Origin of the sequence: Micromonospora sp. HM134 (assembly GCF_007833915.1) — a bacterium.
GTDB lineage: Bacteria > Actinomycetota > Actinomycetes > Mycobacteriales > Micromonosporaceae > Micromonospora > Micromonospora wenchangensis.
In genome coordinates, this window is record NZ_CP041061.1 from 2,342,172 (window position 1) to 2,457,072 (window position 114,901).

A 114,901-nucleotide genomic window follows, 5' to 3' on the forward strand; every position below is an offset into this window, starting at 1 on the left:
TCGCCTCGGCCTGCTGGGCGGCGCTCTCGTCGGAGCTGATCCGGACGGCGCGCAGCTCGGGGCGCTGGCGTTCGTTGAGCGCGGCGATCTGGTCCTGCTGGAGGGCCAGCAGGGGGGAGATCACCACCGTCGGCCCGGGGATCAGGCTCGCCGGGATCTGGTAGATCGCCGACTTGCCGGCTCCGGTGGGGAGCACCACCAGGGCGTCGCGTCGTTTCATCACCGCGCGCATGGCGGCGAGCTGGTTGGGCCGCAGCGCTTTCCAGCCGAACAGGCTGCGCGCCGCGCGGCGCAACGTCGTCGAGTGCATGGACAGCTTCATCGAGGGCCGGAGGTACCCGGGCGGATCGACCCCGAAACCGCCCCCACCGGATCGGGCACACCGCCCATGCCGGCCGGTACGGCGCAGGTCAGGCGCGGTGACCGGGTGCGCACGCCCGGTCGACCACGGGTCACCGACGGCGGTGCGTGTCGGTGACCCGTGGACGGTGGGATTCAGCGCAGGTGGGGGAGCACCTCACGTTGGTAGAGGTCGAACAGGCCCGGCCAGTGCGGGCCGGCGTTGCCCACGTAGACCTCGTCGAAGCCGGCCTTGGCGTACCTGTCGATCATCTCCAGGTGCGCGTCGGCGCTGTTGCCGCAGACGAAGCCCTGCCGCACCTGATCCGGCGTGACCAGTTGGGCCGCCTGCTCGAAGTGCCGGGGGGAGGGCAGCACCTGGGACAACTCGCCCGGCACCCCGGCGTTGGGCCACGTCTCGTACGCGATCCGCGCGCCCTCGTCCTCGGTGTCGGCGTACGCGGCCTTGAAGCCGGCCTGGCACGGCTTGTCGCCGCCGCCGTTGTCCCGGAACCGGCTGACCAGGTCGCCGTCGGGCATCATGCTGACGTAGCCGTCGCCGATCCGGGCGGCCAGGTCGACGGCCTTGGGTCCGAAGCCGGAGACGTACACCGGCGGGGGTGTGTCGGGCAGCGTGTAGACGCGGGCGTGCTCCACCGTGTAGTGCCGGCCGTGGTGGTTGACGAAGTCGCCCCGCCACAGTTCCCGCATTACCTCGACGGCCTCCTCCAGCATCTCCAGCCGGACGTCGGTCTGCGGCCAGGCGTCGCCGAGGATGTGCTCGTTGAGCGCCTCGCCGGTGCCGACGCCGAGGACGAACCGGCCGGAGTGCATGACCGCGCTGGTCGCCGCCGCCTGCGCCAGCACCGCCGGGTGGATGCGGACCGTGGGGCAGGTCACCGCCGTGCTCACCGGCAACGTGGTGACCTGGCTCAGCGCCCCGATGACGGACCAGACGAAGGGGCTCTGCCCCTGGGCGTCCGTCCACGGGTGGTAGTGGTCGGAGATCCACAGTGCCTGGAAGCCGGCCCGCTCGGCGGCCCGGGCCTGCTCCAGCAGTTGCGCCGGGGTGAACTCCTCACTGGACAGGAAGTAGCCGATCCTCATGGTGCCCCCTCGCTGGGCGCGCCGCCGGGTGCGGCGTGACACCCGCTAGCGGTACCCCGGCCGGCGCGGGATCAGTCGGCCGGCGACGGCCGAACTCAGCGGCGGCCGAACATGGCCCGGATGGCGGCCAGCAGCAGCAACCCGCCGACCACCAGGCCGAGCAGGCGTACGCCGGGGATGTCGGCCGGCGAGGTGGCGTCGGCGAGCGGCGGCAGGTCCATCCCCGCACTGTCGCACGTCGCCCCGACCGACGCCAGACAGTAACAGTAAGGTTTATTGACTATTACCTCGCCCGGTGTGACCATGGCAGCACCGCGACGGCATCGGGCCGTCGACACGCGACGGGGGTACCGGGGCCGGATGAACGAGCGCAACCTGGCGGGTCTGGCCGCCACCGTCCTGCAACCCGGCTTCGTCGGCACCACCCCGCCCGACTGGGTCTGCCGGTGGCTGGCCGAGGGGCTCGGCGCGGTGGTGCTGTTCGCCCGCAACGTCGTCGACCCGGAACAGGTGGCCGCGCTCACCGCGACGCTGCGCGCCGAACGCCCCGACGTGCTGGTGGCCATCGACGAGGAGGCCGGCGACGTCACCCGGATCGAGTCCGGCCGGGGCAGCTCCCGCCCCGGCAACCTCGCCCTCGGCGCGGTCGACGACCCGACGCTCACCGAGGACGTGGCCCGCGACCTCGGCGTCGAACTCGCCGACCTCGGCGTCACCCTCAACTACGCCCCGGACGCCGACGTCAACATCAACCCGGCCAACCCGGTGATCGGGGTGCGTTCCTTCGGCGCCGACCCGCACCTGGTGGCCCGGCACACCGCCGCCTGGGTACGCGGCCTCCAGTCCGCCGGCGTCGCCGCCTGCGCCAAGCACTTCCCCGGCCACGGCGACACCCGGGTCGACTCGCACCACGACCTGCCCCGCATCGGGGCCAGCCGGGCCCGCCTGGACGCCGGTGAGCTGGTCCCCTTCCGGGCCGCCGTCGCCGCCGGGGTGCAGGCGGTGATGACCGGGCACCTGCTGGTCCCCGCCCTCGACCCCGACCTGCCGGCCACCCTCAGCCGCCGCATCCTCGGCGACCTGCTCCGCGAGGAACTGGGCTTCTCCGGCGTGGTGGTCACCGACGCGGTGGAGATGCGCGCCGTCGCCGACCGGTACGGCTTCGCCGGCACCGCCGTCCGGGCCCTCGCCGCCGGAGCGGACGCGATCTGCGTCGGCGGTGAACGCGCCGACGAGGCCGCCGCCCGCTACCTGCGCGACGCGATCGTGGCCGCGGTGCTCGCCGGTGAGCTGCCCGAGGAACGCCTCGCCGAGGCCGCCAAGCGGGTCGGTCAGCTCGCCGAGTGGAGCGCCGCCGCCCGCGCCGGCCGGCCCGACCCCGCCCCGCGCCCCGCCGACGGCTCGCCGGTCGGCCTGACCGCCGCCCGGCGCGCGGTACGGGTCAGCGGCGACGCGGTCAGCCGGCTGCCGTTGACCGCCGCCGCGCACGTGGTCGAGTTCGCCGCGCCGCACAACATCGCGATCGGCGCGGAGACCCCGTGGGGGCTCGGGGCCCCCCTGGCCGACCTGCTCCCCGGCACCACCACCGTCCGGCTCGCCGAGGCCGACCTGCCCGCCGACCCGACCGCCGGGGCGGCCGGCCGGCCACTGGTGCTGGTGGTGCGGGACCTGCACCGGCACCCGTGGATGCGGGCCGCGGTCGACCGGGCGCTGGCCACCCGCCCGGACGCCGTGATAGTCGAACTCGGCCTGCCCGAGCTGGTCACCGGCGGGCTGCACCTGGCCACCCACGGCGCGACCCGGGCCGCCGCCCGCGCCGCCGCCGAACTGCTCACCGGAACCCGCTGACCCGCCCGCCCTCAGCGGTTCGCCGGCTCCCCCCGGTCGGCCAGCCGGTCCAGCTCGGCCAGCAGCCGGTCCACCTCGTCGACCGTGTTGTAGTGGTAGACGCTCGCCCGGACGGCGCCGCCGCTGTCGCGCAGCCCGAGCGACTGGAAGTACTCGTAGGCGTAGTAGTCCCCACTGGACAGGCAGAGCCCGGCGGCGCCCAGCGCGGCGGCCAGCCCGGCCGGCGTCCACCCGGCCAGCCGGAACGACACGGTCGGGCAGCGCCGCCCGCCGGCCGGCAGGACGCTGACCGCCGGCCGGGCGGCCAGCCCGGCGGCCAGCCGGGCGAACAGCGTCCCCTCGTACGCCTGCGCGGCGGCCAGCCCGGCGCGGACCCGGGCCCGCCGGTCACCGGTGGCCGTCGGGTCCAGCCCGGCCAGGTGGTCGACGGCGGCGGCCACCCCGGCGAGCAGCGGGAAGCTCGGCGTGCCGGCCTCGAACCGGTCGGGCACCGCGTCGGAGGAGGGGACCAGCTTGGCCGGGCGCAGCCCCGCCCAGCGGGCCGGGTCGGCCACCACCGCCGCCAGGTGCGGGCCGGACCACTTGTAGGCGCTGGTGACGAGGAAGTCGGCACCCGTGGCGGCCAGGTCGGTGGGGCCGTGCGGCACCGAGTGCACGCCGTCCACGCAGACCAGCGCGCCGGCCGCGTGGGCCGTCGCGGCGATCGCCGCCACGTCCGGCACGGTGCCGGTCGCGTTGCTGCCGGCGGTCACCGCCACCAGTCGGGTCCGCCCGCCGACCAGGTCGGCGTACTGGTCGGCGGGCAGGTCGCCGGTGACCGGGTCGAACTCGGCCCAGCGTACGGTCGCCCCCGCCGCCCCGGCCGCCTGCACCCAGGGCCGCACGTTGGCGTCGTGGTCGAGCCGGGAGACCACCACCTCGTCCCCGGGGCCCCAGTCCGCGCCCAGCGTCCGGGCCAGGGTGTACGTCAGCGCGGTCGCGCTCGGCCCGAGCACCACCCCGTCCGGGGCCACGCCCAGCAGGTCGGCCACCGCCGTCCGGGCCCCCGTCACCAGCTCCAGTGACCGGCGGCCGGGCAGGAAGGCGGTGCTGCGGTTGCCCACCGCGATCCGCATCGCGTCGGCCACCGCGTCGATCACCGACCGGGGGGTCTGGGTGCCACCGGCACCGTCGAAGTGGGCGAAACCCTCGGCGAGCGCGGGGTACGCGGCCCGGGTACGGGTGATGTCGAACGGCATGTCCGGACCCTAGCCCGCCCACCCGCCCCGAAGATCCACCCGGGTGCCGGGGTGGGCGGCGTCTCGTACCCTTGGTGGGGTGACGAAGCGAAGCGCCACCACCCCCACCCCCCTCCGGCGGACCGCCGGCCTGCTGGCCGGCCTGGCGCTCGGCGTGGCCGTGCTCGCCGGATGCAGCTCGGACGGTGCCGACACCGACTGCGGCCTGGACGCCTGCACGGTCACCTTCGACCGGGGCGTCGACGCCCGCGCCTCCATCCTCGGCGTCGAGGCGAAGCTGATCGGCGCGCAGGGCGACCAGGTGACCGTCGAGGTCGCCGGCGAGCAGCTCTCGTTGACCATCGGCCAGCAGGCCACCGAGGTGGGCGGTTTCGCGGTCACCCTGGACAGCGTCACCGACCAGCAGGTCCAGATCCGGGTGTCGCGTAACGCCGGCAGCTGACCTGCCCCGGGCCGGCGGCACCACGTTTGGGGATCTTCCCGAACGGAGATTGTGGGCCCATGTCACTCACCCGGAACGCCGAAGCCACCGCTGCCCGCACCGCGGACAGCCGCTGGCTGGAACTCCTCGCCCGGGCCGGTTTCATCGGCTACGGGATCGTGCATCTGCTCTTCGCCTGGGTCATCCTCCAGATCGCCTTCGCCGGCTCCGGCGAGGAGGGCAACCAGAACGGTGCCCTGCGCGCCCTGGGCGCCCAGCCGATGGGCAAGTTCCTGCTGATCGCGATCGCCGTCGGGCTGATCGCGATGGCCATCTGGCAGGCGCTGGAGGCGGCCGTCGGCCACCACGCCAAGCGGGGCAAGGAACGCCTCTTCGAGCGGATCGCCTCGGGCGTCCGTACCGTCGTCTTCCTCTGGCTCGCCTGGACCTCGATCAAGGTGGTCCAGGACGCCAGCTCCAACAGCGCCGACCAGCAGGAGCAGTTCAGCGAGAAGCTGATGGCCTCCAGCGGCGGTCGCTGGCTGGTCGGGCTCGCCGGCCTGGTGCTCGCCGCCGTCGGCATCGGCATGATGATCTACGGCTACAAGAAGAAGTTCGAGCGGAACCTGAAGACCAACGAGATGAACGGCAAGACCCGGCAGTTGACCCGCCGGCTCGGTATGGCCGGCTACATCGCCCGGGGTGCGGTGTTCGCCGTCGCCGGCCTGCTGATCGTGGTCGCGGCGATCAACTACGACCCGGAGAAGGCCCGTGGTTTGGACGCCGCGCTGCGGACCCTGCGGGACCAGGCGTACGGGCCGTTCATCCTGGCGCTGATGGCGCTCGGCATCGCCGCGTTCGGGGTCTACTGCTTCTTCCAGTCCCGGTTCCGCAAGATCTGAGCCTGGTCGATACCGGAAACGCCGGGCACCATTGGGCCTTTGCCCGAATGCGATCAGCCCGGCCGGAAGGAGACAACCACGTGCAGGACTACCTCGAGACGATCGCCGCCGCGGCCACCGCGGCGGCGATCGCTCTGTTGCTCGTCGAGGTGGTACACCGGCTGATCCGCCGGCTCGGCCGGCGGTCCCACCTGATGACGGAGTTGACCGCGCACGTGCACCGGCCGTTGCAGGTCGCCGGCACGGTGGTGGCCGTCCAGTTCGCGGTCCGCTGGACCACCGGCTACGCCGTGGGCACCGGGTGGCGGCAGGCCGTGCTGCACATCCTGGTGCTGGGGGTGGTCGCCGCGGTGGCCTGGCTGGTCGCCTCCCTGCTGGTGGTGGCGGAGGACACCGCGCTGGCCCGGTTCCTGCGGGTCGACGTGCCCGACAACCGGCACGCCCGACGGGTACGCACCCAGGTGGTGCTGCTGCGCCGGCTGACCATCGTGGTGATCGTGGTGCTCGCCGTCGGCGTGATGCTGATGACCTTCCCGGCGGTACGCGGTGTCGGCGCGGGTGTGCTCACCAGCGCCGGTGTGGTCGGTGTGGTAGCCGCGCTGGCCGCGCAGAGCCTGCTCGGCAACGTCATCGCCGGCCTCCAGCTCGCCTTCAGCGACGCCGTCCGCCTCGACGACGTGGTGGTGGTCGAGGGGGAGTGGGGCCGGATCGAGGAGTTGACGCTCAGCTACGTGGTGGTCCAGATCTGGGACGACCGGCGACTGATCCTGCCCACCTCGTACTTCACCAGCACCCCGTTCCAGAACTGGACCCGGACCGAGGCGGCGGTGCTCGGCACGGCCGAGTTCCACCTCGACTGGTCGGTGCCGGTGCAGTCGATGCGGGAGGAGCTGCGCCGGCTGGTCGAGAGCACCGACCTGTGGGACGGCCGGGTCTGCGTGCTCCAGGTCACCGACGCCACCGGCGGCGCGATCAAGGTGCGCGCCCTGGTCAGCGCCGCCGACGCCGGCAGCCTGTGGGACCTGCGGTGCCTGGTGCGCGAGCACCTGGTCGGCTGGGTCCGCGACCACCGGCCGACCGCGCTGCCCCGGACCCGGGCCGAGGTGGGCGACGCCGCCGGCAGCCTGCCCTGGCAGTGGGTGCCGCCGCGCCGCCAGGTCCGTCGCCGCGCCGAGGGCGACGTGCCCGACGACGCCCGGGTCTTCGGCGGCAGCGACGACGGCGACGCCCGCAGCGAGGCGTTCGTCGGCCCGGACCAGGAGGCCCGGGGCGAGGCCGTCACCGTCGGGGCCGACCCGGGGGCCGACGCCCGCCGCTGAGCCACCCGCAGCCCCGTCCAGGCCCCCGCGACCGCCGGTCGCGGGGGCCGTGTCATACCCGCTTCGGCGTTTTGCCGGACGGCCCGGCCCGACCTGCGGTCAGATGTGGTTGGTCACCGTGCGCAGGATTGCAGGATTGACGGACGGCGGCTCCGGGCATACAGCGCGGTGATGACGAAAGGAGGACAGCATGGCTGACGTCGCGAACCACCGCACGTCCCGGACCGGGAGCGAGCCGTCCACCGCCGAACTGGTGCAGCGGGCCACCGAGCAGGTCTCCCGACTGGTCCGGGACGAGCTGGCCCTGGCCCGGGCGGAACTGACCCAGAAGGGCAAGCACGCCGGGATCGGGATCGGCCTCTTCGGCGGCGGCGGAGCACTGGCCCTCTACGGGCTCGGCGCACTGGTCACCGCCGTGATCCTGCTGCTGGCCCTGGTGCTGCCCGCGTGGGCGGCGGCGCTGATCGTGGCGGTGGTGCTCTTCCTCGTCGCCGGGGTGCTCGCGCTGGTGGGGAAGAAGCAGGTCAGCCACGCGGTCCCTCCGATGCCGGAGGCGACGGTCCGCAGCGTCCGCGCGGACGTGGACACGGTCGCCGCCGCGGTGAAGGACAGGGGACGGGCATGACCGGCACGACAGGCAGCAACGGGACCGGCAACGGCACGGGCGACACCGAGGCGCTGCGCGAGGAGATCCGGCGCACCCGGGTGGAGCTGGGCGAGACCATGGAGCTGCTGGCCGCCAAGGCCGACGTCAAGGCCCGGCTGAAGGACTCGGCGGAACAGGCGCGCGAGCGGGTGCGCGAGCAGGCCGCGTCGACCGTGGCCCGGGTGCGGGGGCAGGCGGCCCACGGCGTGGACCGGGCCCGGACCCAGGCGTACGACACGTCGGTGGCGGTGCGGCGCGATCCGGTGCCGTGGGCGACGATAGCGGCCGGCGCGGTGGCCGCCGTGGTGGTGTTGTTGATCGTTCGGGGGAGGCGCAGGTGAGCAAGGGCATCGGCAGGACCGTGTACAAGCCGGTCGGGGTGCTGCTGGGACTGGCGGCCGGCGCGCTGGCCGGGACGATCTTCCGGCAGGTGTGGAAGGCGACCGCCGGGGACGGCGAGGCGCCCAACCCCACCGACGAGGACCGCCGCTGGGGCGAGATCCTCGCGGCGGCGGCGTTGCAGGGGGCGATCTTCTCGGTCGTCCGCGCCGCGGTGGACCGTGGTGGCGCGGTCGGCGTCCGGCGGCTCACCGGGCGCTGGCCCGACTGACCCCGCCCGACTGACCCCGCCCGACTGACCGCTCGGCCGGGCCGCCGCCGGCCCGGTGACCAGCCGCGACGGCTCCCTTCCCGAATGGTGACGACGACCTGTGGCCCCCCGTACGCATCGACGTACGGGGGGCCTTTCGCCTGGGTGCGGACGACCCGGCCAGCGTGCGTCGGGCATCCGTCAGGTCACATGTCGGAGAATTTCGTCGATTAGGCTGTGCAAGGTTTTTGGGTACGTGGTTTGCTGATCCCCGCTGTTGCGAGACGGTGTCGGCACGGAGCGGTCTCCCGCTGTGGGGGCCCGCCTGGGTCGTCGCCGCTCGAAAACGGCCAATCGGCCGCACGGCGTGCTCGGCCGCCAGTTTTAGAAGGAGATACACATGGCGCAGGGAACCGTGAAGTGGTTCAACGCTGACAAGGGCTTCGGCTTCATCACCGTCGACGGCGGGGGTGCTGACGTGTTCGTCCACTTCTCGGCCATCCAGACCAGCGGCTACCGCACGCTGGAGGAGAACCAGCGGGTGGAGTTCGAGATCGCCCAGGGTCAGAAGGGTCCGCAGGCCGAGCAGGTCCGCCCCCTCTGAGCGAAGCCGGTCGGCATTCGCCGGCCCGGGTGGTCCGGCCAGCCGGATCAACGAGAAGCCCCGTGTCCCCTCAGGACGCGGGGCTTTCCGCATCGACGCCCGCGCCCGGCGGGCCGGTCAGGGCAGCCGGCGGGCCCGCAGCCCGCGCCAGAGCAGCACCAGCCCGGCCAGCACCAGCAGCGGCCCGACGACGGCCCACAACCGCTCGTCGCTCATCAGGCTGCCGTCGACGTACCCGAGGCCCTGGATCGTCCAGACGGCGCCGACCACCACGGCCAGCAGGCCCAGGGTGAGCGTGAGCCATCCCCTCACCGGTCCCCCCTCCGTGGGCCGGTCGATCCGGCCCGGTCACCAGGATGCCGGCCGGACCGCGCCGACGCGACGACCGGGCCGGCGTGGCTCACCACCGGTCGTGCACCCGGGGGCGGACCAGCTCGTCGTAGACCGACCGGACGGTGTCCAGCTCGGCCCCGGTGAGCGCGGGGGACCCGGCTGCGGCGGCGTTGCCCCGGGCCTGTTCCGGGTTGCGCGCGCCGGGGATGACCACGGTCACCCCGGGCTGGTCGATGACCCAGCGCAGGGCGAACTGGGCCATCGTGCGCCCGTCGCCGACCAGCGGGGCGAGCCGGCGCACCACGGTCAGGCCGAGGCCGAAGTCGACGCCGGAGAAGGTCTCGCCGACGTCGAAGCTCTCCCCGTGCCGGTTGTAGGTGCGGTGGTCGTCGGCGGCGAAGGTGGTGTGCTCGTCGTACCGGCCGGAGAGCAGGCCGCTGGCCAGCGGCACCCGGGCGATGATCCCGACGCCCGCTGCGGCGGCGGCCGGCAGCACCTCGTCGAGGGGCTTGAGCCGGACCGCGTTCAGGATGATCTGGACGCTGGCCACCCCCGGCCGGGCGATCGCGGTGAGCGCCTGGTCGCAGGTCTCGACGCTGACGCCGTACCCGGCGATCCGCTTCTCGGCGACGAGGGTGTCGAGGCCGTCGAAGACCCGGTCGTCGGCGAAGACCTCGCTGGGCGGGCAGTGCAGCTGAACCAGGTCGAGGGTTTCCACGTCGAGGTTGGCCCGGGACCGGTCGGTCCAGGCCCGGAAGTTGTCCAGGGTGTACGCCTGCGGGGTCTGCGGCACCCGGCGGCCCATCTTGGTGGCGACGGTGAGCCCGTGTCCGGGGTTTTCCCGCAGGAACCGCCCGATCAGCTGCTCGCTGCGGCCGTCGCCGTAGACGTCGGCGGTGTCGAGGAAGGTGACGCCGGACTCCACGGCGGCGGCGAGGACGGCCAGGGCGTCGCCCTCGCTGACCTGTCCCCAGTCCGCGCCGAGCTGCCAGGCCCCGAGGCCGACCACACCCACCTGCCGGCCGAGCCGGTCGAAGCTGCGCTGTTCCATGCGGTCGAGCCTAGTGACCTGCTTGCCGGGGCGCAGCGCCGGCCGTACCGTCGTCACAAGACGTACGTACGGTATGGGAGGTTGGTCATGTGGGACCCGGGCAGCTACCTGCGCTACGGCGACGAGCGGTCCCGCCCGTTCCACGACCTGCTGGCCCGGGTCGGCGTCGACCGGCCACGCGCGGTGGTCGACCTCGGCTGCGGTCCGGGCACCCTGACCGCCACCCTCGCCCGGCGCTGGCCGGACGCCCGGATCACCGGCCTCGACTCCTCCCCGGAGATGATCGGGCGGGCCCGCACGCTCGACACCCCGGTCGACTTCACCGTCGGCGACGTCACCGACTGGCGGCCCGCCCCCGACGTGGACGTGCTGGTCGCCAACGCGGTCCTCCAGTGGGTGCCCGACCACCGCGCCCTGCTGCGCCGCTGGGCCGGCGCGCTGCCGCCCGGCGGATGGCTGGCGTTCCAGGTGCCCGGCAACTTCGCCGGCCCCTCGCACCGGGCGCTGCGCGAGGTCGCCGCCGACCCCCGCTGGGCGGCCACCGTCCGGCCGCTGCTGCGCGAGGACCCCGTCGACGATCCGGTCGGGTACGCCACCGCGCTGACCGCCGCCGGCTGCGCGGTCGACGCCTGGGAGACCACCTACCTGCACCTGCTGCCCGCCCCCGCCGACGCCGAACACCCCGTGCTGACCTGGCTGGACGGCACCGCCCTGCGCCCCGTGCGGGCGGCGCTGGACGACACCGCCCTGGCCGGGTTCCGCGCCGCGCTGGGCACCCTGTTGGCCCGCGCGTACCCGGTACGGCAGGGTCAGGTGTACTTCCCGTTCCGTCGGATCTTCGTGGTCGCCCGCACGGGTGCCCGTCACAAGGAGCAGCAGTGACCGACCTGTCCGCCTTCATCGCCGAACTGCCCAAGGTGGAGCTGCACGTGCACCACGTGGGCTCCGCGTCCCCCCGGATCGTCGCCGAACTGGCCGCCCGGCACGAGGGACGCAGCCCCGTACCGGCGGACCCGGACGCGCTCGCCGACTACTTCGCGTTCCGCGACTTCGCCCACTTCATCGAGGTCTATCTCAGCGTCGTCGACCTGATCCGCGACCCCGACGACGTCTGGCTGCTCACCCATGAGGTGGCCCGGGAACTGGCCCGCCAGCAGGTCCGCTACGCCGAGCTGACCGTCACCCCCTACTCGCACGTGCGCCGGGGCATCCCCGCACCGGCGTTCTGCGAGGCGATCGAGGACGCCCGCCGCCGCGCCGAGGCCGACTTCGGCATCGCGCTGCGCTGGTGCTTCGACATCCCCGGCGAGGCCGGCCTGCCGGCCGCCGAGGAGACCCTGCGGATCAGCCTCGACGAGCGCCCCGACGGGCTGGTCGCCTTCGGCCTCGGCGGCCCCGAGATCGGGGTGCCCCGACCGCAGTTCAAGCCGTACTTCGACCAGGCGCGGGCGGCCGGGCTGCGTTCCGTGCCGCACGCCGGGGAGACCACCGGCCCACAGACCGTCTGGGACGCCCTGCGCGAGCTGGGCGCCGAGCGGATCGGCCACGGCATCTCCGCCGCGCAGGACCCCGAACTGCTCGCCCACCTGGCCGAGCGGCGCATCCCGCTGGAGGTCTGCCCGACGTCCAACGTGCGGACCCGGGCCGTCGCCCGGATCGAGGAGCACCCGCTGCGCCGGCTCGTCGACGCGGGCGTCCGGGTCACCATCAACTCCGACGACCCGCCGATGTTCGGCACCACCCTCAACGACGAGTACGCCGTCGCCGCCCGACTGCTCGACGCCGGCCCCGACGGGCTCGCGGCGCTGGCCCGGGAGGCGGTGTCCGCGTCGTTCCTCGACCCGGCCGGGCAGGCCCGGATCACCGCCGAGATCGACGCCTACGCGGCGACCCGCTGACCGGAGGGGGAAACCCGGAGAAGTGGTGTACACGCGGCGGGAGCTGGTGTGGGGGACCGTGCCCCCGCCGCGCGTACCGATCCACCGGCCGGTGGGTGTCAGGGGCGACAGGCCGGTGGAACTGATGGGTTCGGACCAGATCCTGTCAGCCCGCCGGCCCCGCGTCGCCGTCGTTAATCCGGATCTAAGGAAACCTTGCGCCACAGCACAACCAGCGACCGTCGCTCAGCCGTCGGTGGGACGCTGCCGGGGCCAGCGGCGGCCCCCGCCCTTCTGCTCCCGGGCCTCCCGCGCCATCCGACCCACCAGACCGAACCGGTTGACCTGCCGGGGTGTGGCCTGCGGATCGGCCAGCAGCATCACCACGCTCGCCCCGCCCAGGCGGGCCCGGTCGAGGCTCACCGAGCCGTTGGCCTGCAACGCCACCCGCCGGGCGATGTCCAGCCCCAACCCGGTCGAGCCCTGGTCGCTGGCCCCGCGCCGCAACGCCCGGTCCGGGTTGGCGATGCCCGGCCCGGCGTCGTCGATCCGGATCGCCACGTACCCGTCCCGGCGGGACACGGCCACCTCGAACGCGGTGCCCTGCGGGGTGTAGCGGAAGACGTTGCCGATCACCGCGTCCAGGGCGGCGGCCAGCTCGGCCCGGGGCACCGGCACCGGAATCCGCAACTGCGCGCCGCTGACCCGATGCGGGCGGTTCTGGTCGCCGGCCAGCGCCGCCCAGAACACCATCCGGTCCCGGACCACCTCGCTGACGTCGCACTCGGCCGGCCCGGCCTCGTGCGCCACCGCCTTGCGGGTCGTCTTGATCAGCACGTCGATCTCGCCCTCCAGGGTGACGATCGCCTGCCGGATGCGCCGGATCGTCCGCCGCCGGTCCAGCTCCGCCGCGCTGAACGAGCCGACGCTGGTGTCGTCGGAGTCCAGCCCCTCGGCGTCCAGCCGCAGCACCGTCAACGGGGTACGCAGCCGGTGCGACAGGTCCGCCACCAGCTCCCGCTCGTCGGTGCGGGCGGCGACCAGCCGGTCGGCCATCCGGTTGAACGCGTACCCCGCCTCGGCCAGCTCGCGCGGGCCGCTCGGCTCGACCCGTACCCCCAGGTCGCCGTCGCCCACGGCGAGCGCGGCGCGGACCAGTGCCCGGGTGGAGTCGACCGCCCGCGCGGCGACCCGGTCCACCACGATCACCGCCGCGCCGACCAGCGCCACGGCCACCCCGGTGAGCAGCAGCCAGGTGCCGTCGGCCCCCTCGTCGAGGACGGCGTCGGGCACGAAGACCTCGACCACGGCGACCCGGCCGTCGAGCACCACCGGGTCGAGCCGCAGCAGCCCGCCGTCGACGTCGACCACCCGGGACTGCTCCCCGGCCCGTGCCCGTTCCAGGTCGTCGGCCGACGCCCGGCCGGCCGGCTGCTCCCCGGCCAGGCCGTGCACCACCGGACGGGTCGCCGGGTCGTCCCCGGTGGCCTCGACCGCGCGGCGGACCGCCGCCGGCTCGGTGCTGACGGCGAGCGCGCCGGTGACCAGCGCCCCGCGTCGCGCCGCGTCGGCCAACGCCTCCTCGCGTACCTCCCCGCGCAGGGTCAACCCGAGCGGGACGAGGAACGCCGACGCGACGAGCGCGCACATGCCGGCCGTCAACGCGGCCAGCGCCGGCCTCAGTCGGGGGCCACCAGCCGGAACCCCACCCCCCGCACGGTGCGCAGGTAGCGCGGCTTCGCCGCGGACTCGCCCATCTTTCGGCGCAGCCAGTACAGGTGCACGTCGATGGTCTGGTCCTCGCCGACCGACGGTTGGCGCCATACCTCCTCCAAGAGTTCCCGCCGGGACACCACCCGGCCAGGCCGCGCCGCCAGGTACGCCAGCAGGTCGAATTCCTTACGGGTGAGCGCCAGCGGCTCCCCGTCGAGCACCGCGCTGCGCTCGCCCACGTCCACCCGCAGCCCACCGACGGTGTGCACGGCCGGCGCGACGGTACGGCTGGCCCGGCCGACCCGACGCAGCACGGTGGTGATCCGGGCGTCCAGGTGGGCGCCGGTGAACGGTTTGACCATGTAGTCGTCCGCGCCGGCCCGCAGCAGGCGGACCACCGACTGCTCGTCGTCGCGGGCGGTGGCGATGATGATCGGCACGTCGGTGATGCCGCGCAGCATCCGCAGCGCGTCCGAGCCGTCGAGGTCGGGCAGGCCCAGGTCGAGCACGACCAGATCGGGGGTCTCGGCGGCGACCCGACGCAGCGCGTCCAGCGCGGTGCCGACCGCGTGCACCGCGTGCCCCCGTTCACTGAGCGAACGCAGCATCGCGCCGCGGACGACGTGGTCGTCTTCGACCAGGAGCACGGTGGCCACGTCAGCACCGTACTGCCCGTGGCAAGTCGGGCGCGTTGCGGCGCATCCGCGAACCGGGCAAAATGGTACGACGATGCCGTTCACCCTGTTTCCCGACGCCCGGTTGGCGTTGGCCCGGGACAGTCTCGCCGGGCTGTCCGTCGGCGACGCCCTCGGCTCACAGTTCTTCGTCCCGGGCCGGCGACCCGACGACCTCGCGGCCGGCCGGCTGCCCCCGTCGCCCTGGCCGTGGACCGACGACACCGAGATGGCCTGCTCGGTGCTGGCCGAACTCGCCACCCACGGCGACGTCGACGCCGACCGGCTGGCGCTGGCCTTCGCCACCCGGGCCGAGCCCTACCGGGGCTACGGGCCGGGTGCGGTGAGCATCCTGCGGCTGATCCGCACCGGCACCCCGTGGCCGGTGGCCGCCGCGTCGGCCTTCGACGGCCAGGGCTCCTGCGGCAACGGCGCGGCGATGCGGGTCGCCCCGCTCGGCGCCTGGTACGCCGACTCGACCACCCGCGCGGCGTCCCGCGCCCGGGTCAGCGCCGAGGTCACCCACGCCCACCCGGAGGGGATCGCCGGCGCGGTCGCGGTGGCCGTCGCCGCCTCGCTCGCCGCGCGGGCCCGGCTGGACGGTGAACCCCGCCCCGACGTGACCCGGCTGCTCACCACCGTCGCCGGGTCGATCGACCCGGCCAGCGCCGTGCACCGGGGGGTACGCCGGGCGATCGGCCTGCTCGGTCGCGGCCTCGACGAGGCCGTCGCGGCGCTGGGCAACGGTGCCCGGGTGACCGCCCAGGACACGGTCGCCTTCACCCTCTGGGTGGTCGCCACCCACCTGGCCGACTACCCGGCCGCCATCCGTGCCTGCGTCGAGGCGGGCGGGGACGTCGACACCACCGCCGCCATCGTCGGCGGGATCATCGGCGGCCACACCGGGGTCGGTACGCCCGGCGGGGTGCCCGCCGACTGGGTGGCCGCCCGGGAGCCGCTGCCGGACTGGCTGGACTGACCGGCGCGCTCAGCGCGCCGACACCCGCTCGGCGTCGGCGTGGTCGGACCCGTCGAGCCGCCAGCCCCGCTCGCCGGGGGCGGAGCCGGTCTCCGTCGTCGGGTCGTCGTCCCGCGCGTCGTCGGCGGCGGCCCGGCGGCGTGACCGGCTCGCCACCCAGCCGATCGCCGCGCCGCCACCCAACCCGACCAGCAGGCCACCGCCGAGCAGCAGGTCCGCACTGGGACCGCCGTCGTCGTCGGCCGGTGCGGCGTCGTCGGCCGTGGCCGCCTGGGCGTCCGTCCCGTCGGCCGCGCCGCCGTGGTGCCCGGTCGCCGCACCGGGAGCCGGCGGCACCAGCGCCAGCGTCGGGGCGGGATGCCCGCCCCCGGCCGGGTCGGCCCAGCGCACCACCGTCCCGTCGGAGTAGGTCTGCACCACCTCGAAGGTCATCCGGTCGGTCTGCGGCAGCGGACCCATGGCCACCGAGAGCCGGGCCGGACCCGGGACCGCCGGCCCGGCACCCCGGGTCCAGACCACCGCCGAGGTCACCGTGCTCACCGACGGGGCGTGGATGCCGGCCACCGGCGCGGCCAGCTCACGGGAGGTGATCAGGGGCGCCCAGCCGTCCACCGACAGTGGGTACACCTCGCCGATCGGGGCGTCCGGCGGCATCCTGAACTCGATCTTCTCGGTGCGCGCGCCGGGCCGCTGCTCGGGCACCACGAACGTCAACTCCACCGCGTCGCCCTGCACCGCCTGGCTCGGGCTGGACGTCAGCCCGTCCGCCAGCGCCGCGCCCGGGGCGCCGAACACCCCGGCCGCGACCGCAGCCAGCACCAGCACGGTCCGACGCCGCCGGACGTCACCGCGGGTCGTCGTCATCTTCCGCCCCCATCCGTCTCGCCGTGGCCGACACCGGCTCCGGCCACACCGGGTAGTTCGGACGGCGGGCCGAAAAGGTTCAACGCCGGTGCGGGTCGATGCCGCCACCGGGCTTCCTTTCCCGGCGACCGGGGGCGACGGCGGGACCGATAGCATCGAAGCAGCCGGCGCGTCCGGCCCATCCGTGCCGCCTGCCGTTGAGGAGTTCACCGTGTCCGCACCCCGTACCCCCGTCGTGGCCGACCCCGTCGTCGTCGCCGCCGGGACGACGGCGGCCGACGCGGTGGCCGCGGCCGGGCTGCCCGCCGCCGGCCCGAAGGCGGTCGTGGTGGTCCGCGACCCGCAGGGCCAGCTCCGCGACCTGGACTGGGCCCCCGCCGAGGACACCACCGTCGAACCGGTCAGCCTCGACTCGCCGGACGGGCTCAACGTGCTGCGGCACTCCACCGCGCACGTGCTCGCCCAGGCCGTGCAGGACGTCTTCCCTGAGGCGAAGCTCGGCATCGGCCCGCCGATCGAGAACGGCTTCTACTACGACTTCGCCGTCGACAAGCCGTTCCAGCCCGACGACCTGACCAAGCTCGAAAAGCGGATGCAGGAGATCGTCAAGTCCGGCCAGCGGTTCCGCCGCCGCCGCTTCGGCAGCCTCGACGAGGCCAGGGCCGAGCTGGCCGCCGAGCCGTTCAAGCTGGAACTCATCGAGGTCAAGGGCGAGGGGCTGGACACCAGCGAGGTGATGGAGGTGGGCGGCGGCGAGCTGACCATCTACGACAACCTCGCCGCGACCGAGGACAAGGTCTGCTGGTCGGACCTGTGCCGGGGCCCGCACCTGCCGAACACCCGGCTGATCGGCGCGTTCAAGCTGATGCGCTCGGCCGCCGCCTACTGGCGGGGGTCGGAGAAGAACCCGCAGCTCCAGCGGGTCTACGGCACCGCGTGGCCGACCCGGGACGAGCTGAAGGCGTACCTGAAGCTGCTGGAGGAGGCCGCCCGGCGCGACCACCGCAAGCTCGGGGTGGACCTCGACCTGTTCAGCTTCCCCGACGAGCTGGGCTCCGGCCTGGCGGTCTTCCACCCCAAGGGCGGCATCATCCGCCGGGAGATGGAGAACTACTCGCGGGTCAAGCACGAGGAGGCCGGCTACTCGTTCGTCAACACCCCGCACATCACCAAGGGCCACCTGTACGAGGTCTCGGGGCACCTCGACTGGTACGCCGACGGGATGTTCCCCCCCATGGAGGTGGAGGGGGCGAACTACTACCTCAAGCCGATGAACTGCCCGATGCACGACCTGATCTTCCGGTCCCGGGGCCGCTCCTACCGGGAACTGCCGCTGCGGATGTTCGAGTTCGGCACGGTCTACCGGTACGAGAAGTCGGGCGTGGTGCACGGCCTGACCCGGGTCCGGGGCATGACGCAGGACGACGCGCACATCTTCTGCACCGAGGAGCAGATGGCCGGTGAGCTGAAGTCGCTGCTCGCCTTCGTCCTGGAACTGCTGCGCGACTACGGCCTGGACGACTTCTACCTGGAACTGTCCACCCGCAACCCGGACAAGTCGGTCGGCACCGACGAGAACTGGGAGCGGGCCACCGAGGCGCTGCGCTCGGCCGCCGAGGAATCCGGCCTGCACCTGGTGCCCGACCCGGGCGGGGCGGCCTTCTACGGGCCGAAGATCTCCGTCCAGGCCAAGGACGCCATCGGCCGGACCTGGCAGATGTCCACCATCCAGGTCGACTTCAACCTGCCCGAGCGGTTCGGCCTGGAGTACCAGGCGGCCGACGGCAGCCGGCAGCGGCCGGTGATGATCCACCGGGCGCTGTTCGGCTCGATCGAGCGGTTCTTCGGGGTGCTCACCGAGCACTACGCCGGGGCGTTCCCGGCCTGGCTGGCCCCGGTGCAGGTGGTCGGCATCCCGATCCGCGAGGACCACACCGAGTACCTGCACGGGTTCGTCGCGGCGCTGCGCGCCAAGGGCATCCGGGCCCAGGTCGACGCCGGTGACGACCGGATGCAGAAGAAGATCCGCACCGCCCAGCAGCAGAAGATCCCGTTCATGGTGATCGCCGGGGACGACGACGTGGCCGCCGGCACCGTCTCGTTCCGCTACCGCGACGGCTCCCAGCGCAACGGCGTGCCGGTCGCCGAGGCGGTCGACCACGTGCTCGACGTGGTCTCGTCGCGGGCCAACGCGGGGCCGTCCGCCGCCGCCTGACCCGGCCCGACCCCGCCCCGCCACCGGCCGCGTTCCGACGGGTCGGTGGCGGGCGTGGTGGGGGATCGTAGGATCGGCGGTGTGACTGGGGCGGAGCGGCACCTCGACGGCGACACGGACCACGGCCTGGCGGACGGGCTCGACCGGCTCTGGACCCCGCACCGGATGACGTACATCTCCGGGGAGGACCGCCCCGAGGGGGGCTACGAGAAACCCGCCGGCTGCCCGTTCTGCCTGGCCCCCGGGTTGCCGCCGGAACGCAGCCTGGTGGTGGCGCGGGGCACGCACGTCTTCGCGGTGCTCAACCTCTACCCGTACAACCCGGGACACCTGCTGGTCTGCCCCTACCGGCACGTGGCCGACTACACCGAACTCGACCAGGCCGAGACGGTGGAGCTGGCGGCGTTCACCCAGACCGCGATGCGGGTGGTCCGGCAGGTCAGCAGCGCGCACGGGTTCAACCTGGGGATGAACCAGGGCGGGGTGGCCGGCGCCGGCATCGCCGCCCACCTGCACCAGCACGTGGTGCCCCGCTGGGGTGGGGACATCAACTTCATGCCGGTGATCGGCCGGACGAAGGTGCTGCCGCAACTGCTCGCCGACACCCGCGAGCTGCTCGCCCACGCCTGGCCGTCCTGACCGGCCGACCGGTCCCCGCCGATCGGGTCGGTGGGCCGGTGCGCCGGCTCCTAGGATGTGATCATGGCGCTGCTGCACCGGGCGGAGATCCGCCCCTCGAAGCTCGAACTTCTGGCCGCCTGGCTGCCCGGCCGGCGGTGGTACGCGGGGCCGGCCGACGGTGAGCCGACCCGGGTGGCCGGCTACCGGTTCGACGACCCGGCCGGGGCGGTCGGCATCGAGACGCTGCTCGTCCGGGTCGGTGCCGGCCCGGTGCACCAGGTCCCGCTGACCTACCGGGGCGCGCCGCTGCCCGACGCCGACGAGTGGCTGGTCGGCACCACCCGGCACTCGGTGCTCGGCCCCCGGTGGGTCTACGACGCCTGCGGTGACCCGGTCTACCCGGCCGTCCTGGCCGCCGCGATCCTGACCGGCACCGGGCAGGCCGAGGAGTACTTCGAGGTCGACGGCGTGCGGCAACACCGGGAGCCGTCGATGGCGGTGGCCACCACCGGCAGCGCCCCGGCCCCCGCCGTGGGCGGGGTACGCCAGGTGATCGACGGCGACCCGACCCGCATCGTCACGGACACCGTCGACCTGGTCGTCGCGCGCCGGCTGCCCGGCGACGCGGAGCCCGGCGGGTTGCCCGGCGACGGGCCGACCGCCGCCACGCTGACCGGCGCCTGGCCGGGGCGGCCGGCGCCGGTGCCGCTGGCCCGCGTCCTCCCGCGCTGAGCGCACCGGCCGGTCGGGGCGTCCGGGCGGACCCGGCCGGGGCCGGGGTGGATGTCGCATGTGGTCGATCGAGCACGATGCGTCAGCTTCGTCCCCCGCGCGCCCGGAAGGTGACACGATGCGTCGATGGCAGTGACGACACGGACGTTGGGTCGCAGCGGCATCGAGGTCAGCGCCCTCGGCATGGGGTGCTGGGCGATCGGTGGCCCCTGGGCCGAAGGGTCCCAGCCGCTGGGCTGGGGTGCGGTCGACGACGAGGAGTCGGTGCGGGCCGTACGCCGCGCGCTCGACCTCGGCGTGACCCTCTTCGACACCGCCGACACGTACGGCGCCGGGCACGGCGAACGGGTCCTCGGGCGGGCGCTGGCCGGCCGCCGGGACGAGGCGGTGATCGCCACCAAGTGGGGGTACACCTTCGACGAACGGTCCCGGCAGGCCACCGGCGAGGACGCCTCCCCGGCGTACCTGCGGCGGGCGGTCGTCGCCTCGCTGCGCCGGCTGGACACCGACCGGATCGACCTCTACCAGCTGCACCTGGGCGACCTGCCGCTGCCCCGGGTGGAGGCGCTGGTCGGCACCTGCGAGGACCTGGTCGCCGACGGCCTCGTCCGGGCGTACGGCTGGAGCACCGACCGGGCCGACCGGGCCGCCGGCTTCGCCCAGGCCGCCCCGCACGCCACCGCGATCCAGCACAGCCTGTCGGTACTGCGCGACGCCCCGGTGATGCTGGCCACCTGCGACAAACACGACCTGGCCAGCGTCAACCGGGGGCCGCTCGGGATGGGGCTGCTCACCGGCAAGTACACGACCGCCTCCACGCTGCCCCGCGACGACGTGCGGGGGATGGCCCCCGGCTGGCTGGAGTGGTTCCGGGGCGGCCGGCCCGCGCCGGAGTGGCTGCGCCGGGTCACCGCCGTACGCGGCGCGCTCACCGCCGACGGCCGGACCCTGGTCCAGGGCGCGCTGGGCTGGATCTGGGCGCGCAGCGGCCGGGCGGTGCCGATCCCCGGCTGCCGTACCGTCGCCCAGGTGGAGGAGAACGCCGCCGCACTGTGCCTCGGCCCGCTCAGCCCGGACCACTTCGCCGAGGTGGAACGGCAGCTCGCCGCCCTGCGTACGGCCGCGCTGCGCGACGCCGACCGACCGCACTGGCCACTACCCCCCCTCCCCGCCGCCCGCCCCTAACCCCCCCCGCTCGCACCCCGCCCCCACCCCGCCCCCGTCGATCATGGAGTTGTGGGGCTCCGCATAAGTGGCATATGGGGGCTCAACCCCCACCACAACTCCATGATCGACGGGGCGGGGTAGGACAGGACAGGGCAGGGCGGCGGGGCGGGGCGGGGGAGTGGGGGTTATTTCGGGGTGGGGGTTGAGGCGTCGGCCAGGTGGGCGGGCATCGGGTCGTAGTGGGCGAACTCCCGGCGGAAGGTGCCGGTGCCGGCGGTCAGGGCCCGCAGCTCCACCGCGTAGCGCAGCAGTTCCAGGGCGGGCACCTCGGCCCGGATCAGGGTGCGGCCCTCGGCGTCCGGGTCGGCCTCGGTGCCGAGCACCCGGCCCCGCCGACCGGACAGGTCGCCCAGCACCGCCCCGACGGCGGAGTCGACCACCCGGACCACCACCTCGTCGACCGGTTCCAGCAGCGTCGGCCCGCCCCGCCCGGCGGCGTCGCGCAGGGCGAGCGCGGCGGCGGTCTGGAACGCGGCGTCCGACGAGTCGACGCTGTGCGCCTTGCCGTCGACCAGGGTCACCCGCACGTCCACCACCGGATGGCCGGCGACCAGGCCCCGCGCCAACTGCGCCCGGACGCCCTTCTCCACCGACGGCACGTACTGGTGCGGCACCGCCCCGCCGACCACCCGGTCGACGAACTCGACCCCCGCACCCCGGGGCAACGGCTCCACCGTGAGGTCGCAGACCGCGTACTGGCCGTGCCCGCCGGACTGCTTGACGTGCCGCCCGTGCCCCGTGGCGGCCACCGTGAACGTCTCCCGCAGCGGCACCCGCACCGGCTCGGTGTCCAGCTCCACCCCGCCGGCCCGGAGCCGGTCGAGCACCACGTCGGCGTGCGCCTCGCCCATGCACCACAGCACCAGCTGCTGGGTCTGCGGGTTGCGTTCCAGCCGCAGCGTCGGGTCACCCACGATCAGCCGGCCCAGGTTGCGGGCGAGGGCGTCCTCGTCGGCCCGGCTGCGGGCCACCACCGCCACCGGCAGCAGCGGCTCCGGCATCTCCCAGGGCGCGATCAGCAGCGGCTCGTCGCGCGCCGAGACGGTGTCGCCGGTCTCCGCGCTGCCCGACTTGGTGATCGCGCAGATGTCGCCCGCGACGCAGGCGTCCACCTCCCGCAGGGCCGCCCCGAGCGGGCGGTAGACGTGCCCGATCCGCTCGTCGGCGTCGTGGTCGGGGTGGCCCCGGTCGGCCATCCCGTGCCCGCAGACGTGCACTGTCTGGTCGGGGCGCAGCGTGCCGGAGAAGACCCGGACCAGGCAGACCCGGCCGACGTGCCGGTCGACGGTGGTCCGGACCACCTCGGCGACCAGCGGGCCGTCCGGGTCGCAGTCCAGCGGCGGCCGGGGGGAGCCGTCCAGCCCGGTGACCGCCGGCACCGGCCGTTCCAGCGGCGACGGGAACGCCGACACCAGGGCGTCGAGCAGCACGTCCAGGCCGACTCCGGTGGCCGCGCAGACCGGCATCACCGGGTAGAAGTGCCCCCGGGCGACCGCCTTCTCCAGGTCGGCGACCAGCACCTGGGTGTCGATCTCCTCGCCGTCGAGGTAGCGGTCCATCAGGGTCTCGTCCTCGCTCTCGGCGATGATCCCCTCGATCAGCTCGCCCCGGGACTCGGTGATCGCCGGCAGGTGCTGCGGGTCCGGGTCCCGTACCGTGGCGGGCAGCCCGGCCGAGTAGTCGTGCACCCGCCGGGTGACCAGCGCCAGCAGGCCGGCCACCGACTCGCCGTCGTCACCGAGCATCGGCAGGTGCAGCGGGAGCACGTTGTCGCCGAAGACCCGCTGGCACAGTGCCACCGCCTCGTCGAAGTCGGCGCGCGGATGGTCCAGCCGGGCGACCGCCACCGCACGCGGCAGGTCGACCGCGGCGCACTCCTCCCACAGGGCGGCCGTGGCGGCGTCCATCCCGTCGACGGCGGACACCACGAACAGTGCCGCGTCGGCGGCCCGCAGACCGGCCCGCAGCTCGCCGACGAAGTCGCCGTACCCGGGGGTGTCCAGCAGGTTCACCGTCACCCCGGCGTGCACCAGCGGCGCGCAGGACAGGGCGACGGAACGCTGCTGGCGTACTGCGGCGGGGTCGTGGTCGCCGACGGTGGTGCCGGCGGCGACGCTGCCGGCCCGGTCGATCGTGCCGCTGGCCGCGAGCAGCGCCTCGACCAGGGTCGTCTTGCCGGCCCCCGAGTGCCCGACCAGCACCACGTTGCGTACCGTGCCGGGGTCGGTCACCGCCGGCACACCGGTGGCTCCCCTGTCGTGGTTCTTCTGCGCCATCGCGGCGCACCTCCCTCAGCCGGTGGTGGATGGCGACCGCCGCGCGCGACGGGAAGCGGGCCCGGGGCGGGTGCCGCGGCGCTATCCTCCGGTGGCCCGCCGGCCGGACGACGGTCAACGGCCGTGACGGTGAGCTGGCTCACCTTCCACCCCGATCTCACACCCGGCGGGGGGTCGGCACAAGCCTCCCGGGCGGGTCGGGCGACCGGCCGTACCGTCCGCCGCTGCCGGCCGTTATCGTGGGACCGCCATGGCGAAGATCTTCCAAGTGACGGCCCGCGCGGGGATGACCCGCGTCGTGGAGCCGGTCGCGCGCGGTCTGCTCCGCGCCGGCGTGTCCCCCAACGCGGTCACCGTGGCCGGCACCGTCGGCGTGCTCGTCGGCGCGCTCGGTTTCGGCGCCCGCGGCCAGCTCGTCGCCGGAGCGCTGATCGTGACGTTCTTCGCGCTGACCGACATGCTCGACGGGACGATGGCCCGGATGAGCGGCGGCTCGACCCGGTTCGGCGCGTTCCTCGACTCGTCGATGGACCGGGTCGCCGACAGCGCGGTCTTCGGCGCGGTCGCCTACTGGCTGGCCACCGAGGGCAACCACTCCGGGGTGGCCGCCGCGCTGGTCTGCCTGGCCGCCGGAGGGCTGGTCTCCTACGTCAAGGCCCGCGCCGAGGGGCTGGGGATGAGCGGCAACGTCGGCGTCGCGGAACGTACCGAACGGCTGCTGATCGTCGGGGTCGGTGGGCTGCTCACCGGTCTCGGCGTCGGCCCGGCCCTGGAGATCTCGCTCTGGCTGCTCGCCGCGGTGTCGATCTTCACGGTCGGCCAGCGGGTGGCCCACGTGTACCGGCAGGCGCAACTGGTCGGCCGGGAGTGAACCTCACCGAACTCGGCTACGTCGCCGGCTGGCGGCTGGCCCGCGCGCTGCCCCGGCCCGTGGTCGCCGCCGCCTTCCAGGCCGGTGCCGACCGCGCCCACCGGGGCCGGGGCAAGGGCGTCACCCGACTGCGCGCCAACCTGCGCCGGGTGGTCGGCCCCGACCTGCCCGAGACGGAGCTGGACGCGCTGGTCAAGCAGGGCCTGCGGTCGTACGCCCGGTACTGGATGGAGGCGTTCCGGCTGCCCTCGCTGAGCCGCCGGCAGATCCTCGCCGGCTTCCACCTGGGCGGGTCGGAGCTGCTCGCCGCCGACGTGGCGGCCGGCCGGGGCGCGGTGGTGGCGCTGCCGCACGCCGGCAACTGGGACGCCGCCGGCGCCTGGGTCGCGGCCAACGGCTGGCCGATCACCACCGTCGCCGAACGGCTCAAGCCGGAGGGCGTCTACGAGCGTTTCCTCGCCTTCCGGCAGGGCCTCGGCATGGAGATCCTGCCCACCCACGGCGGCGCCCGCCCCGCCTTCGACGTGCTGGTGGACCGGCTGCACAGCGGCGCGGTGGTGCCGCTGCTGGCCGACCGGGACCTCTCGGCCCGGGGCATCGAGGTGGACTTCTTCGGCGCGCGTACCAAGATGCCGGCCGGCCCCGCCCTGCTGGCCATCCGCACCGGCGCCCCGCTCTATGTTGCCTCGCTGTGGTACGAACCGGAGATGCCGCGCGCGCAGTTGGAGGGCCCGCTGCCGGTCCCCGAGCCGGACAGCGCACCCCTGGACGAGCGGGTCCAGGTGCTGACCCAGCGGATTGCCGACCGTCTGGCGGCGGGCATCGCCCGTCATCCGCAAGACTGGCACATGTTGCAGCGGATGTGGCTGGACCAGCGGGGCTCCACCGACGGCGGGTCCACCGCGCCGCCGCCCCCGGCCAGCGCCGGATCGGTCTGAGGGAGGGGGCGCCAGTGCGGATCGGCATCGTGTGCCCGTACTCCTTCGACGTCCCGGGCGGGGTGCAGAACCACGTCATGGACCTGGCCGAGGCGCTGATCGGGCTGGGGCACGAGGTGAGCGTGCTGGCCCCCGCCGACGAGGAGTCGACGCTGCTGCCGCCGTACGTGGTCGCCGCCGGTCGGACGGTGCCGCTGCCGTACAACGGTTCGGTGGCCCGGATCGCGTTCGGGCCCTTCTACACGACCCGGGTGCGGCGCTGGATCACCCGGGGCGACTTCGACGTGCTGCACGTGCACGAGCCGCTGATCCCGAGCCTGTCGATGATGGCGGTGCTGTCGGCCCGGGGTCCGGTGGTGGCGACGTTCCACACCGCGCTGACCCGGTCCCGGATGCTGGCCGCCGCGCAGGGCGTCCTCCAGATCCTGCTGGAGCGGATCACCGCCCGGATCGCGGTCAGCGCGCTGGCCCGTAAGGTGCAGGTCGAGCATCTCGACGGCGGGGCGGTGGAGATCCCCAACGGGGTGGCGGTGGCGAAGTTCGCCGGGGTCGAGCCGCTGCCCGGCTGGCCGGGGGAGTGCGCCACCGGCAGCGGCGGGACGCTGGGTTTCCTCGGCCGGTTCACCGAGGCCCGCAAGGGCTTCCCGATCCTGCGGGACGCCTTCGTCGCGCTGGCCCCGCACCGGCCCGGGTTGCGCCTGCTGGTGGCCGGGCCGGGCGAGCCGGACGACCTGTTCGGGCAGTTCCCGGCGGAGCTGCGCGACCGGGTGACGTTCCTCGGCCTGGTCTCCGAGGTCGACAAGGCCCGGATGCTGCGCAGCGTCGACCTCTACGTCGCTCCGAACACCGGCGGTGAGTCGTTCGGCATGATCCTCACCGAGGCGCTCGCGGCCGGTGCCACCGTGGTCGCGAGCGACCTGGACGCGTTCCGGCGGGTGCTCGACGGCGGGCGGGCGGGCCGGCTCTTCCCGACCGGCGACTCCGCCGGCCTGCGTACCGCCCTGGCGGAGCTGCTCGACGATCCGGCGCAGCGGGCCGCGTTGACGGCCTGCGGCGAGCAGGTGGTCGCCCACTACGACTGGCCGGTGGTGGCCCGCCGGGTGGTGGAGGTCTACGCGGCGGCCATCGAGGCCACCGACGGCCGGGTCATCGACCAGGAGTGGGCGGGGCTGGGTGGTCCCGGGTGAGCAGCATGCTGCCGCACCTGTGGGCGGTGCTGGCCACCGCGGTCGTGGTCGCCCTGCTCGCGGTGTACCTGGGCTGGACGGCCGGCCGGGTCGAGCGGTTGCAGACCCGGGCGGAGTCGGCGGCGCGGGCCCTCGACGCGCACCTGCTGCGCCGGGCCGCCGCCGCCGCGGTGCTGGCCGAGAAGCGCTACGGCGTCGAGTTGTACGCGGCGGCCCGGATCGCCCTGGACGCCCTCCCCGAGGAGCGGGAGGCGGCCGAGAACGACCTGACCCGGCAACTGCGGGCGGTCCGGCTCGACCCGGCCGATCCGGCGTGCGAGGCGGTGATCGCGGCGAGCCGGCGGCTGGCCCTGTCCCGGCAGGTGCACACCGACCTGGTCCGCGACGCCCGCTCCGCGCGCAGCCGGCCGCTGGTGCGGTTGTGCCGGATGGGCCGTCGCCACCCGTGGCCGCGCTACTTCGACATCGACGACCCGACCCTGGCCCTGCCCGCCGACGTCCCGACGGGCTGACCCACGGCGTGCCGGCCCGGAGCGCGGCCGGGAGGCGGAGCGCGTGACCGGGCCGCCGGGAGGCGGTGCCCGGTGGGGGTGACGGGGGCCACAGGGCAGGCCACCGTGGGGCCGATTGGCTGTCGGAACGGCGTCGCGGCGGTCGTAGCATCAGCCGGAACCCACCCCCAGCACGTCCGAGGAGTGATGAGCCGTGCCCGAAACGACCTCCCCGAACGCCGGTGACGCCCAGGTCTGGGGCACCGCCCGGGTCAAGCGCGGCATGGCCGAGATGCTCAAGGGCGGCGTGATCATGGACGTGGTCACCGCCGAGCAGGCCAGGATCGCCGAGGACGCCGGCGCGGTGGCCGTGATGGCGCTGGAGCGGGTGCCGGCCGACATCCGGGCCCAGGGCGGCGTGTCCCGGATGAGCGACCCGGACATGATCGAGTCCATCATCGGGGCGGTCTCCATCCCGGTGATGGCCAAGGCCCGGATCGGCCACTTCGTCGAGGCGCAGATCCTCCAGTCGCTCGGCGTCGACTACGTCGACGAGTCCGAGGTGCTGACCCCGGCCGACTACGCCAACCACATCGACAAGTGGGCGTTCACCGTCCCCTTCGTGTGCGGCGCGACCAACCTGGGTGAGGCGCTGCGCCGGATCACCGAGGGCGCGGCCATGATCCGCTCCAAGGGCGAGGCGGGCACCGGGGACGTCTCCAACGCCACCATGCACATGCGGAAGATCCGCCAGGAGATCGCCCGGCTCAGTTCCCTGCCGGCCGACGAGCTGTTCGTCGCCGCCAAGGAGTTGCAGGCCCCGTACGAGCTGGTCCGGGAGGTCGCCGAGACGGGCAAGCTGCCGGTGGTGCTGTTCACCGCGGGCGGCATCGCCACCCCGGCCGACGCCGCGATGATGATGCAGCTCGGCGCGGAGGGCGTCTTCGTCGGCTCCGGCATCTTCAAGTCGGGCAACCCGGCCCAGCGGGCCGCCGCGATCGTCAAGGCCACCACCTTCCACGACGACCCGGACGTGCTGGCCAAGGTGTCCCGGGGGCTGGGCGAGGCGATGGTCGGCATCAACGTCGACGAGATCCCGCAGCCGCACCGCCTCGCCGAGCGCGGCTGGTGACCCGGGGGCCACGACGTCGGGAGGGGGAGCCGTGCGCGGACCGGTGATCGGGGTGCTGGCGCTACAGGGCGACGTGCGGGAGCACCTCACCGCCCTGACCGGGGTCGGCGTCGACGCCCGCCCGGTGCGCCGGCCGGCCGAGCTGGACGCGGTCGACGGGCTGGTCGTCCCCGGCGGGGAGTCCACCACGATGAGCAAGCTGGTGGACATCTTCGGCCTGCGGGAGCCGGTCGACAAGCGGATCGCCGCCGGGATGCCGGTCTACGGCTCCTGCGCCGGCATGATCATGCTGGCCGCCGAGGTGCTGGACGGCCGCCCCGACCAGCGGGGTTTCGCCGGCATCGGGATGACCGTGCGGCGCAACGCGTTCGGTCGCCAGGTGGATTCGTTCGAGGCCCCGGTGCGTATCGCCGGGGTCGACGGGCCCGCGTTCCACGCCGTCTTCATCCGGGCCCCGTGGGTCGAGCGGGTCGATCCCGACGTCGAGGTGCTGGGCCGGGTCACCGGTGGGCCGGCGGTCGACCGGGTGGTCGCCGTCCGCCAGGGCAACCTGCTGGCCACCTCGTTCCACCCGGAGCTGACCGGCGACCTGCGCCTGCACCGCTACTTCGCCGACCTGGTCGCCGCCGCCCGCTGAGCCGGCCCACCCGCCGATCCGCCCCGCCCGCCCCGCGATGAACCGGGTCATTCGTGGCGAAAACGCCGTGGGCCGCTGGTGGTGACGCGCCGGGTGTGACGGCGGGGTCGGTGCTCTCGGTAGGATTGCCGCGGTTCGGCGCGGGCACTGCCCGTCGCAGCCCTCCAGCGCGGCCGGTCCTGGTCTGGAGTCGGCGCGGCCAGTCGACGCGGGGCGTGAGTCAACAGACGGAGGTATGAGATGTCCGGCCACTCCAAGTGGGCGACCACCAAGCACAAGAAGGCCGTCATCGACGCCAAGCGCGGCAAGATGTTCGCCAAGCTGATCAAGAACGTCGAGGTCGCGGCCCGTACCGGCGGCGGTGACCCGGCCGGCAACCCGACCCTCTTCGACGCCATCCAGAAGGCCAAGAAGAGCTCGGTGCCGAACGACAACATCGACCGCGCGGTCAAGCGTGGCTCCGGCCTGGAGGCCGGCGGCGCCGACTGGCAGACCATCATGTACGAGGGGTACGGCCCGAACGGCGTGGCCATGCTGATCGAGTGCCTGACCGACAACCGCAACCGGGCCGCCACCGAGGTCCGTACCGCGCTGACCCGCAACGGCGGTTCGCTCGCCGACGCCGGCTCGGTGTCGTACATGTTCTCCCGCAAGGGCGTGGTGATCGTCCCCAAGGCCGACACCACCGAGGACGACGTGATGATGGCGGTCCTCGACGCCGGCGCCGAGGAGGTCAACGACCTCGGTGAGGCGTACGAGGTGGTCTCCGAACCGACCGACCTGATCGCGGTCCGCACCGCGCTGCGCGACGCCGGGATCGAGTACGAGTCGGCCGAGTCCTCGCTGATCCCCAGCGTCAACGTGCCGCTGGACGAGGACGGCGCGCGCAAGGTCTTCAAGCTGATCGACGTGCTGGAGGACTGCGACGACGTGCAGAACGTGTACGCCAACTTCGACGTCTCCGACGACGTGATGGCGGCGGTGGACGCCTGACGGCGGGACCGGGACACCGGCGGGCCGGCCGGCGGGGACGCGCTCCCCGCCGACCGGCCCGTTGTGCGTGCGTTGTGCGTGGTACCGGTCCCGGTCCGGCGTCCCCGTGTGCGCCGGACCGGGACCGGGGCTTCAGGCGTCGACCCGGGCGGCGGCCGACCGGCGGGCCTTCAGCACGCTCTCGACGAGATCCCAGAGCGTGACCGCCACGATGACCACGACCGTGACCCGGGAGGCGACGCCGAGGCCGTCGCCGTCGCGCAGCCAGCCGAACCGGGCGACCAGGTCCGGGTTGAGCAGCCGGTCGGTGAGCACCAGCCAGATCAGCGGTACGGCGAAGGCCAGGTCGAGCAGGGCGTTGGCCCCGACGAGCGGCCACGTCCACCGGCCGGTGCGGTACTTGACCAGTTCCAGTGCCACGGTGGCCACCAGCACGGCGGCGAGCACCGGCAGCCAGGACGTCCACAGCGCCGGGTCGAGCAGCGGGATGCGCGTGCCGTCGGTGTCCCGGGCCCAGGACCGGACGTGCTGCCAGGGCAGGAAGGCCAGGGTGAGCAGGAGCATCGCCACCGAGGCGCAGGTGTCGGAGAGCCGGATGTCGCGCTCCACCGGTGCCTCGGGTAGCTGGTCGACGTTCCACTCGGGCAGGTCGAGGGAGGCGTTGGTGCGTTCCAGGATCGCGAAGCTCAGGGTCACCCAGAAGGCGATCTGGACCGCGGTCTGGAAGGCCGCGGTGATGCCCGACCCGATGGCCCCGCCCGGGTTGTCGCCGACGGTCGCCTGTGCCACGCCGACGACGACGCCGACCACGCCGGGGATGACGGTCAGCAGCCGGCGCAGCAGCCGTTGCCAGATCAGGTAGTAGGCCGGGCCGATGAGTTGGAGCCGGCGGTCGGCGTAGCGGGCGGCCAGCCGCTCGGGGTGGCCGAGTTCGGTGAGCACCTCGCGTTCGGCGGTGGTCGGGTCCTGCCCGCCGCCGACCCGGTCGTCGACCATGTCCGCGATGGCGGCCCGCAGTTCGGTGGCGATCTCCTCCCGCCGGGGCGCCGGCACCGCCCGCAGGGTGGCTGCGAGGTAGCGGTCGGTCAGGGTGCTCATCGGTCGACTCCTTCGATCAGCCCGGTGACGGAGGTCTGCACGGCGGCGAGGTCGTCGAGCAGCCGGGCCAGCACCGTCTCGCCGTCGGCGCTGGTCCGGTAGAACTTGCGCGGCCGGCTCTCCTCGGTGTTCCACTCGCTGGTCAGCAGCCCCTGTTCCTCCAGCCGCCGCAGCAGCGGGTAGAGGGTGTTGGCGTCGACCGGGAAGCCGTGCCCGGCGAGGCGTTGCAGCAGCGCGTAGCCGTAGTCGGGCTCGCGCAGGGCCAGCAGGCTGGCGACCACCACCGTGCCGCGACGCAGCTCCTGGAGATGGGTCCGCAGAACCTCCTCGTTGACCATGTCTCACACCATACTGTGTGGCACACACTAATGTCGAGTGACCCAGCAATGTGGGGACAGCACCATGCGGCCGGGGTGACAGGGGGAGCCCCCCGCCACCCCGGCCCGGTGCCGGGGCGGATCAGCAGGAACGGCCCCGCCGGAAGTTCCGCTCCACGTGATCCGCCGTGCCGACCTGGAAGTAGCCGACGCCCGGCCGGATCGGGTGCCCGGTGAACAGCTCGACCCGGCTGCCGAACCGCACCAGGTACGCCGTGGCGTCCCCGGCGTCGTTGCGGACGAACGCGCCCCGGGGGCCGTAGATCTGCGCCACCTCGGCGAAGGACATGCCCACGGCCGCCCCGGCCGGGGAGCGGGGCGGCGCGGTGGCGGTACCCACCTCGACCAGCCGTCCGTCGCGGAAGGCCACCAGGATCACCCCGGCCCACTCGCCGGTGACGCCGGCCCGGACCACGCCGTCGCAGTCGACGACCGTCCAGTCGATCAGGCCGGCCGCGGTGAGCCGGGTCAGTGACGCGCCGATCCGGAACGGGCCCGCGCCCCGGACGCCGAGCAGGTCGGTGCCGCCGGTGGACCGCCCCGGGAGGCCGCCCGACCGCAGGTCCGCGGCGACGCCCGGGGCGCGGTCCACGGTGGATTCCGGCCGGACGCCGGGATGCGCCCCGGCGGGCACGGCCGGCGCGACGACGGCCAGGGCCAGCAGGCCGGTGAGCAGGATGGTGCGGAGACGACGCATGAGAACTCCTTCGCGGGTACGGGTCCGTCGTTCTGTTGGTCTCCGCCCGACCGGAATCCGTTCGTCGGTTTTCCGACCGGCTCCGGTGGACGCCGCCACCCGTCGACGCCGGTTACCGTGCGGTGGGGGTGGGACGATGGGCACTCCGGCGTGGATCGGGCCCTACCGGGTGCAACGGCTGCTCGGTGCGGGCTCCTTCGCGACCGTCTGGCTCGGCCACGATCCCGCTCTCGACTCCCGGGTGGCGATCAAGGTGCTGGCCGAGAACTGGAGCCACGACCTGCGGGTCCGTGAACGCTTCCGGGACGAGGCCCGGCTGCTGCGGCGGCTCGACCACCCCCGGCTGGTACGGGTGCACGCGGTCGGCGAACTACCCGACGGCCGGCCGTACGCCGTGCTGGCCCTGGCCGACGGCGGAAGCCTGCGGGACCGGCTGGCCACCGGCACCCCGCCGGTGCCGCTGGCCCTGGCGCTGCTCGACGAGATCGCCGCCGGGGTCGCCGTGCTGCACCGGGAGCGGGTGGTGCACCGCGACCTCACCCCGGGCAACGTGCTGTTCACCTCGACCGCCGACGGGGAACGGGTGGTCATCGCCGACCTCGGGCTGGCCAAGGCGCTCGCCGCCGCCTCCGGGCTGACCGCCCGCGCCGGCACGCCCGGCTACATGGCGCCCGAACAGGACGATCCGCTGGCCGTGGTGGACACCCGCAGCGACGTGTTCGGGCTGGGGCGGCTCGGCCTGCGGTTGCTCGGCGGCCCCGGCCCCCGGCCGCACCTGGACGAGGTGCCCGCGCCGGTGGTGGCGGTGCTGCGCCGGGCCACCGCGCCCCGCCCCGCCGACCGCCACCCCGACGCGGACGCCTTCCGGGCGGCGCTGCGCCGCGCCGCCGGGACACCCGGGGACTCCGCCATCCCGCACACCCCTACGGGCCTCCGCCCCCTCGACGCCCGGCACCCCGCCGCCGCAGCCGCAGCCCGCGAGAGGCACGCGTTCCGTCCCCGGGCCGCGCTCCGGCCCGGGGAGGCGTTCGGACCCGGGGAGGCGTTCGGCCCCCGGCCCGCCCTCGGACCGGGGGAGGCGTTCCCGTCGGGTCCGTCGGGGGAGGCGCGGCCGGCCGGCCGGGCGGGGTCGACTGCCGGTCGCCGGGCGGCCCACCGGCTGGGCCTGGCCGGGGCCGGTGCCCTGATCCTGGTCGCGGTGGGTGCCACCGGCGGTGACGCCGCCCGGCCCACGGCCGACGGCCGGTGGGGCCGCAGCGGGCCGGTGAGCGTGCTCCTGCCGGCCGGCTGGCGGGCCGCCGGGACGGGCTGGGCCGGCCGGTACGACGCGCGCGGGCGGCTCGAACCGGCGCTCGTCGTCTCGCCCGACCCGGGCCGGTGGGCGACCGACCCGACCGTGCCGGGGGCCTTCGTCGGCCTCTCCGCGACCCTGGGCCGGCGGTCCACCCCGGCGGACTTCGTCGCGCAGCGTCCGCACGCCGACTGCGTGGCCGCCCCGGTACGGCGGGTCCGCCGGGGCGCGACGGTCTGGGTGGTCGCCCGGTTCGCCTGCCCGCAGGGCCGGCCGGTGCTGGTCGAGGCGGCCGCCCGCGCGGGCCGGGCGGGGCTGCTCTACGTGCAGGTCGTCCCGCCGCCGGGCAGCGGGCCGGACGTCGTCGACGCGCTGCTGGCCGGGGTGCGGGTCCGGCCGGCCTAGACGACCACCACCGTGACCAGGTACGTCCTCCCGTCGTACGGGATGGTCACCCCGACCGTGCCGGCGCGCAGGAAGCGGAGGTCGACCACGCCGGCCTCGTAGTTCTGGTCGACCAGGTCCTCCCGGTCCACCGTGACCTCGCCGGGGCCGATCCCCTGGAGCCGGAGCACCCCGCCGACGCCCAGGCACAGCGACGTCACCAGCGCCAACTCGGTGTCGGCGAGCACCAGGTCGTAGCGGACCGGGCCCAGGCAGGCGCTCGGCCGGGGGCTGGCCGACGGCGGCCGGGTGCCCGGGGTCCGGTCGGGGGTGGACGGTGGCGGCGCGGCCCGCGTCGGCAGCGCGCCGACGGTGGGCCGGGCCGGGCCGGACGGGGTCGGGGCCACGGTGGTCGCCCGAGTGCTCGCCGGGGTGGCCGTCGGGGGTGGACCGGGAGCGGGGCGACCGGGGCCGCGCAGCCCGTCACCGGGAGGAGCGCCAGCGTGGCGGCCAGCCACCGGCCGGTCCGTTCAGTCACCGGTCAACCGTTCCCGGACCTGGCGGCGGGCCTGGTGGACGCGGGATTTCACGGTGCCCTCCGGCAGGTCGAGCAGGGTGGCGATCTCGCGGTAGGACAGGCCGAGCAGGTCGCGCAGGGTGAGCGCCTCGGCCGCCTCGGGGCGGACCGCGTCCAGCGCGTCGAGCAGGTCGAGCCGGGTGCCGGCGACCACACTGGTGCGTCGGGGGTCCGGTGGGTCGGGCAGCGGCACCCCACCGTCCTCGACCTGCCAGCGTCGTCGCAGCGTCCGGTACGTCGACCGGGCCCGGTTGGCGGTGAGCCGGTACAGCCAGGTGTGGAACGACGAGCGGCCCTCGAAGCGTCCGATGCCCCGGGCCACCGCGAGCAGGGCGTCCTGGCAGGCCTCCTCGGCGTCCTCCCGGTGGGGCAGCAGCCGGCCGCACAGCCGCAGCACCTCGGGGCGTACCGCCGTCAGCAGCGCGTCCAGCGCCCCCGGCTCGCCCCGGGCGGCGGTCCGGGCCAGGTCGTCGATGTCGTCCCCGAGGAGCATGGCCGTCCCCCGACCGCCGTGGTGTGGTGCCGTCGAGGCTATGCCGCCGGACCGGGCACGGTCACCCCCTGCCCTGTCCGGAATCCCCCCTGGGCAGCCCGAGTTTCATGTCACACTGCGCAAGTTTGCAGGCGCTGCACTTTTGTTCGTAGGCTCCCCCCGTGACCAATGACGAGGGACTCGGGCGGCGGGACCGCAAGAAGCGGCAGACCCGCGCCGCACTGGCCGCCGCCGCGCTGCGCCTGGTCGCCGAGCGGGGGCTGGACCAGGTCACCGTCGAGGAGATCAGCGAGGCGGCGGACGTCTCCGCCCGGACCTTCTTCAACTACTTCGCCACCAAGGACGACGCGCTGGTCGGCGACACCGCGGGCGACCGGGAACGGGTGCTGCGCGCGCTGGCCGCCGTGCCGGCGCGGGTGCCGGCGCTGGCGGCGATCCGGTCGGCCCTGTCCGGCGTGATCGACGAGGTGGAGGGTGACGCCGCGCTGTGGTTGCTGCGGATGCAGGTGGTGATGCAGCATCCGGTGCTGCTGGCCCGGCTGGTCTCCGGCAACGCGGAGACCGAGCAGGCCATGGTCGAGGCGCTCGCGGCGCGGACCGGCCGCGACCCGGACGACGGATATCCCGCCCTCGTGGTGGCGGTCACCGGGGCCGCGCTGCGCACCGCGATGGTCCGCTGGGCCACCGGCGGCGGGTCCCGTTCCCTGGCCGGGCTGCTCGACGAGGCGTTCGCCGCCGTCGCCGCCGGGCTGCCCGACCCCCGTACCCCTGACCAGCTCGGCGCGACCGCGCCGGGCGTGCATCCCACCCTGTGAGGAAACGTCCATGACCGCAACTGCCGAGTCGACACCGCCCGAGGCGGGCACCGGCCGGATGTCCCGCCGGGAGGTCCTCCAGGCCCTCTCCGGCCTGATGGTGGGCATGTTCGTGGCGATCCTCGCCTCGACGGTGGTGGCGAACGCGCTGCCGCGCATCATCGCCGAACTCAACGGCAGCCAGACCGTCTACACCTGGATCGTCACCACCGAGCTGCTGGCGATGACCGCCACCGTGCCGCTGTGGGGCAAGATGGCCGACCTCTACAGCAAGAAGCTGCTCATCCAGCTCTCGCTCGGCCTGTTCGTGGTCGGCTCGTTGATCGCCGGGCTCGCCCGCAACGTGGAGACCCTGCTGGCCAGCCGGATCGTGCAGGGCGTCGGCGCCGGCGGCATGACCGCCCTGGCGCTGATCGTCATGGCGGCCATGATCCCGCCCCGGGAACTGGGCCGGTACGCCGGCATCTTCGGCGCCGTGTTCGGCGTCGGCACGATCGCCGGCCCGCTGATCGGCGGCGTCATGGTCGACACCTCCTGGCTCGGCTGGCGCTGGTGCTTCCTGATCGGCGTGCCGTTCAGCCTGTTGTCGATCGTCCTGCTCCAGCGCACCCTGCACCTGCCGGTGGTCCGCCGCAAGGCCCGCATCGACTGGTGGGGCGCGCTGCTGATCACCGCGGGCGTGTCCACCCTGCTGGTCTGGTCGTCGCTGGCCGGGCACCGGTTCGCCTGGGCCTCGGGCTGGACCGCGCTGATGGTCGTCGGCGGGCTGGTGCTGCTGGCCCTGGCGGTCTGGGTCGAGTCGAAGGTCCCCGAGCCGATCATCCCGCTGCGGATCTTCCGCAGCCGCACCGTCACGCTGACCACGGTCGCCAGCGTGCTGGTCGGGGTGGCCCTCTTCGGCGGCACGGTGTTCCTGTCGCAGTACTTCCAGACCTCGCTGGGCAAGTCGCCGACCGTCGCCGGCCTGATGAGCCTGCCGATGATCCTCGGCCTGCTGATCTCCTCCACCGTCGCCGGTCAGCTCATCACCCGGTTCGGCCGGTGGAAGGTCTACCTGGTGGCCGGGGCGGCCGTGATGACCGTCGGCATGCTGCTGCTGAGCACCATCGACGCCGACACCGGCGTGCCGCTGCTCTCGCTCTACATGGCCGTGCTCGGCACCGGCGTGGGCATGCTCATGCAGAACCTGGTCCTCGCCGCACAGAACGACGTGCCCGCCCACGAACTCGGCGCGGCCACCTCGGTGCTGACCTTCTTCCGCAGCATGGGTGGCGCGATCGGGGTCAGCGCCCTCGGCGCGGTGCTGGCCAACCGGGTCACCGGCCTGATGACCGAACGGCTCGGCCCGGCGGCCGGCGTCACCGGCGGCGGCACCACCGAGGTGCCCGACCTCGCCGCGCTGCCCGCCCCGGTCCTGGCGATCGTGCGGGACGCGTACGCCACCGCCACCTCGGAGCTGTTCCTCATCGGTGCCCCGATCGCCCTGCTCGCCCTGGTCGCGGTCGTCTTCATCCGGGAGAAGCCGCTGCACGAGGTCAGCGGCGACGAACGGGCCGAGCAGGAGGCGGCGGCCCTGACCGCGATGCACTGACCGGTCGACCGGGGGCACGTCCGGGTACGGGCCGGCGTGGCAGGTGTGTCGGGTCCGGGCCGGGTCTCAGGCGGCGACGACCCGGGAGCGGACCCGGCGCACTGCCGCGACCAGCAACACCCCCGCCGCGAGCGTCAGCACGCCGGCGAGCGCGACGATCCACGGCAGCCGGTCCGACAGGGTAGCGGGCAACCCCCAGGCCCCGTTGTCGTGGGGAAAGGTGATCTCGCCGGTCAGTTCGCGGTGCAGCCGACCGCTCTCCAGCCGTAGCCGGGCACGCCAGGGTCCGTCGGGAAGCTGTCGGCCCAGCAGGACCTCGGCGTGCGCGGTGCCGCCGGGCGGGACGGTGGTGCCGACGGTGACGCCGAAGGGGCCGGCGGAGAGCCCGCCTGGCCCGTCGGAGAGCCACAGTTTGCCGGAGAGGTCCAGGGCCCGTTCCCCGGTGTTGCGGACCGTCGCCCGGACGACCGGCAGCCCCTTCTCGGTACGCCCCGGCACCAGCTTGTCGATCTCGAAGTCCGACGGCGGTTCACCGCCGGGCCCGACGTCGAGGTAGATCCGGATGCCCGCCCGGTTGATCTTCTGCACGGTGCCCCGGGTGGGATCGGCTGCCGTCGAGGCGACCGAGGCCCAGATCGCGCCGTACCGCTCGCCACGCGGGGCCGAGGGTGGGATCTTCACCTTCACACGGAGCGTGGTGGTGCTGTATGGCGGGGCGACGAAGCTGGGCTGGTCGAGGTGGACCCACTCGGGCAGTTCGTTGCCGTTCGGGTCGGGCGCTGCCACGAACTGGTTGTCCCGGATCTCCGCCGCGCCGACCGACATCGTGATCTTCTGGGGGCGGGATGAGTCGTTGGTCACCGCCAGCCGCCGGGTCATCCCGGACCCCGGTGTCATGTGGTCCACGATGTACACCCGTGCGCGGGGGTCGTCGCGTCGGTCGGCCGACGCCTCCAGCAGTTGGATGCCGATGCTGCCCGAGGGTTTCCCCCGCTGGTCACCCACGGTGTCCCCGTCACCCTCCGCTGCGACGGGGACACCGGTGGCGGCGAGGAACAGCGCCACGATGAACGGCACCAGGGGTGCCCGCCACCGCAACTGTGTCGCCGGGGTCATCGGATCAGGCGACCGAGTGGGTGATCGTGCCGGTGAACTGCCCGGCGACGGCGGAGAGCGGAACGGCGACGGTGAGCAGCGGGTTCCAGGTCGCCGAGTTGTTGCCGGTGTCGGCGGGGAGCACGGTGTGGCTGAACGCGGTGGCCGGCGTGTCCAGGGCGGTGCCGTCGGCCGGCGGCGGCGGGTCGCAGGGGCTCGCCTGGCCGGGGACGAAGGTGCCGCTGCCGGTGGTGGCGGTGGCGTCGCCCGAGCAGTAGTAGACGTCGCTGGCCGGGATGCTGGTGCCCGGGTCGGTGCCGGTGCCGGTGATGAAGGCGGTGCTGCTGACCGTGGCGACCCAGCTCGGGGTGGCGCTGGCCCGCAGGTCGTCGACGGTGATCGCGCCGAGCTGGCCGTACGCGTAGCCCCCGGGGGTGCCGTCGTTGGCCAGGTCGGCGGTGTCCGGGACGGTGATCTGCAGGGCCCCGGCGGTGACGTCGAAGGTGACCGTCGTGTCGCACGGGTCGCTGGCCACACAGGTGCCCGCGTACGCGGGTGTCGCCGTCAGCATCCCGGCTGCCAGCGCCGCGGCCCCCACCACGGCGGCGGATGCGAGTCCTCGTCTCATACTGTCTCCTTTGGTCGTGGCGAATTGCCGACCCCAGACTAGGAACTGCTCGACCTTTTTGTCCCCTATACCGTTATTTGTGAAGAGTGTGATCTGGCGACCGTTTCGATGCTGGCGTCGGTGGTCGGGGAGGCTTCCACGGGGGTGGCGGGGCGGGCGGGCGGTCGCTGTCGGGGGCGTGGCCGGTGACCGTCGGCGACGCCCGGCCGACACCCCATGCCGCTACCGGGCCGGCGTGGGACGGCCCGGTAGGGTGGGCCGGTCGTGCCTGTTCCGCCTTGATCGACCTTTCCCGGGGGCTCACGTATGAGCGATTCGTTCGCGCATCTGCACGTGCACACCGAGTACTCGATGCTCGACGGGGCGGCCCGGTTGAAGGACCTCTTCGCCGAGGCCAACCGGCTGGGGATGCCGGCGGTGGCGATCACCGACCACGGCAACATGCACGGCGCGAACGACTTCTACAAGCAGGCGATGGCCGCCGGGGTCACCCCGATCCTGGGGGTCGAGGCGTACGTGGCGCCGGAGTCGCGCTACCACAAGGCCAGGGTCAAGTGGGGCCGGCCGGAACAGAAGAGCGACGACGTCTCGGGTAACGGCGCGATCACCCACAAGACCATGTGGGCGCGCAACGCGCAGGGCCTGAAGAACCTGTTCACCCTCAACTCCCGGGCGTCCATGGAGGGGCACTACGTCAAGTGGCCCCGGATGGACATGGAGCTGATCGCCGAGCACGCCGAGGGCATCATGGCCACCACCGGCTGCCCGTCCGGCGCGGTGCAGACCCGGCTGCGGCTGGGCCAGTTCGACGAGGCACTCAAGGTCGCCGCCTCCTACCAGGACATCTTCGGCAAGGAGAACTACTTCCTGGAGATCATGGACCACGGGCTCTCCATCGAGCAGCGGGTCCGCGACGATCTGATCACCATCGCCCGCAAGCTGGACATCCCGCCGGTGGTCACCAACGACTCGCACTACACCCACGAGGCGCAGGCCGAGGCGCACGACGTGCTGCTCTGCGTGCAGACCGGCAGCAACGTCGCCGACCCCAACCGGTTCCGCTTCGACGGCGGCGGCTACTTCGTCAAGTCCGCCGACCAGATGCGCGCCGTCGACTCCTCGGAGTTCTGGCAGCAGGGCTGCCGCAACACCCTGCTGGTGGCCGAGAAGGTCGACCCGAGCGGGATGTTCGAGTTCCACAACCTGATGCCGCGCTTCCCGGTGCCCGAGGGGGAGACCGAGGAGTCCTGGTTCCGCAAGGAGACCTTCCGGGGGCTGGCCCGCCGCTACCCCGGGGGCATCCCCGAGGGGCACGTGGTGCAGGCCGAGTACGAGCTGGGCGTCATCAACCAGATGGGCTTCCCGTCGTACTTCCTCGTGGTGGCCGACTTCATCCAGTGGGCCAAGAGCCAGGGCATCGCGGTGGGTCCCGGCCGTGGCTCGGCCGCCGGTTCGCTCGTCGCGTACGCGTTGGGCATCACCGACCTGGACCCGATCCCGCACGGGCTGATCTTCGAGCGGTTCCTCAACCCCGAGCGGGTCTCGATGCCGGATGTCGACATCGACTTCGACGAGCGTCGGCGCGGCGAGGTGATCAAGTACGTGACCGACAAGTGGGGTGAGGACAAGGTCGCCCAGATCGCCACCTTCGGCACGATCAAGGCGAAGGCCGCGATCAAGGACTCGGCCCGGGTCCTCGGCTTCCCGTACGCGGTCGGCGACCGGATCACCAAGGCGATGCCCCCGGCGGTGATGGGCAAGGACATCCCGCTCACCGGCATCTTCGACCCGAAGCACCCCCGGTACGCCGAGGCCGGCGAGATCCGTGGCCTCTACGAGACCGACCCGGACGTCCGCAAGGTGATCGACACCGCCAAGGGCATCGAGGGGCTGATCCGGCAGACCGGTGTGCACGCCGCCGGCGTGATCATGTCCGCCGAGCCGATCATCGACCACATCCCGCTGATGCGCCGGGACGCCGACGGGGTGATCATCACCCAGTTCGACTACCCGACCTGCGAGTCGCTCGGGCTGTTGAAGATGGACTTCCTCGGCCTGCGGAACCTGACGATCATCGACGACGCGGTCAAGAACATCCAGCTCAACCACGGCCGGGAACTCGACCTGCTGGGCCTGCCGCTGGACGACAAGCCCGCCTACGAGCTGCTCGCCCGGGGCGACACCCTCGGGGTGTTCCAGCTCGACGGCGGGCCGATGCGTTCGCTGCTGCGGCTGATGAAGCCGGACAACTTCGAGGACATCTCGGCCGTGCTGGCGCTCTACCGGCCCGGCCCGATGGGCGTCGATTCGCACACCAACTACGCGCTGCGCAAGAACGGCCTCCAGGAGATCACCCCGATCCACCCGGAGCTGGAGGAGCCGCTGCGGGAGATCCTCGCGCCCACCCACGGCCTGATCGTCTACCAGGAGCAGGTGCAGCGCGCCGCGCAGATCCTCGCCGGCTACACCCTCGGCCAGGCCGACCTGCTGCGCCGGGCGATGGGCAAGAAGAAGAAGGAGATCCTCGACAAGGAGTTCATCCCGTTCCGGGACGGCTGCCGCGAGCGCGGCTACTCCGACGAGGCCATCCAGGCGGTGTGGGACGTCCTGGTCCCGTTCGCCGGGTACGCCTTCAACAAGGCCCACTCCGCCGCGTACGGGCTGGTGTCGTACTGGACGGCGTACCTCAAGGCGCACTACCCGGCCGAGTACATGGCGGCGCTGCTGACCTCCGTCGGTGACGACAAGGACAAGATGGCGCTCTACCTGTCGGAGTGCCGCCGGATGCGCATCCAGGTGCTGCCGCCGGACGTGAACACCTCCGCCGGCCCGTTCACCCCGGTCGGCAAGGACATCCGGTTCGGCCTGGCCGCCGTGCGCAACGTCGGGGCGAACGTGGTCGCGGCGATCATGCGGTGCCGCGACGAGAAGGGCGAGTACGCCGACTTCTACGACTTCCTGTCCAAGGTCGACGCGGTGGTCTGCAACAAGAAGACCATCGAATCCCTGATCAAGGCCGGCGCGTTCGACTCGCTCGGGCACACCCGCAAGGGCCTGCTCGCCGTGCACGCGGACGCCATCGACGCGTTCGCCGACGTCAAGCGCAAGGAGGCCGTCGGCCAGTACGACCTGTTCGGGGCCGGCTTCGGTGACGCCGACACCGGCAGCACCACCGTGATGCCGGTCATCGGCGACGCGGAATGGGACAAGCGGGACAAGCTCGCCTTCGAACGCGAGATGCTCGGCCTCTACGTCTCCGACCACCCGCTGTTCGGCCTGGAACACGTCCTGGGCGCGGCGGCCGACACCACCATCGCCGCGCTGTCGGAGGAGGGCACCGTGCCCGACGGCGCGGTGGTCACCCTGGCCGGCATCCTCTCCGGCGTGCAGCGCCGGGTCACCAAGCAGGGCCGGGCCTGGGCCTCGGCCGCCCTGGAGGACCTGGCCGGCGGGGTGGAGACGCTGTTCTTCCCGAACACCTACGAGGTGATCGGCCAGTACATCGCCGAGGACGCGATCGTGGTGGTCAAGGGCCGGGTGGACCGGCGCGACGACACCCCCCGGATCATGGCGATGGACATGTCCATGCCGGACGTCAGCAGCACCCCCGGCAGCAAGCCGGTGACGCTGACCATCCCGGTGCACCGGTGCACGCCGCCGCTGGTGGAACGGCTCAAGGAGACCCTGGTGCTGCACCCCGGCGACACCGAGGTGCACGTCAAGCTGCTCAACGGCGGCAAGGTGACCACCCTGCGGCTCGGCCCGTTCCGGGTGGCCGCCACGACCGCGCTGATGGGTGACCTCAAGAGCGTCCTCGGCCCGGCCAACGTGAGCTGACCCGCCGGGCGGCGACCACCGCCGCCCGGCGAGCCGGTCACTTGCCGCCGGTCACGATCCCCGGGTTGATGCACAGCCCGGGGGTGCTGCCGTTCTTCTCGGCGATCTCCAGGCAGCGGGACACCTTGTCGACCTTGGCGTTGGTCTCGGTGATCTGCCGCTGGATGTCGGCGTTGCGGCGGTCCTGTTCGAGGTTGCGGGTCTGGGCGAGCTTGTCCTGGAAGGCCTTGATGTTGCCCTCGGTCTTGTCGTCGTGGTTGACCCGGGTGATGGTGACGGACAGGATGTCGACGTCACCGGAGAGCCGGCCCTCGGCGTTGCTGCGGATGCTCTCGGCGAACGGCTTGAGGTCGACGTTCAGGTTCCCCGTCCGGGCGTCGATCTTCTCCAGCGGGTTGTACGTGGCGAAGGCGTCGTTGACCGCGCTGTCGAGCTGCACCCCCACCCGCTGGCCCCGGAAGCTCTCGAAGTCGCCCTTGTAGTCCATGAACTGCTTCGGCGCGTTCTCCGGCTTGACCTGCCACTCGACCAGCACCTCCACGCAGGCGTCGGCGAGGGTGCCGGTGCGGACCCGGACGCACTGGTCGCCGCCGATGTGGTCGTACTTCTGCCGGCCGGCGTCCCACTCGCCGACCTTCTGCCAGGGTGCGACCCACTTGAGCCCGGAGCCGGTGACCTCGCCGGTCGGCTTGTTGAAGCTGGTGACGATGCCGACCGAGCGGATCGGCACGGAGTGCGCGCTGGCGCCGATCCCGAACAGCAGCGCGCCGGCCAGGCAGCCGAGCGCGACCAGCGCGGAGGTGCGCCGGACGCCCGGGTGGCGGGCGAGGAGCAGCACCGCGCCGGCGACCAGCGCCCCGATGGCGAGAATGACGGCGAACGTGAAGCCGACGGGCACGGGGCATCACCCTTCCAGGGGATCGTCGCTGTGTGGATCATCAACCTAGGTCAGCCGGTCAAGCCGGGGCCGGTCGGGTGGCCGGCCGGTGCGGGCCACCACCGGCGGATTGGTGCTGACCGGGCGCGCGGGGGTGTCACTAGCCTCGACGCATGGAGTTGGCGCAGGCACGCGAGCTGTGGCAGCCGGAACCCGGCTGGTTGAACACCGCCAGTTACGGGCTTCCGCCCGAGCCGGTCTGGACGGCGGTGCAGGAGGCGTTGGCCGACTGGCGGGTGGGGCGTACCTCCCACGAGGTGTGGGAGGAGGCGACCGGGCGGGCCCGGGAGGCGTTCGCCGGCCTGGTCGGGGTGCCGGTGACCGACGTCGCGGTCGCCGGCAGCGTGTCGCAGCTGCTCGGGCCGATCGCCGCGGCCCTGCCCGCCGGGGCCACCGTGGTCGTCCCCGAGGTCGAGTTCACCGCCAACCTCTTCCCCTGGCTGGTGCAGGAGGAACGCGGGGTGCGGGTGCGCACCGTGCCGCTGGCCGGCCTGTGCGACGCGATCGACGCCGGCACCGATCTGGTCGCGTTCAGCCTGGTGCAGTCCGCCGACGGGGCCGTCGCCCCGTACGCCGGGATCGTGGCCGCGGCCCGCGCGCACGACGCGCTGGTGGTGGTGGACGCCACCCAGGCGTGCGGGTGGCTGCCGTTCGACGCGGCGCTGGCCGACGCGGTCGCGGTCGGGACGTACAAGTGGCTGGTGTCGCCGCGCGGCTCGGCGCTGGCCTACCTGGCCCCGGGGCTGCGCGAGCGGATGCGTCCGGACGCGGCCGGCTGGTTCGCGGCCAAGGAGCCGCTGTCCACCTACTACGGTCCGCCGCTGCGGCTGGCCGACGACGCCCGCCGGTTCGACAGCTCCCCGGCCTGGTTCAGCTGGGTGGGCACCGCCCCGGCGTTGGAGCTGGTCGCCGCGCTCGGCCCGGCGGCGATCGGGGCGTACGACGTGGCGTTGGCGAACCGGTTCCTGGCCGGGCTGGGCCGGCCGCCGGGGCACAGCGCGATCGTCGCGGTGGAGGTGCCCGAGGCGCGGCAGCGGCTGGCGCGTGCCGGGGTCCGGGCGGCGGTGCGCGCCGGGCAGGTCCGGGTCGCGTTCCACCTCTACACCACCGAGGCGGACGTGGACCTGGCGTTGGAGGCGCTCACCGGCTGAACCACCGCAGTTTTTCCCCGGCGGCGCATCCGAACCGCCCCGTCCGGGCGAACCCCCTGGTAACGGTGTCCTACCCGGGGGGTGCGTCTGGTGTTGTCGGATCCGATGCCGGTCGAGGTCGTCGAGACGGCCCACAAGCGGCTCTCGGCCGCCGCCGAGGACCTCGACGCGAACCTGGTGGCCGCGCTGGTGCTGGAGTTCGCCGCCGACGCCGGGGTGGCGGCGGTGTGGGAGGCGGTGTGCGTACCGCTGCTGGCCGGGCTGCGGGGGCGCGACGCCGCCGAGATCGCCGTCGAGCACGCCCTGTCCGAGGGCATCCGGATCGGGCTGGACGTGCACCGGCGTGTCCCCGGCCGGCGGTTGCGCACCGACGGGGTGCTGCTCGCCGGGGCCGAGAACGAGGCGCACTGCCTGGGCCTGCACGCGGTGGCCGCCGCGCTGCGCGAGCAGGGTCGGGGCTGCCTGCACCTGGGGCCGGCGCTGCCCTGGGTGGCGCTGGGCTCCGCCGTGCTGCGGGCCCGCCCGCGGATCGTGGTGGTCTGGTCGCAGACGCCGGTCACCGGTCGCGCGTACCGTCTGGTCCGCTTCGGCCGTGACTTCCCGGGGGTACGGGTGTACGCCGCCGGGCCGGGCTGGATCGAGCCCCTCGCGCCCCCGTCGACCCGGCTGACCAGCTTCTCCGCCGCCCTGGCCGCCTGCGCCCCGCCGGTCTGACCGGGTGACCCGCACCACATTCGATACGAACCGGTGTCGTATCGAAACATGTGGCTCGTAAGGTGAATGTCGTTACGAGTCTGACCCGTTCCGTATTTCAGCGGCGCGGGTGAACCGGGGGGAGCGCCGGAGCGTATGCAACCGCACGAGAACACCGGACATCCGAGACGATGGGCGATCCTCGGCGTGCTGGTGGTCAGCCTGCTCGTCGTCGTCCTCGACAACACCATCCTCAACGTCGCCCTGCGTACCCTGGCCGACCCGGTGCACGGCCTCGGGGCCAGCCAGGGCGAGCTGGAATGGGCGATCAACTCCTACACCCTCGTCTTCGCCGGCCTGCTGTTCACCTTCGGCGTCCTCGGCGACCGGGCCGGCCGTCGCCGGTTCCTGCTCATCGGCCTGGTCCTGTTCGGCCTGTCGTCCCTGCTGTCGGCGTACGCGCAGAACCCCGGCCAGCTGATCGCGGCCCGCGCCCTGATGGGCATCGGCGGGGCGGCGATCATGCCGGTCACCCTGTCGATCATCTCCAACGTCTTCGACCCCCGGGAACGGGGCCGCGCCATCGGCGTCTGGGCCGGCGCGGTCGGCCTGGCGGTGGCGATCGGCCCGATTCTCGGCGGCGCGCTGCTGGAGCACTTCTGGTGGGGCTCGGTCTTCCTGATCAACGTGCCGGTGGTGGCGCTCGGGGTGCTGCTGGTGGCCCTGCTGGTGCCCGAGTCGCGGGACCCCAGGCCGGGCCGGGTCGACATCCTCGGCGTGCTGCTCTCGGTCGTCGGCCTGGTCGCGCTGACCTACGGCATCATCGACGGCGGCGAGCACGGCTTCGGCCGGCCGACCGTGTGGGCCGCGATCCTCGGCGGGGTGGCGGTGCTGGCCTGGTTCGTCGCGCACGAACGGCGCAGCGACCACCCCTCGCTGGACGTACGGCTGTTCCGGGTGCCCCGGTTCGCCGCCCCGGTGGCGATCGTCGGCCTGGTCTTCTTCGCCGCCATGGGCGTGATGTTCTTCAGCTCGTTCTACATGCAGCTCGTCCGGGGCTACAGCCCGCTGGAGACCGGCCTGTTCTTCCTGCCGTTCGCCGGGGCGCAGCTGGTCTTCGCACCGCGCAGCGCCGCCATGGTGCGCCGGTACGGCGGCCGGGCGGTCGCCACGGTCGGCCTCGCGCTGACCGCCGTGGCGCTGGCCGCGTTCGCCTTCATCGACGCCACCACGCCGATCTGGGTGGTGCTGGTGGCCTTCTTCCTCCAGGGTGTCGGGATGGCGAACATCATGCCGCCGGCCACCGAGTCGATCATGTCGGCGCTGCCCCGGGAGAAGGCCGGCGTCGGCTCGGCGGTGAGCAACACCGTCCGCCAGGTCGCCGGTGCGCTGGGCGTCGCGGTGCTCGGCTCGGTGCTCTCCGCGGTCTACCGGGAGGACATCGCCACGGCCGCCGACGCCCTGCCCGCACCGGCCCGGGAGGCGGCCACCGAGTCGGTCTCCGGGGCGTACGCGGCGGCGGCGCAGCTCGGCCCGGCGGCCCCGCGGCTGATCGCGGCGGCCAACGACGCCTTCGTCTCGGCCATGCACTGGGCGGCGGCGATCTCCGCCGTGGTGGCCGCCCTCGGCATCATCATCGTGCTGCGCTGGATGCCGGGCCGGCCCGACGCGGCCGTCACCGCCACGCCGGTGGCGGAGCGGGAATTGGCCGGAACCACGTAGGTTCGCAGAACGATGTCTGACATGAACCCCACCGCCGATGCTCCGCGGTCGCCCGGGCGACCGCGGAGCACCCGCGCGGACGAGGCCATCATCGAGGCCACCCTGGACCTGCTCGCCGAGGGCAGCACCATCGAGGCGCTGTCGATCGAGGCGATCGCCACCCGCGCCGGGGTGGGCAAGGCCACCATCTACCGCCGCTGGCCCGGCAAGGACGCCCTCCTGCTGGACGCGCTGCGCCGGCTCAAGGGGGTGGTCGCCCAGCCGGCCGGGCACTCCGTCCGCGACGACCTGGTGCTGCTGGTCGGGGCCGTCGGGCACAACGTCGACCCCCGGGCCGAGCGGATCATGCCGTGCCTGGTGCCCGAGGTGAACCGCAGCCCGGACCACTTCCAGCTCTACCAGAACATCATCGAGCCCCGCCGGAAGATCATGCGGGAGGTGCTCCGCCGGGGCGTGGCCGCAGGCGAGCTGCGCGCCGATCTCGACATCGAGGTGGCGATGGCGCTGCTCACCGGGCCGATGCTGGTCCAGCGGCTGATGCGCTGGCACCCGGAGCTGGACGACCGGCTGCTGCCCGAGAGGGTCGTCGACGGCGTGCTCGACGGCCTGCGGGCCCGCTGAGCCCCACCGCCGGGCGGCGTGTCCGCCCACCGGCGTGTCGGGGTGGACCAGTAGGGTGTCGAACACCCGTACTGTCGAGGGCCCGGAGGAGGCGGCGTGCGCGTGCTGGGCGTCGACCCGGGGCTGACCCGGTGCGGGGTCGGCGTGGTCGAGGGCGTGCCGGGCCGGCCCTGCTCGCTCGTCGCCTACTACGTCGTCTACACCGACCCCGCCGACGACCTGTCGCTGCGGCTGCTGCACCTGGACCGGTCGCTGACCGACCTGGTCGCCGAGCACCGGCCCGACGCGGTCGCCGTCGAGCGGGTGTTCAGCCAGCACAACGTCCGCACCGTGATGGGCACCGCCCAGGCCAGCGGGATCGCCGTGCTGGCCGGGGCGCGGGCCGGGCTGCCGGTGCAGACGTACACCCCGAGCGAGGTCAAGGCGGCGGTGACCGGCTCCGGCCAGGCCGACAAGAAGCAGATGACCACGATGGTCACCCGGCTGCTGCGGCTGGCCGAGCCGCCCAAACCGGCCGACGCGGCCGACGCCCTGGCCCTGGCCATCTGCCACGTGTGGCGCGGCGGCACCCGCTCCAAGCTGGCCGAGGCCGCCGACCGGGCACGACGAGGAGGAGCACGATGATCGCCAGCGTGCGCGGCACGGTGACCGCGACCGGCCCGGACCACGCGGTGGTCGAGGTCGGGGGAGTCGGCCTGGCCGTGCAGTGCGCCCCCGGGACCCTGGCCGAGCTGCGGGTCGGCCAGCCGGCCCGGCTCGCCACCAGCCTGGTGGTCCGGGAGGATTCGCTCACCCTCTACGGCTTCGCCGACGACGACGCCAAGCAGCTGTTCGAGCTGCTCCAGACGGCCAGCGGGGTCGGCCCGCGACTGGCCCAGGCGGTGCTGGCCGTGCACACCCCGGACGCGGTGCGCAAGGCCATCGCCAACGCCGACACCGCCGCCCTGACCCGGGTGCCCGGGATCGGCAAGAAGGGCGCCGAACGGCTGGTGCTGGAGCTGCGTGACCGGATCGGCCCGGTCCCGGTGGGCCCCGACGGTGCGGCCGGGGTGACCGCCGGGGCCTGGCCGGACCAGGTCCGCCAGGCGCTGGTCGGGCTCGGCTGGACGGCCGGGCAGGCCGACCAGGCGGTGGCCGCCGTGGCGGAGACCGTGGACGGGCCCACCCCGCCGGTGCCGGTCCTGCTCAAGCAGGCCATCCGACTGCTCGGCCGGACCCGGTGACCGGCGTGGCACGGTCGCGGCCGGGGCGGCCGGTATGAGCGGCGACGGCCTGGTCTCCGCGTACGCCGACGACGCGGAGCGGGACGCGGAGGTCAGCGTCCGACCGAGGCGGCTGGACGAGTTCATCGCCCAGCACCGGGTCCGCGACCAGCTCGACCTGCTGTTGCAGGGCGCGATGCGGCGCGGCGCCCCACCCGACCACATCCTCCTGTCGGGGCCGCCCGGCCTCGGTAAAACGACGTTGGCCAATATCGTGGCCGCCGAGCTGGGCTCCGGCATCCGGGTGACCAGCGGGCCGGTGATCGAACGCTCCGGTGACCTGGCCGCCATCCTGACCAGCCTCGCCGAGGGCGACGTGCTGTTCATCGACGAGATCCACCGGATCGCCAAGCCGGCGGAGGAACTGCTCTACAGCGCCATGGAGGACTTCCGGGTCGACGTGATCGTCGGCAAGGGGCCGGGGGCCACCGCGATCCCGCTCGACGTGGAGCCGTTCACCCTGGTCGGCGCGACCACCCGGTCCGGTCTGCTGACCGGCCCGATGCGGGACCGCTTCGGCTTCGTCGCGCACCTCGACTTCTACTCCCCGGCCGACCTGGAGGCGTTGCTGCACCGCTCGGCGCGCATTCTGGGCGTGCCGATCACCCCGGAGGGGGCGGTGGAGATCGCCGGCCGGTCCCGGGGCACCCCCCGGATCGCCAACCGGCTGCTGCGCCGGGTGCGCGACTACGCCGAGGTCCGGGCCGAGGGCGTGGTCACCCTGGAGACCGCCCGGTCCGCCCTGACCGTGTACGACGTGGACGCCCTCGGCCTGGACCGGCTGGACCGGGCGGTGCTGACCGCGCTGGTCGACTCGTTCCGGGGTGGTCCGGTGGGCCTGTCCACCCTGGCGGTGGCGGTGGGGGAGCAGCCGGACACGGTGGAGGAGGTCTGCGAGCCGTTCCTGGTCCGGGCCGGGCTGCTGGCCCGGACGCCCCGGGGGCGGGTGGCCACCGAGGCCGCCTGGCGACACCTCGGTCGCACCCCACCAAATGGTACATTCGGTGTGGAAGCCCCCGCCGTGCCCGATCTCTTCTCGAACGCGCCCGATCCACCGTGATCTGAACGTGATCTGCGCCGCATTCGGCGTTCCCAGGTGCAGGGATTAGACTCGCCGCGGTCTGTACAGGATGTGAATATCCGCCTCCGCTCCGGCGCGCACGTGCCGTGACGGGGGCCAATGGGAAGGTCGCACACCGTGCTTTACGCAGCACAGTCCGGCGGAGGCGCCGGCAGTCTGACGCCGATCCTCATGATCGCCCTGCTCTTCGGGGTCATGTACTTCATGATGATCCGGCCGCAGCAGAAGCGCCGCCGCGAGGCTGAGGCCATGCAGTCCGCGCTCGGCCCCGGTGACGAGGTCGTCACCATCGGCGGGCTCTACGGCACGGTCGTGGGTGTCGAGGACGACACCGTGCTGCTGGAGGTGGCCCCCGGCGTGCAGACCCGTTACGCCCGCCCGGCCATCGCCCGGGTGGTCACCCGGGCCGAGCGCCCCGAGGCCGACGAGCCGGTCACCGAGGACGCGGAAGCCGTCAAGGAGTGAATCCGCCACCCGTCCGGCACCACGGGCGGGTAGCGGCGGGACAACTGGATAGGTGGGCCGGTCCCCAGGGTCGGCACCCGCACCGTCCGTCCGACGCCACCACGTCGGCGGTGGAGCGCCGTGCCGTCGGTCGGGAGTGGCCCGCGCAGAGCACGTCGGGGCGGGAACCCCGCTCCGACCTCGTCGCCGCTGCGCCGGCGGCGCGACCGTTACAGGGAGACAGACAGCCGTGGCACCACCTCAGGGACAGATGCGCCCCGGGCGGCAGCTCGCCGTGCTCGGGTTCATCTTCGTCGTCCTCTATTCCTTGGTGTTCTTCTCGGGCGGCGCCAGCGGCGGCTGGAAGGACCGGCTGGAGCCGCGGCTCGGCCTGGACCTGATCGGTGGCACCCGGCTGACGCTGGAGGCGACCAACAGCATCGACGGCAAGCCCCCGACGTCGGCCAACCTGGAGGAGGCCCGGCAGATCATCGAGAGCCGGGTCAACGCCTACGGCGTGGCCGAGGCCGAGGTGGTCACCGAGGGCAACCGGAACATCGTCATCTCCCTGCCCGGTGAGAACCGCGACCTGACCGACGTCGGCAGCGCCGCGGAGCTGCGCTTCCGCAAGGTGCTCAAGGCCGCCGACGGCAGCGGCGCGGTCGCCGCCCCGGCGACCCCGGCCCCGTCGGGCAGCGCGTCGCCCGCCCCCTCCGGCAGCGCGTCGCCCGCCCCCTCCGGCAGCGCGTCGCCCGCCCCGTCGGGCAGCGCCTCGCCGAAGGTGTCCGGTTCGCCGAGCGCCGGTGGCCAGGGCGGTGGCGCCCCCGCGCCGAGCGCCAGCGCCACCCCGTCCGGGTCGGCCTCGCCGAGCGCCCCGGCCGCCTCGCCCAGCGCCAGCGAGGCCCCGGTGCCGCAGAGCATCGAGGAGCAGCGCAAGGCCGTCGAGAAGAAGGTCGGCGCGGCGGCCTGGGCCGCCGCGAGCGGGCTCCAGGCCCCGGCCGACCTGGGCACCAACCCGGCCCTGGCGGAGACGTTCAAGCCGTTCGGCGCGCTCTCCCCGCAGGAGGTCGCGGTACTGACCCCGCAGATGCAGTTCAACGTGCCGACCATCACCTGCGCCCAGCTCGACAAGCGGCCCCCCGCGTCGATCAAGGACGAGAAGCAGCAGGCGGTCGCCTGTGAGGGTGGCGCGGCGAAGTACCTGCTCGACCAGGCCAAGGTGGTCGGCACTGACGTCAAGGACGCCAACGCGGTCCTCGACCAGGCCAGCACCTGGGTGGTCAGCCTGAACTTCACCGGCGACGGCCAGTCCAAGTGGACCGAGCTGACCCGGGAGGCGTTCAACAACACCGGCGGCGGCTGCGACCAGACGGCCCTGGGCCAGGACGGCAAGTGCCGGGTGGCCGTGGTGCTGGACAACGAGATCGTCTCCTCGCCCGAGATCCAGGGCGTGCTCACCGGCGACTCGCAGATCACCGGCAGCTTCGACAACACGTCGGCCAACGCGCTGGCCAGCCAGCTGCGCTACGGCGCGCTGCCGGTCACCTTCGTGCCGCAGGAGCAGCAGAACGTCACCGCGACGCTGGGCGACAGCCACCTGCGGGCCGGTCTGCTGGCCGCCGGCATCGGCATGCTGCTGGTCATCATCTACTCGTTCTTCTACTACCGGCTGCTCGGCTCGGTCATCTTCCTGAGCCTGGTGCTCTCCGCGCTGCTCGTCTTCGGCGCGCTGGTGGTGCTCGGCCGGTCGATCGGCTTCACCCTCACCCTCGCCGGCATCGCCGGCATGATCGTCTCGCTCGGTGTGGCGGCGGACTCGTTCGTCATCTACTTCGAACGGCTCAAGGACGAGATCCGGGAGGGGCGCAGCCCGCGCAGCGCGGTGCCCCGGGCCTGGATCCGGGCCCGCCGGACGATCATCTCGGCCAACGCGATCACCCTGATGTCCGCCGTGGTCCTCTACATCGTCTCGGTCGGCACGGTGAAGGGCTTCGCCTTCGCCCTCGGCCTGGCGACCGTGCTCGACCTGGTGGTCGTCTTCCTGTTCCGGCACCCGATCATGACGATGTTCGCCCGGACCCCGGCGTTCCTGTCGCCACGGGTCAGCGGCCTCGGTCGGGCGCTGCCACCCCGTTCGGCCGAGCCGGGCACCGCCCGCAACCCGCGCGTCAAGGAGGCCTGAGATGGCTAAGAGTGGTCTGGCGTCCCGGCTCTACCGGGGCGAGGCCGGTCTCAACATCGTCGGCCGGCGCAAGCTGTGGTTCACCGTCGCCGGGGTGCTGGTGCTGATCGCCGTGCTCAGCTTCGCGGTGCGCGGTTTCAGCCTGGGCATCGAGTTCGCCGGCGGCAACTCGTTCCAGGTGCCCGCCAGCGTCGGCACCCTGGAACAGGCCGAGGCCAAGGTCAACGACGCGCTGGCGGCCGAGGGCGGCGGCGCCGAGGTGGTGACCGCGCAGAAGGTCGGCAGCACCAGCGGCGAGTACTACGAGCTGCGCACCTCGCAGCTCAGCGCCGACCAGGCCAACGCGGTCAAGGCCGAGATGGCGCAGGAGTTCGGCATCAACGCCGACCAGATCAGCGGCAGCCAGGTCAGCGAGGCCTGGGGCAGCCAGGTGACCTCCCGGGCGCTGCTCGGCCTGGTCATCTTCGTCCTGGTGGTGGCGGCCTACCTGGTGCTGCGGTTCGAGTGGCGGATGGCGGTCGCCGCGATCATCTCGCTGTTCATGAACCTGATCCTCACCGCCGGCATCTATTCGCTGGTCGGCTTCGAGGTCACCCCGTCGACCATCATCGGGTTCCTCACCATTCTGGGCTTCGCGCTCTACGACGTGGTGGTGGTCTTCGACAAGGTCCAGGAGAACACCCGGGGCATCACCGCCAACAACAACCAGACCTACGGCGAGGCGGCCAACCTGGCGCTCAACCAGAGCCTGATGCGGTCGTTGAACACCTCGGTGGTCGCCCTGCTCCCGGTCGGCGGTCTGCTCTTCATCGGTGCCGGCCTGCTCGGCGCGGGCACCCTGAAGGACCTGGGCCTGGTGCTGTTCGTCGGTATGGCGATGGCGTTCCTGACCTCGATCCTGCTCTCCACCCCGCTGCTGGTGCTGCTCAAGAACCAGGACCCGCGGATCGACGCGCACACCAAGCGGGTGCTGGCCCGCCGGGGCGCCATCGCCCGGGGCGAGATCACCCCGCGTGGTGCGGCCCGGCAGGCCGCCGCCGAGGAGGCCAGCGACGAGCCGATCGACCCGGAGGCGGCGGCCCTGGCCGGCAGCGCGCCGAAGGTCGGCGCGCGTCCGGTGGCCAAGCGGTCGGCCGGCGCCCGGGGCGGCCGTCCCTCCGGGGGCGGCGGCAACCGGCCCGGTGGCGCGAAGCGGCGCTGACCGACGGGCGACCCGCCCCACGTCGAGTCGACGGCGTCCGCCATGCTGTGCGAGCAGCGTGACGGACGCCGTCGTCGTATCGAAGGAGAGCCGACCACCGTGACGGAGACCCACAGCACCGGTGTACGCGGAGACAGCGGCCCGCAGGTGGCCCGGCTGGTCGCCAGCCGGGTACTGGACGTGCCGGACTTCCCCAAGCCCGGGGTCATGTTCAAGGACCTGATGCCGTTGTTCGCCGACGGTGACGTGTTCCGTGAGGTGATCGACGGGATCATCGACCACCACGGACGGGACAACTTCGACATCGTGGTCGGCATCGAGGCCCGGGGTTTCGTGATCGCCGCCGCGATCGCGTACGCGACCGGGTTGGGGGTGGTGCCGGTGCGCAAGGCGGGCAAGCTGCCCCGGCCGGCGTACGCGGCCTCCTACGCCCTGGAGTACGGCGAGGCGACCCTGGAGGTGCACCAGGACGCCTTCACCGCCGGGCACCGGGTGCTGGTGGTCGACGACGTGCTGGCCACCGGGGGCACCGCCGAGGCGACCCTCGGCCTGGTGGAGCGGGCCGGCGGCACGGTGGCCGGGTTCACCGTACTGCTGGAGTTGGGCTTCCTGGGTGGGCGGGAGCGGCTCGCCGGGCGTCCGGTCCATGCCCTGCTGACCGTTTGATTCCTGGGTCGTCCCGCCGACCTGGGACGGACCGTCCGGCGGAGCGGCACGGCACCTACCGTACGGGTAGCATTGCCCATTGCTGACCGGACGGTCACCCGTCCGGGCGGTGGTCAGGTGCCGGCCGCAGGGCCGGTGGGCAGTGCCACCGACCCGACGGCGGCCGGCGGGGAACACGCCGGCGTGACGGCCGGTTCGGCAAGACAGGCGTCGGCCGTACGGTCGGCGTGGTCCCGGCGATCGGTGAGGAGGCCGGTGTCCCACGATGTCGTCCCTCCGGTGGAGGGCACGGTGCACCCGACAGGCGACGCTGACGGCGCGGTGACCGCTCGGAAGAACGATCCGGGGGCCGGCGACGACGTCGGCGGCACGCCCGACGGCCTGGCGGTGGGGGCGTCGCTCGACGACGACCCGTCGCCGAGCGCCGGTTTCGCGCTCTCCAACGCGCCGACCGGTCGTCGGGTCCGGGCGCGGCTGGCCCGGTTCAACGCCCCGTGGCAGACCTCCCAGGTCAGCGAGGTGCTCGAACCGCTGATCGCCAGCCACCGGGAGAACCATCCCAAGGCTGATGCCCGGCTGCTCCAGCGGGCCTTCGACACCGCCGCGCGCTGGCACTCCGGCCAGTACCGCAAGTCCGGCGACCCGTACATCACCCACCCGCTGGCGGTGGCGACCATCCTGGGCAACCTGGGGATGGACACCACCACGCTGGTGGCGGCCCTGCTGCACGACACGATCGAGGACACCGAGTACACCCTCGACCAGATGAAGGCCGACTTCGGCCCCGAGGTGACCCTGCTCGTCGACGGCGTGACGAAGCTGGACAAGGTCAAGCTGGGCGACGCGGCCAAGGCGGAGACGATCCGCAAGATGGTCGTGGCGATGGCGAAGGACCCCCGGGTCCTGGTGATCAAGCTGGCCGACCGGCTGCACAACATGCGCACGCTGTCCTTCCTGCCGGCGCCCAAGCGGGAGCAGAAGGCCAAGGAGACGCTGGAGATCCTGGCCCCGCTGGCCCACCGCCTGGGCATGAACACGATCAAGTGGGAGCTGGAGGACCTGGCCTTCGGCACGCTGTTCCCCAAGCGGTACGAGGAGATCCTCCGGCTGATCGGGGAGCACCAGCCGCAGCGGGAGTCGCTGCTCAAGCAGGTCACCCAGAAGGTCGGCACCGACCTGAAGGCCGCCAAGATCAAGGCGGAGACGACCGGTCGGCCGAAGCACCTCTACTCGATCTACCAGAAGATGATCGTGCGGGGGCGCGACTTCAACGACATCTACGACCTGGTCGGGGTGCGCATCCTGGTCGACACGGTGCGGGACTGCTACGCGGCGCTGGGGGTCATCCACGCCAACTGGCAGCCGGTGCCGGGCCGGTTCAAGGACTACATCGCGATGCCCAAGTTCAACATGTACCAGTCGTTGCACACGACGGTCATCGGGCCCACCGGCAAGCCGGTGGAGATGCAGATCCGCACGTACGCGATGCACCGTACGGCGGAGTTCGGCATCGCCGCGCACTGGAAGTACAAGGAGCACAAGGGCACCCAGATCGTCGGCCCGCCGGCGCACATCGACGAGATGACCTGGCTGCGGCAGTTGCTGGACTGGCAGCGGGAGGCGGCCGACCCGAGCGAGTTCCTGGACGCACTGCGGTTCGACCTGTCCAGCCAGGAGGTGTACGTCTTCACCCCGAAGGGTGACGTCATCCCGCTGCCGACGGGGTCGACGCCTGTGGACTTCGCGTACGCGGTGCACACCGAGGTCGGACACAAGTGCATCGGGGCGCGGGTCAACGGCAAGCTGGTGCCGTTGGAGTCGACGCTGTCCAACGGCGACGTGATCGAGATCTTCACCTCGAAGTCCGAGACGGCCGGTCCGACGCAGGACTGGCTGAGCTTCGTCAAGAGTCCCCGGGCGCGTACCAAGATCCGCCAGTACTTCAACAAGGAGCGGCGGGAGGAGGCGATCGAGGCCGGTAAGGACTCGATCGTCAAGGCGATGCGCAAGCAGGGCATGCCGTTGCAGCGGATGCTCACCTCCGACGCGTTGATGGCGATCGCCCGGGACCTGCACCTGGCCGACGTCGCCTCGCTCTACGCGGCGGTCGGCGACAGTCAGGTGTCGGCGCAGTCGGTGGTGCAGAAGCTGATGGCCGCGTACGGCGGCGAGGAGGGCGCGGCGGAGGACATCGCCGAGACCGCCGTCGCCACCCGTCCGCCGCACAGCCGGCAGAACAGCAGCGACCCCGGGGTCGTGGTGCGGGGCGTCAGCGACGTCTGGATCAAGCTGGCCCGCTGCTGCACGCCGGTGCCCCCGGATTCGGTCTTCGGGTTCGTCACCCGCTCCGGTGGGGTCAGCGTGCACCGGGACGACTGCGCCAACGCCGAGGATCTGCGGGCCCAGGTCGAGCGGGTGGTGGAGGTCAGCTGGAAGCTCACCTCCGCGTCGACGTTCCTGGTGGCCATCCAGGTGGAGGCCCTCGACCGGCACAAGCTGCTGGCCGACGTCACCCGGGTGCTCTCCGAGGAGCGGGTCAACATCCTGTCGGCGACGGTCACCACGACCCGGGACCGGGTGGCGGTGAGCCGGTTCAGCTTCGAGATGGCCGACCCGAAGCACCTGGGGCACCTGCTGGCCGCCGTCCGCAAGGTCGACGGGGTCTTCGACGCCTACCGGGTCACCTCAGGCGCCTGACCGGCCGGCCCGCAGACACCCGACACGACAGCGCCCGCCGGCTCAGCCGGCGGGCGCTTCGTCGTACGGTGCGGGTCAGCTCTCGATGTCGCTCATCGTCAGCTTGGTGATGGTGACCTCCTTCTTGGGGTGGCCACCCCCCGCCTGCTGCGCGAACGCCTTGTCGTCGCCGGCCGCCCCGACCTGCTTGACCAGGTCCATACCGGCGGTGATGGTACCGAGCACGGTGTAGTTCGGGTCGAGCTGCGAGTCGCCGTAGACGATGAAGAACTGGCTGCCGGTGCTGCCCTGCTGCCCGGAGTTGGCCATCGCGATGACGCCCTCCGGGTAAGGGGGCCGCTTGTCGGTGGGCAGGTTCTCCTCGGCCATGCCGTAGCTCGGCCCGCCGGTGCCGTCGGTCTGCCGCCAGCCCTTGCCGGTCGCGCTCGGGTCGCCGCACTGGAGCACCTTGATGCCCTCGGTCACCAGCCGGTGGCACTTGGTGTTGTCGAAGAAGCCCTTGCTGGCCAGATGGGTGAAGCTGCCGGCGGTGCAGGGCACCTTGGTCCGGTCGATCTTGGCGACGATCGGGCCCAGGTTGGTGTCGATCGTCATCGTCTGGGTGCCCTTGTTGGCCTGCTGGTTCGGGGGCAGCCCGACATCCTTGACCTGCGCCGGCCGGCCCTCCTTGGGCGTCTCGGTGTAGGTGCACTGGGAGAAGCCCTCGGTGCCGGCGGCCTGCTGCTTGCTGTCGTCGTCATCGCCGCCGAGGCTGGTCGCCAACCAGACGGTGCCGGCGACCACGAGCACCAGGATCGCGGCGGCCCCGACGATCGCCTGCGTCTGCCGGCGCTTGCGGGCCCTGGCCGAACGCTCGGCCATCTCCCGCTCAAGTCGGGCCCGCGCCGCCGCGCGCTGCCGCTCTCTCGTGGACGTCACGGTCACTCCTCCTGGGCTTTCTCTGGCGCGGCGGGGCCGCAGGTACGGGTTGTGGGCCGGCTCAGCCGGCGCTCGGGCTGGCCGCCGGGGAAGCGGCCGGGGAGCCGGTCGCCGGTGCCGGGGCGGCCTGTGCCTCGCCGACGGTGAGCTTGCGGATCACCACGTCGGTCTTCGGCTTGATCTTGGCGCCCGCCCCGTTGTCCACGGTCGGCAGGGCACCGATTTTCTCGACCACGTCCAGCCCGCCGGTGACCCGCCCGATGACCGGGTAGGCCGGCTGGGCCGGGCTGAAGTCCTTGAAGAAGACGAGGAACTGGCTGCCGTTGGCACCCGGCGGGTTGCTGATCATCGCGACCGTGCCCTTCGGGTAGGCCGGCGGCTGCCCGGGGGCCGGGCTGGCCGACGGGCTCGCCTCGGGCACCGTCGGGACGTTCTCGTTGTAGAACGAGTAGCTGGGACCGCCCAGGCCGGTGCCGCTCGGGTCGCCGCAGCGCAGCGCGCCCTCGGCGGTGATCTCGTGGCACTTGGTGTTGTCGTAGAACGACGCCCCGGCCAGGTGGGCGATGCTCGCCCCGGCGCAGGGCGCCCCGGCGAGATCCAGTTCGGCGGTGATCGGGCCGCCCTGGTCGGTGTCGATGGTCATGGTGCGTACCCCGGAGGTGGGCAGATCCTTGGTGGCCGGGGTGCCGACGTCCTTGAGGTTGGTGTTGGCCCCGGCGTCCTGCGGCGTCCAGAGGCAGACGTCCTCGGCGGCCTTCTGCTCGGGCTCCCGGTCGAACGCGCCCAGCCCCCACGCCGCGCCGGCCACGATCAGCACCAGCACCACGGCCGCACCGACCCCGGCCTGGATGCGTCGACGCCGCCGGGCGGCGGCGGCCCGCCGGGCCAACTGCCGGTCGAGCTTCTCCCGTGCGAGCTTGCGCTGCCGGTCCCTGCTGGAAGCCACCCGCGCTCCCCTTCCTCTACCCTGGTCGTCACCGGCGGTCGGGCCGTTCGCACCCGCCGTGCCCGCAGGTGCGCCACGCCACACGCCCGCCAGAGTGTACGGGTACCTGCTGTGAAAGTGGTGTACGAGGGCCGGCCTGGGTTTATCAAAGTGCGTCACTGTGCCGTGCGGGGCCCGTGGTACGGGTGGGCGCGGATACCGGATCGCGCCGGCGACTAGGCTGCCCAGGAGACGGACGACTGAGACGGAAGGGGAGCGGACGTGCTCGTGGCCGGCTTTCCCGCGGACGCCTTCGGCACCAACTGCTACGTGGTGGCGACCGCGCCCGGGGAGCAGTGCGTGGTGGTCGACCCCGGCATCGGGGTGCTCGACCGGCTCGACGCCGTGCTCGCCGAGCACCGCCTGCATCCGGCCGCCGTGCTGCTCACCCACGGCCACCTGGACCACACCTTCTCGGTCGCGCCGGTCTGCGGCGCGCGGGGCATCCCCGCGTACGTGCACCCGGAGGACCGGGAGCTGCTGGCCGACCCGACCAAGGCGCTCTCGATGGACCTCACCGCGCTGTTCGGCGGCCGGTTGCCGTACGCCGAGCCCGACGACGTCGCGGAGTTGACCGACGGGGCGACGCTGGCCCTGGCCGGCCTGGAGATCACCGTCGACCACGCGCCGGGCCATACCGGCGGGTCGGTGCTGTTCCGGCTGCCCGGCGCCGGCTCGCCCTGGGAGGCCGACCAGCTCTGCCTCTCCGGTGACGTGCTCTTCGCCGGTTCGATCGGCCGCACCGACCTGCCGGGTGGCAGCATGCCCCGGATGCTGAGCAGCCTGCGGGAGAAGGTCCTTCCGCTGGCCGACGACACCGTCGTGCTGCCCGGCCACGGCCCGGCGACCACCATCGGCCGGGAGCGGGCGCGCAACCCGTACCTCGCCGATCTGGCCGACCCGGGCGGTGCGCGCCCGGCCGCGCCCACCCGCGGCCTCTAGCCGTTCCTCCGCGCCGCACGCGGACCTGTCGATCCCACCGCGCCTGGCGCGGACCCGCAAGGAGTACGTCATGAGCAAGCCCACGCCCATCTCCGGTTTCCCGGAATGGACCACCTCGCAGCGGATGATCGAGCAGTTCGTCCTCGACCGGATCCGGCACACCTTCGAGCTGTACGGGTTCGCCCCGCTGGAGACCCGGTCGGTGGAGCCGCTGGACCAGTTGCTGCGTAAGGGGGAGACCTCGAAGGAGGTCTACCTGCTGCGCCGGTTGCAGGCCGACGCGGAAGGCCCGGCCGGTGACGACGCGCTCGGGCTGCACTTCGACCTGACGGTGCCGTTCGCCCGGTACGTGCTGGAGAACGCCGGCAAGCTCCACTTCCCGTTCCGCCGCTACCAGATCCAGAAGGTGTGGCGCGGCGAGCGCCCGCAGGAGGGGCGTTACCGGGAGTTCCTCCAGGCCGACATCGACATCGTCGACCGGGACACCCTGCCGGCGCACTACGAGGCGGAGATGCCGCTGGTGATCGGGGACGCGCTGCGCTCGCTGCCCATCCCGCCGGTGCTGATCCAGGTGAACAACCGCAAGATCTGTGAGGGCTTCTACCGGGGCATCGGGCTGACCGACCCGGAGGCGGCGCTGCGCGCGGTCGACAAGCTCGACAAGATCGGCCCGGCGAAGGTGGCCGACCTGCTGGCCGAGACGGCGGGGGCGAGCGCGGCGCAGGCCGACGCGTGTCTGGCGCTGGCCGGGATCTCCGCGCCGGACGCGTCGTTCGCCGACGCGGTGCACGCCCTGGGGGTGCGCGATCCGCTGCTGGACGAGGGTGTCGCCGAGTTGGTCGCGGTGGTGGAGACGGCCGCCGCGCACGCGCCGGGGCTGTGCGTCGCCGACCTGCGGATCGCCCGGGGCCTGGACTACTACACCGGCACCGTCTACGAGACCCAGCTCGTCGGCTACGAGCGGTTCGGTTCGATCTGCTCCGGCGGCCGGTACGACAACCTGGCCAGCGCCGGGAGCGTGTCGTACCCGGGCGTCGGGATCTCGATCGGGGTGACCCGGCTGCTCGGCCTGCTGTTCGGTGCCGAGGCGCTGTCGATCTCGCGTAGCGTGCCGACCTGCGTGTTGGTCGCCGTCGGGGCCGAGGAGGAGCGGGCGGCGAGCAACGCCGTGGCGGAGACGCTGCGGTCGCGGGGCGTGCCGACCGAGGTGTCGCCGACCGCGGCGAAGTTCGGCAAGCAGATCCGGTACGCCGAGCGGCGTGGCATTCCGTACGTGTGGTTCCCGGGAGGCGAGGGTCACCAGGTGAAGGACATCCGTTCGGGCGAGCAGGTGGACGCGGTGGCGGACCAGTGGGCGCCGCCGCGTGCGGACCTGACGCCGGCGGTCGGTTGAGCCGGGGTTACTGGCGCGTACGCCGACGGGGACCTACGGTGGCGTAAGTTACGCCACCGTAGGGAGGCCCCTGTGACCGAACTGAGCCAGACCGCGCTGCTCCACGAACTCGAACCCGTGGTCGCCAAGAACCTCGACCGTCACCTGTCGATGGCCAAGGAGTGGTTTCCGCACGAGTACGTGCCGTGGAGCGAGGGGCGCACCTTCGACGGCCCGCTCGGCGGCGAGGCGTGGTCGGAGGGGGACTCGACCCTGCCCGAGGTGGCCCGCACGGCGCTGATCGTCAACCTGCTCACCGAGGACAACCTGCCCTCGTACCACCACCAGATCGCCAGCCTGTTCGGGCCGGACGGGGCGTGGGGCACCTGGGTCGGCCGGTGGACGGCCGAGGAGGGCCGGCACGGCACCGCCATCCGGGACTACCTGACGGTGACCCGGGCGGTCGACCCGGTGGCCCTGGAGCGGGCCCGGATGGTGCACATGACGGCCGGTTACAGCAACTCGCACGACTCGTCGATGCTGCGTTCGCTGGCGTACGTGTCGTTCCAGGAACTGGCCACCCGGATCTCGCACCGCAACACCGGCCGGATCACCGGCGACCCGGTCTGCGAGGCGTTGCTGAGCCGGGTCGCGGCCGACGAGAACCTGCACATGGTCTTCTACCGCAACCTGCTCGGGGCGGCCCTGGAGGTGGCCCCCGACCAGACGATGCGGGCGATCGCCGAGGTGCTGGAGGACTTCCAGATGCCCGGCGTCGGCATCGAGGGCTTCACCCGCAAGTCGGTGACGATCGCCCTGGCCGGCATCTACGACCTGCGCCAGCACCGCGACGACGTGGTAGCCCCGGTGCTGCGCCAGTGGGACGTGTTCAACGTCGCCGGCCTGCACGCCGAGGGCGAGGCCGCCCGGGACCGGATCGCCGCCCACCTGGACGGCCTGGAGCAGGCCGCGTCCCGGTTCGAGGAGAAGCGCGACGCCCGGGCCGCCAAGCTGGCCGCCCGCGCCTGACCTGTCGTCCCCGTGGTTCGCGTCCACCCCGGGGGTCTCACCGCACCCGCGCCTGCCCGCCGTGGCCGGCCGCAGGCTCGGGTGCGTCGACGTGCCCGCCCCGGCGACGTGCCCGCCCCGGCGACGTGCCTGCCCCGGCGGCGGGCGCGCGTCGGCGTGCCGGGCGGACCCCGGATGACCCGTCCGTCCCCGTGTCGTGGCTACGAGCGGTAGTTGCCCGGGGTACGTGACGCGCCGTGGTTGAGGTGCCGCCCCCGTGGTGCTCACCTCCCGCGCTTTGCTCTGCTGCCCTCCAGGCGACACCGGCTTGACCTGCTAATCATGGCGGTGGGTGGTTCGCTGGCCCCTGGCGCGTGACCACCCTCCGTGACTATCGCGGTGAGGGCAGCAGAGCAAAGGATGCGGGCGGCAGGTGGCGGGGTCGGCTGCCTGTTACTTTCGGTGACGGGTTCGAGCGCTGGCGCTCTCCGTCGGAACCGGGCCTGCGGGCCCGAGACGTCCCCGGGTCGTGCCTGTCGTCGTGGCCGTGCGCCGCGCCGGGGTCGGACCGCGCCGGCGCGGCCGGGGCCCGCCGGCGGTGCGGGTGGGTTCGCCCCCCGTTCGGTCCGTCGGTGGGGGTCTGACATAGATGTGTCCACGGTGTTGCCTGACCGTCATAACCGCTGGTGGGGTGAATCCGGGCAAAGTCATGTCTTGCTTACGATCTTAAATATGTGAATACTTCAGTCACTCGGCCGGTTTCCCCAGGTCGGCCGGGTTGTCCCCGGGTGCGTCCCCGTGACGCTGCCCGTCACCCCCTTCCGGAGGTTGTTACATGCGACCCACGAGGTCCTCACTCCGCCACGCCGCCGCCGTCGCCATGGCCGGCACCCTGGTCACCGGCGCGCTCATGGGTGCCCCCGCCCAGGCGGCCCCCGCCTCGCCCGCATCCCCCGACGCCGCCGCCAGCCTCGCCGACCGCCTCGGTGACCGTGCCGCCGGCACCTACGCCGACGCCAGCGGCAAGATGATCGTCGCGGTCACCGACACCGCCGCCGCCAAGCAGGTCCGCGCCGCCGGCGCCACCGCGAAGCTGGTCACCCGGGGCGCCGCCCAGCTCCGTTCCGCCACCGCCGAGTTGGAGCGCTCGGCGAAGATCCCGGGCACCGCCTGGTGGACCGACGCGGTCACCAACCAGGTCGTCGTCTCGGTCGACAGCACCGTCACCGGCGCCAAGCTGGCGAAGGTCAAGGCCGCCGCCGCCCGCACCGGCGGCGCCGTCCGGATCGAGGCCGAGGCCGGCGTGCTCAGCACCCGGATCTCCGGCGGCCAGGCGATCTACACCGGCGGCGGTCGCTGCTCGCTCGGCTTCAACGTGCGCAACAGCGCCGGCCAGACCTTCTTCCTGACCGCCGGGCACTGCACCAACATCGGCTCGACCTGGTACTCGAACTCCGGGCAGACCTCCGTGCTCGGCACCCGCACCGGGACCAGCTTCCCGGGCAACGACTACGGCATCGTCCGGCACAGCAACGCCGCCAACGCGACCGGCAACGTCTACCTCTACAACGGCAGCTACCAGGACGTCACCGGTGCCGCCAACGCCTACGTCGGCCAGAGCGTGCGCCGCTCCGGCAGCACCACCGGCGTCAAGAGCGGCTCGGTGACCGCCACCAACGCCACGGTGAACTACGCCGAGGGCTCGGTCTCCGGCCTGATCCGCACCACCGTGTGCGCCGAGCCGGGCGACAGCGGCGGCTCGCTGTTCAGCGGCAGCAGCGCGATCGGCCTCACCTCCGGCGGCAGCGGCAACTGCACCTCCGGCGGCACCACGTACTTCCAGCCGGTCACCGAGCCGTTGAGCGTCTACGGCGTCAGCATCATCTGACCCCGTCTCATCTGATCCACCCGGGAGCGGGCCGTCGGGACACCGGCGGCCCGTTCGCGTGTCCCCGGCAGGTGGGCGGGGCCTTGCTCACCCCGCAACCGGGCGGGCCGGGCGGCTGACACAATGCGGGGGAACAGCCGTACCGCAGATGAGGAGACGCAAGTCGTGATCCGTACCCATGACGCCGGCAGCCTGCGCGCGACGGACGCCGGCACCACGGTGACGCTCGCCGGGTGGGTCGCCCGCCGGCGCGACCACGGCGGTGTCATCTTCGTCGACCTGCGCGACGGCTCCGGCGTGGTGCAGGTGGTGTTCCGCGAGGAGGACGCGCACGCGCTGCGCAACGAGTTCTGCGTCAAGGTCACCGGCGAGGTGACCCGCCGCCCCGAGGGCAACGACAACCCGGAGCTGCCCACCGGCGAGATCGAGGTGACCGCCGCCGCGCTGGAGGTGCTCTCCGAGGCCGCGCCGCTGCCGCTGCCGGTGGACGACCAGATCGAGGCCGGCGACGACATCCGGCTGCGCTACCGCTACCTCGACCTGCGCCGCAGCGGCCCGGCCAAGGCGATGCGGCTGCGCTCGCGGGCCAACCAGCTCGCCCGCACCGTGCTGCACGAACGGGACTTCCTGGAGATCGAGACCCCGACGCTGACCCGGTCCACCCCCGAGGGCGCCCGCGACTTCCTGGTCCCGGTCCGGCTCCAGCCCGGCAGCTGGTACGCGCTGCCGCAGTCGCCGCAGCTGTTCAAGCAGCTGCTCATGGTCGGCGGCATGGAGCGGTACTACCAGATCGCCCGCTGCTACCGCGACGAGGACTTCCGGGCCGACCGGCAGCCGGAGTTCACCCAGCTCGACATCGAGATGTCCTTCGTCACCGAGGACGACGTGATCGACCTCGGCGAGGCGATCGTCGGGGCGCTCTGGAAGGACCTGGCCGGTCACGAGATCTCCCGACCGATCCCCCGGATCACCTGGCACGACGCGATGGCCCGGTACGGCTCCGACAAGCCCGACCTGCGCTACGGCCTGGAGTTGACCGAGCTGACCGACTACCTGCGCGGCACCGCCTTCCGGGTCTTCGCGGCAGCGATCGACGCGGGCGGCTACGTCGGCGCGGTGGTCATGCCGGGCGGCGCGGCGCAGACCCGCAAGGAACTCGACGGCTGGCAGGACTGGGCCAAGGCGCGCGGCGCGCGGGGCCTGGCGTACGTGGTGCTGGACGCCGAGACCGGCGAGGCACGCGGCCCGGTGGCCAAGAACCTCTCCGCCGAGCACCTGGGCGGGCTGGCCGACGCGGTCGGGGCCAAGCCGGGCGACGCGGTCTTCTTCGCCGCCGGCACGAACACCCGGGAGGCGCAGGAACTGCTCGGCGCGGCCCGGATCGAGATCGCCAAGCGGGCCAAGCTGATCGACGAGAGCGCCTGGGCGTTCTGCTGGGTGGTCGACGCGCCGATGTTCGAGCCGGCCTCCGACCAGGACAACGGCAGGGCGGGTGGCTGGACGGCCGTGCACCACCCGTTCACCTCGCCGAACGCCGACTGGGTGGACCGGTTCGAGGAGGCCCCCGACCGGGCGCTGGCGTACGCGTACGACATCGTCTGCAACGGCAACGAGATCGGCGGCGGCTCGATCCGTATCCACCGGGGCGACGTGCAGCAGCGGGTCTTCGACCTGCTCGGCATCACCCCCGACGAGGCGCAGGACAAGTTCGGCTTCCTGCTGGAGGCGTTCAAGTACGGCGCCCCGCCGCACGGCGGCATCGCGTTCGGCTGGGACCGGGTCTGCATGCTGCTGGCCGGGGCCGACTCGATCCGCGAGGTGATCGCCTTCCCGAAGACCCGGGGCGGCTTCGACCCGCTGACCGGCGCGCCGACCCCGATCACCGCCCAGCAGCGCACCGAGGCCGGCATCGACGCCAAGCCCAAGCCCGCCGCCGCGTCCCCCGGCACCGCCGGCCCGGCCGCCCCGGTCGCCGACCCGGTCTGACCCACCCCGCCCCGACTACCCGGGGCTCGGCTCCGCACCGCTCCACCCGGCATCGTCGATCAAGAGGTTCACGTCATCCGCGCACCCTGCGATGGCGTGAACCTCTTGATCGTTTTCGGGGTGGGGGAGGCGGGGCGATGCAAAAGAGTTGTGCATAGTTTCTGTGCACAGTTATTGTGCATCGTATGGAGAGTCACGACACCGGGGGGCGGGGCGCGCCGCGCGAGGTGCGGATCGACAGGCGGCAGGTGCGGGTGCTGGCGCACCCGCTGCGGATGCGGCTGCTCGGCGCACTACGGGTGCAGGGGCCCGCCACCGCCACCACCCTGGCGGAACTGCTCGGCACCAACACCGGCGCCACCAGCTACCACCTGCGACAGCTCGCCGAGGTCGGCCTGGTCACCGAGGACCCCGACCGGGGCACCGGCCGGCAGCGCTGGTGGCAGGCGGCCCACGACGTCACCAACTGGGAACCGACCGACTTCGACGACGACCCCGACGCGCGGGCCGCGATCGAGTGGATCCAGGGCGACCAGGTACGCCTGCTCGTCGAGCACGCCGAACGCTGGTTCGCCACCCAACACGAGGCGACCCCCGCGTGGCGGGACGCGATCGGGATGAGCGACATCTTCCTGACCGTCCCGCCGGACCGGCTGGCGGCGCTCACCGCCGAGGTGTGGCAGGTGCTGGAGCGGTACCGCCGCGAGGCGGAGCACGGGCCCGCCGACCCGCAGGCCCGCCCGGTGCAGGTGTTCCTGGCCGCCTACCCGCTGCCGGAGGGGCCCCGATGAGCGCGCTCACCGTACGCCAGATCCGGTTCCGCTACCTGACCCTCTACGGCCTGCGGTGGCTGCCCACCGGCCTGACCATCCCGGTGATGATCCTGCTGATGCAGGAACGCGGCCTGTCGCTGTCCCAGATCGGCCTGGTCTCCACCGCCCAGGGCCTGGTCGTGCTGGCGCTGGAACTACCCACCGGTGGCCTGGCCGACGCGCTCGGCAGCCGGGTGGTCCTGGTCACCGCCTGGGCGGTGAGCCTGCTGTCGCTCGGGCTGTTCGCGGTGGCCGACTCCTTCGCGCTGTTCTTCCTGGTCTGGGCCCTGCAAGGGGTCTACCGGGCGCTCGACAGCGGCCCGCTCGACTCCTGGTACGTCGAGTCCACCCTGGCCGCCGACCGCGACGCCGACTACGAGCCCGGCCTCGGCTTCGCCGGGACCGTCGCGGGCGTCACCATCGCCGCCGGGGCGCTGCTCAGCGGCGGCCTCATCGCGCTCGGCCCGGTCGGGCCGGTCAGCGCGCTGACCGTGCCGGTGCTGGTCGCCGCCGCCCTCCAGGCCGTCGCCCTGGTCGTCCTGCTGATCCTGCTGGTCGAGACCGGCCCCGCCCGGGGTGCCGGCGCGCTGCGCGCCTCGGTCGTCGCGGCGCCCCGGATGGTCGGTCAGGCCGTCGGCCTGCTGCGCCGTTCCCGGGTGCTGCTGGCCCTGGTGTCGGTGGAGCTGTTCTGGGGCTTCGGCATGGTCACCTTCGAGTCGCTGCTGCCGATCCGGCTCGCCGACGTGGTCGGCGACCCCGAGCGGGCGGCGGCGCTGCTCGGCCCGGCCAACTCGGCGGCCTGGCTGGTCTCGGCGGCCGGCGCGGCGGCCACCCCGCTGCTGCTGCGCTGGCTCGGCGCGGCCCCCGCCGCCGGGCTGCTGCGGATCCTCCAGGGCGTCACCGTGCTCGGCATGGGGCTGCTCGCCGGGCCGGCCGGGGTGCTGGTCGCCTACCTGGCCTGCTACGCCGTGCACGGCGCGTCCAACCCGCTGCACCTGGGGCTGCTGCACCGGCAGGTCGACGGGCCCTACCGGACCAGCGTCATCTCGCTGAACTCGATGATGGGGCAACCGGGGTTCGCCCTCGGCGCGGTGCTGCTCACCGCCCTGGCCGACCGCTCCGGGGTCGGCACGGCGATGGTGGTCGGCGCGGTCGCGCTGGCGGTGGCCGCCCCGCTCTACCTGCCCGCCTGGTGGGCCGGCCGCCGCGCCACCCCGCCCGGCCCGCCGGCCCAGCCGGGAACGCCGGCCCGGTCGGACGGGATCGTGCCGGAGCAGCCGCCCCCGCCGGGCGGGACGGTCCCGGTGGGGTCAGCCGAGCCACACCGAGCTGCGCTCCAGGGTGCCGGTGAAGCCGAGCCGACGGTACAGCCGTAACGCCCCGACGTTGTCGGTGTAGACGCCGAGCGCGACGTGGTCGTACCGGGCGAGCAGGGCCCGGGTCATCCCGGCGGTCAGCGCCGCGCCCAGCCCTTGCCCCCGCCGGTCGCGGGCCACGGTGAGTCCGGCGAGGAAGCCGACGTCGCCGCGACTGCGGTCCGCGCCGCAGGCGACCAGGCGGTCGGCGTCCCAGATGCCGTACCAGCCGGTGACCGTCGGGTCCTGCGGGCGCGACGAGGAGGTGGGGAAGGCGTCGTCGATCAGCGCCGCCAGCGCAGGGTGGTCCGCCCGACCGAGGCGGACCACCCGCTCCTGCCCGGGCTGCCGGGGCGGGGCGGCGGTGGTCCAGAGGAAGTCCCAGTCGTCGACCCGGGTCGCCGCGAACCGGTCGACCAGCAGCTCCCGGTTGGCCCGGGGTAGCTGCAGGTACTGCCCCGGGCGGACGACCCCGTCGGCGACCAGCGCCGCGACCAGCTCCACCGCCGCGTCGACCGGGCCGACCACGCCACCGGCCCGGTCGTTCTCCGCCGCCGGGAGCAGCCAGGCCACCGCGCCGTCGCGGGCCCAGGCGCGGGGCGCGTCGTCGGGCCGCACCGCGTGCCGGACGAACGGGTGGTGGTCGGTGGCGGCGAGGACGGCCGCCCGGCCGGCGAGTTCCCGGTCGGTGTCGATCATGCGAGCAGCCTAGAACCGGACCGGGCCGGGTGCCCCGGCGACGCCGATCTCCACCATGGAGATTGACGAGTCGACCGATTGGGTACATCCGGGCCGACCTACTGGGACCCCCTACCGGAGGACATACACATGCTCGCCATCCTCGCGGCCGTCGTCTTCGGCTTCGCGCTCCTGCTGGACCTGCTCAACACCAACTTCGGCGCCCCCGACCTGTTCAACTGGAACACCCTGGTCCTGATCGGCCTGCTGCTGCTCTCGCTCTACCTGGCCGGCGTCGGCAGCGGCCCGCGCGGCGGTGGCGGCGGCCGGTGGTACCGGGGCCGTCGGCCGGGCCGCGGCTGACCGCAACGGATCAGAACGGGCGCGGCCCACGGCGCGATTCCGGCGTCGTGGGCCGCGCCCGGTACTGTCTTCCTGATGGATTCCGACGCCCTCTTCTCCCTCGGTGCACCCGCCGCGGCGCCCAGCGCCCCCGCGGGCCCCGTCGGCGTCGACGAGTTCGCCTCGGTCGGGCAGGACGCCCCGCTGCCGGTGCGGATGCGACCCGCGAGCATCGACGAGTTGGTCGGCCAGGAACACCTCCTCGCCCCCGGGGCCCCGCTGCGGCAGCTCGTCGGCGGGGGCGCGGCCCTGTCGGTCATCCTCTGGGGCCCGCCGGGCAGCGGCAAGACCACCATCGCCCACCTGGTGGCCCGGGCCACCGACCGCCGTTTCGTGGCCATGTCGGCGCTGACCGCCGGGGTCAAGGACGTCCGGGCCGTCATCGAGACCGCCCGCCGCCAGCGCCGCTCCGGCGGCCCGCAGACCGTGCTCTTCATCGACGAGGTGCACCGGTTCAGCAAGACCCAGCAGGATTCGCTGCTCGCCGCCGTCGAGGACCGCACGGTCACCCTGCTCGCGGCGACCACCGAGAACCCGTACTTCTCCGTCATCTCGCCGCTGCTGTCCCGGTGTGTGCTGCTCACCCTCCAGCCGCTCGACGACGACGCCGTGCGCGCCCTGCTGCGCCGTGCGGTGACCGACCCGCGCGGCCTCGCCGGCACGCTCACCCTGGCCACCGACGCCGAGGACCACCTCGTACGCCTCGCCGGCGGCGACGTCCGCAAGGCCCTGACCGCCCTGGAGGCGGCGGCGGCCTCGGCGACCGCGCTCGGCGTCGACCGGATCGACCTGGCCACCACCGAGCAGGCGGTGGACGTGGCGGCCGTGCGCTACGACCGCGACGGCGATGCGCACTACGACGTGACCAGCGCCTTCATCAAGAGCATGCGCGGCTCGGACGTCGACGCCGCGCTGCACTGGCTAGCCCGGATGCTGGTCGCCGGGGAGGACGCCCGGTTCATCGCCCGCCGCATGGTCATCTTCGCCAGCGAGGACGTCGGGATGGCCGACCCGTCCGCGTTGAGCGTGGCGACCGCCGCCGCGCACGCGGTGGAGTACGTCGGCCTGCCCGAGGCCCAGCTCAACCTGGCCCAGACGGTGATCCACCTGGCGACCGCGCCGAAGTCCAACTCGGCCACCACCGCCCTCGGGGCGGCGATGGCCGACGTGCGGGCCGGCCGGGGTGGCGCGGTGCCGCGCGGGCTGCGCGACGCGCACTACGCCGGCGCCCGGGGGCTCGGGCACGGCACGGGTTACCGCTACCCGCACGACGACCAGCGCGGGGTGGTCACCCAGCAGTACGCTCCCGACGACCTCGTCGGGACCGACTACTACCGGCCCAGCGGGCACGGGGCCGAGCGGTCGGTGGCCGCCCGGCTGCCCCTGCTGCGCCGGATCGTCCGGGGGCTGTCCGCCCCGGCGACGCGCCCCGACGGTCCGGTGCCGGTGGTCAACGGCCGGCACCCGTCGGGCACGGGGCACGCCGGTGGGGCGGATGAGGACGGCGGCGACGCCGCCGGGGAGGTTCGGCAGTGACATCGCGAGGTGGGGAGCAACCGGACGGTCCCGACGAGCGGCGTGAACCTCGCGCCAAGGGACGTCGGTGGGGTCGGGGGCGGGGCGGCGACGAGACCCCGCCCGAGCCGGTCGGCGAGGATTTCGGCTGGATCGACGACCTGCGTACGGCGAAGCAGCAGCGCACCGAACTCGGCCCGGACGGCGGCCCGGTTCCGCCCGTGCGGCCCCCGGCCGCGCCACCCGTCGGCCGGGGGTCGGCCGCGCCGCAGTCCGGGCCGGTCGCGCCGCGCGTCGGTCAGCCGGTGCACCGCCCCGACCCGGCCGGTTCCCGCCCCGCGCAGCCGGATCCCCGACCGCACCCGACGCCTGCCGGGACCCGACCGGAGCCGGCACCGCCGGGGGCCCGGCCGCAGTCCGGGCCCCCGGCAGCCCCGTTCCCCGGGCAGCCGGGTCCGCGCCGGGAGCCGACGGCCCCCGGTGTCGCGCGCCCGCCGCAGCCCGGTGGCCCGGCCGAGCCGCCACCGGCCGGGGTGACCCGACCGGGTTCGGTGCCGGCCGGTGCCGAGCCGTCTCGCCCCGGCCGGCCGGGGTCCCACCCCGACGGGCCGCCGCACGCGGCCGGGCCGGCCGCCCCGCCGGTCCGTGGACCGGGCTGGCCCGCGACCCCCGAGCAGCGTCCGCGCCCGGGTGCGGGGCCGTGGCCGGACCCGGCGGCGCCCGGCCGGCCGGGCCCGCAACGGCCCGAGGAGGCGTCCCGCCCCGACCCCACCGCCGGTGGCACCGGCCCGGTCCGGGCCGCCGCGCCGGCTCCCGGCCGCGCGTCGGTCCCGGGTGCCGGGGCCGGCCGGGCGGCGCCTCCGGTCGGTCAGGCCCCCCCGCCGGGTCAGGCGCCTCCGGTCGGTCAGGCCCCTCCGGTCGGCTGGGCCGGCCCCGGCGGTGCGGCCCCCGGTGGCCCGGCTGCCGGGTCGCCGGCCGGCCGGTCGGTGTCCGAGGACCGGCCCGGCGTCGCGACTCCCGCCGAGCCGTCCCTGCGCAGCCGCCGGACGGTGCCGGACGACCGTCCGAGAGGTCGACGGGCGGGACCGGTCGAGCCGGCCCGGTCCGGCCCGGGTCCCGCCTCCGCCGGAGTGGACCCGGGCGGTGCGCCCCGGATCGGTGCGGGTGCTCCGGCCGGTGCCGGGCTGCTGCCCGACCCGTCGGCCGTCGGCCCCCGGGCCGCCGCCGTCGCACCGGTGGGGCCGCGCCCCGAGGTGACCGCACCCGGCCCCGGTGCACCGGGGCGTCCCGCCGACCCGGCGACCGGCACGGGCCGCGAGCCCGCCGACCGGCCGGCCGCCGAGCGGGGTGGCCGCCGCCGCGCGGCCGAGCCGGAGCAGCCGCTGGTGCCGCTGACCGGCAACGCGCCGCCGCTGCCCGAGGCCGCGCCGGCCGCACCGGGTGCGCCGGCCGCCCCCTCCGTTCCCGGCCGGCCCGGTCCGGCCGCCCGGGACGACAACGGGCGTCGCCGCCCACCCACCGACGTCGCCGCACCGCCCGGCCGGCGGGCCCGCCCCGACGACGAGCCGGCCGTCCACCGCCCCGGACCGGACGGCGACCCGCCGGTGGGCCGTCGGGCCCGCCCCGACGACGAGGAACCGTCGGGCGGGTGGCGGCACCCGGCCGGCACCGACGCCCCCGCGCCCCGGGCCCGTCCGGACGCCGACGAGACACGGGGCCGGCGGAGCCGGTCCGACGAGGGCGGGACGGCCGGCCAGCCGACGGCCCCGTCCACGCCTGGTGACCGGCCCCGGGGCGACCGCCCGGAGCGTCCGGCCGACTGGCTGCGCCAGGCTGGCCGTACCTCGCACACCGACCCCGCCCTGCGGGTGCTGAACCGGTCGACCCCGCCGCCCGGCCGGTCGGACCCGTCGGCGGCGGCCACCCCGGCCGCCCCGACCCGTCGGGGTGGCCCGGAGACGCCCGGTGCTCCCGTCGGGCCGTCCCGGCCGGAGCAGCCGGGGCCGCCCTGGCCCGATCAGCCCGGCCCGCCCCGGGGGACGGCCCGGCCGAACCCGCCCGAGAGGGCTGCCGGCCGGCCGGCCGGCCCCGGACCGCAGGGGCCCGACCGTCCCGCCCGGGGGACCCACGCCGATCCCGGTCCGTCACCCGACCCGACCCGGGGCCCGCGTCCCGGCGTGCCCGGTGGTCCCCGGGCCGGTGGCCCGGCTCCGCTGCCCGGCAGCGCGCCGGTGCCGGGTGGCCCGCGTCCCCACGGTCCTGACAACCCCGGTTCTCCCGGGGGCCGGGCCACCCCGCCCGGTGGTCCCCGGACCGGTGCCACGGCCGCCGTGCCGGTGCCCGGCGTCGCGCCGGTCGCCGGTGGTCCGCGTGCGGCGGCGACCCCCCCGGTGGTCCGCCCGGCCGGTGACACCGGTCCGGACGGTGCCGCCGCAGCACCCACCTCCGGCGCTCCCCGGGTCGGTGTCCCCGTCCCGAACGGCCCCCGCCCGGCGGGGCCCCCGGTGGCGGCCCCCGCCCCGATGTCCCGGCCCCGGGCGGCCCGCGTCTCGGCGAACCCGATCCCCGGGCCCCGCGCCCCGACGCACCGTCGCGCGGCACCGCCCGCCCGGACGCCCCGGCCACCGGCACGGCACGTCCGGCCACCGGCACCGTCCGCCCGGCCACCGGCACGGCACGTCCGGACGGACCGGCGACCGGCACCGCGCGTGCGGACGGTCCGGCGACCGGCACCGTGCGTCCGGGTGGTCCGGCGACCGGTACGGCACGTCCGCCCGTACCCGCCGACGACCCGCGTCGTGCGGCGGGGCCGGAGGGGGGCCGACGGCCCGGACCGGCCGCCGATGCCGGTCCCCGGCCCGCCGGTGCGGGCGGGGTCGTCGCGGCGGCGGCGGTGGCCCGGGCCACCGCGCCGGGCATACGACCGGAGGAATCCGTCGGCCGGGCGGCTCCGCCGGTGCGTCCCGTCGACCGGGCGGAGGCGACGGGTTCCGCCGCCGTGCCACCCGGACGCATCGACGGGCCGGGTGTGGCCCGGGTGACCCCGCCGGAGGAGGTCCGGTCCGACTCCGGCGCTCCGGCCGGCGGGCCGTTGCGCCCGGCCACCGCGGACGACGCGTCCGACGTCGACCCCGACGCGCCCGCCGAGCCGCGCCGCCGCTCGGGGGAGCGGCGTCGGCTGCGGCTGGGAGTCCTGGTGCTGGTCAGCGTGGTGCTCCTCGGGGCGCTCCCGCTCTATTTCGGGATGCGGACGCTGAGCCGGGACCCGGTCTTCGACACCCTCGACGAGTTGGGGGTGCCCGGCTGGGCGACGACGAAGACGGTCGACAACGTCAGTGGCAGCCGCTGGTGCCTGCAGGACTGCCGGTTGCGGGAGCGCACCGTGGAGTCCGACCGCGCGCCGGAGGAGACCGCCCGGGTCTATGAGCAGTCCCTGCGGGCGGAGGGCTGGCGGCGGTGGGAGGTCACCCGCTGCCCGGAGCAGCCGGCCAAGGGCAGCTACACCTGCTGGCGGCGCGACGAACTGACCCTCGACCTGTGGGTGCGGGAGCCGACCTGTGCGGCACCGCAGGCGAGCGGGGACCCGGCGGCGCCGCCGGCCACCCCGGTCCCGCCCGCGGCAGGGGAGTGCACCGGCTCGTTGGTCTCGGTGAAGGTCCGTAACGCGATCGACGACGAGCGGACCCGGCCACAGCCGAGCACCGACCCGTCACTGACCGGTGAGGACCCGTTCCCGACGATCACCGATGATCCGCTCGGCGATCTGACACGCTCACCATCCTGAGCCGGTTTCCATCACGGACGGTAGGGTCTGGGGCTGGCAGGCCCGCCTGCTCCCGATGACCCCGTGCGGGTCACGCCGCGACGGCGGGATTCCGGGTCGCGTGTTCCGGGGCGTCGGGCCCCGGAACCCTGCTTGAGGAGGACTTGCGTGGATGGTGGACAGATCGCTGCGCTGATCGCGGCCGGCGCGTTCCTGATGCTGGTGCTCGTGCTGGCGGTGCCGATCCTGCGGCTGCGGCACACCGTGGACGCGACGACCCGGATGATCAACGACCTCAACGAGCAGACCGCCCCGCTGCTGGGGGACGTGAACACCACGGTGAAGAACGTCAACGTCGCCCTGGAGCAGGTGCAGACCTCCCTCGACGGGGTGAACCTCCAGCTCGCCAAGGTCGACACGATGACCAGCCACGCGCAGAACGTCACCGCCAACGTGGCGAACCTGGCCACCGTCGTCTCGGCCGCCGCGGCGAACCCGCTGGTGAAGGTGGCGGCCTTCGGGTACGGCGTCCGCCGGGCCGCGTCGGCACGGCGGACCGCGGAGACCGAGCGTGAGGTGCGCGACACCATCAAGCAGCAGCGTCGGGCCGCCCGGCGCGGCAACCGCTGACCCCGGGCCGGCGGCGCACAGGAGGATAGGGGACATGAGGCGACTTTTCTGGCTCGGTATCGGGCTGGCCGTGGGCGTGGTGGTGGTCCGTAAGGCCACCCGGACGGCCCAGGCGTACACCCCGGCGGGGATCGCCGGTGGGCTGTCCGAATCCGCTGGCGGTCTGGTCGAGTCGCTGCGTAGCTTCGTGGAGGACGTACGGATCGGGATGGCCGAGCGCGAGCAGGAGATCCACGAGGCGTTCGCCCGGGGTGAGGCGTTCGACGACCAGTTCGCCGAGCTGCGGGAGGACCCGCGCATCGGTGACCGAGAGATCTTTCCGGAGGAACCCCAGCGATGAAGACGGCGGAGATCAAGCGGCGGTATCTCGCCCACTTCGAGGCGAACGGGCACACCGTGGTGCCGTCCGCTCCGCTGCCCGCCATCAGCGACCCGAACCTGTTGTTCGTCAACGCCGGCATGGTGCAGTTCGTCCCGTACTTCCTGGGGCAGCAGACCCCGGCGTACCGGCGGGCGGTGAGCGTGCAGAAGTGCCTGCGTACGCCGGACATCGACGAGGTCGGCAAGACCAGCCGGCACGGCACGTTCTTCCAGATGAACGGCAACTTCTCCTTCGGCGACTACTTCAAGGCCGGGGCGATCCCGCTGGCCTGGGACCTGGTGACCAAGCCGGTCGCCGAGGGTGGTTACGGGCTGGACGGCGAGCGGGTCTGGCCGACGGTCTACCTCGACGACGACGAGGCGTTCGAGATCTGGCGCTCGGTGGGGGTGCCGGCGGAGCGGATCGTGCGTCGGGGCAAGGCGGACAACTTCTGGTCGATGGGCATTCCCGGCCCGTGCGGCCCGTGCTCGGAGCTGTTCTACGACCGGGGTCCGGAGTATGGCCGCGAGGGCGGCCCGGCGGTCGACGAGGACCGCTACATGGAGTTCTGGAACCTGGTCTTCATGCAGTACGAGCGGGGTCCGGGCAGCGGGAAGGAGGACTTCCCGATCCTGGGTGACCTGCCGGCGCAGAACATCGACACCGGCATGGGCCTGGAGCGGATGGCCTCGATCCTGCAGGGCGTGGACAACCTGTACGAGATCGACGAGGTGCGGCCGATCCTGGACCGGGCGGCGGAGCTGACCGGCAAGCGGTACGGCGCGCACTCGGGGCACGTGGCGAGCGAGTCGCATCCGGACGACGTCCGGCTGCGGGTGGTGGCCGACCACGTGCGGACCGCGCTGATGCTGATCGGCGACGGGGTGACCCCGAGTAACGAGGGGCGCGGTTACGTGCTGCGCCGGATCATGCGTCGGGCGATCCGGGCGGTGCGGCTGCTGGGCTGGCAGGAGCGGGCGCTGCCGGAGCTGCTGCCGGTGGCCCGGGACTGCATGTCCCCGTCGTACCCGGAGCTGGCGGAGGAGTTCGACCGGATCTCGCAGTACGCGTACGCGGAGGAGGACGCGTTCCTGTCGACGTTGCGGGCGGGGACCACGATCCTGGACACCGCGATCGCGGAGACCCGCTCGGCGGGTAAGCCGGCGCTGTCGGGTGAGAAGGCGTTCCAGCTGCACGACACGTACGGCTTCCCGATCGACCTGACCCTGGAGATCGCCGCCGAGCAGGGCCTGCAGGTCGACGCGGAGGGTTTCCGCCGGCTGATGGCCGACCAGCGCAGCCGGGCGAAGGCCGACGCGCAGGCCCGCAAGACGGGGCACACCGACGTGTCGGCGTACCGGTCGGTGCGTGACGACGGCGGCGAGGTGGAGTTCACCGGCTACACCGAGTTGCAGCGGGAGTCCCGGGTCCGGGCGCTGCTGCGTGGTGGGGCGACGGTGGGCGCGGCGGTCGAGGGGGAGACGGTCGAGCTGGTGCTCGACACCACCCCGTTCTACGCCGAGGGCGGCGGTCAGCAGCCCGACCAGGGGCTGATCACGGTCGGTGCCGGCCAGGTCGAGGTCTTCGACGTGCAGCAGCCGGTGCCGGGGCTGATCGTGCACCGGGCGAAGGTGGTCCGGGGCGAGGTGCGGGCCGGCGAGACCGGTTACGCGGAGATCGACGTGACCCGCCGCCGGGCGATCTCCCGGTCGCACACGGCGACCCACCTGGTGCACCAGACGATGCGCAACTTCCTCGGTGAGTCGGCGACCCAGGCGGGTTCGTTGAACGCGCCGGGCCGGCTGCGGTTCGACTTCAACACCCCGACCGGGGTGTCGCCGAGCGTGCTGCACGACGTGGAGCAGCAGGTCAACGAGGTGCTGCTGGCGGATCTGGAGGTCAACGCCTTCATCACCACCCAGCAGGAGGCGCGGCGGATCGGCGCGATGGCGCTGTTCGGCGAGAAGTACGGCGAGCGGGTGCGGGTCGTCGAGGTCGGCGACTACGCCCGGGAGCTGTGCGGCGGCACCCACGTGGCCCGTTCGGCGCAGCTCGGCCTGGTGAAGATCCTCTCCGAGGCGTCGGTCGGTTCCGGGGTCCGCCGGATCGAGGCGCTGGTCGGGATGGACGCGTTCGGTTTCCTGGCCCGTGAGCACCTGCTGGTGTCCCGGCTGGCGGAGCTGTTCCGGGTGCCCGGCGAGCAGGTCGCCGACCGGGTGGAGCAGACCGTCACCCAGTTGCGTGACGCCGAGAAGGAGCTGGAGAAGCTCCGCGCCCAGTTGGTGCTGGGCGGGGCGGCGGCGCTGGCCGGGCAGGCGAAGGACGTCCGGGGGGTGGCGTACGTCGGCACCGAGGCGCCGGAGGGCGCGGCCGGCAACGACGTGCGGACCCTGGCCCAGGAGATCCGCGGCAAGATCGACCCGGCGCGGCCGGCCGTGGTGGCGGTGGCGGCCCGATCGAACGGCAAGGCATCCCTGGTGGTGGCGGTGAACGCGGCGGCCCGTGGGCGTGGCCTGGCGGCGAACGACCTGGTCAAGGCGGCCTTCTCCGGGCGTGGTGGGGGCAGCCAGGACGTGGCGCAGGGCGGTGGCCTGCCCGCCGCCGAGGCGCCGAACCTGCTGCTCACGGTCGAGAAGGCGATCGCCGACGCGTGACGGAACAGCACCCGAGCCAGGGCGGACCCGAGCTGGTCCGCCCTGGCTCGTCACCGGGGAGGGTGACCATCCGTGAGTGAGTCGTCCCGTGGGGTCCGGTTGGGCGTCGACGTCGGGCAGGTCCGGGTGGGGGTGGCGCGGTCCGATCCGCACGGCATCCTGGCCACTCCGCTGGTCACCCTGGCCCGGGACGTGACCACCGGCGCGGACGCGGTGCCCAGCGATCTCGCCCAGCTCGCGCAGCTGGTCGTCGAGCACGAGGCCGTCGAGGTCGTCGTCGGTCTGCCGGTCAACCTGGCCGGTCGGCACGGTCCGGCGGCCCAGCACGTGTCGGCGTACGCGGGCCGGCTGGCGGAGGTGATCGCCCCGGTTCCGGTGACCCTCACCGACGAGAGGATGTCAACTGTCGTCGCGTCTCGTAGGCTTGCCGAGCGTGGCGTCCGGGGAAAGCGCCAACGTGCGGTGGTGGATCAGGCCGCCGCGGTCGAGATCCTGCAGAGCTGGCTGGAAGCGCAGCGGAGGCGGACGGAATGATCGACGATCTGGACCTCGGGTTCGACGAGCAGGAGAGGGGGGAGAAGGGCCGGCACCGGCGCGGCTTCGTCAACCGACGCAACGGCACGTCGGGCGGCGGCAAGTCGGGTGGCGGGGCCGGTAAGACCATCTTCGCTCTGCTGATGGCGCTGGTGCTGCTGGGCGGCATCGGCGGCGGGGCCTTCTACGGCTTCGACCGGATCCGTAACCATTTCATCACCCCGGACTTCGACGGGCCGGGCACCGGTGAGGCGCTTGTCGACGTCAAGCAGGGCGACACCGCCACCGACATCGGCAACTCCCTCTACGACGCCGGTGTGGTCAAGAGCACCAAGGCCTTCGTCGAGGCGGCCGACGACAACGCGCTCAGCAAGAACATCCAGGTCGGCCGGTACAAGGTCAAGAAGGAGATGCGCGCCACCGACGCGCTCGCCCTGTTGCTGGACCCGAAGAGCCGGGTGGTCAACGGGGTCACCATCCCCGAGGGCATGATCACCCTGGCCATCTACGACCTGCTGGCCAAGGAGACCAAGATTCCGGTCGCCGAGTTCAAGGCCGCCGCGAAGGACCCGGTCAAGTTGGGTGTGCCGGAGTTCTGGTTCAACCGCAAGGACGGCAAGAAGGGGCCGCGCAGCCTGGAGGGCTTCCTCTACCCGGCCACCTACGAGTTGCCGCCGAAGGCGACCGCCGCGCAGATCCTGTCGCTGATGGTGGACAAGTTCCTCGACGTGACCGGGGAGATGAAGTTCGTCGAGACGGTCGAGGCCGACCGGGGCATCTCGCCGTACGAGGCGTTGATCACCGCGTCGATCGCGCAGGCCGAGTCGGTCAACCACGTGGACATGCCGAAGGTGGCCCGGGTGATCTACAACCGGGTCTACACCGACCGCTACCACTGCAAGTGCCTGGAGATCGACAGCGCGATCAACTACTGGCTGCGGTTGCAGGGCAAGGACCCGAAGGATTCCGACATCCTCAAGCAGTCCGAGCTGAACGACCCGAAGAACCCGTACCGGACGCACGGCGCGGACGGGTTGACCATCACCCCGATCAGCAACCCCGGCGAGGACGCCCTCAAGGGGGCGATGAGCCCGCCCAACGGCACCTGGGTCTACTTCATGACCATCGACAAGAAGGGCACCATGGGCTACGGCACCACCGACGCCGAGTACCGGGGTCTCATCCGCAAGATGTGCACCAACGGCGTGCTGAGCGGAGAGAACTGCCGGTGAGGGCGGCGGTGCTCGGCCAGCCGATCGCGCACTCCCTCTCCCCGGTGATCCACAACGCGGGGTACGCCGCCGCCGGGCTCGACGGCTGGTCGTACACCCGGATCGAGTGCGGGGCGCAGGAGCTGCCGGCGCTGGTCACCGGCCTGGGCCCGGAGTGGGCCGGGCTGTCGGTGACCATGCCGGGCAAGGAGGCGGCGCTCGCGGTGGCGGCCACCGCGTCGCCGGTCGCCGCCGCCGTCGGCGCGGCCAACACGCTGGTCCGTCGGCCCGACGGTTCGTGGTACGCCGACAACACCGACGTCACCGGCATGGTGGACGTGCTGACCGGGGCCGGGGTGCGTCCCGGTGCCGCGGTGACGGTGCTCGGCGCCGGGGGCACCGCCCGCGCCGCCCTGGCCGCCGCCGCCCGGCTCGGCGCGACCACGGTGACGGTGGTGGCCCGGCGGGCGGAGGCGGTGGCGCAGTTGCGGCCGGTGGCGTCCGCCGTCGGGGTGGAACTGGTCCCGGCGGCATGGTCGGACGCCGCCGCGCACACCCGGGCCGACCTGGTCGTGGCCACCGTGCCCAAGGGGGTGGCCGACCCGATCGCGGCCGGGATCGACTGGGGACCGTCCACGGTGCTCTTCGACGCGTTGTACGACCCGTGGCCGACCCCGTTGGCGGCCTCGGCGCTGGCCGCCGGCCGGCGGGTGGTCTCCGGGCTGGATCTGCTGCTGGCCCAGGCCGTCGGCCAGTTCACCCAGTTCACCGGGGTGCCGGCTCCGGTCGACGCGATGCGCGCGGCGTTGGCGGCGGCCCGCCGCTGACCGGCGGCGGGTCGGCTGCACCGCATCGCCGACTTTCCGGTCAATCAAGCGTAACCTCGCCGAAGCGGCATTCGTTTGCTGGCCTGCCGAAAAGCAACCCCTGCTCTCTTATTCTTTGGTTAAGTCGTGTCGTCACTCCGATTTCCGACCTGCCACATCCAGCCGTGGTGGATACGCTGCTGCCGGTAATCGTCGCCCACCCGGGGAGTGTTCCTTGAGCCGGCACGGAATCCACCGCGCGCTTCCGGCCATCAGCGGTCGACGCAAGGCGGTCGTCCTCAGTGTCCTGAGCGTCACCGCAGTCGGCGGCATCACGGCCACCATGATGCCGTTGATCGCCGCCGAGGTGCCGCCGATCACGCTCGCCGCCGTCGCGGACACCACGGTCACCCAGGTCCCGCAGGACGGCGACAACGGGGTGAAGACCACCCTGGCCAGCTGCCCGCAGCTGTGCGACGGCAACCGCAACGGCCAGCGGGACGCGGTGCTGGAGTTCCAGGTGCGGGGCCTGCCCGCCGACGCGGTCGACGTCAAGGCGTCCCTGCGGGTGTACGCGTGGCAGCAGTTCTCCTCCCGGGTCCGGGCCCACGCCGCCCAGGGCACCGCCGTCGGCGCCGGCCAATGGGCCTACCGGCCCGCCCTCGGTCCGGTGCTGGCGGCCGTCGACCCGGTAACCCAGGGCTACAACGAGTGGGACGTCTCCGCCGCCGTCCAGGGCAACGGCCCGGTCACCTTCGCGTTGACCCAGGAGAACTGGAACACCCGGATCTACTGGGCGTCGCGGGAGAACGCCAAGGCCGCCATCAGGCCGAGCCTGGTGCTGACCTACCAGCGCAGCGACCGGTCGCCGACCCGCCCGCCGGCCACCACGGCGGCGCCGACCACCGCCGCCCCGACGCCGTCGCCGACCCGGCCGTCGCCGTCGCCGACGCCGAGCCGGACGGTCAGCCCGCCCGCGCCGACCACGGCCGCGCCGCGCCCGACGCCGACCGTCCGCCCCGGCACCGACGTGCCCGGCTGGCGGCTGGTCTGGTCCGACGAGTTCACCGGGCCGACGGTCGACCTCAAGCGGTGGAACCTGCGCGACAACGAGGGCCGCGACATCGACAAGGGGTGCAACGTCGACGACCCGGACAACACCTTCGTCGCCGACGGGGTGCTGACGCTGCGGGCCCAGCGGGAGACCGCGGTGTGCAGCTCGCAGACCCGGCAGTACACCCAGAGTTACCTGGACACCATCGGCAAGGCGTCGTTCACGTACGGCCGGTTCGAGATGCGGGCGAAGTCGCCCAACGGTCCGACCGACTCCAAGGGGCTCTGGCCGGCGTTCTGGCTGCGTCCCGACGACGGCGGCAAGGGTGAGATCGACGTGGTGGAGCTGCCCGGCGGGGCGTCCCTGCACGGGGCCGCCACCCAGGCGATCTTCTACGACTACACGCCGGTCAAGCAGGACCAGCGGTGGGACTTCCCGACCGGCTACCCGGGTGACGGCTTCCACACGTACACCACGGAGTGGGAGCCGGGGGTGATCCGCTGGTACATCGACGGCCGGCAGGTCTGGCAGCGGGACCGCAGCACCACCCCGTGGTTCGACGAGGCGTTCAACAAGCCGTTCAACCTGCGGCTGAACTTCCAGGTCGGCGGCTGGCTGGGTGACCCCGACGCGGCCACCCGCTTCCCGGCCGACTTCCGGGTCGACTACGTCCGCGTCTGGCAACGCTGAACCGCCCGGCACCTCGTACGCCGCCCGGTGGGCCCCGGCCCGCCGGGCGGCGGCTTGTCCGCTGCCCCTATCGTGTCCGCCAGCGCGCGGCGGTCGGGCGGGACAGGTGGAGGGCATGACGGTGGCGACGGATCCACGGACCCGGCACGACGGCCTGGGCTGGGTGACCCGGGCCATCTTCGCCGACCCTCGGATCTGGCTCGGCACGCCGCCCGACCCGGTGCCCGCCACCCACCGCCCGGTCGCCCGGTACGCCGTGGTGCCCTCGGCGGAGCGGGCCCGGTTCCTGCTCCCGCTCGCCTCCCGGCGGGTGGGCGCGGCGTCGACGCTGGCGTACAACGCGCTGCGCCCGCCCCGGGTGCGGGCCAACCGGTTGGCCGTCGGTGTGCTGGCCGGGCTCGGGGCGACCGGGCTGGCCCGGATGCCGGTGCTGACCGTGGCGCTGCCCACCGACGCCGACCCGGCCGAGCTGCTGCTCGCCGCGCACCTGGGCCGGCTGGCGGGCCGGCCGCTGCACGCCGCGATCGGCATCCGTCCCCCCGACCCGCACCACAAGCCGACGTTGCAGCTATTCGACGACCGGGGCGTCGCGCGGGCGTACGCGAAGATCGGGTGGAACGACGCGACCCGGGCGATGGTCCGCGCGGAGGCCGCCGCGCTGCGGGAGCTGCCCCGCGACGGCGGTGACTTTCCGGACGTGCCCCGGCTGCTGCGCGAGGTGGACTGGGGTGACCTGGCGGTGACCCTGGTCGAGCCGATGCCGGCCCGGGTACGCCGTCCCCGCCACCCGCTGCGCCCCGAGGTGGCCGCGATGCTGGCGGTGGCCCGGCGCGGTGGCCCGCCGTCGACGCCCCGGCCGCTGCGCGGTTCGGCGTTCCTGGCCGACCTGACCGCGCGGGCCGCTGCCGCCGGTGGGCCGGTGGTCGCGGCGGTGGCCGCCCTGGCCGCCCGCGACGGCGACCGGCCGGTGGAGTTCGGCCACTGGCACGGCGACTGGGTGCCGTGGAACCTCGGCCGGCACCGGGGGCGGCTGGTCGTCTGGGACTGGGAGAACAGCGGCGCCGACCGGCCGCTCGGCTTCGATCTCGCCCATCAGGGCTTCCAGAGCGCCCTGTCGCTGCACGGCCGGGACGTCGCGGGGGCGACCGGGGAGATGACCGGGATGCTGGACCGGCACGGTGCCGCGTTCGGCCTGGACCCGGCGGGGCGTCGGTTCGTCGCCGACGCGTATCTCGTCGAGCTGTGGTTGCGGACGGCGGAACTCGCCGCCGGTGGGGGTGGCTGGAGTGCCATCCTGCATCCCGCCCTGCTGCACACCCTCGCCGACCGGCTGGGTTCACCCCACCCCTGACCGGCGGCGTCTCCCGCTGGCTGGGACGACTGTCGGGGTCCCGACCGGAAAAACGGCGAAAAGCCACACTGCCGTCACCGCTGCTACCGAACCCACCTCACGTTCCACTAGGGTGACCCCACTCGATCACCACTGGCCGGCGACGGCGTGGTCGGTCCGGCCCGGGACGACGTGGGGACCTCGTCCGGGGCACAGGGTGTGGGGAGGCCCGGCCGACGGCCGGCACAATCAGGGAGCACGATGGGATCGTCACGTGTCATTCAGCCCGGGGTGGACCATGCCCCGGTCACCGGCCGTGCGACTGGCGGTCACTCCCGGTGACCATCGTCTACGTGCTGGCCGTCCTGGCCGTGCTGGTGCCGCTGCTGGTCGTCCCGGTGCTGGCGTCGCGGTGGATGTCGGCCGTCGACACCGGCCGGACCGCCGAACGGTTCCGGATTGCCCTGGCCGGGCTGACCGCCGCGTTCGGCCGGGTCGGCGCGGCCGTGGTGGTGCTGCTGGCCGGCGCGGCGGCGGTCGTCGCCGTCTGCTGGCCGCTCGGTGAGGCGATCTCCCGGCTCGAACCCCACGTCGACCACCCGGTCTTCGACTACGTGCACGCCCACCGGGTCGGCTTCTGGGAAGACGTCAACCTGTTCATCTCCCCGATCGGCGACCGCTACCCGCTCAAGTGGGTGACCGTGGTGGCCGCGATCGGCTTCGCCATCGCCTGGCGTCGCCGCCGCTGGTGGATCCCGCTGGTGGCGATGCCGTTGCAGTTCGTCGTCGAGCAGTACACCCAGACGATCCTCGCGAAGGTCGTCGACCGGGGTCACCCGCCGACCGACCTGGGCACCTACCCCTCCGGCGGCTGTGGCCGGGTGCTGATGACCTTCGGCACCATCCTGGTGCTGGCCGCGCTGACCTGGCGGCTGCCGCGCCGGGTGCTGATCGGCCTGGTCACCGCCCTGGCCGTGCTGGTCTCGGTGGAGGGCTACACCCGCATCTACGCCGAGAAGCACTGGCTCACCGACGTGTTCGGCGGGTGGTTCTTCGGCACCCTGCTGACCGGCGTGATGGTGCTCGCCGTGCTGGTCGCCGACGGTCGGGTCCGCCGACCCGCGGCCCCGGCGCCGACGACCACCGCCGACGACGACGACCGGATGTTGACCGGCACCTGACCCGTACCCCCGTCCGGTGGGCGCGACCCGTCCCCGCGCCGTCCGGACCCGGCCCCCACCACTCCTCGCACAGAAGTTGGGCCACCGACGTGACCACCCTCCTCGTCGCCTCCACCGGTGGGCACCTAGCCGAGCTGCACGACCTGCTGCCCCGGCTCGGGGTGCAGCACGACTGCGTCTGGGCGACGTTCGACTCCCCGCAGAGCCGGTCGCTGCTCGACGGCCACGAGGTCATCCACGTGCCTCCGGCGAGCACCCGCGACCCGGTCGGCGCGCTGCGCGACCTGCTGGCCGCCCGCCGGGTGCTCTGCGGCGGGCGGTTCCGCCGGGTGATCAGCACCGGTGCCAGCGTCGCCATGTCGTTCTTCCTGCCCGCCGCCCGGCACGGCCTGGACTGCCACTACATCGAGAGCGCCACCCGCACCGTCGGCCCGTCGCTGACCGGCCGGCTGGTCGCCCGGGTGCCCCGGACCCGGCTCTACACGCAGTACCCGGGCTGGGCGGACGGCCGGTGGCGCTACGGCGGCTCCATCTTCGACGGATACGCGCCCGCGCCCGCCACCCCGCGCCCGGTCTCCAAGATCGTGGTGACCCTCGGCACCCAGGACCGCTTCGGCTTCCCGCGTCTGCTGCAACGCCTGGTCGACGTGGTGCCCGCCGAGGCGGAGGTGCTCTGGCAGGTCGGCGCGACCCGGATCCCCCGGATGCCGGCCGGGGCCCGCCGGCAGGTGCCGTACGCCGAGATGCAGCAGGCGATGCGGGAGGCCGACGTGATCGTCACCCACGCCGGGGTGGGGTCGGCGCTGGCCGCGATGCGCGCCGGCCACCGCGCCGTCTACGTGCCGCGCCGGGCCCGGCACGGTGAACACGTCGACGACCACCAGGTGGAGATGGCCCGGGAACTCGACCGGCGCGGACTGGTGCTGGCCCGGGAGGCCGACGCCGTCAGCACCGACGATCTGACCCGGGCGGCCGCCTGGACGGTGACCGCCACCGGTGCCGTTCCGGCGTTCCGGTGGGCGGAGGCGGCATGAGGTCGACCGGGGACGGCAGCCCGGTGGCGGGCTCCGCCGGTCGATGCGCGATTCTCGTCCTGCGTGGGTCGTCCGGACGCGACCCGTACGGCAGGACAGGGCCGAGCCGGTGGCGGAGCGGACCGGTCGGTTGATGGTGGGAAATGTCCGGGCAGAGCAAGCTACGCACGATCTCACTTCATTATTGGGGGCGCCAGTGCTTCACAGAACGTCTCGACCGGTGTGGCGGCGGTGGTTCGCCGCGCTCGCCGCACCGGTGCTCGCGGTCGGCCTGCTGGCCGCGCCCGCCCACGCGGCGGACCTCACCCCGGTAACCAGCACCCTCACGTCGGCCAACCCGGCGGACAACATTCCGCACGCGCAGGACGGCGACACCAAGGCGTTCGCCGAGATCGGTAACACGATCTACGTGGGTGGCTCGTTCACCTCGGTCAAGGCCGCCGGGGGCACCAGCTGGACCTCCCGCAACTACCTGTTCGCCTACGACCGGACCAGCGGCGCGCTCAAGGCCGACTTCAGCCCGACGCTCGACGGCGCGGTGCACGCCCTCGCCGCCAGCCCCGACGGCAAGCTGATCGTCGGTGGCGCGTTCAAGACCGTCAACGGGGTCAGCCGCAAGAACCTCGTCCAGCTCGACCCGGTGACCGGCGCGACGGTCGCCAGCTGGGTCGGCCGCAGCGACGGCGGCCTGGTCCGCCGCACCGTCGTGGTCGGCAACAAGCTCTACATCGCCGGCGCGTTCCACTGGGTCAACGGCACCGAGCACTCGCTGCTGGCCCGGCTCGACGCGACCACCGGCGCGATCGACCCGAGCTTCCAGATCGACGCCAGCGTCGCCCGCGCCAGCAGCGAGCTGGTCTGGGGCCTGGCCGTCGCCCCCGACGGCAAGACCCTGGTCGCGGTGGGCAACTTCACCGAGGTCAACGGCCAGCCCCGCAACCAGGTGGTGGTCGTCGACCTGGACGGCACCCCGACGGTCGCCAACTGGAGCACCCAGCGCTACGTGGCCCCCTGCTACAGCGGCTCGTTCCCGTTCTACGCCCGCGACGTCGACTTCTCCGACGACGGCACGTACTTCGTGATCATCGCCGACGGCGGCCGGGGCGACGGGGCGTACTGTGACGCCATCGCCCGGTTCGAGACCGCCGACCGGGGCACGGCCATGGACGCCACCTGGGTCAACTACACCGGCACCGACTCGGTGACCTCCGTCGAGGTGGCCGACAACGTGGTCTACGTCGGCGGTCACTTCCGCTGGCTGAGCAACGCCAACGGCAACGACTCGGCCGGCAGCGGCGCGATCAACCGGTTCGGGCTCGGCGCGCTGGACCCGATCAACGGCCTGCCGCTGGTCTGGAACCCGACCCGGTCGGGCGCCCCGGCGGGCACCACCACCTGGGGCCCGATCATGTGGGAGCTGTGGCGGGGCAGCACCGGCCTCTACGCCGGCTTCGACTCCGACGGTCTCGGCAACGAGTACCACGGGCGGCTGGGCCTGTTCCCGCTCGCCGGTGGGCGTACCGTCGCGGCGACCAACGCGCCGACGGCGTCGTCGGGCTACCTGTACGTCGGGACCGGCAACGGGCAGACCACCAAGGTGTCGTTCAACGGCAGCACCCTGGGTACGCCGGTGAGCAGCGCGCAGGCGAACCTCACCGCGGCCGGCGCGTCCTTCTCGCTCGGCAACAAGCTCTACTGGTCGAAGACCGACGCGACCGCCCCCGGCGGCAGCTACCTGGGTGTGTCGATGTTCACCGGCGGCACGGTGGGCGCACCCTGGGTGAGCAGCGGCTACAACGACTGGTTCAACCCCGCCACGATGGCCGGCGCGTTCTACCTCGACGGCCGGATGTACTACACCAAGGCCGGTACCAACAAGCTGTTCTACCGGTACCTGGAGCCCGACGGCTACATCGTCGGCTGCTCCGAGTTCACCCTGCCCAGCGTGGGCCTGAACTGGGGCAACGTGCGGGGCATGGCCTGGGTCAACGGTAAGATCGTCTACGGCAACACCAACGGCTCCCTGCGGGCCGTGCCGTTCGACGAGACCGCCGTCGACGGCGCCGCCTCGGTCGAGATCGCCCCGGCCGGCGGCGGCGTGGACTGGTCGAGCAAGACGCTGTTCTTCGCCACCTCCTGAGCCACACCTGCCACGGGCGGTCCGCCGGTGTCCCCGGGACACCGGCGGACCGCCCGCGGCGCAGGGGGACCGGTCGGCTGTCGACCACAGGTGAACGGTCGGCGACAATGGGACCACCAGCGGCTCGCACCGGGGCCGTCGTCGGCCCGAGCCGACCCGCCCACCCCCGCATCGCAAGAGGACCTGACTGATGGACGTGACCGACGTCACTCCCGCCCGGCAGCGCCCGGTCGGCCTGGCCGAGTTGGCCCGCATTCCGCTGCGGCGGTGGCGCACGGTGCTCGCCGCCACCGGGCTGGTGCTGTTACTGGTGGCCGCCTACCTGCTGGTCTTCCCGGCCACCTACACCGCCACCACCGCCGTGGTGGTCCGCCCGGTGGTCACCGACCCGTTCTCGGTGCCCTCCGGCGGCGCCGACCGGGCGGTCAACATGACCGCCGAGAGCGGGATCGCCACCAGCAACGACGTCATCGACAAGGTCGCCTCGATCACCGGCCGGGACACCACCGCCGTGGCCGACTCGCTCACCGTGGAGACGCCGGTCGGCGGGCAGGTGATGCGGTTCAGCTACGCCGGGCACAGCGAGGCCGAAGCGGTCGACGGCGCGAACGGCGCCGCCGAGTCGTACCTCGAACTGCGCAAGGGCATGTACGAGAACCAGCGCGCCGCGGTGCTCAAGTCGTACGACGAGACCATCGCCCTGGTCACCAGCCAGCGCACCACCACCCAGCGGTCGTTGCCGGCCAACCAGGGCTCGTCCAGCCCGTCGCCGCGCACCAGCGCCCTGCTCGACCAGTTGCGGGCGCTCAACGACCAGCTCGCCACCCTCGCCGAGCAGCGCTCCAAGATCGCCTCGGCGGATCTGAGCCCCGGTTCGGTCACCAGCGCCGCCCGCGCCCCCGTCCCGTCCAGCCGGGACGCCGCCCCGCTGATCCTGGTCGCAGGGCTCCTCGGCGGCCTGCTCGTCGGCGGCCTGGTCGCCTTCGTCCGGGAATCCATGGACCGCAGGGTCCGCACCGCCGGTGAGGCGTCCGCGCTGGTCGGCGCCCCGCTGCTGGGCACCGTCGGGCGGGACCGCTCAGGCCGGCTCTCCGACACCGACCTGCGCTACCTGGTGCTGGCCCTGGGCCGCTGGGTGGACGGGCCGACCCCGCTGCCCCTGGTCCTGCTCTCCAGCGCCGCCGACGAACAGCGGGAACAGGTCACCGCCGGGGTCGCCGCAGCGCTGGCCCAGGCCGGGCACGAGGTGCGCCTGGGCGTCGCCCCGGAGAGCCAGGACCGCATCCGGGCGCTGCTCACCGACGCCCAGCGCCGGCACCCGGCCGTCGAGCCGACCCGGCCCCGGGTGCCCCGCCCCCGGCCGATGCCCAGCAGCGTCCCGGCCCCGGCCGCCCCCACCCCGGTCACCGGCGGCAACCCGGAGGACACGATGGTCATCCAGCCGGTCCGCAAGCCCCGGCCGTTCCCCACCGACGACCCGAAGAACGGTGGCGTCTACCGCTCCACCACCACCTCGGCGGACAAGACCGAGATCATCCCCAGGGTGCTGCCCAAGGAGGCCCCCGCCACCGACGGCGAGCAGCTGCGCATCGGTGCCGGCGCGGTGCGTCTGGTCCCGCTGGAAGCCCCGGTGGCCGCCGGCGTCACCGTGATCGACGCCCCGCCCGCCCTGCACGACGAACGGGGTGTCCGGGCCGCCCGGGAGGGCCGGGCCGTGCTGGTCGCCGCCCGCGACAAGACCCGTACCGGCCGGCTGGGCCAACTGGTGGAACGGCTGCGCTCGGTCGGCGTCGAACCGGTCGGGTTCGTGGTGACGGGAGAGAAGCGTGACTGAGCCGACGACCACCGGGCACCCGCCGGTGACCGTGGTGATCGCCACCCGGGACCGGCCCGGACTGCTGGAGCGGGCCGTGGGCGCGGTACTCGGCCAGGACTACCCCGGGCCGGTGGAGTGCGTCGTCGTCTACGACCACACCGACCTGCGGGAGCTGGACGTCGACGTGCCGGCCGGGCGCACCCTGCGGTACGTCCACAACACCCACCGGCGCGGGCTGCCCGGTGGCCGCAACACCGGCTTCGACACCGCCACCGCCGACCTGATCGCCTTCTGCGACGACGACGACCACTGGCTGCCGGCGAAGCTGCGCCGGCAGGTGGAACTGCTGGCGCAGCGGCCCGACGCCGCCGCCGCGAGCTGCGGCATCCGGCTGGAGGGGCCGGGCATCGCCAAGGAACGGCAGCTCGACCGGGCCGAGGTCGGCCTGCCCGACTTCGTCGAGGACCGGATCATGGAGGTGCACTCCAGCACCATCCTCATCCGGCGCTCCACCTGGGAGGCCATCGGCCCGGTCGACGAGGAACTGCCCGGCGGCTACGGCGAGGACTACGAGTGGCTGCTGCGGATCGCCGGGCACGGCCCGGTGGTGATCGTGCCCGAGGTGCTGGTGGTGGTCGACTGGCACGGCGGCTCGTTCTTCTTCGGCCGGTGGGCGACCATCGTCGAGGCCACCCGCTACCTGCTCGACAAGCATCCCGAACTGGCCGGGAGCCGGGCCGGCCTGGCCCGGCTGCACGGGCAGATCGCGTTCGCGCTCGCCTCCGGCCGGCGGCGCGGTGAGGCGGTGCGGGAACTCGGCCGGGTGATCCGGCTCAACCCCCGGGAGAAGCGGGTGCTGGTGACCGTCCCGGTGGTGCTCGGGCTGCTGTCGGGGGAGCGGGTGCTCCAGCTCGCCCAGCGCCGGGGCCGGGGTGTCTGACCGGCGGGTGCCCGGGTCGCTCGCCGGGCCGCCGCCGCTGCCCACCTGGCCGCTGCTGGCCATGTTCGGGCTGGTCCCGCTCTGGTGGATGCTCGGCGGCTTCTACCTCGGCTGGTCGGTGTTCGGGGTGGTGCTGCTGGGCCTGCTGGTCACCCGGGGCCGGGTGGCGCTGCCCGCCGGCACCGCCTGCTGGCTGGTGCTGCTCGCCCTGGTGCTGCTGAGCTTCACCCGGCTCGACCGGGCCACCGCCTACCTGACCTCCGGGCTGCGCTTCGGCTTCATGCTGACCGCGCTGATCGTCTGCGTCTACGTCTACAACCTGGTCCGCGACGGCGTCCCCTGGGAGCAGGTGCTCCGCCCGCTCGGCTGGTACTGGCTGGGCGTGGTCGCCCTGGGCTGGCTGGCCGTGCTGGCACCCCGGTTCCAGCTCACCACCCCGGTGGAGATGCTGCTGCCGGGCAGCATGTCGGGGGAACGGTTCATCCAGGCGTTGACCCACGTGCGGGCCAACGAGTTCAACCCGGTCTCCCGGGCCCCGATCTACCGGACCGCCGCGCCCTACCCGTACACCAACAACTGGGGTACGGCGTACGCGCTGCTGGTGCCGTGCGTGCTGGCGTACCTGACCTCGGTGCGTACCGGCAAGTTCCGGGTGGCGCTGCTGGTGTCGTTGCCGCTGTCGATGGTGCCGGCGTTCATGACCCTCAACCGGGGCATGTTCCTCGGCCTCGGGGCCGGGCTGACCTACCTGGGCCTGCGGGCGCTGGTGCGGGGCAACGCCAAACTGATCGCCTCGATCGGCGGGCTGGTGCTGCTGGTCTGGGTGGTCAGCCTGGTGGTGCCGGTGCAGGAGCTGATCGACAACCGGGTCAGCAGCACCGACACCAACGTCGACCGGATGGACCTCTACGTCCGTACCCTCCAGGCCGTCGAACGCTCGCCGCTGCTCGGGTACGGCGCACCGAACAGCGTCGACACCACGCTGGCCGAGGAACCCCTGGGCACCCAGGGGATGATCTGGCAGGTGCTCTACAGCCACGGCATCCCGGCCCTGGTCGCCTTCCTGGCCTGGCTGGCGCTGATCGCCAAGCGGCTGGCCGGCGCGGTCTCCCCGGCCGGGCAGTGGCTGAGCACCATCCCGGTGATCGCCCTGGTGGTGATCCCGGTGTACGCCTACATCGACCCGAACATGTCGGTCATCTTCTTCGCGGTCGGGGCCGGGCTGGCGGCGGTCAGCGGGCCGGTGAACCGCGCGGTGACCCTCGCGCCGGGGGTCGTCGACGCCCGCGCGCCACGCCCCGCGACGGCCGGCTCCGGCGTACCGCCCTCGGCGACCGGTGGTGCGGCGACCGGCACCGTGGCGACCGGCGGTACTGCCCCGGCGACCGGAACGGCCGCCGTGCCGGCCCGGGCGTCGGCGACCGTCCCGACCCCGCCGACCCGGGCCGCCGTGCCGCCCCAGCCCGCCACCAGGGCCACCGCCGCCGTGCCACCCTCCGCTGCGCCCACGACGGCCTCCCCGGTCCCGCCCCGCACCCCGGCTCCGCCCGCGCCGGCCTCCCCGGCTCCGCCTGTGGCAGCGTCTCCGGTCCCGTCCCGGGCCCCGGCTCCGCCTGTGGCAGCGTCTCCGGTCCCGTCCCGGGCCCCGGCCCCGCCTGTGGCAGCGTCCCCGGCTCCATCCCCGGCCCCGGCCACGACGACGCCCACGGCCGCACCCCGAGTTCCGGCTCCGCCCGCGACGGCGTCCCCGGGCGCACCCCAGCCACCGGCCCCGGCCGCGCCTTCGACGTCGGCTCCGGGCCGGCCACCGGCCCCGGCGCCGTCCTGGCCCCCGGTTCAGGCTCCGGCCCGCCCCTGCTCACCCGCCCCGGCGCCGGGCCAGGGATCGCCTCCGGTCGCGGCCCCGCCCCCGGCTTCCGGGCCGGCTCCCCGCCGGACCGCGATCCCCCTTCCCGGGCCGGCCCGACCGCCGGCTCCCGACCCGGCGTCGTCCCCTGCCCCGCCTCCGCCGTCAGCTCCGGCTCCCATGTCGACCCTGGCCCCGATCGGGGCTCCGGCTCCGGCTCCGGCTCCGTCTCCGACGTCAGCTCCGGCTCCGGCTCCCGTCCGGCCCCCGGCGGCGACACCTGTCAGCGGTTCCCGGCCGGCCGGCGGGGTGGACGCGCCGACGGTGGTGCAACCCGCATGCGTCGGCGGCGACACCCCGCCCACCACCCCGGCTGACGACCGGCCCCGCGCCGGGGAGCAGGACGGCACCGGAGGCCAGACCCGCACCGAGGACGGCAGGGAGCAGGCATGAGACGACCGGGAACCGGAACCACTCCGGCGGTACCCCGGCAGCTCGACCGCCGCGCCGCCGATCCGGGGTCGCCCCCGTCGGCCGGCCCGGTCGTCACCGACGCGGCGGGCGGCTCCGGCGAGGTACGGCGCAGCGCCCGTAACGGTGCGGTCGGGTTGGTCGGCGCGGCGGTCAACGGCGCGCTGGGTTTCCTGCTCACCGTGGTCATCGTGCGCGGCTTCGGCACAGACGGCTCCGGTGCGCTCTTCACCGCCATCGGCGTGGTCTCCATCCTGGGCGCGGTCTGCTGCGCCGGTGCGGACACGGCCCTCGTCTGGGCCCTGCCCCGCCGCCGGGTGGGTGCCGACGGTGACGCCGCCCGGCTGCTGCCGGTCGCGTTGCTGCCGGTCCTGCTGCTCACCGGGGTCGTCGCGACGGTGGGCGTGCTCACCGCCGACCTGCTCGCCCCGGTCTTCTTCGCCCGGTCGGACGGGCCGACGCTGCTGCGCCTGGCGTTCCTCGCCCTGCCCGTCACGGTGGCGATGACCGTGCTGCTCGCCGCCGTCCGGGCGGTCCGGCCGGTGACCGCCGTGGTCGGCATCCAGTACGTGCTGGTGCCGCTGGCCCGGCCCGCCCTGCTGCTGGCGACGGTCGCCACCGGTGCCGGGGTGGTCGTCGGCTTCGGCGGTTGGTTGCTGCCGGTGGCGTTGGCCGTGGTCGCCGCCGCCGTCCTGCTGCTGCGGCCCCTCGGCCTGCTCGCCGGGGCGCGGCTACGCCCGGACGGCGCGGACTGGCGTACCCTCTGGGGCTTCGCGTTGCCCCGGGCGGTGTCGGCGGCCATCGACGCGAGCAGCATGTGGGTCGGCGTGCTGCTCACCTCGGCGCTGGCCGGCGCGGACGAGTCGGGCGTCTTCGGCGCGGTCGGCCGGTACGCCCTGGCCGGACTGCTGATCATGCAGGGGTTGCGGGTCGCCGTCGCGCCCCAGTTGTCCCGGCTGCTCGGGCAGGGGCGCACCGCCGACGCGGCACTGGTCTACCGGCGGGTCACCGTCGTGATCATCCTGCTGTCCTGGCCGGCGTACCTGCTGCTGGCGGTGTTCGCGCCCGGGTTCCTCAGCCTCTTCGGCGACGGGTTCACCGTCGGGGCCGCCCCGCTGGCGGTGCTCGCCGGGGCGATGCTGGTCAACTCGGGGGTGGGCATCGTGCAGACGATGCTGCTGATGAGCGGCAACAGCGCCCGGCACCTCCAGGCCACCCTGGTCGGGCTGGCGCTCACCGTCGGGCTGGGCTTCCTGCTCATCCCCGACCACGGGGCGCTCGGCGCGGCGTACGCCTGGACGGCCGGTGTGGTCGCCGAGAACGTGCTGGCCGCGCTGGCCGCCCGGGTGGCGATCGGCGAGCCGCTGCTCACCCGTTCGGTGGGCTGGGCGGCGGTCGGGGCCGGCGGCGGCGCGGCCGTGGTGGCGGTGCTCAGCGCGCTGGTCGCCGGCCGGGGCGTGGCCGGTCTGGCACTGGCCCTGGTGGTGCTGGCGGTCGTCGCCGCCGGGCTGCTGCTGGATGGGCGGGTCCGGCGTACGGTCCGGGCCGCCGTGACGATGCTCAGGCCGAGACCGGCGTGACGAGAGGGAGACGATGACGATCCGCGACCGCCTCAAGGGTGTGGTCCCCCACCAGGTCACCCACCAGGTGCGCAGCTCGCTGGTCAGGTACGGCGAACGCACCAGCGACCGCCGGCCGCTGCCGGACTTCCTGATCACCGGCACCAAGCGGGGCGGCACCACCTCGCTGTGGCGTTACCTGCTGGCGCACCCCCTGGTGCCCCGGCTCTTCCCGGCCTGGAACACCAAGACCTCGCACTACTTCGAGGAGAACTGGGGCCGGGGCGAGGCGTGGTACCGGTCGCACTTCCCGACGGTGCGGCACCGGCAGGCCCTGGAACGCCGGCACGGTGGGCCGGTACGCGTCGGCGAGGCCGCACCGCTGTACATGTTCCACCCGCTCGTGGCGCAACGGGTCGCCGAGCTGATGCCCGACGTCCGGTTGATCTTCCTGCTCCGCGACCCGGTGGAACGGGCGTACTCGCACTGGAAGGAGCGGCGTACCGAGGGCAAGGAGCCGCTGGACTTCGCCGAGGCGCTGGCCCGCGAGGAGGAACGGACGGCGGGGGAGCGGGAGAAGCTGGTCGCCGATCCGACGTACTTCAGCGAGGCGTACGACTGGTACACCTACCGGGCCCGGGGCCGCTACCTGGAGCACCTGACGCCGTGGCTGGACCGGTTCGACCGCTCCCAGCGGCTGATCCTGCCCAGCGAGACGCTGTACGCCGAGCCGGCCGCCACGTACGCCCGGGTGCTGGACTTCCTCGGCCTGCCCCCGCACCGGCTCGCCGCGTACGAGGCGCACAACCACCGGCGCAGCAGCGCCATGCCGGAGCAGGTCCGGGCCGAGTTGAGTGCCCACTTCGCCCCGCACAACGCGGCACTGGAACAGCGGCTGGGGATGCGCTTCGACTGGTCGTGATCGTGCCGGTGCCCTGCCGGGTGGACCTCGCCGTCCGCAGGGCGGGACGGGCCGGACACGGTGCCGGCGACGGCACCGCTCGTGACAGACTGACCGTCGTGTTGCGTTGGCTGACTGCAGGTGAATCGCATGGTCCGGCTCTGGTGGCGTTGTTGGAGGGGGTTCCCGCTGGGGTGGCGGTGAGCACTGGTGACATCGTTGGTGAGTTGGCTCGGCGTCGGCTCGGTTATGGGCGGGGTGCCCGGATGGCGTTCGAGCGGGACGAGGTCGAGGTCGTCGGTGGCCTGCGGCACGGCGTCACCCTGGGCAGCCCGGTCGCGATCCGGGTGGGCAACTCGGAGTGGCCGAAGTGGCAGACGGTGATGGCCGCCGACCCGGTCGACCCGGACGAGCTGGCCAGCCAGGCCCGGAACGCCCCGCTGACCCGTCCCCGGCCCGGCCATGCCGACCTGGCCGGCATGCAGAAGTACGGGCACACCGACGCCCGGCCGATCCTGGAGCGGGCCAGCGCCCGGGAGACCGCCGCCCGGGTGGCCGTGGGCACCGTGGCGAAGGCCCTGGTCAAGCAGTCCCTCGGCATCGAGATCGTGTCGCACGTGGTGGAGCTCGGCTCGGTGGCCGCGAAGCCGGGGCTACGGCCGATGCCCGAGGACGCCCAGCGGATCGACGCGGACCCGTTGCGCTGCCTCGACCCGGAGGCCAGTGCCCGGATGGTCGCCGAGGTCGACGCCGCGAAGAAGGCCGCCGACACCCTCGGTGGCGTGGTCGAGGTGCTGGCGTACGGCGTGCCGCCGGGCCTGGGCAGCCATGTGCAGTGGGACCGCAAGCTCGACGCCCGGCTGGCGACCGCGTTGATGTCCATCCAGGCGATCAAGGGCGTCGAGATCGGGGACGGGTGGTTGCAGGCGCGGTCCCGGGGTTCCGAGGCGCACGACGAGATCATGCCGACCGCGACGGGCGTGCGTCGGGTGACGGATCGGGCGGGTGGTCTGGAGGGTGGGATCACCACGGGTGAGCCGGTGCGGGTGCGGGCGGCGATGAAGCCGATCTCGTCGTTGAACCGGGCGTTGGCCACGGTGGATGTGACCACGGGGGAGCCGGCGACGGCGATCAACCAGCGGTCGGATGTGTGTGCGGTTCCTGCCGCGGCGGTGGTCGCGGAGGCGATGGTGGCGTTGGTGCTCGCCGAGGCCACCATGGAGAAGTTCGGCGGCGACTCGGTGGTCGAGATCCGCCGCAACCTCGCCGGCTACCTCGACGCGCTGATCATCCGGTGAGCGCCGGTCGCCAAGAAGGGCTGGCTCGGGTGAGGGCGAGGAGTGCAGCGCAGCGGAGCCCCGCAGCCGCGAACGAAAGGCCGGTCCGGTGACGAAGCCTGTCTGCGTGCTGGTCGGGGCCCCCGGCTCCGGCAAGAGCACCGTCGGTGCGGAGCTGGCCACCCTGCTCGGGTTGGCGTTCCGGGACACCGACACGGACATCGAGCAGATGGCCGGCAAGCCGATCCCGGAGATCTTCATCGACGAGGGTGAGGCGCATTTCCGGGCGTTGGAGCGGGCCGCGGTGCTGGCGGCGGTGACCTCCCACGCCGGGGTGCTCGCCCTCGGCGGCGGCGCGGTCCTCGCCGAGGAGAACCGGGCCGCGCTGATCGGGCACACGGTGGTGCACCTGTCGGTCGAGTTGACCGACGCGGTGAAGCGGGTCGGGCTCGGTGCCGGCCGGCCGTTGCTGTCGGTCAACCCGCGCGCCACCCTCAAGCACCTGATGGATCAGCGTCGGCCGCTCTACGCGGAGGTCGCGACGGCGACGGTGGTCACCGACGGCCGTGCGCCGGAGGAGATCGCCGCCGAGATCGTCACCCTGCTCAGGCCCTGACCACGTCCACCCGCCGCGTCGGGGCCGCCCGGTTCCGGCGGGGCGCGGGTCGCCAGGTGACCAGCAGGGCCAGGGCGAGCAGGATCTCGGCCAGGTCGCCGACGTAGTACATCAGGGTTGCCGCCGCCCGTAGCTGGGCGGCCGGCGCGGCGGCGTCGACCAGGCCGGCGTACATCAGCTGGGCGAGGGTGGCGTGGGCGGCGACGGACAGGCCCAGCACCACCAGGCGTACCGGCACGGCGGGCCGGTGTGGCCCGGGGTCGGGGCCGGCGATCGCCCAGGTGAAGACGTACCCGCTGACCAGGAAGTGCAGCAGCAGCACCGGGTGCAGGCCGGGATGGGTCAGGGTGGCCCGGTACAGCGGTGTCAGGTGCAGCAGGTAGAGGCCCCCAGCGGTGAGCAGCAACCCGGTGACGGGATGGCTGGCGACCGTAACGGCGGGCCGGCGCAGCAGCCGTAGGGCGGCCCGGCCGGTGCGGGGCGGAACGGTGCGCAGGGCCAGCGTGCCGGGTGCGCCGAGCACCAGCCCGAGCGGCGCGAGCATGCCGACCAGCAGGTGCTGCCACATGTGCCCGACCAGGTCGTGCGCGGGCAGCAGCAGGGCCACCGCGAGCAGCGCGGTGCCCGCGCCGAAGCTGGCGGTCCGCCAGTGGCTCCACCCGGCCCGCCCCGGGTCGCGTCGGCGCAGCGCGGCGGCCAGATAACCCCAGAACACCACCGGCGGTACGAGCAGCAGCAGCCCGATCCCGCCGCCGTGCGCCCCGGTCATCGCCGTGCGGCGCAGGTGTCCACGGCCGTGGCCCGGCGCTGCACCGCCCAGCCGAGGGCCACCAGCGCCGCTCCGAGCAGCAGGAAGCCGACGTCCCAGGCGGTCCGGTGCGGGCCGCCGTGCACGTGGTGGATGCCGAGCAGGTGGTGGTCGACGATCCCCTCGACCAGGTTGAACAGCCCCCACCCGACCAGCGCCCAGCCCCAGAGCTTGCCGGAGCGCCACAGCCGGCCCCGGGAGCGGGTGACCCGGGAGTAGAGCAGGGCCAGCCCGGTGAGCACCGCCACCCAGGTCACCACGTGGAACAGCCCGTCCCACAGGGTGTTCATCTGCAACCCGGGCACGGTGTCCACCGGGTACGCCCTTATTCCGACGTTGTCGCTGCCGGTGCTGCTGAGCATGTGGTGCCACTGGAGCACCTGGTGCAGGACGATGCCGTCGACGAAGCCGCCGAGGCCGACGCCGAGGATGGTGGCCGGGAGCCGGATGTCCGCGCCGTCGATGGTGGTGCTGCCCATGGGGTCCCTCCACGTTCGGGTCGGTCCCGTCCCCGGTGCCCGGGTCCCGTGGGGCTCAACGCCGGCCCGGTCGTCCGGTCACGCCGGGCGGGCCGCCATCAGGTGGACAGTCCCCGTGCCGGGGCGGGGGCTGGACTAGGCTGCCGGCGATGGACGAGGTGACCCGGATTCCGGTCGGCGGCGAGCGGCCGTACGACGTACTGGTCGGGCGGGGCCTGTTGGCCGAGCTGCCCGCGTTGCTGCCCGACGCGACCCGGGCGGCGGTGCTGTACGCGCCGCCCCTGCGGGCGTTGGCCGAGGAGATCGGCGAGCGGTTGGCCGGTGCGGGGATCACCCCGCTGGCGATCGAGGTGCCCGACGCCGAGGCGGGCAAGCGGGTCGAGGTGGCCGCCGACTGCTGGGAGCGGCTCGGCGCGGCCGGCTTCACCCGTACCGATGCGGTGGTCGGGGTGGGCGGCGGCGCGGTGACCGACCTGGCCGGCTTCGTCGCGGCCTGCTGGTTGCGCGGGGTGCGGTGGGTGCCGGTGGCGACCTCGCTGCTCGGCATGGTCGACGCCGCCGTCGGCGGCAAGACCGGGGTGAACACGGCGGCCGGCAAGAACCTGGTGGGGTCCTTCCACCCGCCGGTCGGGGTGCTGGCCGACCTGGGCACGCTGGACAGCCTCCCGCCGGCCGACCTGGCCGCCGGGCTGGCCGAGGTGGTCAAGTGCGGCTTCATCGCCGACCCGGTGATCCTGGACCTGGTCGAGGCGGACCCGACGGCCGCCGTCGACCCGACGGGCCCGGTGGCCCGGGAGCTGATCGAGCGGGCGATCCGGGTGAAGGCCGACGTGGTCTCCGGTGACCTGCGCGAGTCGGGTGTGCGGGAGGTGCTCAACTACGGGCACACGCTGGCGCACGCGATCGAGAAGGTCGAGGGGTACCGCTGGCGGCACGGGCACGCGGTCTCCGTCGGCACCGTCTACGCCGGCACCCTCGCCCGGTTGGCCGGCCGGCTCGACGCGGCGACCGCCGAGCGGCACCGCCGCGTGCTGTCGGCGCTGGACCTGCCGACCAGCTACCCGGCGGACGCCTGGCCGGCCCTGCTGGCGGCGATGCGGGTGGACAAGAAGGCGCGGGGGAGCCGGTTGCGGTTCGTGGTGCTCGACGGGCTGGCCCGCCCGGCGATCCTGGACGGCCCGGACGACGAGCTGCTGCACGCCGCCTACCGGGAGGTGAGCCGGTGACCGGCCCCGACACCCCCCGGGTGTACGTGCTCAACGGGCCGAACCTGGGCCGGCTGGGCACCCGCCAGGTCGACGTGTACGGGGTGACCAGCTACGCCGACCTGGTGACGCTCTGCGTCGAGACGGGCCGCGAGCTGGGGTTGGACGTGGTGGTCCGGCAGACCGACGCGGAACACGAGCTGATCGGCTGGCTGCACGGGGCGGCGGACGAGGGTGCGGCGGTGGTGCTCAACCCGGCGGCCTGGTCGCACTATTCGATCGCGGTCCGCGACGCCTGCGCGTTGCTGCGTGCGCCCCTGGTCGAGGTGCACATCTCCAACATCCACGCCCGGGAGGAGTTCCGGCACCACTCGGTGGTGTCGGCGGTGGCCACCGGGGTGATCTGCGGTCTGGGCGTGGACGGCTACCGGCTCGCGCTGCGGCACCTCGCCTCCCGGCTCGGCGGGGCCGACTGACCGCGCCGTTCGTTACTCTGCGTGACGAGCGGGGTGGCCCGTGGGGGGTCGGCCGGACCCCGGTCGACGGCCCCGCCGCCGATTAGACGCAGCTAGTAGACTTGTCAGGTCTGTCCGCCAATTGATGATCAAGGCAGGAAATGGCATCCACCAACGACCTCAAGAACGGCCTGGTACTCAACCTCGACGGGGAGCTGTGGTCCGTCGTCGAGTTCCAGCACGTCAAGCCCGGTAAGGGTGGGGCGTTCGTCCGCACGACGCTGAAGAACGTGCTGTCCGGCAAGGTCGTCGACAAGACCTTCAACGCGGGCACCAAGGTCGAGACCGCCACCGTCGACAAGCGCACCATGCAGTATCTCTACGCCGACGGTGAGGACTTCGTCTTCATGGATCTGGAGACGTTCGACCAGATCACCGTCCCCGGCGGCACCGTCGGCGAGGCCGCCAACTACCTCCTCCCCGAGGCCGAGGCGACCGTCGCCACCCACGAGGGTGTGCCGCTCTACATCGAGCTGCCCACCAGCGTGGTGCTCCAGGTCACCTACACCGAGCCGGGTCTGCAGGGCGACCGGTCGACCGGCGGCAACAAGCCGGCCACCGTCGAGACCGGCGCGACCGTGCAGGTGCCGCTGTTCATCACCACCGACGAGAAGATCAAGGTCGACACCCGCGACGGCCGTTACCTCGGCCGCGCCTGATGGCCGAGGGCGCCAAGCAGCAGATGCCGGCGCGCCGCAAGGCGCGTAAGCGGGCGCTGGACGTGCTCTTCGAGGCCGACCTGCGGGACCGGCCCCCGGTCGAGGTGCTCGCCGGCTACATCGAGCGGATCGAGAAGCCGCGTCCGGAGCACCTGGACTACGCGATCGGTCTGGTCGAGGGGGTCGCCGGACACCTCGACCGGATCGACGAGGTGATCGCCAGCTACGCCGAGGGCTGGACCCTGGACCGGATGCCGGCGGTCGACCGCAACCTGGCCCGGATCGCCGTCTACGAGCTGCTCTACGTCGACGAGATCGACGACGCGGTGGCGATCAGCGAGGCGGTGGAGCTGGCCCGGCAGATGTCCACCGACGATTCGCCGCGTTTCCTCAACGGCATCCTCGGCCGGATCGCCGAGTACGCCACCCGCTGAGCGTGGCCGTGCGTGGCGCGGGCGGGACCTGCACGCTGTGACGAGAAGGGCCCGTGCCGGACGGCACGGGCCCTTCTCGTTGCGCGACCGCGGATCAGGAGGCGAAGAACGCCCGCGGGTCGGCGACCAGCACACCGTGCTCGGTGAGCCGTTCGATCAGACCGGAGGGCGAGGCGTCGTAGACGATCGCCAGGGCGCGCAGGTCGTCGGCGCGGATGGAGAGCACCCGGCCGTTGTAGTCGCCACGCTGCTGCTGGATGGCGCGGGCGTAGCGGGCGACGTAGGCGAGGTCCTCGGAGGCCTCGTCGTACAGCCGCTCCAGGTCGAGGACGATCTTGCTGGTGGGCTCGTGCCGTACCCCGCTGCCGTCGGGCAACAGCTCCGAGACGGGAACGCGGTAGAAGTCGGCCAGCTCCGCCAGTCGGGACACGGTGACGGCCCGGTCGCCGCGCTCGTACGAGCCGACCACCACCGCCTTCCAGCGTCCGTTCGACTTCTCCTCCACCCCCTGCAGGGACAGGCCCTGCTGCTGGCGGATGGAGCGCAGACGGGCGCCCAGCGACTTGGCGTATTCAGAGGGCATTCGGACACTCCCAGTGCTGTGCTTTGGGGTTCTCCCCGCGATCGCTACGGAGCGTGACGGTACGGGGATTGCGACACGTGGTCAAGTGCTCGTGACATTCCCATCGGAGATAGCGGGTGATTTGTCCGTATTTCACCGTCCTGATCCGGGGATCAGTGGGTCGCGGTGAACGGCCAGGTGACCGCTGGTAACGTGGCCGCCAGCCCCGGTCGGGCCCCCACGACCCGACCGGACACCCCCGACATCCTTTAACGACCCGTCCCGTGAGGCGGGGAAGGAGGTCCGCCGTGGCCTGCCCACCGGCTGCCGACCCGTCGCCCGAGCGGCAACCCTCGGTGAAGGTGATCCTCGCCAGCGCCGACGTCCAGCGCGTCGTCGACCGGATCGCCCACCAGATCCTGGAGAAGACCCAGGGCGCCGCCGACACCGTGCTGCTGGGCATCCCCACCCGGGGCGCCCCGCTGGCCCGGCGGCTCGCCGCCCGGATCAGCACCTTCGAGGACGTCGACGTCCCCGTCGGGGTGCTCGACATCACCCTCTACCGCGACGACCTGCGCCGGCACGCCACCCGCGCGGTCGGCCCGACCCAGCTGCCCCCCGGCGGCATCGACGGCAAGCGGGTCGTCCTCGTCGACGACGTGCTCTTCTCCGGCCGTACCGTCCGGGCCGCCCTGGACGCCCTCAACGACGTCGGCCGGCCCGCCTCGGTGCAGCTCGCCGTGCTGGTCGACCGGGGGCACCGGGAGCTGCCGATCCGCGCCGACTACGTCGGCAAGAACATCCCGACCGCGCTCGCCGAGAGCGTCAAGGTCACCCTCGTCGAGACCGACGGCGCCGACGAGGTACGGCTCTGCGGGGGGACCCGGTGAACCCGACCCGACGCCACCCGGCAGGCCCGAACGAGAGGCGGCCCCGCTCATGATCAGACACCTGCTCTCCGGGGGCGACCTGGACGCCGGCACCGCCACCGAGATCCTCGACACCGCCGCCGAGATGGCCACGGTCGCCGGCCGGGAGGTCAAGAAGCTGCCGGCGCTGCGCGGCCGGACGGTGGTGAACCTGTTCTACGAGGACTCCACCCGGACCCGGATCTCGTTCGAGGCCGCCGCCAAGCGGCTCAGCGCCGACGTGATCAACTTTTCCGCCAAGGGTTCCAGCGTCACCAAGGGCGAGAGCCTGAAGGACACCGCGCTGACCCTCCAGGCGATGGGGGCCGACGCGGTGGTCGTCCGGCACCCCGCCTCCGGGGCCCCGCACCGGCTGGCGAACTGGGTGGACGGCTCGGTGGTCAACGCCGGTGACGGCACCCACGAGCACCCGACGCAGGCGCTGCTCGACGCGTACACCATGCGGGCCCGGCTGGGCCGGCTCGCCGGCCTGCACGTGGCGATCGTCGGTGACGTGCTGCACTCCCGGGTGGCCCGCTCCAACGTGCTGCTGCTGAGCACCCTCGGCGCCAAGGTCACCCTGGTCGGCCCGCCGACGCTGATCCCGGTCGACTGGGCCGCCCGCGCGGGCGTCGGGTCCGCGGCGACCGACGCCGACCCCGGCACCGACGTCTGCTACGACCTCGACGCGGTGCTGCCCGGGGTGGACGTGGTGATGATGCTGCGGGTGCAGCGGGAACGGATGAACGACTCCTACTTCCCCTCGGCCCGCGAGTACGCCCGCCGCTACGGGCTGGACGGCCCACGCCTGCGCCGGCTGCCCGAGCACGCGATCGTCATGCACCCCGGGCCGATGAACCGGGGGATGGAGATCACCCCCGAGGTCGCCGACTCGCCCCGCTCCACCATCGTCGAACAGGTCGCCAACGGGGTCTCCGTGCGGATGGCCGTGCTCTACCTGCTGCTCGGAGGGAACAACCGGTGACCGCGTACCTGATCAAGAACGTGAGCGTCGTCGGCGGCGCGCCGACCGACCTGCTGATCCGCGACGGCGTCGTGGCCGAGACCGGCTCCGGGCTGGACGCGCCGGACGCCGCCGTCGTCGACGGCACCGGGCTGGTCGCCCTGCCCGGCCTGGTCGACCTGCACACCCACCTGCGGGAGCCCGGCCGGGAGGACGCCGAGACCGTGGAGTCCGGCTCCCGGGCGGCGGCGCTCGGCGGCTACACCGCGGTCTGCGCGATGGCGAACACCTCGCCGGTCGCCGACACCGCCGGCGTGGTCGAGCAGGTGTGGCGGCTCGGCCGGCAGGCCGGGCTGGTCGACGTGCAGCCGATCGGCGCGGTCACCGTCGGCCTGGCCGGCGAGCGGCTCGCCGAACTGGGCGCGATGGCCGACTCGCCGGCCCGGGTGCGGATCTTCTCCGACGACGGGCACTGCGTCGCCGACCCCAAGCTGATGCGCCGGGCCCTGGAGTACGTCAAGGCGTTCGACGGGATCATCGCCCAGCACGCGGAGGAGCCCCGGCTCACCGAGGGCGCGCAGATGCACGAGGGTGAGGTCTCCACCCGGCTCGGGCTGACCGGCTGGCCGGCCGTCGCCGAGGAGGCGATCATCGCCCGGGACGTGCTGCTCGCCGAGCACGTCGGCAGCCGGCTGCACGTCTGCCACGTCTCCACCGCCGGCAGCGTCGAGGTGCTGCGCCAGGCCAAGGCGCGTGGGGTACGGGTCACCGCCGAGGTCACCCCGCACCACCTGCTGCTCACCGACGAGGTGGTGGCCGGGCGCGGCGCGCTGGCCAGCCCCGGGCTCGGGGCCGACTGGAGCCCGACGGCCAGCTACGACCCGGTGTTCAAGGTCAACCCGCCGCTGCGCACCGGCACCGACGTCGCCGCGCTGCGGGCCGCGCTCGCCGAGGGCGTCATCGACGTCGTCGCCACCGACCACGCCCCGCACGCCGTGGAGGACAAGGAGTGCGAGTGGGCGTACGCCCGGCCGGGCATGCTCGGCCTGGAGACGGCGCTGTCCATCGCCCTCGACGTGCTCGGCCCCCGGTGGGACCTGATCGCCGACCGGATGTCGCGGACCCCGGCCCGGATCGCCGGCCTCGACGGTCACGGCCTCGACCCGGCGCCCGGGGTGCCGGCGAACCTGACCCTGGTCGACCCGGCCGCCCGTCGGGTGGTCGAGCCCGCGGAACTGGCCAGCCGCAGTCGCAACACCCCGTACGCCCGCATGACGCTGCCGGGTCGCATCGTGGCGACCTTCCTGCGCGGCGAGCCGACGGTCCTGGACGGAAAGGCTGTCAAGTGATTCGAGCGAGGAACGTAGCGAAGCGGAGTCCCGCAGTCCGGATCGGAGTGGGCGCGTGATTCGAGCGAGGAACGTAGCGAAGCGGAGTCCCGCAGTCCGGATCGGAGGGCAGGGCCGGTGATTCGAGCGACGAACAAGCGTAGGTCCGCGATCCTCGTGCTGGAGGACGGGCGCACCTTCCACGGTGAGTCGTACGGCAGTGTCGGGGAGACCTTCGGCGAGGCGGTCTTCAACACCGGCATGACCGGCTACCAGGAGACCCTGACCGACCCGTCCTACCACCGGCAGGTGGTGGTGCAGACCGCCCCGCACATCGGCAACACCGGGGTGAACACCGAGGACGACGAGTCCGACCGGATCTGGGTCGCCGGGTACGTGGTCCGTGACCCGGCCCGGATCGGCTCCAACTGGCGGGCCACCGGCGGGCTGGAGGACCGGCTCGGCGTGGAGGGCGTGGTCGGCATCGCCGGGGTGGACACCCGGGCGCTCACCCGGCACCTGCGTGAGCGTGGCGCGATGCGGGTCGGCATCTCCAGCGTCGAGGACGACCCGCGCGCCCTGCTGGAACGGGTGCGGGAGTCCCCGCAGATGGTCGGCGCGGACCTGTCCGCCGAGGTGAGCACCGCCGCGCCGTACGTGGTCGAGGCGGAGGGCGAGCACCGGTACACCGTCGCCGCGCTGGACCTGGGCATCAAGCGCAACGTGCCGCGGCGGCTGGCCGCCCGGGGGGTCACCACCCACGTGCTGCCCGCCGGGTCCACCATCGACGACCTGCTGGCCACCGGCGCGGACGCGGTCTTCTTCTCGCCCGGCCCGGGTGACCCGGCGACCGCCGACGGGCCGGTGGCGCTGGCCCGGGAGGTGCTCAGCCGGCGGATTCCGCTGTTCGGCATCTGCTTCGGCAGTCAGATCCTCGGCCGGGCGCTCGGGTTCGGCACCTACAAGCTGGGCTACGGCCACCGGGGCATCAACCAGCCGGTGCTCGACCGGGCCACCGGCAAGGTCGAGGTGACCAGCCACAACCACGGTTTCGCGGTGGCCTGGCCGGGCCACGGCGACGGGCCGGCCGGCGCGGTCGTCCCCGACCAGGTCATCGACACCGAGTTCGGCGGCGTGCGGGTGTCGCACGTCTGCCTCAACGACAACGTCGTCGAGGGGCTGCGGGCCGTGGACGTGCCCGCCTTCACCGTCCAGTACCACCCGGAGGCGGCAGCCGGCCCGCACGACGCCGACTACCTCTTCGACCGTTTCGCCGAGCTGATCGAGGGCCGTGGCCCGGACGGGCAGCCCGGCGCGGGCCGGAACCACAGCGAGGGGCGCACGAATGCCTAAGCGCGACGATCTCAAGCACATCCTGGTGATCGGCTCCGGGCCGATCGTGATCGGGCAGGCCTGCGAGTTCGACTACTCGGGCACCCAGGCCTGCCGGGTGCTGCGCAGCGAGGGGATCCGGGTCAGCCTGGTCAACTCCAACCCGGCGACCATCATGACCGACCCGGAGTTCGCCGACGCCACCTACGTCGAGCCGATCACCCCGGAGTTCGTCGAGCTGGTCATCGCGAAGGAGCGGCCGGACGCGCTGCTGCCCACCCTGGGCGGGCAGACCGCGTTGAACACGGCGGTCGCCCTGCACGCCGCCGGGGTGCTCGACAAGTACGGCGTCGAGCTGATCGGCGCGAACATCGAGGCGATCAACCGGGGTGAGGACCGCCAGCTGTTCAAGGAGATCGTCGCGAAGGCCGGCGTACGGCTGGGGCTGCCCGACCCGGACGCGCTGGTGCCCCGCTCGCGGGTCTGCCACTCGATGGACGAGGTCCGCGCGACGGTCGCCGAGCTGGGCCTGCCGGTGGTGATCCGGCCGTCGTTCACGATGGGCGGCCTGGGTTCCGGCATGGCGCACACCGACGAGGACCTGGACCGCATCGCCGGGGCCGGCCTGGCCGCCAGCCCGGTGCACGAGGTGCTCATCGAGGAGAGCGTGCTCGGCTGGAAGGAGTACGAGCTCGAACTGATGCGCGACCGGCACGACAACGTGGTGGTGGTCTGCTCGATCGAGAACGTCGACCCGATGGGCGTGCACACCGGCGACAGCGTCACCGCCGCCCCGGCGATGACGCTCACCGACCGGGAGTACCAGAACCTGCGGGACCTGGGCATCGCGGTGCTGCGCGAGGTCGGGGTGGACACCGGTGGCTGCAACATCCAGTTCGCGGTGAACCCGGCCGACGGCCGGATCGTGGTGATCGAGATGAACCCCCGGGTGTCCCGGTCGTCGGCGTTGGCGTCGAAGGCCACCGGCTTCCCGATCGCCAAGATCGCCGCGAAGCTGGCGATCGGCTACACCCTCGACGAGATCCCCAACGACATCACGCGCAAGACGCCGGCCGCGTTCGAGCCGACGCTGGACTACGTGGTGGTGAAGATCCCCCGGTTCGCGTTCGAGAAGTTCCCCGGCGCCGACCCGGAGCTGACCACCACGATGAAGTCGGTAGGCGAGGCGATGAGCCTGGGCCGGAACTTCACCGAGGCGCTCAACAAGGCGATGCGGTCGATGGAGACGTCGGCGGCGGGGTTCTGGACCCGGCCGGACCCGCAGGACGCGACGAGGGAGAACACCCTCGCCGCGCTGGGGATGCCGCACGACGGCCGGCTCTACACCGTCGAGCGGGCGCTGCGGCTGGGCGCGTCGGTCGCCGAGGTGTCGGCGGCCTCCGGCGGGATCGACCCGTGGTTCCTGGACCAGATCGCCGGCCTGGTCGAGTTGCGGGCCGAGATCGTGGCCGCCCCGGTGCTCGACGCCGGGCTGCTGCGCCGGGCCAAGCGCGCCGGGCTGTCCGACCGGCAGCTCGCCGCGCTGCGCCCGGAACTGGCCGCCGAGGACGGGGTACGCACCCTGCGGCACCGGCTCGACGTGCGGCCGGTCTACAAGACGGTGGACACCTGCGCCGCCGAGTTCGAGGCGACCACCCCGTACCACTACTCGACGTACGACGAGGAGACCGAGGTCGCCGCGTCGGACCGGCCCAAGGTGCTGATCCTGGGGTCCGGGCCGAACCGGATCGGCCAGGGCATCGAGTTCGACTACTCCTGCGTGCACGCCGTCCAGGCGTTGCGGGCCGCCCCGCGCGGCACGGCGGGCGCGGTCGCGGCGGACGCGGCCGGTTCCGTCGGCTACGAGACCGTGATGGTCAACTGCAACCCGGAGACCGTCTCCACCGACTACGACACCGCCGACCGGCTCTACTTCGAGCCGCTGACCTTCGAGGACGTGCTGGAGGTCTGGCACGCCGAGGACTCGTCCGGCCGGGCGGCCGGCGGCCCCGGCGTGGTCGGGGTGATCGTGCAGCTCGGCGGGCAGACCCCGCTGGGGCTGGCGCAGCGGCTCAAGGACGCCGGCGTGCCGGTGGTGGGCACCTCCCCGGAGTCGATCCACCTGGCCGAGGAGCGCGGCGCGTTCGGGGCGCTGCTGGCCCGCGCCGGCCTGCGTGCCCCGGCGCACGGCACGGCCACCTCGTACGACGAGGCGAAGGCGATCGCCGACGAGATCGGCTACCCGGTGCTGGTGCGCCCGTCGTACGTGCTCGGCGGGCGGGGCATGGAGATCGTCTACGACGACGCCACGCTGCGCGACTACATCGGGCGGGCCACCGACATCTCCCCGGACCACCCGGTGCTGGTCGACCGGTTCCTCGACGACGCCATCGAGATCGACGTGGACGCGCTCTGCGACGCCGACGGCGAGGTCTACCTCGGTGGGGTGATGGAGCACATCGAGGAGGCCGGCATCCATTCCGGCGACTCGTCGTGCGTGCTGCCGCCGATCACGCTGGCCGGCTCGCACCTGACCGAGGTGCGCCGCTACACCGAGGCGATCGCCCGGGGCGTGGGGGTGCGCGGGCTGCTCAACGTCCAGTACGCCCTCAAGGACGACATGCTCTACGTGCTGGAGGCGAACCCGAGGGCGTCCCGGACTGTCCCGTTCGTCTCGAAGGCCACCGCCGTGCCGCTGGCCAAGGCGGCGGCCCGGATCGCCCTCGGCGCGACCATCGCCGAGCTGCGCGCCGAGGGGCTGCTCCCGGCGACCGGCGACGGTGGCGAGCTGCCGCCGGACGCCCCGATCGCGGTGAAGGAGGCGGTGCTGCCGTTCAAGCGGTTCCGCACCCCGGCCGGCAAGGGCGTCGACTCGCTGCTCGGCCCGGAGATGAAGTCCACCGGCGAGGTGATGGGCATCGACACCAGCTTCGGCCACGCGTTCGCCAAGAGCCAGTCCGCCGCGTACGGGTCGCTGCCGACCACCGGGAAGATCTTCGTCTCGGTGGCGAACCGGGACAAGCGGGCCATGATCTTCCCGATCAAGCGGCTGGCCGACCTGGGCTTCGCGATCGTCGCCACCACGGGTACCGCCGAGCTGCTGCGCCGGCACGGCATCGCCTGTGAGCAGATCCGCAAGCACTACCAGAGCGGCGAGGGCGCGGACGCGGTGTCGATGATCCTCGCCGGGGACGTGGCGCTGGTGGTGAACACCCCGCAGGGGTCGGGCGCGAGCGCCCGCTCGGACGGGTACGAGATCCGCAGCGCCGCCGTGACGGCCGACATCCCGTGCATCACCACGGTGCCGGGGGTGGCGGCGGCGGTGATGGGCATCGAGGCCCGTATCCGGGGCGACATGCGGGTGCGTCCCCTCCAGGAGCTCCACGCCGCCCTCCGGGCCGCCCAGTGACCCGGCCCGCGCCGCCCCCTGCCGTGCGTCCGCTGCCCGCCCCGCGTTCGGTGATCAAGAGGTTTCGGTCAGCGAACGGCGGGTGCGGTGACGCGAACCTCTTGATCACCGACGAGAGCGTCGGCCGGGAGGGAACGTGATGTTCGAGCGCGGCGTACGGCGGGCGCTGTTCCGGATCGGGGGCGGCGACGCGGAGGCGGCGCACGACTGGACGCTGCGGCGGTTGGCGACCCTGTCCCGGCGGCCGGCGGCGCTGGCGCTGCTGCGGGCCCGCAACCTGCACCGGGCGCCCCGGACGGTGTTCGGGGTGCGGTTCCCCAACCCGGTGGGCCTGGCGGCGGGGATGGACAAGAACGGGGTGGCCCTGCCGGCCTGGCCGGCGCTCGGGTTCGGCTTCGTCGAGGTGGGCACGGTCACCGCGCACGCCCAGCCGGGCAACCCCCGGCCCCGGCTGTTCCGGCTGCCCGACAGCGCCGCCGTGATCAACCGGATGGGCTTCAACAACGCCGGGGCGCAGGCGCTGGCCGACCGGCTGGCCGCCGCGCCCCGCCCGCTGGGGGTGCCGCTGGGCATCTCGCTGGGCAAGTCCAAGGTGACCCCGCTGGAGGACGCGGTCGAGGACTACCTCACCTCCTACCGGGCGTTGCGCGGGTACGGCGACTACTTCGCGGTCAACGTCTCCTCGCCGAACACCCCGGGGCTGCGCTCGTTGCAGGACCGGGCGCACCTGGACGCCCTGCTGGCCGCGCTGGTGGGGGAGAAGCCGGTGCTGGTGAAGATCGCCCCGGACCTCACCGAGCCGGCCGTGGCGGAGCTGCTGGAGGTGTGCCTGGCCCGGGGCGCGGCCGGCGTGATCGCCACCAACACCACGCTCGCCCGGGACGGGCTCGCCCCCGCCGACCGGGACCGGGGCGTCGAGACCGGTGGCCTGTCCGGCCGTCCGCTGACCGGGCGGGCCCGGGAGATGGTCGCGTTCGTGCACCGGGAGACCGGGGGCCGGCTCCCGGTGATCGGGGTCGGCGGCATCCTCGACCCGGACGACGCGGCCCGGATGTTCGACGCGGGGGCCAGCCTGGTCCAGCTCTACACCGGGTTCATCTACCGGGGCCCGGCCCTGGTGCGGGCCGCCGCCCGGGTCCCGGCCGGGGCCGGGGTCCCGGCGGGTGACCGGGCGGTGGGCGGCCGGTGAGCCGGCGGGCACGTCCGGGGTTCCGGTCGTGCCCGCCCGTCCGCCCCGCCGCCGCCACCGACGAGGGTACGGAGGAGCACGCGTGACGCCCGAGGAGATCCTGACCGTCGACCGGGCCCGCGTCTGGCACCCGTACGCGGCGCTGCCGCCGGCCCACCCGCCGTACGTGGTGCACAGCGCGCAGGGCGTCCGGCTGCGGTTGGCCGACGGCCGGGAACTGGTCGACGGGATGTCGTCGTGGTGGGCGGCGATCCACGGGTACCGGCATCCGGCGCTGGACGCGGCCGTCACCGACCAGCTCGGCCGGATGAGTCACGTGATGTTCGGCGGGCTCACCCACGAGCCGGCGGTCCGGCTGGCCGAGACGCTCGTCGAGCTGGCCCCGCCGGGGTTGGCGCACGTCTTCCTGGCCGACTCGGGCTCGGTGTCGGTCGAGGTGGCGATCAAGATGTGCCTGCAGTACCAGCGGGCCACCGGCCGGCCGCGGCGTCGCCGGCTGGGCACCTGGCGGGGCGGCTACCACGGCGACACGTTCCACCCGATGAGCGTCTGTGACCCGGAGGGTGGTATGCACCACCTCTGGGGTGACGTGCTGCCCCGGCAGGTCTTCGCGCCGGTGCCGCCCGGCGGCTTCGCCGACCCGCCCGACCCGGCGTACGTGACGGCGTTGACCGACGCGGTCGCCCGGCACGCCGACGAGTTGGCGGCGGTGATCGTCGAGCCGGTGGTGCAGGGGGCCGGCGGGATGCGGTTCCACCACCCCGGGTACCTGCGGGTGCTGCGCGAGGTGACCCGGGCGCACGGGGTGCTGCTGATCTTCGACGAGATCGCCACCGGGTTCGGCCGGACCGGGTCGATGTTCGCCGCCGGGCACGCCGGGGTGACCCCGGACGTGCTCTGCGTGGGCAAGGCGCTCACCGGTGGCTACCTCACCCTGGCGGCCGCGTTGTGCACGCCGGAGGTGGCCCGGGGCATCTCCGGCGACGGGGTGCTGGCCCACGGGCCGACGTTCATGGGTAACCCGTTGGCCTGTGCCGTCGCCAACGCCTCCCTGGGGCTGCTGCGGGCCGGCGACTGGGCGGCCGAGGTGGCGCGGGTGGGTGCGGGGCTGCGGGCCGGTCTGGAGCCGTTGCGGGGCGCGCCGGGGGTGGCGGACGTCCGGGTGCTGGGCGCGATCGGCGTGGTGCAGCTGGACCACGAGGTGGACCTGGCGGCGGCGACGGCCGCCGCGGTGGACCGGGGCGTGTGGCTGCGCCCCTTCCGCGACCTGGTGTACACGATGCCGCCGTACGTGACGGGGGACGACGACGTGGCCCGGATCGTGGCCGGGATCGCCGCCGCCGTCGCGGCCGGTTGAGCACCGGGGGCGGAGCCGGGGCGACGACCGTCGCCCCGTGGCAGCGGAGCACGAGACGAGAGGAGCAACGGATGGAGACCTTCGGAACCCGTCTGCACCGGGCGGTGGCGGAACGCGGGCCGCTCTGTGTGGGCATCGACCCGCATCCGGGTCTGCTGGCCCGCTGGGGCCTTGAGGACGACGTCGACGGTCTGGAACGGTTCGTCCGGACCGTCGCGGAAGCGCTCGGTGACCGGGTTGCGGTGTTCAAGCCTCAGTCGGCCTTCTTCGAGCGATTCGGGAGCCGCGGGGTGGCGATTCTTGAGTCAACTATCCGACAGTTACGTGATGTTGGCGCGCTCGTTCTCCTCGACGCCAAGCGCGGCGACATCGGTTCGACCGTCGCCGCGTACGCTTCCGCGTACCTTGATCCATCCAGCCCGATGTATGTCGACGCGCTCACGGCGAGCCCCTACCTGGGAGTAGGTTCGCTGGCCCCGATGTTCGAGACGGCGGCCGCGCACGGCGGCGGAGTCTTCGTGTTAGCGCTCACCTCGAACCCCGAGGGGGCGGACGTGCAGCGTGCCGTCACCTCCGGTGGGCGTACCGTCGCACAGCTTGTTATCGATGAGATTTCCCAGCTCAACAGGGGTGCTGAGCCGCTGGGCAGCATCGGATTGGTGGTCGGCGCGACCATCGGCGACACCGGTCACGACCTGTCCCGGGTCAATGGCCCACTGCTCGCTCCGGGCCTCGGCGCGCAGGGTGCGACGGCTGCCGATCTACCCACCGTGTTCGGTTCGAGCCTGTCCGCAGTGTTGCCGTCGTACTCCCGGGAGGTGCTCAACGCGGGTCCCGACGCCGACGCGTTGCGGGCCGCCGCGGCCCGGGTGGCGGCCGACTGCCGGCACATTCTGGCTGCCGGACACTGACTGACGGCTCGGTCACTTTACGTTGATCATCGCGCGTCCACGTTGCCGAAAACTCCGTCGAACGCTAGTTTTCCCCGCGCTGGGAACCACGGACCCCTTTGGTTGCCAGCGACACCACGTTTCACAGAGCGGCGGTGCGTTCCGCCCGTCGCGATAGGGACCTGAGGAGAACTGGTGCCGCTCCCGTCACTGACCCCCGAGCAGCGCGCTGCCGCGCTGGAAAAGGCCGCGGAGATCCGCAAGGCCCGTGCTGAGCTGAAGGAGCAGCTCAAGCAGGGCAAGACCACCCTGGCCGCCGTCCTTGCGCGAGCCGAGTCCGACGACGTCGTCGGCAAGCTCAAGGTGTCGGCCGTGCTGCAGGCGATGCCGGGTATCGGCAAGATCCGGGCCACCCAGATCATGGAGAAGCTCAAGATCGCCGACAGTCGCCGCCTGCGTGGCCTGGGCGAGCAGCAGCGCAAGGCGCTGCTTGGAGAGTTCGCCGCCAACTGACCGCCGCAGCAGGTACAAACAAGCGGTGAGCACGGATGAGGAGGCGTGCCCGGCGGCACGGCTCACCGTCCTGACCGGACCTTCGGGTGCGGGCCGGGGCGGTGTGGTCGAGGCGGTCCGGGCGCGTTCTCCCGCCGTGTGGGTGCCGGTCCCGGTGACCACCCGGGCGCCTCGCACCGGCGAGTCCGACGGCGTCGACCGGCTCTTCCGGGAGCCGGCCGAGTTCGACCGGATGATCGCCGCGGGCGAGCTGCTGGAGTGGTCCCGGGCCGGGCCGTACCGCCGGGGCACGCCGCGCGCCCCGCTGATC

At 73.5% G+C, this 114,901-nt stretch carries 103 protein-coding genes and 1 pseudogene (2 of these 104 only partly in view); 80 read left to right on the top strand and 24 right to left on the bottom strand.

The window, feature by feature from the left end:
- The 3 genes from FJK98_RS10465 to FJK98_RS34530 all read right to left on the bottom strand — a co-directional run.
- Positions 1 to 322: the 5' end (the start) of an ATP-dependent DNA helicase RecQ gene (locus FJK98_RS10465; protein WP_145918846.1), read on the bottom strand. The gene continues 1,310 nt to the left of window position 1, outside the view; only the first 322 of its 1,632 coding nucleotides appear in the window; its start codon is at positions 320 to 322; the stop codon falls past the left edge of the window.
- A gap of 173 nt (positions 323 to 495) precedes the next feature.
- Positions 496 to 1,446, bottom strand: a complete 951-nt coding sequence (locus FJK98_RS10470) for a TIGR03557 family F420-dependent LLM class oxidoreductase (RefSeq protein WP_145918847.1) — start codon at positions 1,444 to 1,446, stop codon at positions 496 to 498.
- A gap of 95 nt (positions 1,447 to 1,541) precedes the next feature.
- Positions 1,542 to 1,667: a hypothetical protein gene (locus FJK98_RS34530; RefSeq protein ID WP_255470159.1), complete on the bottom strand. Its 126-nt coding sequence runs from the start codon at positions 1,665 to 1,667 to the stop codon at positions 1,542 to 1,544.
- Between the two features lie 139 nt (positions 1,668 to 1,806).
- On the opposite strand from FJK98_RS34530, the gene FJK98_RS10475 reads away from it, so the two are divergent.
- Positions 1,807 to 3,294: a glycoside hydrolase family 3 protein gene (locus tag FJK98_RS10475; protein WP_145918848.1), complete on the top strand. Its 1,488-nt coding sequence runs from the start codon at positions 1,807 to 1,809 to the stop codon at positions 3,292 to 3,294.
- 11 nt (positions 3,295 to 3,305) lie between these two features.
- Here the strand turns inward: FJK98_RS10475 and FJK98_RS10480 are convergent, their stop codons facing one another.
- Positions 3,306 to 4,532 carry a cysteine desulfurase-like protein gene (locus FJK98_RS10480; RefSeq protein ID WP_145918849.1) on the bottom strand — a complete coding sequence of 409 codons (1,227 nt, stop codon included), beginning with the start codon at positions 4,530 to 4,532 and terminating at the stop codon, positions 3,306 to 3,308.
- A gap of 79 nt (positions 4,533 to 4,611) precedes the next feature.
- On the opposite strand from FJK98_RS10480, the gene FJK98_RS10485 reads away from it, so the two are divergent.
- The 7 genes from FJK98_RS10485 (at position 4,612) to FJK98_RS10515 (ending at position 9,013) form a co-directional block, all read left to right on the top strand.
- Positions 4,612 to 4,974, top strand: coding sequence for a hypothetical protein (locus FJK98_RS10485; RefSeq protein WP_145918850.1), 363 nt, complete (start codon positions 4,612 to 4,614; stop codon positions 4,972 to 4,974).
- Positions 4,975 to 5,033: 59 nt separating this feature from the next.
- The gene (locus FJK98_RS10490) at positions 5,034 to 5,855 is read left to right on the top strand and encodes a DUF1206 domain-containing protein (RefSeq protein ID WP_145918851.1); all 822 of its coding nucleotides are present in this window, start codon (positions 5,034 to 5,036) and stop codon (positions 5,853 to 5,855) included.
- An 80-nt stretch (positions 5,856 to 5,935) separates the two neighbouring features.
- Positions 5,936 to 7,174: a mechanosensitive ion channel family protein gene (locus FJK98_RS10495; RefSeq protein WP_145918852.1), complete on the top strand. Its 1,239-nt coding sequence runs from the start codon at positions 5,936 to 5,938 to the stop codon at positions 7,172 to 7,174.
- Between the two features lie 190 nt (positions 7,175 to 7,364).
- On the top strand, positions 7,365 to 7,799 hold the full coding sequence (locus FJK98_RS10500) for a phage holin family protein (RefSeq protein WP_145918853.1): 435 nt from the start codon (positions 7,365 to 7,367) through the stop codon (positions 7,797 to 7,799).
- Positions 7,796 to 8,161, top strand: a complete 366-nt coding sequence (locus tag FJK98_RS10505; RefSeq protein WP_145918854.1) for a DUF3618 domain-containing protein — start codon at positions 7,796 to 7,798, stop codon at positions 8,159 to 8,161. The genes FJK98_RS10500 and FJK98_RS10505 overlap by 4 nt, the downstream gene beginning before the upstream one ends.
- Positions 8,158 to 8,430 carry a DUF4235 domain-containing protein gene (locus tag FJK98_RS10510; RefSeq protein ID WP_145918855.1) on the top strand — a complete coding sequence of 91 codons (273 nt, stop codon included), beginning with the start codon at positions 8,158 to 8,160 and terminating at the stop codon, positions 8,428 to 8,430. Before FJK98_RS10505 ends, FJK98_RS10510 begins: the two co-directional genes overlap by 4 nt.
- Positions 8,431 to 8,809: 379 nt before the next feature.
- Entirely contained in the window at positions 8,810 to 9,013 is a 204-nt protein-coding gene (locus FJK98_RS10515; RefSeq protein WP_011905669.1) for a cold-shock protein, read from the top strand.
- Positions 9,014 to 9,130: 117 nt separating this feature from the next.
- Here FJK98_RS10515 and FJK98_RS10520 read toward each other — a convergent pair whose 3' ends face one another.
- Positions 9,131 to 9,325: a hypothetical protein gene (locus tag FJK98_RS10520; protein ID WP_145918856.1), complete on the bottom strand. Its 195-nt coding sequence runs from the start codon at positions 9,323 to 9,325 to the stop codon at positions 9,131 to 9,133.
- Between the two features lie 88 nt (positions 9,326 to 9,413).
- Positions 9,414 to 10,397 (bottom strand): aldo/keto reductase, encoded by a 984-nt coding sequence (locus FJK98_RS10525; protein WP_145918857.1) that lies wholly within the window; start codon positions 10,395 to 10,397, stop codon positions 9,414 to 9,416.
- An 87-nt stretch (positions 10,398 to 10,484) separates the two neighbouring features.
- Between FJK98_RS10525 and FJK98_RS10530 the strand changes: the two genes are divergently transcribed.
- Together FJK98_RS10530 and FJK98_RS10535 are read left to right on the top strand one after the other, a co-directional pair.
- Complete coding sequence (locus FJK98_RS10530; protein WP_145918858.1) at positions 10,485 to 11,279, top strand: trans-aconitate 2-methyltransferase; 795 nt, start codon at positions 10,485 to 10,487, stop codon at positions 11,277 to 11,279.
- Positions 11,276 to 12,295, top strand: coding sequence for an adenosine deaminase (locus tag FJK98_RS10535; protein ID WP_145918859.1), 1,020 nt, complete (start codon positions 11,276 to 11,278; stop codon positions 12,293 to 12,295). The genes FJK98_RS10530 and FJK98_RS10535 overlap by 4 nt, the downstream gene beginning before the upstream one ends.
- Positions 12,296 to 12,520: 225 nt before the next feature.
- Here the strand turns inward: FJK98_RS10535 and FJK98_RS10540 are convergent, their stop codons facing one another.
- On the bottom strand, positions 12,521 to 13,924 hold the full coding sequence (locus FJK98_RS10540) for a HAMP domain-containing sensor histidine kinase (RefSeq protein WP_145918860.1): 1,404 nt from the start codon (positions 13,922 to 13,924) through the stop codon (positions 12,521 to 12,523).
- Positions 13,925 to 13,953: 29 nt separating this feature from the next.
- A complete protein-coding gene (locus FJK98_RS10545) occupies positions 13,954 to 14,643 on the bottom strand; it encodes a response regulator transcription factor (RefSeq protein WP_145918861.1) in 690 nt (229 codons plus the stop codon).
- Positions 14,644 to 14,716: 73 nt separating this feature from the next.
- On the opposite strand from FJK98_RS10545, the gene FJK98_RS10550 reads away from it, so the two are divergent.
- Positions 14,717 to 15,640, top strand: coding sequence for an ADP-ribosylglycohydrolase family protein (locus tag FJK98_RS10550; protein WP_145918862.1), 924 nt, complete (start codon positions 14,717 to 14,719; stop codon positions 15,638 to 15,640).
- A gap of 9 nt (positions 15,641 to 15,649) precedes the next feature.
- On the opposite strand, the gene FJK98_RS10555 is transcribed toward FJK98_RS10550, so the two are convergent.
- Positions 15,650 to 16,504 (bottom strand): DUF1775 domain-containing protein, encoded by an 855-nt coding sequence (locus tag FJK98_RS10555; protein ID WP_145918863.1) that lies wholly within the window; start codon positions 16,502 to 16,504, stop codon positions 15,650 to 15,652.
- Positions 16,505 to 16,715: 211 nt separating this feature from the next.
- On the opposite strand from FJK98_RS10555, the gene thrS reads away from it, so the two are divergent.
- The 4 genes from thrS (at position 16,716) to FJK98_RS10575 (ending at position 21,257) form a co-directional block, all read left to right on the top strand.
- Positions 16,716 to 18,719, top strand: a complete 2,004-nt coding sequence (thrS, locus tag FJK98_RS10560) for a threonine--tRNA ligase (RefSeq protein ID WP_145918864.1) — start codon at positions 16,716 to 16,718, stop codon at positions 18,717 to 18,719.
- A gap of 81 nt (positions 18,720 to 18,800) precedes the next feature.
- Positions 18,801 to 19,358 (top strand): HIT domain-containing protein, encoded by a 558-nt coding sequence (locus FJK98_RS10565; RefSeq protein ID WP_370517031.1) that lies wholly within the window; start codon positions 18,801 to 18,803, stop codon positions 19,356 to 19,358.
- Positions 19,359 to 19,421: 63 nt separating this feature from the next.
- Positions 19,422 to 20,072 (top strand): hypothetical protein, encoded by a 651-nt coding sequence (locus FJK98_RS10570; RefSeq protein ID WP_145918865.1) that lies wholly within the window; start codon positions 19,422 to 19,424, stop codon positions 20,070 to 20,072.
- 126 nt (positions 20,073 to 20,198) lie between these two features.
- Positions 20,199 to 21,257 carry an aldo/keto reductase gene (locus FJK98_RS10575; RefSeq protein WP_145918866.1) on the top strand — a complete coding sequence of 353 codons (1,059 nt, stop codon included), beginning with the start codon at positions 20,199 to 20,201 and terminating at the stop codon, positions 21,255 to 21,257.
- A 167-nt stretch (positions 21,258 to 21,424) separates the two neighbouring features.
- Here the strand turns inward: FJK98_RS10575 and FJK98_RS10580 are convergent, their stop codons facing one another.
- Positions 21,425 to 23,575 carry an elongation factor G-like protein EF-G2 gene (locus tag FJK98_RS10580; protein ID WP_145918867.1) on the bottom strand — a complete coding sequence of 717 codons (2,151 nt, stop codon included), beginning with the start codon at positions 23,573 to 23,575 and terminating at the stop codon, positions 21,425 to 21,427.
- A gap of 250 nt (positions 23,576 to 23,825) precedes the next feature.
- Here FJK98_RS10580 and pgsA point away from each other — a divergent pair, with 250 nt between their 5' ends.
- The 7 genes from pgsA to FJK98_RS10615 all read left to right on the top strand — a co-directional run bounded on the left by pgsA (position 23,826) and on the right by FJK98_RS10615 (position 29,824).
- Positions 23,826 to 24,446, top strand: a complete 621-nt coding sequence (gene pgsA, locus FJK98_RS10585; RefSeq protein ID WP_145918868.1) for a phosphatidylinositol phosphate synthase — start codon at positions 23,826 to 23,828, stop codon at positions 24,444 to 24,446.
- Positions 24,443 to 25,384, top strand: a complete 942-nt coding sequence (locus FJK98_RS10590; RefSeq protein WP_145918869.1) for a phosphatidylinositol mannoside acyltransferase — start codon at positions 24,443 to 24,445, stop codon at positions 25,382 to 25,384. The genes pgsA and FJK98_RS10590 overlap by 4 nt, the downstream gene beginning before the upstream one ends.
- Before the next feature lie 14 nt (positions 25,385 to 25,398).
- Positions 25,399 to 26,571: a glycosyltransferase family 4 protein gene (locus FJK98_RS10595; RefSeq protein WP_145918870.1), complete on the top strand. Its 1,173-nt coding sequence runs from the start codon at positions 25,399 to 25,401 to the stop codon at positions 26,569 to 26,571.
- A gap of 5 nt (positions 26,572 to 26,576) precedes the next feature.
- Positions 26,577 to 27,083, top strand: coding sequence for a hypothetical protein (locus FJK98_RS10600; RefSeq protein WP_194822930.1), 507 nt, complete (start codon positions 26,577 to 26,579; stop codon positions 27,081 to 27,083).
- 193 nt (positions 27,084 to 27,276) lie between these two features.
- Positions 27,277 to 28,194, top strand: a complete 918-nt coding sequence (gene pdxS, locus FJK98_RS10605; RefSeq protein WP_145918871.1) for a pyridoxal 5'-phosphate synthase lyase subunit PdxS — start codon at positions 27,277 to 27,279, stop codon at positions 28,192 to 28,194.
- Positions 28,195 to 28,225: 31 nt separating this feature from the next.
- Positions 28,226 to 28,831 carry a pyridoxal 5'-phosphate synthase glutaminase subunit PdxT gene (gene pdxT / locus FJK98_RS10610; RefSeq protein ID WP_145918872.1) on the top strand — a complete coding sequence of 202 codons (606 nt, stop codon included), beginning with the start codon at positions 28,226 to 28,228 and terminating at the stop codon, positions 28,829 to 28,831.
- Positions 28,832 to 29,071: 240 nt separating this feature from the next.
- Entirely contained in the window at positions 29,072 to 29,824 is a 753-nt protein-coding gene (locus FJK98_RS10615; RefSeq protein ID WP_088644024.1) for a YebC/PmpR family DNA-binding transcriptional regulator, read from the top strand.
- Positions 29,825 to 29,956: 132 nt separating this feature from the next.
- Here FJK98_RS10615 and FJK98_RS10620 read toward each other — a convergent pair whose 3' ends face one another.
- The 3 genes from FJK98_RS10620 to FJK98_RS10630 all read right to left on the bottom strand — a co-directional run bounded on the left by FJK98_RS10620 (position 29,957) and on the right by FJK98_RS10630 (position 31,996).
- Positions 29,957 to 30,922, bottom strand: a complete 966-nt coding sequence (locus tag FJK98_RS10620) for a permease prefix domain 1-containing protein (RefSeq protein ID WP_145918873.1) — start codon at positions 30,920 to 30,922, stop codon at positions 29,957 to 29,959.
- Complete coding sequence (locus FJK98_RS10625; RefSeq protein ID WP_145918874.1) at positions 30,919 to 31,260, bottom strand: PadR family transcriptional regulator; 342 nt, start codon at positions 31,258 to 31,260, stop codon at positions 30,919 to 30,921. Before FJK98_RS10625 ends, FJK98_RS10620 begins: the two co-directional genes overlap by 4 nt.
- A gap of 121 nt (positions 31,261 to 31,381) precedes the next feature.
- Complete coding sequence (locus FJK98_RS10630; RefSeq protein WP_145918875.1) at positions 31,382 to 31,996, bottom strand: hypothetical protein; 615 nt, start codon at positions 31,994 to 31,996, stop codon at positions 31,382 to 31,384.
- 136 nt (positions 31,997 to 32,132) lie between these two features.
- Between FJK98_RS10630 and FJK98_RS10635 the strand changes: the two genes are divergently transcribed.
- A complete protein-coding gene (locus FJK98_RS10635; protein ID WP_145918876.1) occupies positions 32,133 to 33,692 on the top strand; it encodes a serine/threonine-protein kinase in 1,560 nt (519 codons plus the stop codon).
- Here the strand turns inward: FJK98_RS10635 and FJK98_RS10640 are convergent.
- Positions 33,689 to 34,078, bottom strand: coding sequence for a hypothetical protein (locus FJK98_RS10640; protein WP_240762744.1), 390 nt, complete (start codon positions 34,076 to 34,078; stop codon positions 33,689 to 33,691). The two genes, FJK98_RS10635 and FJK98_RS10640, sit on opposite strands and share 4 nt — an antisense overlap.
- A 123-nt stretch (positions 34,079 to 34,201) precedes the next feature.
- Positions 34,202 to 34,741 (bottom strand): RNA polymerase sigma factor, encoded by a 540-nt coding sequence (locus tag FJK98_RS10645; RefSeq protein ID WP_145918877.1) that lies wholly within the window; start codon positions 34,739 to 34,741, stop codon positions 34,202 to 34,204.
- Positions 34,742 to 34,902: 161 nt separating this feature from the next.
- Between FJK98_RS10645 and FJK98_RS10650 the strand changes: the two genes are divergently transcribed.
- Both FJK98_RS10650 and FJK98_RS10655 read left to right on the top strand, forming a co-directional pair.
- Positions 34,903 to 35,556, top strand: a complete 654-nt coding sequence (locus FJK98_RS10650) for a TetR family transcriptional regulator (RefSeq protein WP_145918878.1) — start codon at positions 34,903 to 34,905, stop codon at positions 35,554 to 35,556.
- Between the two features lie 10 nt (positions 35,557 to 35,566).
- Positions 35,567 to 37,147 (top strand): MDR family MFS transporter, encoded by a 1,581-nt coding sequence (locus tag FJK98_RS10655; RefSeq protein WP_145918879.1) that lies wholly within the window; start codon positions 35,567 to 35,569, stop codon positions 37,145 to 37,147.
- A gap of 66 nt (positions 37,148 to 37,213) precedes the next feature.
- Here the strand turns inward: FJK98_RS10655 and FJK98_RS10660 are convergent, their stop codons facing one another.
- A complete protein-coding gene (locus FJK98_RS10660; RefSeq protein ID WP_145918880.1) occupies positions 37,214 to 38,263 on the bottom strand; it encodes a hypothetical protein in 1,050 nt (349 codons plus the stop codon).
- Between the two features lie 4 nt (positions 38,264 to 38,267).
- Positions 38,268 to 38,870 carry a hypothetical protein gene (locus FJK98_RS10665; RefSeq protein ID WP_145918881.1) on the bottom strand — a complete coding sequence of 201 codons (603 nt, stop codon included), beginning with the start codon at positions 38,868 to 38,870 and terminating at the stop codon, positions 38,268 to 38,270.
- A gap of 306 nt (positions 38,871 to 39,176) precedes the next feature.
- On the opposite strand from FJK98_RS10665, the gene dnaE reads away from it, so the two are divergent.
- Positions 39,177 to 42,707 carry a DNA polymerase III subunit alpha gene (gene dnaE / locus FJK98_RS10670; protein ID WP_145918882.1) on the top strand — a complete coding sequence of 1,177 codons (3,531 nt, stop codon included), beginning with the start codon at positions 39,177 to 39,179 and terminating at the stop codon, positions 42,705 to 42,707.
- Positions 42,708 to 42,744: 37 nt separating this feature from the next.
- On the opposite strand, the gene FJK98_RS10675 is transcribed toward dnaE, so the two are convergent.
- Positions 42,745 to 43,605 (bottom strand): SPFH domain-containing protein, encoded by an 861-nt coding sequence (locus FJK98_RS10675; RefSeq protein WP_145918883.1) that lies wholly within the window; start codon positions 43,603 to 43,605, stop codon positions 42,745 to 42,747.
- A gap of 152 nt (positions 43,606 to 43,757) precedes the next feature.
- On the opposite strand from FJK98_RS10675, the gene FJK98_RS10680 reads away from it, so the two are divergent.
- The 12 genes from FJK98_RS10680 (at position 43,758) to FJK98_RS10735 (ending at position 57,364) form a co-directional block, all read left to right on the top strand.
- The gene (locus FJK98_RS10680; protein ID WP_145918884.1) at positions 43,758 to 44,795 is read left to right on the top strand and encodes an aminotransferase class V-fold PLP-dependent enzyme; all 1,038 of its coding nucleotides are present in this window, start codon (positions 43,758 to 43,760) and stop codon (positions 44,793 to 44,795) included.
- Between the two features lie 90 nt (positions 44,796 to 44,885).
- Positions 44,886 to 45,509 (top strand): transcriptional regulator, encoded by a 624-nt coding sequence (locus FJK98_RS10685; protein WP_240762745.1) that lies wholly within the window; start codon positions 44,886 to 44,888, stop codon positions 45,507 to 45,509.
- A gap of 135 nt (positions 45,510 to 45,644) precedes the next feature.
- A complete protein-coding gene (locus tag FJK98_RS10690) occupies positions 45,645 to 47,210 on the top strand; it encodes an MFS transporter (RefSeq protein WP_145918885.1) in 1,566 nt (521 codons plus the stop codon).
- 12 nt (positions 47,211 to 47,222) lie between these two features.
- Positions 47,223 to 47,831 carry a TetR/AcrR family transcriptional regulator gene (locus FJK98_RS10695; protein WP_145918886.1) on the top strand — a complete coding sequence of 203 codons (609 nt, stop codon included), beginning with the start codon at positions 47,223 to 47,225 and terminating at the stop codon, positions 47,829 to 47,831.
- A gap of 96 nt (positions 47,832 to 47,927) precedes the next feature.
- The gene (ruvC, locus tag FJK98_RS10700; RefSeq protein ID WP_145918887.1) at positions 47,928 to 48,455 is read left to right on the top strand and encodes a crossover junction endodeoxyribonuclease RuvC; all 528 of its coding nucleotides are present in this window, start codon (positions 47,928 to 47,930) and stop codon (positions 48,453 to 48,455) included.
- Positions 48,452 to 49,054 (top strand): Holliday junction branch migration protein RuvA, encoded by a 603-nt coding sequence (gene ruvA, locus FJK98_RS10705; RefSeq protein ID WP_145918888.1) that lies wholly within the window; start codon positions 48,452 to 48,454, stop codon positions 49,052 to 49,054. Before ruvC ends, ruvA begins: the two co-directional genes overlap by 4 nt.
- 34 nt (positions 49,055 to 49,088) lie before the next feature.
- Positions 49,089 to 50,153 (top strand): Holliday junction branch migration DNA helicase RuvB, encoded by a 1,065-nt coding sequence (gene ruvB, locus FJK98_RS10710; protein ID WP_145918889.1) that lies wholly within the window; start codon positions 49,089 to 49,091, stop codon positions 50,151 to 50,153.
- Between the two features lie 120 nt (positions 50,154 to 50,273).
- Positions 50,274 to 50,639, top strand: coding sequence for a preprotein translocase subunit YajC (gene yajC, locus FJK98_RS10715; RefSeq protein ID WP_145918890.1), 366 nt, complete (start codon positions 50,274 to 50,276; stop codon positions 50,637 to 50,639).
- Positions 50,640 to 50,868: 229 nt separating this feature from the next.
- Positions 50,869 to 52,800, top strand: coding sequence for a protein translocase subunit SecD (gene secD, locus FJK98_RS10720; protein WP_205789413.1), 1,932 nt, complete (start codon positions 50,869 to 50,871; stop codon positions 52,798 to 52,800).
- A 1-nt stretch (position 52,801) separates the two neighbouring features.
- Positions 52,802 to 54,001: a protein translocase subunit SecF gene (gene secF / locus FJK98_RS10725; protein ID WP_145918891.1), complete on the top strand. Its 1,200-nt coding sequence runs from the start codon at positions 52,802 to 52,804 to the stop codon at positions 53,999 to 54,001.
- A 99-nt stretch (positions 54,002 to 54,100) separates the two neighbouring features.
- On the top strand, positions 54,101 to 54,667 hold the full coding sequence (locus FJK98_RS10730; protein WP_088644004.1) for an adenine phosphoribosyltransferase: 567 nt from the start codon (positions 54,101 to 54,103) through the stop codon (positions 54,665 to 54,667).
- Between the two features lie 279 nt (positions 54,668 to 54,946).
- A complete protein-coding gene (locus tag FJK98_RS10735) occupies positions 54,947 to 57,364 on the top strand; it encodes a bifunctional (p)ppGpp synthetase/guanosine-3',5'-bis(diphosphate) 3'-pyrophosphohydrolase (protein ID WP_194822753.1) in 2,418 nt (805 codons plus the stop codon).
- A 75-nt stretch (positions 57,365 to 57,439) separates the two neighbouring features.
- On the opposite strand, the gene FJK98_RS10740 is transcribed toward FJK98_RS10735, so the two are convergent.
- Together FJK98_RS10740 and FJK98_RS10745 are read right to left on the bottom strand one after the other, a co-directional pair.
- Positions 57,440 to 58,282: a peptidylprolyl isomerase gene (locus FJK98_RS10740; RefSeq protein ID WP_145918893.1), complete on the bottom strand. Its 843-nt coding sequence runs from the start codon at positions 58,280 to 58,282 to the stop codon at positions 57,440 to 57,442.
- Between the two features lie 61 nt (positions 58,283 to 58,343).
- Positions 58,344 to 59,228, bottom strand: a complete 885-nt coding sequence (locus FJK98_RS10745) for a peptidylprolyl isomerase (protein ID WP_145918894.1) — start codon at positions 59,226 to 59,228, stop codon at positions 58,344 to 58,346.
- A 261-nt stretch (positions 59,229 to 59,489) separates the two neighbouring features.
- Between FJK98_RS10745 and FJK98_RS10750 the strand changes: the two genes are divergently transcribed.
- The 7 genes from FJK98_RS10750 (at position 59,490) to FJK98_RS10780 (ending at position 68,651) form a co-directional block, all read left to right on the top strand.
- A complete protein-coding gene (locus FJK98_RS10750; RefSeq protein ID WP_145918895.1) occupies positions 59,490 to 60,209 on the top strand; it encodes an MBL fold metallo-hydrolase in 720 nt (239 codons plus the stop codon).
- Between the two features lie 70 nt (positions 60,210 to 60,279).
- On the top strand, positions 60,280 to 61,602 hold the full coding sequence (gene hisS, locus FJK98_RS10755) for a histidine--tRNA ligase (RefSeq protein WP_145918896.1): 1,323 nt from the start codon (positions 60,280 to 60,282) through the stop codon (positions 61,600 to 61,602).
- Positions 61,603 to 61,674: 72 nt separating this feature from the next.
- Positions 61,675 to 62,610, top strand: a complete 936-nt coding sequence (locus tag FJK98_RS10760) for an acyl-ACP desaturase (protein WP_145918897.1) — start codon at positions 61,675 to 61,677, stop codon at positions 62,608 to 62,610.
- A gap of 814 nt (positions 62,611 to 63,424) precedes the next feature.
- Complete coding sequence (locus FJK98_RS10765; protein ID WP_145918898.1) at positions 63,425 to 64,477, top strand: S1 family peptidase; 1,053 nt, start codon at positions 63,425 to 63,427, stop codon at positions 64,475 to 64,477.
- 165 nt (positions 64,478 to 64,642) lie between these two features.
- The gene (aspS, locus tag FJK98_RS10770) at positions 64,643 to 66,463 is read left to right on the top strand and encodes an aspartate--tRNA ligase (protein ID WP_145918899.1); all 1,821 of its coding nucleotides are present in this window, start codon (positions 64,643 to 64,645) and stop codon (positions 66,461 to 66,463) included.
- Between the two features lie 185 nt (positions 66,464 to 66,648).
- Positions 66,649 to 67,254: a transcriptional regulator gene (locus FJK98_RS10775; RefSeq protein ID WP_145918900.1), complete on the top strand. Its 606-nt coding sequence runs from the start codon at positions 66,649 to 66,651 to the stop codon at positions 67,252 to 67,254.
- Positions 67,251 to 68,651 carry an MFS transporter gene (locus tag FJK98_RS10780; RefSeq protein WP_145918901.1) on the top strand — a complete coding sequence of 467 codons (1,401 nt, stop codon included), beginning with the start codon at positions 67,251 to 67,253 and terminating at the stop codon, positions 68,649 to 68,651. The genes FJK98_RS10775 and FJK98_RS10780 overlap by 4 nt, the downstream gene beginning before the upstream one ends.
- Here the strand turns inward: FJK98_RS10780 and FJK98_RS10785 are convergent.
- On the bottom strand, positions 68,586 to 69,329 hold the full coding sequence (locus tag FJK98_RS10785) for a GNAT family N-acetyltransferase (protein WP_145918902.1): 744 nt from the start codon (positions 69,327 to 69,329) through the stop codon (positions 68,586 to 68,588). The two genes, FJK98_RS10780 and FJK98_RS10785, sit on opposite strands and share 66 nt — an antisense overlap.
- A gap of 129 nt (positions 69,330 to 69,458) precedes the next feature.
- On the opposite strand from FJK98_RS10785, the gene FJK98_RS10790 reads away from it, so the two are divergent.
- The 21 genes and pseudogenes from FJK98_RS10790 (at position 69,459) to FJK98_RS10890 (ending at position 98,039) form a co-directional block, all read left to right on the top strand.
- The gene (locus tag FJK98_RS10790) at positions 69,459 to 69,671 is read left to right on the top strand and encodes a hypothetical protein (RefSeq protein ID WP_067307861.1); all 213 of its coding nucleotides are present in this window, start codon (positions 69,459 to 69,461) and stop codon (positions 69,669 to 69,671) included.
- A gap of 75 nt (positions 69,672 to 69,746) precedes the next feature.
- The gene (locus FJK98_RS10795; protein WP_145918903.1) at positions 69,747 to 71,246 is read left to right on the top strand and encodes a replication-associated recombination protein A; all 1,500 of its coding nucleotides are present in this window, start codon (positions 69,747 to 69,749) and stop codon (positions 71,244 to 71,246) included.
- Between the two features lie 3,070 nt (positions 71,247 to 74,316).
- On the top strand, positions 74,317 to 75,009 hold the full coding sequence (locus FJK98_RS10800; RefSeq protein ID WP_145922689.1) for a hypothetical protein: 693 nt from the start codon (positions 74,317 to 74,319) through the stop codon (positions 75,007 to 75,009).
- A gap of 147 nt (positions 75,010 to 75,156) precedes the next feature.
- Positions 75,157 to 75,618: a DUF948 domain-containing protein gene (locus tag FJK98_RS10805; protein WP_088647310.1), complete on the top strand. Its 462-nt coding sequence runs from the start codon at positions 75,157 to 75,159 to the stop codon at positions 75,616 to 75,618.
- Between the two features lie 34 nt (positions 75,619 to 75,652).
- The gene (locus FJK98_RS10810) at positions 75,653 to 75,958 is read left to right on the top strand and encodes a hypothetical protein (protein WP_145918904.1); all 306 of its coding nucleotides are present in this window, start codon (positions 75,653 to 75,655) and stop codon (positions 75,956 to 75,958) included.
- Positions 75,955 to 78,633: an alanine--tRNA ligase gene (gene alaS / locus FJK98_RS10815; RefSeq protein WP_145918905.1), complete on the top strand. Its 2,679-nt coding sequence runs from the start codon at positions 75,955 to 75,957 to the stop codon at positions 78,631 to 78,633. Before FJK98_RS10810 ends, alaS begins: the two co-directional genes overlap by 4 nt.
- Before the next feature lie 72 nt (positions 78,634 to 78,705).
- Positions 78,706 to 79,167, top strand: a complete 462-nt coding sequence (gene ruvX / locus FJK98_RS10820) for a Holliday junction resolvase RuvX (protein ID WP_145918906.1) — start codon at positions 78,706 to 78,708, stop codon at positions 79,165 to 79,167.
- Positions 79,164 to 80,399, top strand: coding sequence for an endolytic transglycosylase MltG (gene mltG, locus FJK98_RS10825; RefSeq protein WP_145918907.1), 1,236 nt, complete (start codon positions 79,164 to 79,166; stop codon positions 80,397 to 80,399). Before ruvX ends, mltG begins: the two co-directional genes overlap by 4 nt.
- Positions 80,396 to 81,205, top strand: coding sequence for a shikimate dehydrogenase (locus FJK98_RS10830; protein WP_145918908.1), 810 nt, complete (start codon positions 80,396 to 80,398; stop codon positions 81,203 to 81,205). The genes mltG and FJK98_RS10830 overlap by 4 nt, the downstream gene beginning before the upstream one ends.
- A 214-nt stretch (positions 81,206 to 81,419) precedes the next feature.
- Complete coding sequence (locus tag FJK98_RS10835; protein WP_145918909.1) at positions 81,420 to 82,928, top strand: glycoside hydrolase family 16 protein; 1,509 nt, start codon at positions 81,420 to 81,422, stop codon at positions 82,926 to 82,928.
- 115 nt (positions 82,929 to 83,043) lie between these two features.
- Positions 83,044 to 84,279 carry a hypothetical protein gene (locus FJK98_RS10840; protein ID WP_145918910.1) on the top strand — a complete coding sequence of 412 codons (1,236 nt, stop codon included), beginning with the start codon at positions 83,044 to 83,046 and terminating at the stop codon, positions 84,277 to 84,279.
- A 317-nt stretch (positions 84,280 to 84,596) separates the two neighbouring features.
- The gene (locus FJK98_RS10845; RefSeq protein WP_145918911.1) at positions 84,597 to 85,439 is read left to right on the top strand and encodes a phosphatase PAP2 family protein; all 843 of its coding nucleotides are present in this window, start codon (positions 84,597 to 84,599) and stop codon (positions 85,437 to 85,439) included.
- An 89-nt stretch (positions 85,440 to 85,528) separates the two neighbouring features.
- Entirely contained in the window at positions 85,529 to 86,473 is a 945-nt protein-coding gene (locus FJK98_RS10850) for a glycosyltransferase (protein WP_145918912.1), read from the top strand.
- Between the two features lie 133 nt (positions 86,474 to 86,606).
- Positions 86,607 to 88,613, top strand: a complete 2,007-nt coding sequence (locus FJK98_RS10855; RefSeq protein WP_145922690.1) for a delta-60 repeat domain-containing protein — start codon at positions 86,607 to 86,609, stop codon at positions 88,611 to 88,613.
- A 190-nt stretch (positions 88,614 to 88,803) separates the two neighbouring features.
- A complete protein-coding gene (locus FJK98_RS10860) occupies positions 88,804 to 90,447 on the top strand; it encodes a hypothetical protein (RefSeq protein WP_145918913.1) in 1,644 nt (547 codons plus the stop codon).
- The gene (locus FJK98_RS10865; RefSeq protein ID WP_145918914.1) at positions 90,440 to 91,369 is read left to right on the top strand and encodes a glycosyltransferase family A protein; all 930 of its coding nucleotides are present in this window, start codon (positions 90,440 to 90,442) and stop codon (positions 91,367 to 91,369) included. The genes FJK98_RS10860 and FJK98_RS10865 overlap by 8 nt, the downstream gene beginning before the upstream one ends.
- Positions 91,370 to 91,430: 61 nt before the next feature.
- Positions 91,431 to 92,660: pseudogene (locus FJK98_RS34790) on the top strand (O-antigen ligase family protein); the annotation flags it as partial.
- Between the two features lie 1,004 nt (positions 92,661 to 93,664).
- Entirely contained in the window at positions 93,665 to 95,266 is a 1,602-nt protein-coding gene (locus tag FJK98_RS10875) for a lipopolysaccharide biosynthesis protein (protein ID WP_145918915.1), read from the top strand.
- A 13-nt stretch (positions 95,267 to 95,279) separates the two neighbouring features.
- Positions 95,280 to 96,167: a sulfotransferase domain-containing protein gene (locus tag FJK98_RS10880; protein ID WP_145918916.1), complete on the top strand. Its 888-nt coding sequence runs from the start codon at positions 95,280 to 95,282 to the stop codon at positions 96,165 to 96,167.
- 98 nt (positions 96,168 to 96,265) lie between these two features.
- On the top strand, positions 96,266 to 97,444 hold the full coding sequence (gene aroC, locus FJK98_RS10885) for a chorismate synthase (RefSeq protein WP_145918917.1): 1,179 nt from the start codon (positions 96,266 to 96,268) through the stop codon (positions 97,442 to 97,444).
- Between the two features lie 88 nt (positions 97,445 to 97,532).
- Positions 97,533 to 98,039, top strand: a complete 507-nt coding sequence (locus FJK98_RS10890; RefSeq protein ID WP_145918918.1) for a shikimate kinase — start codon at positions 97,533 to 97,535, stop codon at positions 98,037 to 98,039.
- Here FJK98_RS10890 and FJK98_RS10895 read toward each other — a convergent pair.
- Both FJK98_RS10895 and FJK98_RS10900 read right to left on the bottom strand, forming a co-directional pair.
- Entirely contained in the window at positions 98,029 to 98,808 is a 780-nt protein-coding gene (locus FJK98_RS10895; RefSeq protein WP_145918919.1) for a cytochrome c oxidase assembly protein, read from the bottom strand. The genes FJK98_RS10890 and FJK98_RS10895 overlap by 11 nt on opposite strands.
- Positions 98,805 to 99,326, bottom strand: a complete 522-nt coding sequence (locus FJK98_RS10900; protein ID WP_145918920.1) for a DUF2243 domain-containing protein — start codon at positions 99,324 to 99,326, stop codon at positions 98,805 to 98,807. The genes FJK98_RS10895 and FJK98_RS10900 overlap by 4 nt, the downstream gene beginning before the upstream one ends.
- A 149-nt stretch (positions 99,327 to 99,475) precedes the next feature.
- Here FJK98_RS10900 and aroB point away from each other — a divergent pair, with 149 nt between their 5' ends.
- The 4 genes from aroB to nusB all read left to right on the top strand — a co-directional run bounded on the left by aroB (position 99,476) and on the right by nusB (position 102,139).
- Positions 99,476 to 100,552, top strand: coding sequence for a 3-dehydroquinate synthase (aroB, locus tag FJK98_RS10905; protein WP_145918921.1), 1,077 nt, complete (start codon positions 99,476 to 99,478; stop codon positions 100,550 to 100,552).
- Positions 100,549 to 101,007, top strand: a complete 459-nt coding sequence (gene aroQ, locus FJK98_RS10910; protein ID WP_145918922.1) for a type II 3-dehydroquinate dehydratase — start codon at positions 100,549 to 100,551, stop codon at positions 101,005 to 101,007. Before aroB ends, aroQ begins: the two co-directional genes overlap by 4 nt.
- A 140-nt stretch (positions 101,008 to 101,147) precedes the next feature.
- The gene (efp, locus tag FJK98_RS10915; RefSeq protein WP_145918923.1) at positions 101,148 to 101,705 is read left to right on the top strand and encodes an elongation factor P; all 558 of its coding nucleotides are present in this window, start codon (positions 101,148 to 101,150) and stop codon (positions 101,703 to 101,705) included.
- 23 nt (positions 101,706 to 101,728) lie between these two features.
- Positions 101,729 to 102,139 (top strand): transcription antitermination factor NusB, encoded by a 411-nt coding sequence (nusB, locus tag FJK98_RS10920; protein ID WP_194823152.1) that lies wholly within the window; start codon positions 101,729 to 101,731, stop codon positions 102,137 to 102,139.
- A 94-nt stretch (positions 102,140 to 102,233) separates the two neighbouring features.
- On the opposite strand, the gene FJK98_RS10925 is transcribed toward nusB, so the two are convergent.
- Complete coding sequence (locus FJK98_RS10925; RefSeq protein WP_013285505.1) at positions 102,234 to 102,722, bottom strand: transcriptional regulator; 489 nt, start codon at positions 102,720 to 102,722, stop codon at positions 102,234 to 102,236.
- Positions 102,723 to 103,009: 287 nt separating this feature from the next.
- Between FJK98_RS10925 and pyrR the strand changes: the two genes are divergently transcribed.
- The 10 genes from pyrR to FJK98_RS10975 form a co-directional block, all read left to right on the top strand.
- Complete coding sequence (pyrR, locus tag FJK98_RS10930; protein WP_145918925.1) at positions 103,010 to 103,591, top strand: bifunctional pyr operon transcriptional regulator/uracil phosphoribosyltransferase PyrR; 582 nt, start codon at positions 103,010 to 103,012, stop codon at positions 103,589 to 103,591.
- Between the two features lie 49 nt (positions 103,592 to 103,640).
- Complete coding sequence (locus FJK98_RS10935; RefSeq protein ID WP_145918926.1) at positions 103,641 to 104,594, top strand: aspartate carbamoyltransferase catalytic subunit; 954 nt, start codon at positions 103,641 to 103,643, stop codon at positions 104,592 to 104,594.
- Entirely contained in the window at positions 104,591 to 105,922 is a 1,332-nt protein-coding gene (locus FJK98_RS10940) for a dihydroorotase (RefSeq protein ID WP_145918927.1), read from the top strand. Before FJK98_RS10935 ends, FJK98_RS10940 begins: the two co-directional genes overlap by 4 nt.
- A 120-nt stretch (positions 105,923 to 106,042) precedes the next feature.
- Positions 106,043 to 107,254, top strand: a complete 1,212-nt coding sequence (gene carA / locus FJK98_RS10945; protein WP_145922691.1) for a glutamine-hydrolyzing carbamoyl-phosphate synthase small subunit — start codon at positions 106,043 to 106,045, stop codon at positions 107,252 to 107,254.
- On the top strand, positions 107,247 to 110,642 hold the full coding sequence (gene carB, locus FJK98_RS10950; protein WP_145918928.1) for a carbamoyl-phosphate synthase large subunit: 3,396 nt from the start codon (positions 107,247 to 107,249) through the stop codon (positions 110,640 to 110,642). Before carA ends, carB begins: the two co-directional genes overlap by 8 nt.
- A gap of 136 nt (positions 110,643 to 110,778) precedes the next feature.
- A complete protein-coding gene (locus tag FJK98_RS10955) occupies positions 110,779 to 111,831 on the top strand; it encodes a quinone-dependent dihydroorotate dehydrogenase (RefSeq protein ID WP_145918929.1) in 1,053 nt (350 codons plus the stop codon).
- An 82-nt stretch (positions 111,832 to 111,913) separates the two neighbouring features.
- Positions 111,914 to 113,188 carry an adenosylmethionine--8-amino-7-oxononanoate transaminase gene (locus FJK98_RS10960; protein WP_145918930.1) on the top strand — a complete coding sequence of 425 codons (1,275 nt, stop codon included), beginning with the start codon at positions 111,914 to 111,916 and terminating at the stop codon, positions 113,186 to 113,188.
- A 71-nt stretch (positions 113,189 to 113,259) separates the two neighbouring features.
- Positions 113,260 to 114,099: an orotidine-5'-phosphate decarboxylase gene (gene pyrF / locus FJK98_RS10965; protein ID WP_145918931.1), complete on the top strand. Its 840-nt coding sequence runs from the start codon at positions 113,260 to 113,262 to the stop codon at positions 114,097 to 114,099.
- A 174-nt stretch (positions 114,100 to 114,273) separates the two neighbouring features.
- Positions 114,274 to 114,591, top strand: a complete 318-nt coding sequence (gene mihF, locus FJK98_RS10970; RefSeq protein WP_067309448.1) for an integration host factor, actinobacterial type — start codon at positions 114,274 to 114,276, stop codon at positions 114,589 to 114,591.
- Positions 114,592 to 114,616: 25 nt separating this feature from the next.
- Positions 114,617 to 114,901, top strand: the 5' portion of a protein-coding gene (locus FJK98_RS10975) for a guanylate kinase (protein ID WP_145918932.1). It continues 216 nt past the right edge of the window; the window shows 285 of its 501 coding nt (coding positions 1–285); it begins with the start codon at positions 114,617 to 114,619; its stop codon lies beyond the right edge, outside the window.

What these genes read in the sequence shown, in the direction of transcription:
- secF (WP_145918891.1), top strand. Translation starts at nt 52,802, where the DNA reads ATGGCTAAGAGTGGTCTGGCGTCCCGGCTCTACCGGGGCGAGGCCGGT.
- FJK98_RS10695 (WP_145918886.1), top strand. Translation starts at nt 47,223, where the DNA reads ATGTCTGACATGAACCCCACCGCCGATGCTCCGCGGTCGCCCGGGCGA.
- ruvA (WP_145918888.1), top strand. Translation starts at nt 48,452, where the DNA reads ATGATCGCCAGCGTGCGCGGCACGGTGACCGCGACCGGCCCGGACCAC.
- FJK98_RS10525 (WP_145918857.1), bottom strand. Translation starts at nt 10,397, where the DNA reads ATGGAACAGCGCAGCTTCGACCGGCTCGGCCGGCAGGTGGGTGTGGTC.
- FJK98_RS10785 (WP_145918902.1), bottom strand. Translation starts at nt 69,329, where the DNA reads ATGATCGACACCGACCGGGAACTCGCCGGCCGGGCGGCCGTCCTCGCC.
- FJK98_RS10505 (WP_145918854.1), top strand. Translation starts at nt 7,796, where the DNA reads ATGACCGGCACGACAGGCAGCAACGGGACCGGCAACGGCACGGGCGAC.
- FJK98_RS10600 (WP_194822930.1), top strand. Translation starts at nt 26,577, where the DNA reads ATGCTGCCGCACCTGTGGGCGGTGCTGGCCACCGCGGTCGTGGTCGCC.
- FJK98_RS10530 (WP_145918858.1), top strand. Translation starts at nt 10,485, where the DNA reads ATGTGGGACCCGGGCAGCTACCTGCGCTACGGCGACGAGCGGTCCCGC.
- FJK98_RS10490 (WP_145918851.1), top strand. Translation starts at nt 5,034, where the DNA reads ATGTCACTCACCCGGAACGCCGAAGCCACCGCTGCCCGCACCGCGGAC.
- FJK98_RS10900 (WP_145918920.1), bottom strand. Translation starts at nt 99,326, where the DNA reads ATGGGCAGCACCACCATCGACGGCGCGGACATCCGGCTCCCGGCCACC.
- FJK98_RS10475 (WP_145918848.1), top strand. Translation starts at nt 1,807, where the DNA reads ATGAACGAGCGCAACCTGGCGGGTCTGGCCGCCACCGTCCTGCAACCC.
- dnaE (WP_145918882.1), top strand. Translation starts at nt 39,177, where the DNA reads ATGAGCGATTCGTTCGCGCATCTGCACGTGCACACCGAGTACTCGATG.
- pgsA (WP_145918868.1), top strand. Translation starts at nt 23,826, where the DNA reads ATGGCGAAGATCTTCCAAGTGACGGCCCGCGCGGGGATGACCCGCGTC.
- FJK98_RS10935 (WP_145918926.1), top strand. Translation starts at nt 103,641, where the DNA reads ATGATCAGACACCTGCTCTCCGGGGGCGACCTGGACGCCGGCACCGCC.
- FJK98_RS10780 (WP_145918901.1), top strand. Translation starts at nt 67,251, where the DNA reads ATGAGCGCGCTCACCGTACGCCAGATCCGGTTCCGCTACCTGACCCTC.
- FJK98_RS10480 (WP_145918849.1), bottom strand. Translation starts at nt 4,532, where the DNA reads ATGCCGTTCGACATCACCCGTACCCGGGCCGCGTACCCCGCGCTCGCC.
- FJK98_RS10855 (WP_145922690.1), top strand. Translation starts at nt 86,607, where the DNA reads ATGGTGGGAAATGTCCGGGCAGAGCAAGCTACGCACGATCTCACTTCA.
- FJK98_RS10635 (WP_145918876.1), top strand. Translation starts at nt 32,133, where the DNA reads ATGGGCACTCCGGCGTGGATCGGGCCCTACCGGGTGCAACGGCTGCTC.
- pyrF (WP_145918931.1), top strand. Translation starts at nt 113,260, where the DNA reads ATGGAGACCTTCGGAACCCGTCTGCACCGGGCGGTGGCGGAACGCGGG.
- FJK98_RS10765 (WP_145918898.1), top strand. Translation starts at nt 63,425, where the DNA reads ATGCGACCCACGAGGTCCTCACTCCGCCACGCCGCCGCCGTCGCCATG.
- FJK98_RS10860 (WP_145918913.1), top strand. Translation starts at nt 88,804, where the DNA reads ATGGACGTGACCGACGTCACTCCCGCCCGGCAGCGCCCGGTCGGCCTG.
- FJK98_RS10875 (WP_145918915.1), top strand. Translation starts at nt 93,665, where the DNA reads ATGAGACGACCGGGAACCGGAACCACTCCGGCGGTACCCCGGCAGCTC.
- FJK98_RS10470 (WP_145918847.1), bottom strand. Translation starts at nt 1,446, where the DNA reads ATGAGGATCGGCTACTTCCTGTCCAGTGAGGAGTTCACCCCGGCGCAA.
- FJK98_RS10795 (WP_145918903.1), top strand. Translation starts at nt 69,747, where the DNA reads ATGGATTCCGACGCCCTCTTCTCCCTCGGTGCACCCGCCGCGGCGCCC.
- FJK98_RS10620 (WP_145918873.1), bottom strand. Translation starts at nt 30,922, where the DNA reads ATGAGCACCCTGACCGACCGCTACCTCGCAGCCACCCTGCGGGCGGTG.
- FJK98_RS10515 (WP_011905669.1), top strand. Translation starts at nt 8,810, where the DNA reads ATGGCGCAGGGAACCGTGAAGTGGTTCAACGCTGACAAGGGCTTCGGC.
- FJK98_RS10575 (WP_145918866.1), top strand. Translation starts at nt 20,199, where the DNA reads ATGGCAGTGACGACACGGACGTTGGGTCGCAGCGGCATCGAGGTCAGC.
- FJK98_RS34530 (WP_255470159.1), bottom strand. Translation starts at nt 1,667, where the DNA reads ATGGACCTGCCGCCGCTCGCCGACGCCACCTCGCCGGCCGACATCCCC.
- carB (WP_145918928.1), top strand. Translation starts at nt 107,247, where the DNA reads ATGCCTAAGCGCGACGATCTCAAGCACATCCTGGTGATCGGCTCCGGG.
- FJK98_RS10665 (WP_145918881.1), bottom strand. Translation starts at nt 38,870, where the DNA reads ATGAGACGAGGACTCGCATCCGCCGCCGTGGTGGGGGCCGCGGCGCTG.
- FJK98_RS10690 (WP_145918885.1), top strand. Translation starts at nt 45,645, where the DNA reads ATGCAACCGCACGAGAACACCGGACATCCGAGACGATGGGCGATCCTC.
- hisS (WP_145918896.1), top strand. Translation starts at nt 60,280, where the DNA reads ATGAGCAAGCCCACGCCCATCTCCGGTTTCCCGGAATGGACCACCTCG.
- nusB (WP_194823152.1), top strand. Translation starts at nt 101,729, where the DNA reads ATGCCGGCGCGCCGCAAGGCGCGTAAGCGGGCGCTGGACGTGCTCTTC.
- FJK98_RS10880 (WP_145918916.1), top strand. Translation starts at nt 95,280, where the DNA reads ATGACGATCCGCGACCGCCTCAAGGGTGTGGTCCCCCACCAGGTCACC.
- FJK98_RS10790 (WP_067307861.1), top strand. Translation starts at nt 69,459, where the DNA reads ATGCTCGCCATCCTCGCGGCCGTCGTCTTCGGCTTCGCGCTCCTGCTG.
- FJK98_RS10925 (WP_013285505.1), bottom strand. Translation starts at nt 102,722, where the DNA reads ATGCCCTCTGAATACGCCAAGTCGCTGGGCGCCCGTCTGCGCTCCATC.
- FJK98_RS10775 (WP_145918900.1), top strand. Translation starts at nt 66,649, where the DNA reads ATGGAGAGTCACGACACCGGGGGGCGGGGCGCGCCGCGCGAGGTGCGG.
- FJK98_RS10570 (WP_145918865.1), top strand. Translation starts at nt 19,422, where the DNA reads ATGGCGCTGCTGCACCGGGCGGAGATCCGCCCCTCGAAGCTCGAACTT.
- FJK98_RS10500 (WP_145918853.1), top strand. Translation starts at nt 7,365, where the DNA reads ATGGCTGACGTCGCGAACCACCGCACGTCCCGGACCGGGAGCGAGCCG.
- FJK98_RS10540 (WP_145918860.1), bottom strand. Translation starts at nt 13,924, where the DNA reads ATGTGCGCGCTCGTCGCGTCGGCGTTCCTCGTCCCGCTCGGGTTGACC.
- FJK98_RS10680 (WP_145918884.1), top strand. Translation starts at nt 43,758, where the DNA reads ATGGAGTTGGCGCAGGCACGCGAGCTGTGGCAGCCGGAACCCGGCTGG.
- FJK98_RS10630 (WP_145918875.1), bottom strand. Translation starts at nt 31,996, where the DNA reads ATGCGTCGTCTCCGCACCATCCTGCTCACCGGCCTGCTGGCCCTGGCC.
- FJK98_RS10550 (WP_145918862.1), top strand. Translation starts at nt 14,717, where the DNA reads ATGCCGTTCACCCTGTTTCCCGACGCCCGGTTGGCGTTGGCCCGGGAC.
- FJK98_RS10625 (WP_145918874.1), bottom strand. Translation starts at nt 31,260, where the DNA reads ATGGTCAACGAGGAGGTTCTGCGGACCCATCTCCAGGAGCTGCGTCGC.
- ruvB (WP_145918889.1), top strand. Translation starts at nt 49,089, where the DNA reads ATGAGCGGCGACGGCCTGGTCTCCGCGTACGCCGACGACGCGGAGCGG.
- efp (WP_145918923.1), top strand. Translation starts at nt 101,148, where the DNA reads ATGGCATCCACCAACGACCTCAAGAACGGCCTGGTACTCAACCTCGAC.
- FJK98_RS10660 (WP_145918880.1), bottom strand. Translation starts at nt 38,263, where the DNA reads ATGACCCCGGCGACACAGTTGCGGTGGCGGGCACCCCTGGTGCCGTTC.
- aroB (WP_145918921.1), top strand. Translation starts at nt 99,476, where the DNA reads ATGGACGAGGTGACCCGGATTCCGGTCGGCGGCGAGCGGCCGTACGAC.
- FJK98_RS10895 (WP_145918919.1), bottom strand. Translation starts at nt 98,808, where the DNA reads ATGACCGGGGCGCACGGCGGCGGGATCGGGCTGCTGCTGCTCGTACCG.
- alaS (WP_145918905.1), top strand. Translation starts at nt 75,955, where the DNA reads ATGAAGACGGCGGAGATCAAGCGGCGGTATCTCGCCCACTTCGAGGCG.
- FJK98_RS10555 (WP_145918863.1), bottom strand. Translation starts at nt 16,504, where the DNA reads ATGACGACGACCCGCGGTGACGTCCGGCGGCGTCGGACCGTGCTGGTG.
- mltG (WP_145918907.1), top strand. Translation starts at nt 79,164, where the DNA reads ATGATCGACGATCTGGACCTCGGGTTCGACGAGCAGGAGAGGGGGGAG.
- FJK98_RS10655 (WP_145918879.1), top strand. Translation starts at nt 35,567, where the DNA reads ATGACCGCAACTGCCGAGTCGACACCGCCCGAGGCGGGCACCGGCCGG.
- FJK98_RS10810 (WP_145918904.1), top strand. Translation starts at nt 75,653, where the DNA reads ATGAGGCGACTTTTCTGGCTCGGTATCGGGCTGGCCGTGGGCGTGGTG.
- FJK98_RS10580 (WP_145918867.1), bottom strand. Translation starts at nt 23,575, where the DNA reads ATGGCGCAGAAGAACCACGACAGGGGAGCCACCGGTGTGCCGGCGGTG.
- yajC (WP_145918890.1), top strand. Translation starts at nt 50,274, where the DNA reads ATGGGAAGGTCGCACACCGTGCTTTACGCAGCACAGTCCGGCGGAGGC.
- FJK98_RS10615 (WP_088644024.1), top strand. Translation starts at nt 29,072, where the DNA reads ATGTCCGGCCACTCCAAGTGGGCGACCACCAAGCACAAGAAGGCCGTC.
- FJK98_RS10840 (WP_145918910.1), top strand. Translation starts at nt 83,044, where the DNA reads ATGACGGTGGCGACGGATCCACGGACCCGGCACGACGGCCTGGGCTGG.
- FJK98_RS10645 (WP_145918877.1), bottom strand. Translation starts at nt 34,741, where the DNA reads ATGCTCCTCGGGGACGACATCGACGACCTGGCCCGGACCGCCGCCCGG.